Below are 112,221 nucleotides of genomic sequence, written 5' to 3'. Positions count from 1 at the left end.
CGCATGCGGCTTCGGCGGGGATGGCGCCCCATGCGCGCAAAGCGTCGGACTCGGCGGTGGACGTGCCCGATGACAACGTTGCCGCGCTGGTGGCAGGCCAGCGCGTGGTCTTCGTCGAGGACGACGATCTGCTGCGCGCCAGCACAGCCGAATTGATGCGCGCTTTTGGCATCGAGGTGATCGAGGCGCGCAACGAGATCGAAGCCATGGCCGCGCTGCAATCCAACGAGACCGACCTCCTGGTCACCGATGTCGGCCTGGGCGGCGCATCGGGCGTGGACCTGGCCATCGAAGCATGTCGGCTCGTGCCGACCCTGCGCGTGGTGTTCGTCAGCGGTCACGACCTGGTGCTGACGCCAGCCCAGCGCGCCGCCCTGCCGCGCGCGGTAACCCTGCGCAAGCCCTACGCGTTGTCGGCGTTCCTCGACGTGTTGCAGGCAGACGGGGGAGCGGGTGAGGCCTAGTTTCGCGTCGACCAATCGGCTGGCGCAGTCCAGCGCCTTGTTGCTTCGGATGTGACAAAAACAAACGGGCCAGCGCAATTGCTGGCCCGTGCTGTCTGGGACTTGCTTGCCCGGCGATGCCGGGGTGTTGCGGGTGCCGGTGTCAGACCGGCAGGGCGGTGGCGACCAGTGCGGCGGCTGCGCCGCTGGCGGCGGTGAGGGCCAGCCATCCGCCCAGGATCAGGGCGCTGTTCTTGAAGCTCATGATGGACTCCGGAAAGAGGCAACGCCGGAGCACATCACTCCGGCTATTTCTTGATTACCGCCTGCATCGGGCGGGACTCAGACGCGTGCACCGTCGGTGTAGATGTCGCGGGTGCGTGCGCCGTCGTAGTACGGGTTGCGCGGAGCGTTCACGCTGCGGGCGCCGTCGTAGTACGGATCAACCTTGCGGGCCGGGCTGGCCGATACACCGGTGCGATCCAGGCCGGCCACGATGCGTGCGCCGTCGGTGTACGGGTCTGCCTTGCCGACCTTGGCGCCGTCCGTGAACGGATCGGCCTTGCCGACACGAGCACCTTCGCTGAACGTGTCGAACTTGCCCTGGCGGGTGCCGTCGGTGAAGGCGCTGCGCTGGTCGTTCACGCGGTAGGTGTAACCGTAGACTTCACCGGCCTTTTGCGCGGCGGGAGCGGCCTGAGCGGCGCCGGCAACGAAAGCGGCGGCGAGGGCAGCGGCGGTAAGGATGTTCTTGGCGGTCATGATGCTCTCCTTGCAAGGGCCGGGCGATCTCGGTTCAGGTGGATCGCGAGGCCGTAGTCTGTTTCGATGGCGATCTTTTTTGGCTTCGTTACCTACTGGTAGATAGATAACCGGGACTAAAAAAAAGACCGCTTCCGGTACTGATAACTGCCTGGTGTTGCGTGGACGGGGCTTTGCTGCGTCTTGCTGTTTGCTGCATCGCGTCGTCCATGAGCTGAATATTATCTACTACTAGATAGATAAGCAAGGGCTTTTTGCGGCGCGCAATCGTATTGACGCCAAATTGCCGAAGCTAGTGTGCTGGACCAGCCGCCGGGCGCCTGTTCAAGCGCTTGTTTCTTATGAGAAAAACGATGGCGGACGTGACGGTTGCGACGAATTAGAGTAAATACTCTAGCTTCGGTCAGCGTGTCTTTTTTGCGTTGCGCTGCGCCACCAGGCCCCACAACAGAATGCGGGCGTGCTCCTGGAGCACATCCTTCACGCGCTCGGTTTCCGAATCGCCATAGCTTTCCCAGTTCAGCGCGCGCAACACGTGACGCCGCATCACCTTGAACGCGGCGATCTGGCTATCGATGGCGATGGTGCGGATGCGGGTGTTTTCGTCGCCGGCAGGCTGGCCGATCAGGCGGCCGACGATGGCGGACGTCGCAGCGAACAGGCGGCGGTTGACGCCGCTGTCGATGCGTTCGAATGCGGCCGATGGACCCAGCCCGGCGCGCTCGCGCGCCATGAACTGGCGCCAATGGTCGGTTTCCGGGGACTCGTACAGAAACATGGCGAAGCGCGCCTGCAGCTTCAGGTAAACCTCGATCAGGTCGGCATCGGACGCATCGGGGCGCGCCAGTGCGGCCTCGGCATGTTCCAGCACATCGCGCAGCGTGGCCTGGACGCGTTCGACGAAATAGTCGATGCACGCCAGGTACACACCTTCCTTGTTGTCGAAGTAGTACTGCAGCGCGGGCGCGTTGACGCCAGCCTCGCGCGCAATGTCGCGCGTCGACGCCCCGTCGAAGCCGTGCGCGCCAAACAGCCGCATGGCCGCTTCGATAATCCGCGCGCGGGTTTCCTCGCCACGCTGGTAGCCCCCTTCGGATGCCGGTCTGTGTCGCGCCATGTTGCGGGTCTCAAGGTCCTGGACAGGCAGAAATATATCAGTTGACAGATTTCTTCCAAGTGGAATAATTGCGCGGCATCCGACTCAAAAGTCCGCGCCCCCAACATGTCCGCCCCCAATTCCGCCGTCGCGCCTGCTGGCGCGGCACCGCAATCCGTTCCCTCGTCACGCGCGTCGCGCCGCCGCTCGATCCTGATCGGAATGGGCGTCGTGGCGCTTGTCGTCGCCTGCGCCTTTGGCGTGCGCTGGTGGACTTACGGCCGCTTTATCGAAAGCACCGACGACGCCTATATCCAGGCCGACAGCGTGACGGTGGCGCCCAAGGTCAGCGGCTATGTGGCCGAAGTCTATGTGCGCGACAACCAGCAGGTCGTCCCCGGCCAGCAACTGGTGCGTCTCGATAACCGCCAATACCAGGCCGCGCTGGACGAAGCGCTCGCCACGGTGGCGTCGCGCGAGGCCGACGTGGCGCGGGCCGACGCCGATCTTCAGCAGCAGCAGGCCAAGATCGCCCAGGCCGCCGCCGAAGTGGAAGGCGCGCGCGCCAATGCGCGCTACGCCGCCTCGCAGGTGGAACGCTACGCGCCGCTGGTGGCCACCGGGGCGGAGACCGAGGAGCGCACGGCCGAACTGCGCAACGCCCAGACGCGCGCGTCAACCACGCTGGCCGCCAACGCGGCGGCGCTGCGCGTGGAGCAGAGCCAGGTGGTCACGCTGCAAACGCGCCTGCAACAGGCCAAGGCGCAGCTCGAGGTGGCGCAGGCCAGCGCCCGCAAGGCCCGGCTCGATCTGGACGACACCGTGGTGCGCGCCACCAGCGCGGGTCGCGTGGCCGACAAGGGCGTCCGCGTGGGCCAGTTCGCGCAGCCGGGCACGCGCCTGCTGACCGTGGTGCCGGTGCAGGACCTCTACCTGACCGCCAACTTCAAGGAAACGCAGGTCGGCCGCATGCGCGCAGGGCAGGCGGTGACGCTGCACGTCGATGCGCTGTCCGGCCAAGCGCTGCACGGCGTGGTCGATAGCCTGTCGCCCGGCACCGGATCGCAATTCGCGCTGCTGCCCGCGCAGAACGCCACCGGCAACTTCACCAAGATCGTCCAGCGCGTGCCGGTGCGCATCCACGTCGATGTGCCCAACGATGCGCGGCCGGTTCTGGTGCCGGGGCTGTCGGTGGTGGTCGATGTCGATACGCGCGATCTCCATCCGGCCAGCGCGCCCGCATCGGCCGCCGCGCACGGGGCCAGCCATGGCTGATGCCGCGAACGCCGGGCCACCGGCATCGGCGGCGCCCGCGGTGACTCCAGCGATGTCATCGGCAGCCCCGGCCACGCAGCCCAACGCGTCGGCCGCGGACTGGATCGCCGTCGCGGCCGGGTCGCTCGGCGCGCTGCTGGCCACGCTCGACATCTCGATCACCAACTCGGCGCTGCCGCAGATCCAGGGGCAAATTGGCGCAGCCGGCACGGAAGGTACGTGGATTTCCACCGGCTACCTGATGGCCGAGATCGTGATCATTCCGCTTACCGCGTGGCTCACGCGCGTGTTTGGGCTGCGCCGCTTCCTGATGTGCAACGCGCTGCTGTTCACGGCGTTTTCGATGGTGTGCGGGCTGTCGCACAGCCTGCCGGAAATGGTGATCGGCCGGATCGGCCAGGGATTTGCCGGCGGGGCGATGATTCCCACGGCGCAGACCATCGTGCGCACGCGCTTGCCCCGTCACCAGATGCCGATCGGCATGTCGATGTTTGGCCTGATCGTGCTGCTGGGGCCGTTGCTGGGCCCCGTGATCGGCGGCTGGCTGGCCGAGAACATCAACTGGCGCTGGTGCTTCTTTCTCAATGTGCCGATCACGGCCGTGCTGGTGCCGCTGCTGTATTTCGGCCTGACGGCCGAGCGCGCCGATCTCCAGGCGTTCCTCAAGGCGGACTGGCTCGGCATCGTCGGCCTGACCATCGGCCTCAGTTCGCTGACCGTGGTGCTGGAAGAAGGGCAGCGCGAGCAGTGGTTCGAATCGCAAACCATCGTCTATCTGTCGGCGCTGGCCGCGCTTGGACTGACGATGATGCTGGTCAGCCAGTTCACGGCCAGACAGCCGATCGTGCGTCTGCGGCTGCTGCTGAACCGCAACTACGCGAGCGTGATCCTGATCGTGACGACGGTAGGCGCGGGCCTTTACGGCGTGTCGTACCTGCTGCCGCAGTTCCTGTCGCTGATCGCCGGCTACAACGCCGAGCAGGCCGGCGGCATCATGCTGCTGTCCGGGTTGCCGGCGTTCCTGCTGATGCCGGTGCTGCCGCGCATGCTCGGCAAATTCGACAGCCGCTGGCTGGTGATCACAGGCTTGGTCTGCTTCTTTGCCAGTTGCATGCTCGATATCGGCCTGACCGTCGACAGCGTCGGGCATGACTTCACGGTGTCGCAGATCCTGCGCGGGTTTGGCCAGATCCTGGCGATGATGCCGCTCAATCAGGCGTCGATGGCGGCGGTGGCAACGCACGAGGCCGGCGACGCGGCCGGGCTGTACAACATGGCGCGCAATCTCGGTGGATCGATCGGCCTGGCGCTGCTCGGCACGCTGATCGACCGGCGCAATGCGTATCACGACGCGGTCATCCGGGAATCGGTCACGGCCAACAGTTCGATCGGCCAGGACCACATGACGTCAAGCATCGCCGGCTTCGTCGCGCAAGGCGGCGACTACGCCCATGCGCAACTGCAGGCGATCGCGCAGCTCAGCGGCGAAATCGCGCGCCAGGCCGCCGTCATGACGTTCTCCGAAACCTTCTTTGCCCTTGGCATCGCGCTGCTGTGCTGCGTGCCTCTGGCGCTGTTGCTCAAGCCGCCCCGCCCGGGCGCGCCCGTTTCCACCGGCCATTGATCATGTTTGCCTTGTTCCACGCACGACTGCCGCGCCTGATGGCGCTTGCCGCGGCGCTTGTCGCCGCGGGCTGCACCGTCGGCCCCGACTATCGCAGCGCGCCGCAGGTGGCTGCCAATACGATCGACGCCGGCAAGTTTCCGCATGCGCCCGTGGCTGCCGATCCTGCCGCGCCGCGCGTGGCCGACTGGTGGCGCGCGCTTGGCGACGACCAGCTCGACCGCCTGATCGACACCGCGCTGCGGCAAAGCCCCGACATCGACGCGGCTCGTGCGCGCGTGCGCCAGGCGCGCGCCGGGCTGGACAGCAACAAGGCCAACCTGCTGCCCAAGGTGGGCCTCGATGCGGCCATGCTGCGCACGCGGTCGCCCGATCTTGCGGCGCTGTCCGGCCAGGGATCGTCGGGCGGCGGACGCGGGCCGCTGTCGCTTTACATCGCCGGGTTCGACGCCAGTTGGGAAATCGATCTGTTTGGCGGCACGCGCCGGTCGATCGAAGCAGCGTCGGCAGAGGCCGATGCCGCGTCCGCGCAGCTTGCCGATGCGCATGTGCAACTGGCCGCCGAAGTGGCGCAGGCCTATGTCACGCTGCGCGAGCAGCAGGCGAGCCTGGCGCACCTGCAGGATTCCGAGAAGCTCGAAGCCGAAATGCTCGATCTCACGCAGCAGCGCCGCGCGCGCGGCGTGGCATCGCAGCTCGAGGTGGAGCGGCTGCTCACGCAACTGGACAACACGCGCGCGCAGATCTCGCCGGTGCAGGCCGGCATCGCCGAATCGTTCGACCAGTTGGCGCTGCTGACGGGGCGCGCGCCCGGTGAACTCGACGCCGAACTGGCCGCGCCCAGGCCGCTGCCCAGCGTGCCGGAAACCGTCGCGGTGGGCGATCCCGCCGCGTTGCTGAGATCGCGTCCCGATATCCGCGCCGCAGAGCGGCGGCTGGCATCCAGCACGGCGCAGATCGGCGTGCGCAAGGCGGACTGGTTTCCCAAGCTGTCGCTGCTGGGATCGCTTGGCTTCAGCGCGATGGATCCCGGCCATCTGGCGCGCAAGGACAACGGCACCTGGCTGACGCTGCCGCGCTTGCAGTGGAATATCCTCGACTTCGGCCGCGTCGCGGCGGGCGTCGACAGCGCCGAGGGCGCCCGCGACGAGGCTCAGGCCAACTACCGTGGCACGGTTCTCAAGGCGCTGCGCGATGCCGACGTGGCCCTGTCACGCTACGGCCATCAGCGCGAACACGTGGTGGTGCTGCGCCGCGTGGAAGCGTCGGCGGACCGCGCATCGACATTGCAGCAGCAGCGCTACCGCGCCGGCACGGCCAGCATGCTCGAATGGCTGGATGTCGAGCGCACGCGCGTAGTGGCGCAACAAAACCGCATTGCGGGCGACGCAGACCTGCTCAAGGACTACGTGTCGCTGCAGAAATCGCTGGGTCTGGGCTGGCAGACGGCCGCCGCGCCGGAGGCGTCGGCTTCCCGCTAGAACGGCGTCGCGTTGGCCGCGTCCTCGTCGGCCGTCAGCCCGGCGTTCGGTTGTGTATCAGCCGGGCGCCAACGCGGATTTGCAGGATAAAAACCGACAGCCGAACCGGACTGCGCCCACTATGGCGCGAACCGCGTCCGCCTGACACTGGCAAATGGATAGAATCGCCGTGGGCAGTCCCACGCTCGCGGCGCCAGTCGGTTGCGGTGCAACAAATCAGAACGGGCGGCGGGAGGTGCAACATGCAAATCAGGAGGCCGTACGCCGATGCACTTCAACGCCAACGACAGCATTCTGGTCAACATCGTCGCCAGCCTGGCGGTCATCGCGGCCGGCACGCTGGTGGTCAAGCTGATCAATCGCTTCTTTACCGGACGGCTGCAGGCGGACAACCGCGGCAGCTATCGCGCCTGGACTGTCGCGTCGCGCAATCTGGTCGCGGCCGTGGTGTTCCTGCTGTTGCTCGGCATCTGGGTGTCCGAACTCAAGAGCGTGGCGATTTCGCTGGCGGCGTTTGCGGCGGCCTTGCTGCTGGTCGGCAAGGAACTGGTCATGTGTTTTCTCGGCGCGTTCATGCGCATGATTACGCGACCGTTCCAGCTGGGCGATCTGGTCGAGATCGGCCCGTTTGGCGGCGAGGTCATCGATATGGACGTGATGTCCACCACGCTGGTCGAGGTGGCCGCATCGCGCCAGTACACGGGATTCACGGTACAGGTGCCCAACAGCATGTTGCTGACCACCGCGGTGCGCAATCACTCGCAGGCAGGCGCCTATACGCTGGACATGGTGCGCATTCCACTCGATGTGGGCGTCGATCCCGATGCGGTGGAGGCGCAGCTTGTGCAGGTGGCGCGCCAGGCGTGCGAAAGCTTTATGGAAGAAGCGGGACGCGCGCTGCGGCGCTACGGCGACATGCGCTTCGTGGATCTGTCGCAGTTCGAACCGCGCGTGCTGTTCGAACCGGTCGACGTCGGTCGCTACGACGCCATCGTGCGCTTTCCCGTGCCGGTCAGCGCGCGGCTGCCGGTCGCGCAGCAGATTGTGCGTGGCTACTATCGCCAGTGCGCGGCGGCCAGCAAAGCGGCAACCGATCCAGTGGCGCAGGGCTAGCTTGCCGGCAGGCGTTGCCGGTCTTGTCGAGGAGTGGAACATGGCGCAATTGCTGAGCCGTCCCGTGCAGGGCCAGGGCGTGCCGCCGGCTCCGGCCCGGCCTGGCCAGTCGGTCCATCTTCCGCAGCGCCTGTCGATCCAGCGCTGGCGCCAGCGGGTGCGCTCGTTCGCGCTGATGGTGATGGTTACGCTGACGCTGGGCTTGCCTGCTGGCTGCGCCAGTCTGCCCGCCAATACCAATCGCACGCCGTCGTACGTCATTGCCGATACCGGCAACACGATGCTGGCGCGCGCGCTGGCGCCGCGGCTGGCGAAAAATCCGGGACAGTCGATTTTCTATCCGCTCGGCAATGGCCCCGACGCGCTGACCGCGCGCATCGCACTGGCCCGCGCCGCGCAGAAGACGCTCGACATCCAGTACTACATCTACGACGTCGACACCACGGGCAGCGCGCTGATGGGCGAACTGATCGACGCCGCCGATCGCGGCGTGCGCGTGCGCATCCTGATCGACGACATCCATACCGGCAAGCAGGACAAGACGTGGGTCGCCATCGATTCGCATCCCAACATCGAAGTGCGCATCTTCAACCCGTTTGCCAACCGCAAGCTGCGCTGGGCAGAGGCGCTGGTCGACTTCGGCCGCGTGAATCGCCGCATGCACAACAAGCAGATGACGGTCGATAACCTGGTGACGATCGTGGGCGGCCGCAATGTCGGCGACGCCTATTTTTCGGCCAAGCCGGACATGGATTTCAGCGACCTCGACGTGATGGTGGCGGGCCCCGTGGTGCCGCAGGCCAGCCGGGTGTTCGACGCGTACTGGAACAGCGACCTGGCCTATCCGGTGGTCACGCTCGCCGCCGAGGGCAAGGACGCGCCGGCGGAATTGCGGGCGTTTCGCAAGGGAATCGAGGCCAAGGGCGACAGCGCGCGCGCCAGCCCGTTCGTGCAGGAACTGCTCGATTCCGGCCTCGCGCGCGGTATCGAACTCGGTCATCTGCCGGGCTATTTGGGCGGCGCACGGGTGATTGCGGACAAGCCGGACAAGATCGAGGACAGCCCCGATGATCCGTCCACCCATGCCATTCCGCAGTTGCGGGCAATGATGGAAAAGGCCGAGCGTGAGCTGGTGATCGTGTCCCCATACTTCGTGCCCGACGATGAGAACGAGAAATGGCTGATCGGTATCGCCAAGCGCGGCATCAAGGTGCGCGTGCTGACCAATTCGTATGCCGCGACCGACGTGGCGGCGGTGCATGCCGGCTACTCGCCGCGCCGCAAGAGCCTGCTGCGCGCCGGCATCGAACTCTATGAGCTGAAACCTACCGCCAATGCGGAACTGGCGCGCAGCCGCACGCGGGCGCGCATGTTTGCATCCAGCCGCGCCAGTCTGCACGCCAAGACATACGTGGTGGACCGACATCTGCTTTTCATCGGCTCGCTCAACCTCGATCCGCGCTCGATCAAGCTCAATACCGAAATGGGCGTGATTCTGGATTCTCCGCAGCTGGCAACGCGGCTGGTGGAGGACATGGATAAGCGCCTGCTCGATATTGCCTATCGCGTGGCATTGCGCAAGGACGAGAACGGCGGCGAATCGATGACCTGGACCACGCGCGACAACGGCAAGGAAACCACGTTCGACGCGGAGCCCGGCATGAACGTGTGGCAGCACATCGGCAACGGCATCCTGCGCGTGCTGCCGGTGGAAGACCAGCTGTAAGGCTCGGGTGGATCGCTAAGGCGGGGCCATCCGGGTTGATCGCCCAAGGCCCGCGCATCAGGGGGCGATCGCGTCGGGCCCGTCGCCGATGTTTGGCTGCAGCGAGCGCAGCAGGTGTTCCTGGAGGCGCGACAGTTCCTGCGCGATGCCACCGGGGAACCCCTGCCTGTCGCCGCGCTTGTCGATCAGCAGCTCGCCGAGAAACGCCGATACCGCCGCCGCATCGCCCAGCGCGGCCAACTGGTTGGCGATGCGCGGATAGGTATGGAACAGTTCGAACGGCCGCACCTCGCGCGGCAATTGCGCCAGCCATTTCAACGCCACGGGCGTAAGCGCCTGCGTGGCGGGATCGATCGGCTGGCGCGCCTCGCTCCAGTCGGTCGTGCGCGAGGCGGGCGGCTCGCCATCTAGCACCTTCTTGGCCTCTTCGACCGTGACGAATTCAAACGAGAGCGGTTCCATGTCTGATGTGCTGAAAATTGGCGCGCCGCCCGCATCACTCGATCGGATATTCGACCGCACAGCCGATCGATGCGAAGCGCTGCCGCTCATCTTATCGGATTGCATCGCGCATTTCATAAGCCGCATCGCCCGCGTTTGAACGGCGCCACAGTGGCTGCGGACTTCCGGCAGCGCCGCGATGCGTGCGTGAATCTCATGGCGCGCCGCATCATTGCTCATGCCTGCGCGCAGCGCCAGCGCCGACACTGCAAAGAAGAAGCCAGTGGGGCAGTGGAGCGCGGCATGACCTGGAATTTGATGATCGATGCGGATTGCATACCCGTGACGTTGCACGCCGGCGCGCGCGTCCATTGCGGAGCGGGGCGCCTGTGGATGACGGTCGAGGAGCGGCGCGCCATCGCGTCGCCAGACATCGTGCTGGCTGCGGGCCAGAGCCACCGCGTGACGCGGGACGGCACCTATTTCCTGAGCGCGTTGCGCGGCACGGGCAGCGTGCTGTGCCAGATCACGCCCGCGCCGTCGCAACGGCTGGTGTTGCGGCTGACGTGACGCGCGCGGCTTCGGCGCGGATCCACGCCGCCACATGCCGCACTTCCTCGCGGGGCTGATCGGAGGCGTGAATCAGCCAGAAGGCGTTGGGACTGGGCATGGCCGATCCCGCCGATGTCACGACATGGAGCTGTCCGCCCTCGATCAGTGGCTGGATCAACTCCAGCCGCCCCAGGGCAACGCCTTGCCCGGCCAGCGCGGCGTGAATCACCTGGTCGTACTGGTTGAAGCGCAGAATGCCGCGCCGGCTGGCCTGCCGGTATCCGTGCGCGCCAAGCCAGCTACGCCAGTGCAGCCACGGCCTGGGGTCGTCGAATTCCAGCAGCGGCAGCGCGGCAAGGTCCTTGGCGGAACGCACGCGCGTGGCGCCCAGCGTGGGATTGGCCACCGGCGCGATGGTCTCGTCGAACAAATGCTCTGCATGGGCCGGCGCTGCGGCCGCCGAGCAGTAGCGGATCGCCAGGTCGATGCCGTCGGCGCGCAGGTCGCTGAGCTGGTTGCTGGCCGACAGCCGCACATCGAGATGCGGATGCTGGCGCTGCAACGTGCCGAGGCGCGGCAACAGCCACAAGCCCGCCACGCCAATGCTGGCGGTGACGGTCACGGGCTGCGGGCCATCGCGCCTGCGGAGTTCGGCGGCCACATCCTGCAATTGCTGCATTGCGCCATCGGCGCTGCGGAACAGTCGCTCGCCTTCCGGCGTGAAGGCGACGCCGCGGTGCTGCCGCACGAACAGCCGCACCTGCAACTGGTCTTCCAGCGCGCGGATCTGGCGGCTGACGGCGGATTGCGTCAGGCACAGGTCGTCGGCTGCCTGCGTGATGCTCATGCGGCGGCCCACTGCGACAAAACCCTTGAGCAGATCGAGCGAGAACAGCCTGACGAGCGGAACGGACATGGCAGATCGTGTGGATGGGCGAGCCCTAATTACAGCACGGAAGCCGCCGCGCTGGCATTCCCACCACGCATGGCTAGCGACACGAAATGTCGTTTGAGCACAGGCGCGGAATCGCGTGGAATGGAGCCATTTCCAGCGATTTTTTGTGCGATGTCTTCAAGGAGTCCGCGATGCGCCAACACAGGTCTTGCCATGATGCCGAGGCATTGCGCCCGCCGCCCAGCGCGCCGTGGTGGCGCGGCAGCGCCTTTCTGCTGCTGGCGGCTGGACTGGTGATGGGGCTGGCGCTGGGCGTGCGCCACGTTCAGGGCCTGTTCCTGCTGCCGATGATCGCGGACCGCGGCTGGACGCGCGAATCGTTCGCGCTGGCGATGGCTGTGCAGAATCTGGTGTGGGGCGTGGCGCAGCCGTTCACGGGCATGCTGGCCGACCGCTTCGGATCCTGGCGCGTGATGCTGGGCGGCATGGCGCTGTACGCCGCGGGCTTGTGCGGCATGGCGATGGCGCCATCGACACCGCTGTTCGTACTGACGGCCGGCATCTGCATCGGTATCGCCCAGTCAGGTACAACCTTCGGCGTGGTCTACGGCGCACTGAGCCGCATGGTGCCGCCCGCGCAACGCAGCCGCACGCTCGGTATCGCGGGCGCTTGCGGCGGCATTGGCCAGTTCCTGATGGTGCCTTCCGCACAGGCGCTGCTGTCGCTGGCCGGCTGGCAACACACGCTGATCGTGTTCGCGGTGGCGGCCATCCTGGTCTTGCCGCTGACGCTGCCGTTCCAGGATCGCACCGGCGCCTGGGCAGGATCGCAAGCCGATGCCGATTCGCCGCCGATGCTGGCCGCGATTCGCGAGGCGTTTCGGCACTCGGGTTTCTGGCTGCTAAACCTGGGATTCCTGGCCTGCGGCTTCCAGCTCGCGTTTATCGCCAACCATCTGCCCGCCTACCTGCGCGACAAAGGCATGGCGCCGGCCAGCGCGATGATCGCTCTGGCCGTGATTGCGTTGGCCAATATCGCCGGCACATACCTGTTTGGCTGGCTCGGCGGGCTGCACACCAAGAAGTACCTGCTGGCCGGCATCTATCTGGCGCGCACCTCGGTCATGGCACTGTTCGTGCTGTTGCCGCTCAGCCCGTTCACGCTGTACGCATTTGCAGCCGTGATGGGATTTCTCTGGCTCGGCACCGTGCCGCTGACCAGCGGCATCGTTGCGCAGGTGTTCGGCGTGCGGTACATCACCACGCTGTTCGGCTTCGTCTTCTTTGGCCATCAGCTCGGGTCGTTCCTGGGCGTATGGCTCGGCGGCGTGGTATTCGAGCTCACGCATTCCTATGATTGGGTGTGGATCGGCGCGATGGCATTGGGCGTGGTCGCTGCCGCATTGCACTGGCCGATCGACGATCGCGAGATCGTGCGTCCCGCATGGCAAGGCGCGCGCAGTTGATGGAATAACCGGGCGCCATGGTGTGTTTACGTAACAGGCGGGATGCGGCGACGGCGATATGTGGAGTAAGCTTGGCGCCCAGTTTCATCTGCCGTTCCGTCGATACCCGGAGACACACCATGCGATTCCGACTCCGCGCCTGGATAGGCGTAGCCGCCCTGGCGCTCAGCGCCTGCACCACGCTGCAGCCCGTGGAAACCGCGCAAAAGATGATGGGAAGCCCGCAGGATTCGGTGCGCCAGGCGTTTGGCGAGCCCACCGACACGTTCCAGCGGGCCGACGGCACGCAGCGCTGGATCTATTCCAAGCAGCCGTACGGCTATGAGATCTATGCCGCCGACTTCGATGCCGGCGGCCGTCTGAGCGGCTTTCGCCAGATGCTGACGGAAAACGAAGTCTATACGGCGCGCCCGGGCACGTGGACCAAGCAGGACGTGCTGGAACGCTGGGGCCGTCCGCGCGAGCCGATCCAGTACTACGCGCTGATGAAGCGGGAAGCGTGGTCGTACCGGATGTATCTGCCCGGCTATGTCCCGGCGCACTTCAGCGCCTACTTCGACGACGCCGGCGTACTCGACCGCACCATGATCATCATGGATTCGCGCGGCGGCGAGCGCAGCCGGCGCTAGCCCCGAAGCCACTTCAGCCGCGCCGTACCGCCGTCACTTTGCCCTGCGTGACGTCGATGGTGCGGCGCTGCGGGTTGTAGTCCATCGTGCCGGGCATATGCTGGCCTTCGCGATTGCCAAAGCGCCACGCGCAGCCCTTCAGCAGCGCGGCCGCTTCGGCCTCGGTCTTGCCGATCAGCGCGTCGTCGCCGACCTTGTCGGCCTGGCAGCCCTCCGGCGTGCCACGGCCGCCTTGCGGGCCGGGATCGGGCACGGCGCTGTCCGGCGCCTTCGATGCGCATCCGGCCATCATCGTGACCATCGCCGCCGCACCTGCAACGGCGGCCAGTTTCCAGTATCGCTTGCTTGCTGTCATCGTCATCGGTGGGCTCCTGGAAGAATGAGCGTCGATTCTAGCCGCACGGTCAGACTTGCGGCGATTTTCGCGGACGCTGGCGCGGCGTCGTCGCCTTGGCCGGATGAGCACGCGCACGCGCGCGCGGCGCCGGTGCGGCAAACATCGGCATGTCGCGCAGGATGCAGCCCAGCAGCGTATTGGCGGCCACGCCCAGTGGCCGGCCGGCCTTTACCAGCACGCGCGCCTTGGCGGCTTCGAACAGCGGATGCGCGATGGGCAGCGTCACCAGTTCTCCCGATTCCAGTTCGCGGTACGCGGCAAATGCGCCCATCAGCGTGATGCCGTCGTGGCGCTTCACGAAGTGCCGCAGCACCGCCAGCGAATTGGTGGTCAGCGTGGGCCGGATCTGCACGTTTTCGGTATAGGCCAGCATCTGCACCACCTGTCCGAGCCCGAAGGCGGGCGGCATCAGCGCCAGCGGGTAATTGCCCAGCTCCCGCACGTTGACCTTGCCGCCGCGCCGCGCCAGCGGATGCCCGGCGCGCACCAGCAGCACCACCGGCTGCGGCGACGTGGCCACCCAGGTGATGTCGGCGTGCGAGGGCGGGTTGTAGGCCAGCCCGATATGCGCGCGGCTTTCCGCCACTTCCTGCAGCACGTTGTTCACGGGCAGCGTGTCGACAGTGACATCGAGCCGCGGATACTGCGCGCAGAAATCGGTCAGCACGTCGTCCATCAATCCATCGACATACCCTTCGCTGGTGGCGATGCGCACCTGGCCGTGCTGCAGCCCGCGCAAAGCCTGCAGACGGTCCTCGAACAATTCCTGCTGCGCGCGGCAGCCGCGCCAGTATTCGAGCAGATGCAAGGCGGCCTCGGTGGGCTGCACGCCGCGCGCGTGCCGGTCGAACAACGGCGCGCCTACTTCGTCTTCGAGCAGGCGGATCTGCCGCGTGATGACAGAGGGCGACGTGTTGATGCTGTCGGCCGCGCCGCGTATCGATCCGTGTGTCAGGACTTCATGGAAATAGCGCAGACGACGCTGGTTCAGTTCTCGCATGATGCATTGCCGATGGTGTTGCCGAATGGGCAACGATAGCCGACTTAAGTTGCTCTTGCTCTGTTTTTTCATCTGCCCGACGATCTTGCCAAACAACAAGACAGCGACCGCACAACGCCCATCGCATCCACCAGGCCGACCACGGGAGAGATAGACATGTCCGCCGCACTGCCCCCACGCACCACCACGGCGCACGCCGCCTATGAGGCGCTGTACCGCAAGCTGAACTGGCGCCTGCTGCCGTTTCTGCTGATCTGCTACACATTCGCTTACCTCGATCGCGTCAACATCGGCTTTGCCAAGCTGCAGATGCAAAGCGATCTCGGTTTTTCCGATGCCGTGTACGGACTCGGCGCGGGCATCTTTTTCTTCGGATATGTGTTGTTCGAGATTCCCAGCAACCTGCTGCTGCCTCGCATTGGTGCGCGCAAGACCATCAGCCGCATTCTGGTGCTCTGGGGACTGACGTCGGCGGGCATGATGTTTGTGCGCGACGAAACCACGTTTTACGTGATGCGCTTTTTGCTTGGCGTGTTCGAGGCCGGCTTTGCGCCGGGCATGATCTTCTACCTGACGTACTGGTACGGCCAGCAGCGCATGGCGCGCGTGATGGCGGTGGTAATGCTGGCCGGGCCGATCGGCGGGATCTTCGGCTCGCCGTTGTCGACGTGGCTGATGACGGGTCTGTCCGGCGCGCATGGCCTGGAAGGCTGGCAATGGATGTTCCTGGTCGAAGGGCTGCCGTGTGTGCTGCTGGGTGTGCTCGCGCTGCGTGTGCTGGCCGATCGCCCCGCCGACGCCAGGTGGCTGAGCGACGAGGAAAAGCGCCTGCTCGCCGCACAGCTGCACGCGCCGGCGTCCGGCCACCATTCGTTCGCACAGGTGGCGCGCGATCCGCGCGTGTATCTGCTGGCGTTTGCCTACTTCACGATGATTTGCGGCATCTACGCCGTAAGCTTCTGGCTGCCGTCGATCCTCAAGGCAGACGGCGTGACGGACACCATGCAGATCGGCTATTACTCGATGATCCCGTACATCGCCGCCGCGATTGCGATGGTCGTGATCGGCCGTCGTTCGGACCGCCGCGGCGAGCGCCGTCTGCATAGCGCGGTGCCGGCGCTGGTAGGCGCGGTCGCGTTGGCCGTGGCAACGATGTCGAGCGGCAATCTGGCCATCTCGCTGCTGTGCATGACCATTGCCACCGCGATGATGTGGACCGCCTACACCGTGTTCTGGGCGATTCCGTCGCAATACCTGAAGGGCGAGGCCGCAGCGGGCGGCATCGCGCTGATCAACACGATCGGCCTGATCGGCGGATTCCTGAGTCCGACCATCATCGGCTGGGTGCGCACCGCAACGGGCAGCATGCAGGCAGGCTTGTTCGTGATGGTTGGCCTGCTGGTGGCCGGCGCGATCACGCTGATCGTCAACCGCATGCCGTCGCCGCACGGCGCGGCGGCTACCGCCTGAAGCGACGAGCAGCGCGCCGACGCCACGCAGGCAGTCGGCAACGCGCGCGGCAAGGCATGACTGAGCATGAATGAGGAGAAGCAATTGGCAGCAACGATTCTGATCGCCGGCTTTCAGCACGAGACCAACACCTTCGCGCCGTCCAAGGCCACCTACGCCAGCTTCGAGCGCGGCGAGGGATTTCCGGCGATGGCGCGCGGCGACGATGTGCTGGCGCTGCGCGACGTGAACATTCCCGCAGGCGGATTCATCCGGGCCGCGCAGCGCTACGGGTGGACGCTGCGCCCGGTGGTGTGGGCCGGCGCGAGCCCGTCGGCGCATGTCACCGAAGACGCGTTCGAACGGATCGCCGGAGAGATCGTGGCAGCGGCGCGCGCAGGCGGCTTCGACGCGATCTATCTCGACCTGCACGGCGCGATGGTGGCCGAGCATGCCGACGATGGCGAGGGCACGCTGCTGGCGCGCCTGCGCGAGGTGATCGGTCAGCATGTGCCGATGGTGGCGTCGCTCGACCTGCACGCCAACGTCACGCAGGCCATGCTCGATGCGGCTGACGCGCTGGTGGCGTATCGCACCTACCCGCACGTCGACATGGCGGATACCGGCGAACGTGCGGCGGCGCTGCTGCAGGCGCGGCTCGGCGCCGGCGCACCGTGGCATCGCGCGGCGCGCCGGCTGCCGTTCCTGATTCCCATCAACGGCATGTGCACCATGCTGGAACCGGCGCGCGGCATGTACGCGCAGCTGGACTCGCTCGAGCGCGACGGCGTGGCGTCGCTGTCGTTCGCGCCCGGATTTCCCGCAGCCGATTTTCCTGAATGCGGGCCGGTGATCTGGGGCTATGGCCAGGACGCGGATGCCGTGAACGCGGCGGTGCAGGCGCTGTACGACCGCATGCTGGCCGAGGAAGCGGCATGGGAAGTGCCGTTCCTGTCGCCCGATGAAGCGGTGCGCGAGGCCATGCGCATGGCGCAGGACGCCACGCAGCCCGTGGTCATCGCCGATACGCAGGACAATCCCGGCGCCGGCGGGGATTCCAACACGATGGGCATGTTGCGCGCGCTGCTGCGCAACGGCGCGCAGCAGGCGGCCATCGGACTGATCTGGGACCCGGCTGTGGCCGCCGCCGCGCATCGCGCCGGGGTGGGGGCGGTGATCGACGTGGCGCTCGGCGGCGTCAGCGGCGTTGCGGGCGACGAACCGCTGCAGGCACGCTTCGAAGTGCTGAAACTGTCCGATGGCGTGTGCCGCTTTGGCGGTCCGATGATGCACGGCATGCTGGCCGATGTCGGGCCGGTGGCGCTGCTCGGCATCGACGGCGTGCAGGTGGTGGTCAGCGGCGGCAAGGCGCAGATGCTGGACCGAAACCTGTATCGCGTCGGCGGCGTGGAGCCGGAGGCGATGAAAATCCTGGTGAACAAGAGTTCGGTGCACTTCCGTGCCGATTTCCAGGGCATTGCGCATGCGGTGCTGGTGGCCAAGGCGCCCGGTCCGATGACTGCCGATCCGGCCGACTTGCCGTGGACGCGCCTGGCGCCCGGGATCCGGCTTAAGCCAATGGGCGCGCCGTTCCCGCGCTGAAGACGCGGCGCAAGGTGGCGCGCGATGCCGTGCAGCGCAGGGCGTGCCTTTCGCGTGGCCCTTGCCGCCTGCGCGGCTGCGCGCCTACAGCTTTTGCGCCGCCGCGAGCCGGAGGATTTTCTGCCAGCGTGCGGCGGTAGCGCGATCGGGCATCGGGATCGCGAATTCGGCCTGCCGATGGTGCCGCAAGGAGAGCATCACATGCCAGCGCCCCTGGCGCGCTTGCGGCTGAGCGTCGGCGATGTCGGCAAAGATCAGCACTTCGCGCTGGCCATCCATCTGCAGTACGCCGTTCTTGCGCTCGGCATCGAGCCGCAGGCTACCCCATTCGCCCGACACCATCACCACGCGCTCGCCGTGGAGGCGTCGGCCATGGATTGCGCGATAACGCCGCAGCCACGCCAGGAACAGCGCGCTCAGCACCGCCAGAATCGCCAGCACCGCAACGGTGCCGGCCAGCACGCCAAACGCGCCGGCCACGCGCTGATAGAGCCGGACCAGGCCGTAGATGAAGGCGCCGATCAGCGCCAGGCCAAGCAGAATGAAAGGCACGCAGGTTTCCGGAAAGATGGTTGTTGGACGATGGCGACACAGCGGCAGTGAATCGGCGCTTGTACCGCGCGTGGCGGCGTGCACGCGTTCTGGGCGCGACGGCGCCAGCCTATAATGAGCCGCTCCGCAGTGCCCCGGGGCTGTCATTCGCTCCGGTCAATTTCCATGCCATCGTATCCTCTCGTCCTTTGCCTGACCATTGCCGTCGTTTGCAGTGTGGGCATGGCCGTCGCCGCATGGCCACGGCGGGACGATCCCACGGTGCGCGCATTTCTGGTGCTGTCCGCGGGCGTGGCGATCTGGAGCGGCGGCCGACTGCTGGAAATCAGCGAGACCACGCTGGCCGGACGCATTTTCTGGGCAAAGTTCCAGTACCTGGGCATCGTCGCCGTGCCGATCGGCTGGCTGGTGGCGATGGTCCACGTCAGCCGGCCGCGCTACGTGGTGCCGTGGTCGTTGCTGTGCGTGCCCGTGCTGGCAGCAGTACTGACGCTGCTGCTGGTATTTACAAACGAACACCATCACCTGATCTGGACGTCGATCGAGCTGATGCCGCGCGGCGTGTCGCCCGGGGCGGTGTTCCGGCATGGCATCGGCTATACGGTCGCCGCGGGCTGGGTTTACGCGCTGCTGGCGCTGAGCTTGTATTTTTTGCTCACCGCCGATGTTCCCAATGCGGCGCTGTCCCGGCGCGGACGCAATGTGCTGGTGGCCGGACTGATGCTGCCGCTGATGGCGCATATCGCCTACCTGTATCGCTGGACGGGCCCGCTCGGGGGCGATCTCACGCCGGCCACGTTTTCGCTGATGGCGGTGCTGGTCTGGCTGTGCGCGCTGCGCACGCATCTGGATGACATCGGCCACTATGCGCGGCTGCGCGTGTTCGACACGATCCGCGAGGGCTGCGTGATTCTGGGCGCGGGCGGGCGCATCGTCGAATTCAATCCCGCCGCGGTGCGCCTGCTGCCCGAGATCCGGCGCGGCCAGCTTTGTCCGCCCGAGTGGGACGAAGTGCTGACCGCGGCCGGCGATGCCAATCCCCATATCGTGGAACGCGCCGGCCTTGAACTCACCGCCGAGCCGGTGTGCCGGATGGACGGCAAGGAAATCGGCATGCTGGTGTTCATGCGCGACATCCGCCGCTATCAATCGCGCGAGCGCGCGCTGGCCACCCAGCTTGGCGAAACCGAGGAGCAACTGTCGCGCGTGCAGGCCGATCTCGACATCGACGCGCTGACGAATATTCCGAACCGCCGCTTCTTCCAGCGCGCCTCGCTCGACGTGGTGGCGCGCGCTCACGAACTTGGCAAGGAAGTGGGCCTGCTGATCCTCGATGTCGATCTCTTCAAGCAATACAACGATCTCTATGGTCATCCGGTTGGCGACGAATGCCTGCGCAAGGTGGCCGAGGCACTGACGGGCGTGCTGCGCGGCGAGCAGTTCTGCGCGCGGCTGGGCGGCGAGGAATTCGCCGTGATACTGCCGGATTCCGATCTTGACGAGACGCGCCGCGTGGCGCGCAACATGGTGGCCGCCGTACGCGACCTGGGCATTCCGCACAACGGCACGCCGGTGCAGCCGCTGGTCACGATCAGCGTGGGCGCGGTATGCGACGTGCCGGAAGCCCCGCGCCTGGAGCCGCTGCTGCACCGCGCTGACAGCGCGATGTACCGCGCCAAACGCGCCGGCCGCAATCGCTACGTGATCGACGGCAGTGTCTATCTGGGCTTGCAAAGCAACTAACGCGAATCGCCGCAACAAAGCGCTTGCAAATTCCAAAGGCTTCTGTAGAATTCGGCGCTCGCATCGCAGCAGCCATGCTGCGAGACGAAGCCCAGATGGCGGAATTGGTAGACGCACTAGGTTCAGGTCCTAGCGGTGGCAACACTGTGGAGGTTCGAGTCCTCTTCTGGGCACCAATTCGAAAGCCCTGCTCAACGAGCAGGGCTTTTTCATTTCTTGGCCCAGAAAGGGAAGTCCCTGCGGACTTCCCGCGAGGACTCGAAAGGATTGCGCCTGCTGGCGCAATCCCGGGGTCGCGCATGGGTGACCGAGTCCTCTTCTGGGCACCAATTCGAAAGCCCTGCTCAACGAGCAGGGCTTTTTCATTTCCGGCCCAGAAAGGGAAGTCCCTGCGGACTTGCCGCGGGGACTCGAAAGGATTGCGCCTGCTGGCGCAATCCCGGGGTCGCGCACGGGTGGGCCTAACGCCGTCCCACCGCCAGGTTCCCCATCGTTACGCGCGCCTCCGGCGCAACCGACTGCCGCACCACATCGCCGACCATTTCGGCGGTGACCGCCGACAATGTCCAGCCCAGATGCCCGTGCCCGGTGTTGTAGAACACATTGGCGGCATGCCCGCGGCCCACGCGCGGCATCATGTTCGGCATCATCGGTCGCAGGCCCGCCCATGGCACCACGCTGCGCGTGCTGACGCCGGGGAAACACTGATGCACCCAGTCGATCAGCGGACGAATCCGGTCTGCGCGGATGTCGCGATTGACGCCGTTGAACTCGGCGGTGCCAGCCACGCGGAAGCGGTCCGCGCCGAGCCGGCTCGTCACAAGCTTGGTTTCGTCGTCCAGCAGGCTTACGGTCGGCGCACCCGCCTGGCTTTGCGCGTCGGTCAGGTTCACCGTGATCGAATAGCCCTTGACCGGATAGATGTTCACGCGATCGCCCAACTGCCGGGCAAAGGCGCGGCTGCCCACGCCCGCGCACACCACCACGCCGTCGAATTCACGCGAGGCCGGCAGGCCGTCCTGCGCCGTTATCACTGTCGCGCGGCGACCCGTGGTGGATACGCTGCGCACGTCCTGGTTGTACAGCGTCTCTACGCCATGCCGGTCGATGGCCGCGGCCAGGCCGGTGGTGAACTTGTGGATGTCGCCGGTGGCGTCGCTCTCGGTGTAGTAGCCGCCGTAATAGCGCCCCGCCAGTGTTGGCTCGATCGCGCGCATTTCGTCGGGCGTGACCGCCCGGCGTTCCAGTCCGCCTTCGGCCAGCAGCGCCGATACGCGGCCGGCATGATCGAACCCGGCCTTGTTGCGGTAAATATGCAGGATGCCGCGTCGCTTCAGGTCGAAGTCGATGCCTTCGGCCTGCGCCCAGTCGAACAGATGCTGACGCGCGGCGATGGCCAGACGCGCGGTTTCGATTGTGTTGGCACGATAGTGCGGGATCGATGCGATGAACTCGCCGAACCAGCTCAGCTTGTGCCATGACGGGCGCGGATTCACCAGCAGCGGGGCATCGTTGCGCAGCATCCATTTGATGCCTTTAACGAGCGTCGACCAGTGCGTCCAGACTTCCGCATTCGACGCCGACAACTGGCCGCCATTGGCAAACGACGTCTCCATCGCCGCATAGCGGTGGCGTTCGAACAGCGTGACGGAGAAACCGCGCCGGGCCAGCGCGTAAGCGGTCGTGACGCCGGTAATTCCGCCGCCAATTACTGCAATGGTTTTCATGGAAAGGTCTTTCAGGACGTCATGGGATGGCAGTCCACGGCGCACCATGCGCTGTCGTGGACGCCCCCTCTGTCCTTGACCTGAGAGATTTCGCCATGCCCGGCGGGTAGCCGCGCACCGCTTGCTCCTTCGGTACCGCCGGCGGACGTGCGCGCCGGCAGTTCTTCAGAGTGCAATAGCGATACCGGTCCGTTTGCCTGAGAGTTTCCGGGGCGGTTGCTCCTTCGGCGCCGTACCTGCCAGGCGGCTGGCACGGGCTCTCCCGATATCGCGCATTCAATGGCGGCAACTATGCCACAGCTTTTGGCGATTCGGCTATGCGATCGTGTGTTTGGCGGTGCGCTGGCTGTTGCGCCAACGCCGCGCTCACACCCGAACCGCGCCGCGATCACGCGGCATCCGCGCCGGCACCCGGCGTGCTTACTTGCCCAGCAGTTTCAACAATGCATGCGCGGCCGCTTCCGACGATGCGGGATTCTGGCCCGTGACCAGTTTCCCATCGGTGATCGCGTAGCTGCCCCAATCGTCGGTCCGCGAGAAATTCGCGCCATGCTGCTTGAGCATGTCTTCCACCAGAAACGGCACCACGTTGGTCAATTGCACGGCCTCTTCTTCGGAATTGGTGAAGCCGGTGACGTTGCGGCCCTTGACCAGCGGCTGCCCATCGGCGCCTTTCACGTGACGCAGCACGCCGGGCGCATGGCATACCGCCCCGACCGGCTTGCCGGCGCGGTCGAATGCCTCGATCAACGCGATCGACCGCTTGTCTTCGGCGAGATCCCACAGTGGGCCGTGGCCGCCCGGATAAAACACGGCGTCGAAATCGCCAACATCGACCTGGTCGAGCGTCCTTGTCGACGCCAGTTCGCGGCGCGCTTCGGCGTCGGCCTGGAAGCGACGCGTCGCATCGGTCTGCGCGCCCGGATCGTCGCTCTTCGGATCGATCGGCGGCTGGCCGCCCTTGGGCGATGCCAGCGTTATCTGGACGCCCGCATCCTTGAACACGTAGTAGGGCGCGGCAAACTCTTCCAGCCAGAATCCCGTCTTCTTGCCGGTATTGCCGAGCTGGTCGTGAGAGGTCAGCACCATCAGGATTTTCATTGCCATTCTCCGATTGCGTAGGGGGCACAAGCCGGTGCCGCACAGGGCGGGGCATCGGCGGTCGGCACATGGTACGCCCGTTGCGCGCCCCGGATCATGGCGATGCGGACAGGATCGTTCGGCGATCGTTTCGTGAGTCGTCTGGTGCGTCGCTTTGATGGCTCAGCGCTGCGGCGGAAGTTCGCTGCCGCGCCGCTTGCGGCCCGTCAGCATGGCGGCGACGAGATTTTCGCGGCCCTTGATGCTCATGGCGATAGCGGCCGCGATGTGCAGCAGAACCAGCCCGAGCAGCGCGTTGGACAGCCAGCGATGGATGTCGATGGGCCAGTCTTCACCCCAGAACGGGTCCAGGCGCGACATCCAGCCGGTGACCGCCAGGGCCAGGATCAGCGCCCACATCGCCAGCATCGTCACGGCGCCCAGCGGCGTGTGGCTGACAAAGCGCGGCGCACGGCCTTGCATCAATGCGCGGCCATAGGCGAGCACGCCAGCGGGACGCGGCAGCCACGCGCCAAAGCGCGCGTGCTCGCTACCCACGAAACCCCACGCGATGCGCGCCAGCACGAGCCCGGCTGCAACATAGCCGACATAGCGGTGCCACGGCCCGCCCGAATCGTCGATCAGGTCATAGCACACGATGGCGGCCACGCCCCAGTGCGTAATGCGCACCACCGGATCCCAGACACGGACCCAGCCGCGCGCGTCTGCAGCCGGAACGCCCATGCCTACTTCCCGATTTCGGATTTGACGATGTCGAGCGTCTTGGTATCGAAGTAGATCTCGGCTTTCTTGCCGTCCTTGGTGGTGCCGTAGATCTCGTAGCAATTGCCGTCGATCTTGAACTTCTTGATGTTGTAGCCCTGGGCTTCGATTTTTGCCTTGGCGTCGGCCTCCGAGATCCATTCCGACTTGGGATGTTTTTCGCAGTTGGCGCCGGCCAGTGCAGCAGTGGAAAACGTTCCGCCTGCGGCCACGATGGCCAATGCGGCAAATGCGGTGGTCTTGTTCATGCCAACTCCAGCAAAAAGCCCCTGATCGGGCGACGTGTGGATGCTAGAGGCAAATGAGACCGATTCTCAATCATGGCTTTCCCGATATGCATGAGTGGTGCATACGAGACAAAAATCGGCAAACGTCATCTCGCTGTCATGCTGCTGAAATAGCCATGCTGTGGACATGGGCTTCATCATTGTTCGCGTTGTGGGACAATCGCGCGCACCGATCAGGGTTTTCCCGGTGTCTGACTGAGAAAAATATCGTATGAAGGTGTCGCATGAAATCGATTGACTGGAAAGACTGGGAAATCTTCTGCCGCGTGGTGGAAGGTGGGGGCTTCACGCAGGGGGCCGAACTGGCGGAAGTTCCAAAGTCGTCGGCAAGCGCCGCGGTGGCACGCCTGGAGGGGCAATTGGGCGTGCGCCTGTTCGAGCGCACCACGCGCCGCGTGCGCGTGACGCAGCGCGGCCAGCAACTCTACGATCGCGTTTCGCCACTGTTTGGCGCGCTGCGGGAAATCAGCGCGGAAGCGGCATCGGTCAGCGACGAGGTCAGTGGCACCATCCGCATCGCCACGCCGTATGAAGTGGGCTCGCAGCATTTGTCACCCACGCTGAATCGTCTGCTCAAGCAGCATCCATCGCTACGCGTACAGCTCGACGTCAGTTGGGATCAGCCCGACCTGATTCGCCACGGTTATGACCTCGCCTTCGTGATGACCGACACGGGCCTGCACGACAGCTCTTTCGCCAGCAAGCGCGTGGTGCTGATCGAGCGCGCCTTCTACGCCGCGCCGTCACTTATCCGCGAGCGCGGTCTGCCTCGCTCGCCGCAGGATCTGGTTGGCTGGCCGACGGTCGGCAATCTGGACGACACGCATTGGGAATTCCTGCGCGACCACGTGGAAACGTTTTCGATGGATGTGCAACCGCGCATTTGCACGCACAACGCGGAAGTGCGGCTCAAGGCTGCGGTGGATGGGCTTGGCATCACGCGCCTGTCGCCGCGTTTCGTGCATGAACAACTGGTGCAAGGGCAACTGGTGCGCGTACTGCCGGGCTACAGTTCGTCGCCGCTGAAGGTTTACGTGCTGATGCCCGCCCGCAAACTGATGCCGGCCAGCGTGCGGGCATTCCTGAACGCGCTGGAAGAAACGCTCGGCGTGCCGGAAACGCGCCGCCCCGCACCGCGCGCCACGCCGCTGCCGGAAGCCGCCCAGGCATCGATCGTCGAGCAACCGGCGGGCGACGACGGCACGCCCACGGTGCTGTCGCTGGAATAGCGGCGGCTCGCCGCGAATCGCGCGCGCCCACCGACGGATCGCCGGAGCCGCGCGCCATCGGCAGCGCACATTGGCGCAAACTTGTCGAAGCCGATTGCGCCGTGCGTCTGCGCCAGGCTCAGTACGGCTGATCGCCGCTGCGCAGATCGAAGGCGAGTGTTTCGGCGATTTCCAGCATTTCGTCGTCATCCTCGCTGCGCGTAATCCAGCCCGCGTAGGCATCGCCGCCGGTATCCCAGTTCCATAGCGTGTAGCCCGCCACGCGCAACTGGTCCGTGGCCAGCTCCATCAGTTCGGGCACGCTGGTGCCTTCCAGAAAATCCTCGTCTTCGGGATCGTCGGTGCCCCAGTCGATTTCCAGATCGATGCGTTCGCAGAGCTGGTTCAGGCAGCCGATAAACGATTCCACGTCTTTCCAGTCGACGTAGAAACCTGCTTCCCAGTCGATGATTTCCTTGATCTGGTAAAGCAGCGCTTCCGCGTCGGCCTCGTCTTCCTCGGCGTCTTCGAGCGCCTCTTCCAGCAGCGCCAGATGACGCGCGCTCTGCTGCGAATCGCCAAGATTGATCAGCGCAAACAGCCGGCTCACGGCGTCCTGTGCGTCGTCTTCCAGTTCGATCGACATGTGCTGCTCCTTTCTCCTTTGATGTCGAAACTTGGCTCAAGCGGCCATTTTGCCGATTTCGCGCTGCCCGTGCGGGGTGACGCGCAGCGCGCGCGAGCGCGTGGTGGCTTCGATCCAGCCGCGCTGCAGCAGCGCTTGCAGCAACGCCGCGCCGAGCGCCCCGCCAAGATGCGGCTTGCGCTCGCTCCAGTCCGGACAGGTGCAGGCGAATTGCCGGCGCTTGCGGCGCGTGGCGTCGAGGTCGATGCCCAGGTGCGTCATCGCCTGCGCGCCATCGCCGGTCAGGTCGACCTGGCTGCCGTGCACGGCCAGCCAGCCCGCCTGCGACATTCGTTCGAAAAGACCCACCGCGAGTTCCCCGGCCATATGGTCGTAGCAGGTGCGCGCCTGCCGCAGCGCGGGCGGTGCGGTTCTGGAGACCGGCACGGCACGCATGCGCGGCGGCTGACTGGCCAGCGAAGCCGTGGCCAGCGCCTCGATGGCGGCACCGATCTCAGGCGCGGCCAGCCGGTAATAGCGATTGCGTCCGCGCGTTTCCACGGCGAGCAGCCCGCCTTCGGACAACCGCGCCAAATGCCCGCTTGTGGACGACGCGGACAACCCCGCAATCATCGCCAACTCCCCGGCCGGCCGCGCGCTGCCGTCCATCAGCGCCCACAACATGGCGGCGCGCCCCGGATCGGCCAGCAATCCAGCCAACTGGCTGATGCCTGGTGCGTATTCCATTGTTCATCGCGGTGTGAAGAGACGGATGCAGTATAGGGCGGGAGCGGTTGATTGGTGGGAGCCAAGGAAATTAAGTCCTTGGAGCGGGGCGGTCAGACGAATTTTCCAGTGCAGCCTTCACCGGAATTCCTCGTCGAACCTTTTTTAGGTTGGAAATCGAAGCGGGACGGCGATGCCGGCTTTACATCGGGCGTTCCATCGCCGTTGATTTGCGCGCTTGATCCCGCGATGCCGAATCGCGCGAATCGCCCCAGCCTTCTACTGCTGCGACATGAACGCGCGAGTGATCGCGCACAGTCTGAAGTGGGCATCGGGCAGCGGCACCAGTAGCGAGCGGGCGGCCAGGGACTGGAGCAGTGCGTGGACGGCGGGCGTGTCGATGCCGGTCAGTGCGGCGGCCTGCGACAGGTTGAAAGGGCCGTTGGCCGCGCACAGGCGCTGCAGCGCGCGACGCTCGTCGCCGGGCAGACGGCCTACGCTCCAGTTCATCGACGCCCTGAGCGAGCGCTGGCGGGGGTGGGTGCAGCGCCGTTGTACGTCGAGCAGCGCATAGCGTGCGTCCACATGATCGAGCAGGCCGAGCACGCCGAATGCGTCGACGCTGGCTGCGGCAAGCTCGATGGCCAGTGGCACGCCTTCCAGCCTGCGGCACAGCGCGGCCACGGTCGGTGCGTCGCGGTCGTTGAGCACGAATTCCGCGGCGCTGGCCTGGGCGCGCGAGACGAACAACTGGACCGCGGCGAACTGCATCGCCGCATGGGCCGTGATCGGCGTGTCGCTCTCCGGCGGCACCGCCAATGGCAGCAGCGGCACGACGCGTTCTTCGGGCAGGCGCAGCGGCTCGCGGCTGGTGGCAAGCACCGACGGCCCCGCCACCGATAGTAGTTGCGCGATGCAGTGCGCAACGGCCGCCGGCGCGGCTTCGCAGCTATCGAATACGATCAGCGTACGCTTGCCGGCCACCGACCGGGCCAGCATGCCGATCTCGTCGCTGGGTGCCACGCCCATCGTGCTGGCCAGTGCACGCGGCAGATGCGCGGCGTCGGACAGCATGCTGACGTCGATGAAGCACACGCCGTCCGCGTCGCGCGGCCAACGATCCACCGCTTCCAGCGCCAGCGTGGTCTTGCCGATGCCGCCCATGCCGACCACCGTGACCAGGCGCGCGGTGTCGAGCTGGATCTGCAGACGCACCGCATCCGCATCGCGTCCGACCATCGCCGCCAGCCGGTGCGGAAGGCCGCCGGGCCACGCGCCGTGCGCGGGCGCATTTGTTATCGGTATCGTGTCGACCGCGCCGTTGTAGCGATAGCCGCGCCCCGGCACGTTTTCGATCGCGGTGCCGTGGCTGCCCAGCGCGCGCCGCAACTGGGCGACCTGCACCCGCAGACTGCTTTCCTCGACAACGAGGCCAGGCCACGCGGCGGCAGTCAGTGTGTCGCGCGACACTACGTCGCCGGCTTGCCGCAGCAGAGCGGCGAGGATGTCGAACGCGCGGCTGCCCAAGGCAAGCGGCTGGCCATGCAGCGTCAGCTGACGCTGCGCCGGCCACATCGTCAACGATCCGCTACGCCACGCCAGCGCGCACTCGGTGGCAACGGTGGCATTGGTGGCATTCGTGGTATCGGTTTCGGCTTCGACGCTCGCCATGTCGGGTGTTGGGTTCATGGCTGCGCGCACGCCTGGGCCAGCGCCTGCGCGGCGCGATAGTCGGCCGTGTCGTGCCCTTCGCTGAAGTGCGCGCAAGTGTCGTGCAACAGGTCGCCGGCCCTGGCTGCATGGCCTTGTTCACGCCACACGCGCGCCAGGCTCAGTGCGGTGCGCAGCGCCCACGCCCGCGCGCCCTGCCGGCGTGCGAGCGCGAGGATGTCCTGGAATGCTTGCGCCGCGGCGATGCGTCCGGCGTCAGTATGACGGTCCGGCGCATGCTCCGCGGCCACGCGCCGCACTTCTGCCATGCACCAGCCCGATACGCCGGCCTGCGCGCGCGATATGGCCAGCGGCGTCAGGAACGGCGCACCGAACGTGGCGTAAAGGTCGGCCTGCTTGCCGCCGGTATGCGCGATGCGGGCGAGCAGATGCTGACGCGCGAGCGGCGACGCGGCCACGGCGCCGTCCTGGTCGCGCAGGCGCAGCGCGGCGTCGAGCAGATCGGTCCAGCCGTGCCATGCCACCAGCGCATGGCGCGCCGAATGTTCGCGCAGGCGCGCGGCGTAGCCGTGCAGCGCAGCTTCGTCGCCGCGCCACAGCGCGATCGGGCACGCGGCAAATGCCAGCGCCTGGGCCAGCGAAAGCGGCATGTCGTCGAGCGCCAGGGCGACGCACTGGTCGGCCATCTCGGCGGCGCTGTCGGCGCTGCCTTCCAGCCATAGCGTGCGCGCGAGCACCAGACGCATGCAGACGCGCCGATCCACCAGCGCGGTGAGATTGTCGACGGGGTGCACCAGCGGGCTTGGGTCATGCGACACGCGCGAGGCCAGTTCGCGCGCGGTGCGGTGATCGCCGAGATAGTGATGCGCCAATGCCAGCGTGTGATCGGCCCAGACCTGCGCGAGCGGATCGGCGTCGCGCGCGGCCAGCGCGCGCATCGCTGCGCCGTGCCGGCGTCCGCCTGCGTAGTCGCCGCGCGCCAGCGCAAGCATGGCGATGCCGGTCAACGCCTGGATATGCGGGCCGGTTTGCGGCAGCGCAGCGGTGGCCGCCAGCGCGCGTTCGTAGGCGTCCTCGGCACCGGCTTCGAGCCCGCGCGTGTGATAGATCAGCGTGCCTAATGCCACGCGCAGGCGCGCCACCAGCGTGGCGTCGAGCGTGACCGCGCCGTCGTCGGCCATCGCCAGCGCACGCGCCGCATAGCCGCAGAATTCGTCGAGCCGCGACAGGTAATAGCCCAGCGGCAGCGCGGCCAGGATCAGCGTGGCGCCCAGATCGGCATCGCCATCGGCCGACAGGGCCCATCCGATGGCGGCGCGCACGTCGTCGATCGCGCCGCCAAAACGGTTGGTCCACCCCGCCTGGCCGAGCGCAGGTTCGTCGATCCATGCGGCGTGCAGCGTGGTGCGCCAGTAGCGTGCGTGGCTGGCCAGCAGGGCGCGCCGCGCGCCACTCTGCGTCAGCCGTTGCCGCGCGTAGGCGCGCGTGGTGCCGGGCAGCCGGTAACGTACGGTCTGCTCGCTGGCGTCGACCGAGACCAGCGATTTCGCCACCAGTGCGGCAATGCCTGCCACCACGTCGCCGCGATCAATCTGCGCGCCGGTCACCACTGCGCGCGCGTCGGCCAGCGTGAAATCGCCGGCAAACACCGATAGCCGCTTCAGCAGCGTGCGCTCGCGTTCTTCGAGCGTGTCGTAGCTCCAGTCCAGCAGCGCGCGCAACGTGCGATGTCGCGGCGGCACCAGTTCGCTGTTCCAGGCTTCGATCTGAAACCGGTTGGCGAGCAGGTCGCGCAGCGTGTCGATGCCGAATGCATGCGCCTGCGCGGCAACCAGTTCGATGGCCAGCGGCATGCCGTCCAGGCTTGCGCACAGATCCACCACGCCGCGCGCGTCGTCGTCCTGCAACTGGAACGTATCGGCGCTATGGATCGCGCGCTCGACGAACAGCTGTACCGCCGCATATCGCATCGCTTCGGCGGCGCTGATCTGTTGCCGGGGCCCGGGCAGCGCCAGCGGCGGCACGCGCTGCACCCATTCGCCGTCGCAGCGCAGCGGTTCCCGGCTGGTGACCAACACGTGCACGCCGGGTGTGGCGCGCAGCAGGGTCAGCACCAGCACCGCCACGGCATCGATCAGATGCTCGCAGCTGTCCAGCACGATCAGCATCCGCCGGTTCGCTAACGCCTGCACCAGCGCGGCGGACGATGTGGCGTCGGAAGTCATGCCCAGCGTGGCGGCGAGTGCGCCGTTGACCAGCGCCGGATCGGCCACGCGGCCCAGGTCGACAAAGCGCACGCCGTCGGCATAGCGCGGCAGCACGCGTTCGGCCAGCGCCAGCGCGATGGTGGTCTTGCCCATGCCGCCCGCGCCGCACAGCGTCAGCAGCCGCCATTCGGGCAGGCTCTGGGCCAGCGCGGCAACGAGGTCGTCGCGGCCGATCATGCGGGTGACACGGGCGGGAAGATTGTGCGATGTGGCGGCGTGTGGCGTGGCGTGCGCGGATGTCGCGGCCGGCGGCTGCCGTGTGACCGGCGCGACAAAGCAGTAGCCGCGTCCCGCCACGCTGGCGATAAACCGCGTGCCGCCCTGGCCATCGCCAAGCAGCTTGCGCAGCGCGCTCAGATGCACGCGCAGCGTCGCTTCCTCGGCATCGCCATCGGGCCATGCCAGGCTGATCAGTTCCTGCTTGCTGACGACTTCGCCGGCGCGCGCCACCAGTGCCAGCAACAGATTGCGCGCGCGCACGCCGATCCGGAGCGGACGGCCGTCTTCCAGCAGCAGGCCATGAGCCGCATGCAGCGTGAAGGGTCCAAAGCGCAACGGAGGGTCGACGAAAGCGGGGGCGGCCTGGGTCATCGATGGGATCGGCTGGCGGCTTGGCGGGCAAGTCACAAGCCGTATTCTGCAAGGTCGGTCCGTCCCGGGCAAATCGGCTGTTCGGAGGAGGACCACTATGTTGCGTCGCCGCAAGGGTGTCGATTATTGCAGCGATTCGTGATTCCTTGGTGATTCCCTGGAGGATTGGCTGGCGATTGTCGCCGGCAGCGGGATAGTAAGCAGGGTGACGGAACAGCGGGGGCTCCCGGCTCCGTCTGGTAATGACGGGGCCGGGAGGGAAACTCTGCGCGAGGCTCGCGCGCAAGGCAAGCGCGCCATGGCGCGCTGTTTTTCTGGTGGGTTTCCGGTTGGTTCTGGTTGGACTTTGGGTTGGTTACTTGTCGGTCCGGGCGCCGTCCGTGTAGGGGTTGTACTTGTCCGAGCGCGCGCCGTCCGTGTACGGATCGTACTTGCCGGTCTTCGCACCGTCGGTGTACGGGTCCGTCTTGGCGGTGGGCGCCAGGTCGGTTCGCGTCGACTGATTGGCGCCATCGGTATAGGCGTCGAACTTGCCAGTCTTGGCGCCATCGGTGTACGGATCGGGTTTGCTGTTCTTCGCGCCGTCGGTGTATGGATCGGCCTTGCCCGCTCTGGCGCCCTGGCTATACGGATCGAACTGCTTGGTTTGCGCGTGTGCCAGCGGCGCCATCGCAACCGCTGCCGCGGCGACGATCAGGCTGGAAAGAAGTGTCTTGCTCATGGGGAGCCTCGCCAGATTGGGCGCGATATCAATGGCCCCGCCCGAGTGCGCCCATTGAAGCCATCGGGCGGGCGGCATGATGCAAGCCGGTTTGCTGCCTCTGCAAGCATAGTCCCTGGCACCATGCCTTGCGGTTCAATGTGGCCGGGATTTACGCGCGCGTGGCGTTTCGCGAACTTGCACCGCCGGCACATCGATCACATCGCCGCTGGCGGTGGCAACCGCCGCGATATCGGGCATCACGGGCATGGCCGGCAGCAGCGCCGGCACGCCGAGCAGATGGCCCCAGGCGTCCATCCACATACGCTGCGTGGCGGCGCCCAGTTCGAGCATTGCCGTGGCGTAGTGCAGCGGAATCGACAGCATCGGTATCTGGCTGGTCCACTGCCGCGCGTAAAGCTCCTCAGGCTCCTGCGGCATGAAGCACGACGCCCAGTCGAATTGCGCTTCCTGCATCATCGACGTAGTGAAATCGGTGTTCAGGCCCATCATTTTTTGCCAGTTTTCCAGCAACGAGTTGTCAAACGGCACAAAGGCCTGCAGCGTGAACGCGGGCATTGGCCAGGTGGGCCAGAGTGGCGTGGATTGGCTTGGCATGCGTGAACCTCCGGTTGAAAAACCTGTGAGAAAAAACTGCGGCAAGCGCGGGATGAGCCACCGGCAAGCGATGCGCGGGCGCTTACGCCCGCATCGCCGCCTCCCGAAGACACGACGACCCATGCTCGGCCATCGCGGTCCATGGGTCAACCCGCGCCGCGCGCGGGCCTTTCGCGATTGGCGATGCATCGCTGGCACGGATGTCGCTGCGCATGCCTTTAACTGGTGCGGCCATGCGCCGCCCGGTGCAGGACATGGTGCAGGACCTCGCACAGGAGACAACGCAAATGGCCGCTTCCTCGACTTCAAAAAAGACCGTTCGCCACCGCCCCCGCAGCGGCGGCGCGCGCCGTCATGCGCGTCGCTGGTCACAGCACGTGACCGAAACCAGCGATGCGATGGACCTCAAAGCCGACATCTTCAAGGCCGATTCGCCCGCGGCCATCGCCGAGTCGCTGAAGCAATCGGCGATGCGCAGCCGTCGCCGCAAAGGCACGCCGTACCAATCGGCAATGTCGATGCTCAATTTCTACATCAACCGCGCCGGGCGCAACCTGCCGAAGACGCGGCGCGCCACGTTGCAGAAAGCCAAGCAAAAACTGCGCGAGGCATTCGGGCGGGCCTAGGCCAGCCCTGTGGCCGTCACTCCTTTGCCGCCGCGCAGGCGTGGCAGGCACAATAGCGGCTCTTCGTGACGGGATCGGGAAATGGAACTGCGGCAACTGCGCTACTTCGTGCACGTGGTGGAACTCGGCAGCATGGGGCAGGCGGCGCAGCGGCTTGGCGTGGTGACATCGGCGCTGAGCCAGCAGATCAGCCGGCTGGAAAGCGAACTGTCGACGCGGCTGCTGCAGCGCACATCCACAGGCGTAGTGCCGACCGATGCCGGCCTGGCGTTCTGGCGGCAGGCACAACTGGCGCTGCGTCATGCGGACGATGCTGCCCATGCCGCGCGCACTGCACGCTTGTCCGGGCACGTCAGCGTGGGCATGGCGCCCAGCACGCTGGCCGTGCTGGGACCAGCGTTCATGCTGGCGATGCGCGAACGCTATCCCGATATTCGCCTGCATCTGGTGGAAAGCCTGTCGGGCGGACTGGCGGCGATGATCGGCGCGCGCCAGCTCGACCTCGCCGTGCTGTTCCAGGAGGAACCGGGCCAGCGCTGGAGCGCGCAGCCGCTACTGGAAGAACGCCTGTTCGTGATTGCTCGTCCCGATCAACCCGGGCTGCCCGCCGCCAAAACGATGCGGCTCGACGACATCGGCGATCTGCCGCTGATCCTGCCCAGCGGCGCGCACGGCCTGCGCGCCGTACTTAACGCAGCGGCCGCGCGCAATCAGCGTCCGCTCAACGTCGTGGCAGAAATCGACGGGCTGGCGGTGTTGATGGATGCCGTTCGCGCGGGCATTGGGGCGACGATCCAGCCCGGCGCGGCCGTGGCGCGGCATCTGGGCGATCCGCTGACGCTGATCGAAATCACCGATGCCGGCGTGAGCCGTCCGAACCGCCTGGTAAGCCTGTCCGACGATGAGCTGTCGCCCGCGGGACTCGCCGCACGCAGCGTGCTCGAACAGGTGGCGCGCCAACTGGTGACTGCCGGCCGCTGGCCCGGCGCGACCCTTCACAAATCCTGAACACCGTCCGCCGGGGCGGGGCTGGCACGCGCGTCGCGCGGCCCGTAGAGTGCGTGGGTCCAACGATGCCAACGATTCCAATAATCCCGCCCGCGTATCCAAAGGGTCGGGAAAGATTCCCCAGGAGACTCGCATGACCCCACGTATGCCGCGCCGCCGCGCGCTCAGGACGCTGGCCGCGGCCGCCATGACCGTCGCGGCCGGCTTTGCCGCCACCGTCGCGCAGGCCGCGCTGGCCGCCGACACCTGGCCGTCCAAGCCGATCACGCTGGTCGTGCCGTTTGCGTCGGGCGGCACCACGGACATCATCGGCCGTGCCGTGGGCCAGCGCCTGGGCGAGGCGCTAGGCCAGCCCGTGGTGGTCGACAACCGGCCCGGCGCGGGTGGCACCATCGGCGGCGCGCTGGTGGCGCGGGCCAATCCCGATGGCTATACGTATCTGCTGGCCACCGTGGCCCACACCATGGCGCCGGGCATCTACAAGACCTTGCCGTACGATTTTCAGAAGGACCTGGAGCCGATCGGCATGGTTGCCCTGACGCCCAACGTGCTGCTGGTCAATCCGTCGATCCCGGCCAGGACGGTGCCGGAGCTGATTGCCTACATCAAGGCCAATCCGGGCAAGGTCAACTATGGGTCGGCCGGTATCGGCAGCACCGAACACCTGTCCGGCGAGCTGTTCCGCGCCTCCACCGGCACCGATATCGCGCATGTGCCGTACAAGGGCGGCGCGCCGATGATGACGGACCTGATCGCCGGCCAGATCCAGATGGCGATCGAAACCAGCCCGTCGGCCAATCCGCATGTGAAGAGCGGCAAGGTGCGCGCGCTGGCCGTGACGTCGGCAAAGCGCTCGGCCGCGTATCCCGGCGTGCCGACCGTGGCCGAAAGCGGCGTGCCCGGTTATGAAGTGACCACGTGGTACGCGCTGATGGCGCCGCGCGCCACGCCCGAGCCGATTCGCCAGCGCATGAGCGCCGAACTGGCGCGTGTGCTCAAGCTGCCCGACGTGCAGAAGCGTTTCGAGGAACAGGGCGTGACCGCGGGCGACATGACGCCGCCGCAGCTGGCCGGCTTTATCAAGACAGAAACCGTCAAGTGGACCAAGGTGGCAAAGGACTCGGGCGCCAAGGCCGAGTGATCGACGCGGCCTGACGATGGCGCGCGCCGTGCTGGCATCGAGCCAATCGCCATTACAACGGCCGCCTACATCGCCCGGCGGATCTCCGCCACGCCGAAGGCCGCCAGCGCCAGACCGGCGATGCGGTCGATCCATTGGCGCACGCGCGCGCCCAGCGCATGGCGCGCGCCGGACACCATCGTCACCAGCACGCACCACCATGCAATCGATCCGCAGAACACGCCCAGCACCGTGGTCATGGCGATGGTGGTCGAGAACGGGCCGCGCGGCGCCAGGGTGGCGAACAGCGCGGCAAACATGATGACGGTCTGCGGATTGGTCAGCGTCAGCAGAAAGGCGCTGGCATAGGCGCGCCACCACGATCCGTTGGCGCGCAGCGTGGCCGGCTGGTCGGCGGGTTTCTGGAAGAACGTACGCAGGCCCAGATAGAGCAGGAACAGCCCCGCCGCGATATGCAGCGGCCTGTCGTAGGCCAGCATGAACTGCGAAACGCCCACCAGCCCAAGCGCTGCGACCAGGCCGTACGCCGCATCGCCGCAGGCAATGCCGAAGCCGATGGCCAGCCCCGCCCGCGGTCCGTCGGTCAGCGTGCGGCGGATGCACAGCACGCCCATCGGGCCCACCGGTGCGGCAACCGCCAGGCCCACGCCGGCGGCAGTCAGGAACAGTGCGGGAAGTGACATGGCGGCGCGGGGCGCAGGGATTCGATCCGGCCGATTCTAGCGGCTACGCGGCCGCTTGCGGTGCGGCGCGCGCCAGCAGTTGCACCAGTTCCACAGCGGGCACGGGGCGGCCGAACAGCCAGCCCTGGCCGTAGTCCACGCCCTGGTCGCGCAGGAAATCGGCCTGCGCCCGGTCCTCGATGCCCTCGGCCACCACCTGCAGCCCGAGCGAGCGCGCCATGGCGATGATATGCGGCGCCACCGTGCTAGATGCCGCCTCCTGGCCGATCGTGTCGACGAACGATTTGTCGATCTTGAGCGCGTCCACCTTGAAGCTCTGCAGATACGACAGGCTGGAATAACCGGTGCCGAAGTCGTCGATATACACCGGATGTCCGGCGTCGCGGAAGGCCTGGATCGTGTCGCGCGCCACATCGGGCTCCAGGAAGCCGCGCTCGGTGGCCTCGATGCGGATCTGGTGCGGCGCGATGCCGGTGCCGCGCAGCCGCGCCGTCAGCACGCCGAGAAAGCGCAGGCTTTTCAAATCTTCCACGCCGACGTTGATCGACACATAGAACGATGGATGGCGGCGCAGCAGCGTGCCGAGTTCGGCCAGCACGATATCGAGCACCTGATCGGTGATCTGCTGGATCAGCCCCGCGTTCTCGGCCATCGGAATGAACAGGTTCGGCCGCACCAGCCGCCCGTGGCGGCGCCAGCGCACCAGCGCCTCGACGCCCACGCAATGGTCGTCGACGAGCGAGACGATCGGCTGATAGTGCACGGCCATTTCGTGGCGCCGCACTGCGCCGCGCAATTCGCCTTCCAGGCTGAAGCGCCGCGTGGCGCGCCGCCAGACCAGGATGCCGAGCGGCACGCCCACGCCCAGTCCCACGATCAGGCCGCCCGCCAGCAGCGCGCGCCAGTTGGCCAGCAGCGCCGCGCGCGGGGCCAGCACCACCACGGCCAGCGGCATGGTGCGCGACTTGCGCAGCACGATGGCCGCGTCGTCGTCGTCCTCGTGCGACGAGCTATTGCCGGTGCCATAGGCGTGGTCGGCATAGGCGCGCTGCAGGCGCGCGAGATTGGCGCCCTGCGTGGCAGCGAAGATGCGGCCGGCGTCGGTCTGCGCCACGCCCAGCTGGCGCGACGCGCGATCGACCACATCGACGAAGATCTGCGGATCCAGGCCCACGTAGTTGCCATTGCGGCCCAGCAGCAGCGAACGACGCGGCGCGGAGAACGGATTGGGCTGGTCGAACCAGTAATCGAGCCCGTCGGGCGTGCGCCAGTCTGGCGGCGGCAACAATAGCTGATTGGCCTGGATGGGGCCCAGCAGTGCCGAACACAGGCGTTTTCCGGCGCGATAGACGCCGGCGTCCTGGATATGGCCATAGGTGTAGGTGATGCGGCGCATTTCCACCAGGTGCGCCGGCGAGCACGATTCGTCGCGCAATGATTCCAGGTCTTGCTGCGCTTGCAGCGCTTGGGACATGACCAATTCGGCGCGCGCGACCGCTGCATCGGCAAATACGTTCAGTTGCTCGGATTCGCGCCGGCTGGCTTCGAGCTGGGCCATGAACACGCCGATTCCCACCGGAACCAGCGTGGCCAGCATGGTCAGCACCATCGTCACAAGCACAAGCCAACTGCGCTGCATCGAAAGCCCTCATAAGACTGCGCCGCACCAGGCGCCCGCGGCGCCCTGCCATTTACGTATCGGATCCGAAACTGTCATCCGCGAGGCCGTCGTGCGCCCGCCGATGGCCGTATGGCGCGCCCGTCAGCCCGCCGGGTGGGCTCCGCAAACGCCGCGCGTTCAGGGGAGCATAGCTAACAATCGTCGATCACGTCTGACACTTCCAGTCCGTTTTTACATTTCCGCGCGTCGTGCCGAACTGCGGCGGCTGCGCCGCGGGCCGCGCGGTCACGCCACGGCGAGGCTGCCATCCACGCGGATTTCGCGGCAGGATTCGTCACAGGGTAATGGAGTTTTGTCTACGCCCGGAGTCATGCCGATGAACGAGAGCCGTCGGGGCAGGGGCCGTGGGGAGGGTGCGGAACGGGGCGGGAGCGGGGCGGGGACGGCGCCCAGGCGGTGGCGGCCGTCGGGAAAAATGGCGCATGCCGGGGCGCCTTGGGCCGTCAGTTGGGGCGGCAACTACGGCGCGCCGCCACTCTGGTGGGCGGCGACGCGCGCATCGTCTTCGCGCGAAGTACGTGGTACCCGAGTCCTAGATGGCCGACTTAAGCACCGCGCCGGTGGCGAAGAAGCTCTGCAGATTGTCGAACACCAGCCCCGCCATGGCGGCGCGCGTTTCATGCGTGCCGCTGGCCACGTGCGGCAGCAGCACGACGTTGTCGAGCGCAAACAGCGCCGGGGGCACGTTTGGCTCGTGCTCGAACACGTCCAGTCCCGCGCCGGCGATGCGCTTGTGCGTGAGCGCGTCGACCAGCGCCGCCTCGTCGACCACGGTGCCGCGCGCGATGTTGATCAGGTAGCCATCCGGGCCCAAGGCCTCCAGCACGCTGGCCGAAATCAGGTGCCGCGTGGCCGGGCCGCCCGAGGTGGCGACGACCAGGAAGTCGGCCCACTTCGCCAGCGCCTCCAGCGACGGCTCGAAGCCGTACGGCAGATCGTCCTGTGCCTTGCGCCCGAAATAGCGCACGTCCATGTCGAAGCCGCTCGAACGCTTGGCGATGACGCGGCCGATGCGGCCCATGCCGACGATGCCCAGACGCTTGCCGCTGACGCGGGTGGTCAGCGGGTACGGGCCTTTGGTCCATTCGCCGCGCCGCACGTAGCGATCGGCCGCGCTGACCTGGCGTGCGGCATCCATCAGCAATGCAAACGCGGTGTCGGCCACGCAGTCGTTGAGCACGTCGGGCGTGTAGCCCACCGCGATGCCGCGGGCGCGCGCGGTGTCGAGGTCGAGCTTGTCCAGGCCGACGCCGAAGCTTGAAATCACGCGCAGGTTCGGCAGCGCGGCCAGCATGGCGGCATCGACACCCGTGGCCGCGCGCGTGGTCATCGCCACGAATTCGCCGCCATGTTGCGCGAGGTATGCGGCCGGATCGCTTTCGGCCCAGAGCGGATGCACGTCGAAATGCTCGGCCAGGCGGGCTTCGGTCTGTTCGGGAAGCCGGCCGTGCTGCAGGAGGCGGGGTTTCATGCGAGGAGAGTCCTTGTTTTGCGTGGTTGGCTTGCTTGGCTGTGCCTGAATCGGCGAGGGCGCGGCTCAGTCTGCGCTCAGGTGATTATCGGCGATGATCCTTGCGTAACGCTTGCGGTCGTTAGCGATGGTCTGCGCAAACTGCTGAGGCGAGCTGCCCACCGGTATGGCACCCTGGTCCACCAACTGCTTTTTCACTTCCGGTATCGCCACCACCTTGTGCACGTCCGCGGCGATCTTGTCGACGATTTCCTTGGGCGTGCCGGCCGGCGCGAGCAGCCCCACCCACGAGCCCGATTCGGCGTTCTGGATGCCGGCCTCGGCCAGCGTCGGCACATCGGGCATCGACGGCGAGCGCACCGTGCCGGTCACGGCCAGCGCGCGCAGCTTGCCGGCCTTCACATGGCCAGCGGTTTCCAGGATCGATGCGAACAGCATGTCGACGTTGCCGGCCATCAGGTCGGTCATCGCCGCGCCGCCGCCCTTGTAGGGCACGTGCAGCATGTCGGTGCCGGTCGCCAGCTTGAAGATTTCGCCCGACAGATGCGGCGATCCACCTGTGCCCGAACTGGCAAACGTGAGCTTGCCGGGCTTTGCCTTGGCCAGCGCCACCAACTCCTTCGGCGTGCGGGCCGGCAGGCTTGGCGTGACCACCAGCGCGAACGGCAGCTCCGCCATCATCGTCACGGGCACGAAGCCGTCCGGGTTGTAGTTCAGCTTTTTGTAGAGAAACGGATTGATCGATTGCGTGCCGACGTTACCGGCAACCAGCGTGTAGCCGTCGGGCTTGGCGCGCGCGGTCAACTCCAGGCCCACGTTGCCCGCGGCGCCGGGACGATTGTCGACCACCACCGGCTGGCCCCACAGCTGTGCCAGACGCTGCGCAACCAGCCGCGTGCCGATGTCGGTGCCGCCGCCGGGCGTGAACGGCACGATGATGGTGACCGCGCGCGTCGGCCACGCCGGGGTTTGCGCGTGCGCGGCAAAGGTAAGGGTCGCCGCAGCGACGGTCGCTGCGATCCGGGCAATCTTCAACATGGGTGTCTCCTGATATTTTTTTGTGGGGTTCCTGCGGAGCGCGCGTACGGGAAGCGCGCGCGTCCGCATGGCGGCAATCTCAGCGGCGCTGCGCTTGTCGCCACGCGGCAAAGTCCTGCCGCGCCTCTTCGGTGGTGGGCGGATAGAGCCCGATGATCGAGCGTCCACCGCGCACCTGTTCGGTGACGAAGTCTTCGAACGCGGTCATCTCCACGGCCTCGGCGGCAATCTCCTGCGCCATCTCGCGCGGGATGACCACCACGCCCTCGGCATCGCCGACGATCACGTCGCCGGGAAACACCGCGACGTCGCCGCAGCCGATCGGCACATTGAATTCCAGCGCCTGATGCAGCGTCAGGTTGGTGGGCGCGGACGGGCGCTGGTGATAGGCCGGCATGGGCATCTGCGCGATCTCGGGCGAATCGCGAAAGCCGCCGTCGGTGACGATGCCGGCGCCGCCGCGCTGCATCAGGCGCGTTACCAGGATCGATCCGGCCGACGCGGCGCGCGCATCCTTGCGGCTGTCGATGACCAGTACCGCGCCGGGCGGGCATTGTTCGATAGCCTGGCGTTGCGGATGGTTGGGGTCCTGGAACACCGTGATCGGATTGAGGTCCTCGCGCGCGGGGATGTAGCGCAGCGTGAAGGCTTCGCCAACCATCGTGCCGGCGGCCGGATTCAACGGGCGCACATCCTGGATGAACTGGTTGCGCAAGCCGCGTTTGAACAGCGCGGTGCACAGCGTAGCGGTGCTGACGGTCTTCAGTGCATCGCGCAGGGAGGGATCGAGCTGGGTCATCGGCAATCTCATCAGTAGATGCTCGGTTCGCCCACGGGGTCGCCGAAGTCGGTTTGCAGGTAGTCGAAATCGCAGCCGTCGTTGGCCTGCCGCACATGGCGCGAGAACATGTAGCCGTAGCCGCGCATGTAGCGCGGCGGCAGCGGCGTCCATTTGGCGCGGCGCGCGGCCAGCTCTTCGTCGGACACTTCCAGATGGATGCGGCGCTGTTCGATATCGACCGTGATCAGGTCGCCGGTGCGCACCAGCGCAAACGGGCCGCCGATGTACGCCTCGGGCGCCACGTGCAGGATGCACGCGCCGTAGCTGGTGCCGCTCATGCGCGCGTCGGACATGCGCAGCATGTCGCGCACGCCTTGCTTTACCAGCTTCTTCGGAATCGGCAGCATGCCCCATTCGGGCATGCCGGGGCCGCCTTGCGGGCCGGCGTTGCGCAGGATCAGCACGTGGTCGGCGGTGACGTCGAGGTCCTCGTTCTCGACCGCGGCCTTCAGCGACGGATAGTCGTCGAACACCAGCGCAGGGCCAGTATGTTTGAAGAAGCGTTTCTCGCACGCGCTGGGCTTGATCACGCAGCCGTCCGGCGCGATATTGCCGCGCAGCACCGCCAGTGCGCCTTCCTGATACAGCGCGTTGTCGGTGGTGCGGATTACATCGTCGTTGTAGACCTGTGCGCCGACGATATTCTCGCCGAGCGTGCGGCCCGTGACGGTCGGCGCATCGAGCTGCAGCTTGTCGCGGATGCGGCTCATCAGCGCGGGCAGACCGCCGGCGTAGAAGAAGTCCTCCATCAGGTAGGTGTCGCCGCTCGGCCGGATATTTGCGATCACCGGCACATGGCGGCTCACGCGGTCGAAATCGTCCAGGCCGATGTCGTGTCCCGCGCGCCGCGCCATCGCAATCACGTGGATGATCGCGTTGGTCGAGCAGCCCATCGCCATGGCCACGGCGATCGCATTTTCAAACGACGCGCGCGTCTGGATGCGCGCCGGGGTCAGGTCTTCCCACACCATGTCGACGATGCGCCGGCCTGCCTCGGAGCACATGCGGATGTGGTTGGCGTCGGCCGCCGGAATCGACGACGCGCCAGGCAGCGACATGCCGATGGCCTCGGCGATCGCGGTCATCGTGCTGGCCGTGCCCATCGTCATGCAGGTGCCGTGGCTGCGCGCGATGCCGGCTTCGATGCCGATCCATTCGGTCTTGCTGATGTTGCCGGCGCGCCGTTCGTCCCAGAACTTCCAGGCGTCGGAACCGGAGCCGAGCACCTGGCCCTTGTAGTTGCCCCGCAGCATCGGCCCGGCCGGCACGTAGATGGCCGGCACGCCCGCGCTGGTGGCGCCCATCAGCAGGCCGGGCGTGGTCTTGTCGCAGCCGCCCATCAGCACCGCGCCGTCGATCGGATGCGAGCGGATCAGTTCCTCGGTCTCGATGGCCAGCAGGTTGCGATAGAGCATCGTGGTCGGCTTGACCGAGCTTTCGGACAAGGAAATGGCCGGCAGTTCCACCGGGAAACCGCCGGCCTGCAGGATGCCGCGCTTGACGTCTTCCACGCGCTGCTTGAAGTGCGAATGGCAGGGATTGATGTCCGACCACGTGTTGATGATGGCGATGAGCGGCTTGCCCATCCATTCGTCGGGCGCGTAGCCCATCTGCATGATGCGGGAGCGGTGCCCGGAGGACCGCAGGTCGTCCGGGGCGAACCAGCGCGCACTGCGCAGCTGGTCCGGCGTCTTTCGGGGAGCCGTCATGGTTGTCTCTTCCATTGGTGGAATGGGTCGGTCATTCTTTTGTGCGCAACCGAGGTTGTACGATGACCTTGTTTTGGCGATTAGAGCACTAATATATTAGTACGTCAACGCGCGGTGCCGTGGGCACGTTCGGCTAGAATCGCGCCCACGACACATTCCCGATCCAATGGCCGTTTCCGTTCCCAATCCTCCGCAGCCGTTCCACTACGACCGCACGCGCCAGGCGGCGCCGCAGGTGTTCGAGCACCTGCGCGACCTGATCATCTCGCTGGTGCTGCCGCCGAACACGGTACTGTCGCGTCCCGAACTGGCGCTCCAGTACGGCATCAGCCAGACCCCGGTGCGCGATGCGTTGATGCGGCTGGCCGAGGAAGGACTGGTCGATGTGTTTCCCCAGCACGCCACGCGCGTGAGCCGCATCGATGTGGCGCTGGCGTGGCAGGCGCACTTTCTGCGGCGCTCGGTGGAACTGGAAATCGTGCGCACGCTGGCTGCAGCGCCTGACGCCGCGCTGGTGGAGCGGTTGCGCGCCACCGTGGCGCGCCAGCAGCGCATGCTGGACGCCGGGGACCTCGCTGAATTCAACGCCAACGACCAGCAATTCCACCGGCAAATGTACGAGGCCGCCGCGGTGCCCGATCTGTTCGGACTGGTGCGACGCCAGAGCGGCCATCTGGACCGTCTGCGCCGCTTGCATCTGCCGATTCCGGGCAAGGCGCTGGCGGTATTGCGCGACCACACGGCCATCGTCGAGGCAATTGCAGCCGGCGACGCGGACCGCGCGGAAGCGGCGCTGCGCGAACATCTGTCAGGCACGCTCGCCAACGTGGCGGAAATCCGCGCGCGATTTGGTGCCTATCTGCGCTGAGCGTTTCCAGCCCGATCGGCGCCGGGCACAAGCAGGCGTTTGTTTTTGGCAACGCCGCAAGTGACGATTTACCCGCCACATGGGTATTGCCACAGTGATTGGATCTATCGCTTGCAGGGAATTTGTCGATACGCTCGCGGGATTGTTAGATTTCAGATATTTCCTTCCCGGGCAGGCTTGCGATGTCGGTCAGAGTCACGATTACCACCAGCGACCAACTGGGGCAGGTGCTCCAGGGCGCGCGCAAGATCGCGGGGCTCACGCAGGCGGACGCCGCCGCGCGGCTGGCCATCAGCCAGAGCCGTATTTCCCATATGGAACTGAATCCCGAGACGATCAGCGTTTCTCAACTGCTGGCGCTGCTGGGCGCCTACGAACTGGATCTGGTCATCGAGCCGCGCACCGTCAGCGATGCCGTCATCGAGCGACTCGACTGGTAGGCAGGTGCCGCCGGTCGCGCCCGGGAGCCGTCGGCCATCGCGAGGGCGCGGCAGCCGGGCGCCGCGGGGCGGCCGCGCTCAGGGCAGATAGCCCAGCAGGCGCCACCACAGATAGTCCAGCGGCAACAGCGCCACCACGGTGATGGCCGCCATCGTCAGGCACAGGCGCGTGCCGTGCCGGAGGCCCACGCCGCCCAACTGCATTGCAATCACGATTGGCGGCGATTGATACGGGAAAAACACCGTCGAAAACACCGGCACCTGCAACATCAGCACCGATTCCAGCGGCAGTCCGGTGGCGCTGGCCAGGTCGCGCGCCAGCGGCGTCAGCACGGCGGGCAGCGCCGGCAGTGTCGACATCATGCCCAGTACCGCCCCCATTGCGCCGATGGTGCCAACGTTGGCGGCCGTGTGCCCCGGCGTGAGCGGCAACACGTGCAGCAGGCCCGCACTGATGGCGCTGCCCAGGCCGGTCGATTCCACCACCGCGCCCAGCCCAAGAAAACCGGCCACGTAGATCAGCGGCACCAGATGCACCTGTTCGCTGAGCGCCTTGGGCGAAACCAGACCGATGCCCGGCAACAGGCAGACGATGCAGGCCGCCAGCGAAATCCACGCCGGCGAGATGCCGTGCCATGCATCGGTGGCGAACCCTGCCACCGCCAGCGCCAGGATGATCGCCAGCACGCGCTCCTGCGCGCCCATTGCGCCGCGCGCGGCCACCGGTTGCGGCGTCATCGGACCGTTTTCCGGAAACAGCCTGCAGATCACCCAGATCAGCACAACGGTCTTCAGCGCGCCGAGCACCGGAAAATGCAGCAGCAGATAACTGCCATAGCTGAGGTTGATGTTGTAGAGCGAACTGGCGGCGCCCAGCAGCACGCTGTTGGGAATATTGGCGGGCAGGATAGCCGTGGGCGGCATGTAGCTGGCCGCCGCGACAGTCATCACCATGCCGATGCGGCCGTTCGACCCTGGCGCAAAGCCAAGGCGGTCGGCCAGCGCCAGTACGATCGGCATCAGCAGCAGCACGCGACCCGTGGTGGACGGCATCAGAAAGGCCAGCCCGACCGCGCTGAGCGCCACCGTCGTGATCACTTGCGGATAGGTGCCCACGCGCTTGTGGAAGATGATGTCGGCCAGCCGCAGCGCCAGGCCGGTGCTGCGCAGCGCCACGCCGGTGACCGCGCCGCCGAACATCAGCCACCACGCGGTGGACGTAAAGCCCGAGAACACCACGGTAGGCGGGGCGATGTGGAACACCACCGCGCTCAGGAAAAACAGCAGCGTGGCGGTGGGTTCCGGCAGCACGCCGACGGCCCAGCAGCACACCGTCGAGGCCACCAGCGCGCCGGCCCAGATCAGCGCGGGCGGCGCGTGCAGCGCGCTGCCGGCAATCCATACCGCGGCGATGCAGGCGCCGATCATCACGGCGGCGCGGATCGAATCGGCAGGGCGGCCAGCCAGCGGACCGGGGTTGGGGGGCGGCAGATCGGGACGCGCCTGGGCGCGACCGGGAAGGGCTGACATGGCAGGCGTCTCGCTTGAGGCCCGGGCACGCTGGCGGCCCGGTGTTCTTATGGGCGGAGCGTCCGATGGACGGCTTCCGCTGGTCCGCTATCGTAGGGTTGTATGACTTTGCAGGCAACTGCCGCGGCGGCGTCGGGACGCGGTAGTCGGGCGAGCCGGAACCGACCACGCTGTCCGGCGCGGGCTCCGTGGTGCGAGCGGGGCGGCGTGGCCGGGTGGCGGGTGGAGCGGGTTCTGGGCGGTCACGGAGCGCCAGACAGCCAGGCAGCTGGATAACGGCCGTCCAGCGTCAGCGGGTCTTGCGGAACGTGAGGTTGATGCGTTCGCGCCCGGTTAGTGCGTGGTCACCTTCGGCCAGCGGGGCAATTCCATGGAACACCAGACGCGACGGTCCGCCCCACACCACCACATCGCCATGCGCCAGCCGCACCCGCGTGGGCCGATCCGCGCGTTGCAGGCCGCCCCACAGAAACACCGCCGGCAAGCCCAGCGATACCGAGACGATCGGCGCGCGCAGGTCGAGTTCGTCGCGGTCCTGATGCAGCGACAGCCGCGTCCCGGGCAAATAGCGATTGATCAGGCACGCATCGGGCGCGAATCCCGCATAGCCGGCCGCCGCCGCGGCGTCTTCGGCCAGGGTGCGGAACAGTTGCGGCATCGCCGGCCAGGGCCGCTCCGTTTCGGGATCGACAGCGTCGTAGCGATATCCGCTGCGGTCCGACACCCACCCGCGCTCGCCGCAATTGGTCATCGCCACCGACATGCGCAGCCCGCCCGGCGTAATCAGATGCCGGAACGGTGAGCCTGCGCTGACTTCGCTCACAGCCGCCAACAGTCCAACCCCGGCCTCGCGCGCAAAGCCCCGCAACACCATCGCGCCCGGCGCCAGCGCCTCGCTGCGCGGCGGGTCGTCAGGATCGGGCGGCAGGGCGTCGAACAGGTCGAAGGTCATGGCGGCTTTGACTCACCTGCCGCAGCAGCGCGCCATGCCTTCCAGCAGCGCCTTGTGGAACGTTTGCGGCTCCTGCATTTGCGGCGCGTGGCCCAGCTCGGGGAATTCCACCAGCGTGGTGTTGGGTATCGCGCGGGCGGTGAGCTTGGCCAGTTCCGGATAGCGGCCCAGCTTGGGCTGGATATCGGGCGGTGCGGCGTCCTTGCCGATGGCGGTGGTGTCCTTGTCGCCGATCATCAGCAGCGTTGGCGCCTGGATCGCGCCCATTTCATAGACCACGGGCTGCGTGTAGATCATGTCGTACAGCAGCGCCGAATTCCACGCCACGATCTGCTTGCCCGGGCCGCGATACATGCCGGCCAGCATCTGCACCCACGGCTCGTATTCGGGCTTCCACTGGTTCACGTAGTAGGTCGACTTTTCGTAGTTGCGGATGCGGTCGGCGGTCGTGTTCAGTTCCCGCGCATACCATTGGTCCACCGACAGCGACGGCACGCCCTTGGCTTTCCAGTCCTCCAGGCCGATCGGGTTGACCAGCACCAGTTGCCGGGTTTCCTGCGGGTACATCAGCGCATAGCGCATGGCCAGCATGCCGCCGGTGGAATGGCCGATCACGGTGACATCGCCGATGCCGATCGACGCCAGCAGCGCATGGGTGTTACGCGCCAGTTGCTGGAACGTGTACTGGTACTGCGCGGGTTTGGTCGACTTGCAGAAGCCGACCTGGTCGGGCGCGACGACGCGATAGCCCGCGCCGCTGAGTTGGCGGATCGTTTCCTGCCAGGTGGCGCCGCAGAAGTTCTTGCCGTGCAGCAACACCACGGCGCGGCCGTTCGGCTTTTCCGGCTGGATGTCCATGAATGCCATGTCCAGCGCCTGGCCTTGCGACGTGAACTTGTAGTGCTGCACTGGATAGGGATAGTCGAATCCCTCCAGTTGGGCGCCGTAGGCCGGGCCGTCGTCGGCGGCATGGGCAAGCGATGTGGTCAGCGCAAACGCTGCAACCAGCACGGAGAAAAATCTGGACATGGTCGGGGGCCTCTGGACGGGAATCGGAATCGTCGCACAGATGACCATGCCGCGCCGGATGAAGTTCCGGCCGGCTGCCCGCGCATTGGCCGCGTGGCGGTCGCGGTTCCTGGCGCGCGGCGGGGCCGCGCGGGAGAAATGTGGCGGTGAGGGAGGGGCGCGCGGGCCTGGGCCGGCGCGCCGTGTGATCAGGCGAAGGTGTCGACCTCGCCGCGCGCCAGTGCGCGGGCCGGGCGCTGCGCGGCGGGTGCCGGGGTCGGCGCGCTGTCGCTGCCGAAGCCCATGGCCTGGCCGAAGCTGCCGCCGTTGCCGCCCTGGCGTTGCGACTGTTGCTGTTGCTGCTGGCCGCCGTTGCCGGCCTGCGCAAAGCTGTCTGCGCCCACCGATGCCTGGCCAAGCTGAATACCGGCTTCGGCCATCGACGTGCGCAGATGCGGCAGTGCGGCTTCCACCGCGGCGCGTACGGCCTGATGCGGCGAAACGAACTGCGCCTGGGCCTGATCGTTGACCACGTTCAGCACCACTTTCAGCGGACCCAGGTTGGGCGGATTGAGATCGAGTTCGGCCGTCTGGTTGCCTTGCGTCGACATGCGCACCATCTGCTGGCCCAGCGCCTGCGACCACTGGCTATCGCCCACGTTCGGGGCGATCACCGGACGCGCGGCAGCGGCGGTGGCAGCGGCTTGAGCGCTGTGCGTCGGCGCCTGTGCGGCGATGGCCGATGCCAGCGTGGCGGCGCTGCTGGTGTTGGTGGCGCCGGTATCCACCGCCTCGCCGGTGCGCGCCGCGGCTTGTGCCGCGGCATACGGCGACACCGTCTGCGTGGCCTGCGGGGCTGCGCCGGTGTCGGCTGGGGGCAGTGCGGGCGCGTTCGCGTGGCCAAGGTTGGCATGCTGCTGGCCCGCGTTCTGGCCGCGCGCGTCCTGCGCGTTGGCCTGGACCGGCGTGGTGACGGCGGCGGCGATCTTGTCGGCCGTGGTCGGCGCGTTGTTTTGCAGCGCAGCGCGTTGCTGGGCGATCAGCGCCAGCGTGTCGGTGGGGCTGGCGGTGGTGCCGCGCGCAGCGGTGTCGACCGTGGCGGCCGGCAACTGCGCGTCGGCCTGCGCCTGCAACGCGGCGGCCTCGGCAGCGGGGGTGGCGGGCGCGGCGTTCGGGGCGGCGCTGGCCGCGGCGGCACTGGCTGCGGCCGAAGCGGCGGTTTGTGCCGGCATCGTCGGCAGTCCGGCGATGGTTGCGGCGCCGGCATCGGCGCCAGCGGCCTGAGCGCCGGCCGGCGTGGGGTTGGCCGGTTGCGTCAGCAACGCGGCAGCGGCCAGTGCCGCGGCGGCTGCGGCGGCATCGGCCGAAGCGGCGCTGTCCGTATCGTCATCGCTGTGTGCGGCGTCGCCGGTCTTGGGGTCCTTCGCATCCGACTTCGCGACCTTGCTGGCATCCTTCTGCGGCAGCGCATTGTTCGGCGCGGGCTGCGGCTTCTGCGCGGCGGCGTCCTTCGATGCATCGGTCTGCTTGCCGGTGTCCTTGGCGGGCGCCTTGGACGGTGATGCGGCGGCCGGCGCGCCCTGCTGGTTGTCCTGTCGCGCGCGCGACAGCACGTCCTGGAACATCTTGCCGTCGGCGCCCTTGGCGGCAACGTCGGGCGTCTTCAGGTTGGTCAGGGCTGCGGCGGCGTTGCCGACGATCTGGCTGATATCGATCATGGTCTGTTCTGGCAGGTCAGTTCTGGCCGCTCGCCGGCTGGCGGGCGATACGGGCGGCGTATTCGTCGTTGGCGCGCTGTTCGCGGCGCGTGGCTACCTGCTGCTCACGCACTTCGGCGCGCGTGATCAAGGTGTCGAAGGAATTCTGGCGACGCTTCTGCTGCTGCCAGTTGGCGCGCCCGGCCAGCAGGTCGGCCTCGGCCTTGGCCAGCGCGCCGGTCTGCTGGCGGATCGCGTGGTCCAGCGAATCGAGGAAGCGCGAAAAATCCTGCCAGCGGCTCGAAGACATGCCTTCTGCGGCAATCGCCTGCATGCGCGCGCGATATTCGTGGCGGTATTCGGTCAGCGCCTGCAACTGCTGCTCGGCCTGCGTGCGCAGCCCCTGCAGTCGGCCCAGCTCGCGCGCGGCTTGGTCGGTGCTGTCCTGGGCGATGTCGGCCAGTGTGGTCAACGGAGAGTTCTTAGCCATGGTTCGGTACTCCGATCGTCGCGTGCAGCTGGGCAATCGACGCGTCGTAATCGGCGCGCTCGTGGATGTCCTGCTGCAGGAACGCCTCCATGTGCGGATGCAGGCGGATCGCGAGGTCCAGTTCCGGATCGTTGCCGGGCACATAGGCGCCGACGCTGATCAGGTCGCGATTGCGCTGGTAGCGCGACATCAACTGCTTGAACCGCCGCACGGAGGCAAATTGCGACGGCTCGATCAACGCGGTCATCGCGCGGCTGATCGATGCTTCGACATCGATGGCCGGGTAGTGGCCCGCTTCGGCCAGGCTGCGCGACAACACGATGTGTCCATCGAGAATGGCGCGCGCCGAATCGGCGATCGGATCCTGCTGGTCGTCGCCTTCGGTCAGCACCGTATAGAACGCGGTGATCGAACCGCCGCCCTCGGGGCCGTTGCCGGTGCGCTCCACCAGCGTGGGCAGCTTGGCGAAGACCGACGGCGGATAGCCCTTGGTGGCGGGCGGCTCGCCGATGGCCAGCGCGATTTCGCGCTGGGCCATTGCGTAACGCGTCAGCGAATCCATGATCAGCAGCACATGCTGACCCTTGTCCCGGAAATATTCGGCCAGGCGCGTCGCATAGGCGGCGCCCTGCATGCGCAGCAGCGGCGAGCAATCGGCCGGCGCGGCAACCACCACCGAGCGCTTGCGGCCTTCCTCGCCGAGGATGTTCTCGATGAATTCCTTCACTTCGCGGCCACGCTCGCCGATCAGACCCACCACGATCACGTCGGCGTTGGTGTAGCGCGCCATCATGCCCAGCAGCACCGACTTGCCGACACCCGAACCCGCGAACAGGCCCATGCGCTGGCCACGGCCGACGGTCAGCATGCCGTTGATCGCGCGCACGCCGGTGTCGAGCACGGTTTCGATCGGCGCGCGCATCAGCGGATTGATCTGCGTGCCGGCCAGCGGCACTTCGCTGGCGGCGGAGATCGGACCAAGCCCGTCGAGCGGGCGGCCCGCGGCGTCGAGCACGCGACCGAGCAGGCCGTCGCCCACCGGCAGGCGTTTCGAACCGGGTTCGCGCGGGGCGCTGACGCCCTTGGGCAGCGGCGACGGTTCGAGCGGATACACGCGCGCGCCCGGCACCAGGCCGGCCACGTCCGATTGCGGCATCAGGTACAGGCGGTCGGCGCCGAAGCCGACCACTTCGGCCTCGGCGGTGCGCGGGCCGCCATGCGAATGCTGGCCGGCCGGCAGCTCGATCAGGCAATCGCTGCCCACCGGCATGCGCAGGCCCACGGCTTCCAGCACCAGGCCGGCGGCGCGCGTCAGGCGCCCGCAGGCGCGCTTGCTGTCGACGTCGGCGAGGTTCGACGATGCGGCGGCCAGCGCTTCGCGCCAGCGGCCGGTATGCGCCGTGACGGCTTCGCTGGCCGGGGCCTGGGGATCATGCATGCGGGGGCTCCCATGGATCGTTGCGGCCCAGGGCCTTGATCACGCGCTCCCAGCGTGTACCCAGCGTGGCGTCGAGTTCGCCGCTGGCGGCGCTGGCAATGCAGCCGCCGCGCGCCACGGAAGGATCGGCGCGCAAGGTCCAGCCGGCCGCCTCGAGTTCGCCGCGCATGTGGGTTTCCACCAGCGCGACGTCGTCGGGATTGAGCAGCAGGCACGGCGCGCCGGACAGCGCCGGCTCGGCGTTGAGCAGCTCGCGCGCGGCGGGCACGAGTGCGGCCGGATCGATTTCCATGGTCTTGCGCACCAGTTGGCGCGCCACATCCAGCGCCAGCGAGATCAGCGCGTCGGAGATATCGGCATCGACGCGCCCGAGCGCTGCGCGGAAGTTGCCGGCCAGTTCCTGCAGGCGGGCCGCTTCGTTGCGCGCCGCTTCGAGACCGCGCGCATAGCCTTCGCGGTGGCCGTCGCCATAACCCTGCGTCTGTCCCTGGCTATAGCCCTGCGCATAGCCTTCCTTGCGCGCGCCTTCGCGCATCGCGTCGAGTGCGGCAAAGTCGATCGGAGGCGGGGGCGGCGGCTCGACCGGCAACTGTGCCTCGAGCACCTTGCGCAGCGCGTCGCGCGGGTCCAGCGAATCCATCTGCCAGCGCTTCCACGCGTCGCCGCCGGTGTGGGTGCGCGTCGGCGGCTCGAATCCCTGGAAGCCGTCGTCGCTCTTGTGGATGTTGGTGAGCCCACCGGCACCCTGCGGCGCGGCGCTCGCGCCGAAGAATCCCGGATCGCCACGGCCCGGGCCACGGCCTGCGGCGGGGCCGCGGTCAAACGTAGGCATCGTCGCCTCCGCCAATCTGGATTTCGCCGGCCTCGGCCAGGCGTCTCACCACCTGCAGGATGGCCTTCTGCTCGGCCTCGACCTGCGACACGCGCACCGGACCCAGTGCATCGAGGTCCTCGCGCAGCATTTCGCCGGCCCGTGTCGACATGTTGCGGATGAACTTGTCGCGCAGTTCCTGCTGCGCGCCCTTGAGCGCAACGATGAGCGATTCGGTGGCGATTTCCTTGAGCACGCGCTGGATGCCGCGGTCGTCCACTTCCAGCAGGTTCTCGAACAGGAACATTTCGTCGATGATCTTCTGGGCCAGGTCGGCGTCGTGCGTGCGCACGCCGTCGATGACCGCTTCCTCGTGGGCCGTGCTCATCAGGTTGATGATCTCGGCCGCCGTGCGCACGCCGCCCATGCGGCTGCGCTTCAGGCTCTGGCCCGCCAGCAGCTTGGTCAGCACGTCGGTCAGCTCCTGCAGCGCGCCCGGCTGTACGCCGCCGAACGTGGCGATACGCAGGATCACGTCGTTGCGCAGGCGTTCGGTGAAGAAGCCCAGCACTTCCGAGGACTTCTGGCGGTCCAGGTGGATCAGGATCGTGGCGATGATCTGCGGATGCTCGTCCTTGATCAGCTCGGCCACGGACGTGGCGTCCATCCAGTTCAGCGAATCGATGCCGCCGCCCGGATCGCGCGACTCCAGGATGTCCTCGATCACCGACAGCGCGCGTTCCTCGCCAAGCGCCTTGTTCAGCACGCTCTTGATGAACGAGCTCGAATCGACGTTCAGCGCCAGGTACTGTTCGGTCTCGCCGCGGAATTCGGCCAGCACTTCCGCCATTTCCTCGCGGGTCACCGCCGACAGGCCAGCCATGGCCGAGCCCAGCTGCTGCACTTCGCGCGGCGACAGGTGCTTGAAGACTTCGGCGGCAGCGTCCTCGCCGACGGCCATCATCAGGATGGCGCTCTTCTGCACGCCCTTCTCGGGCGTTCCCTTGTTAGCCTTCGTCATTTGCCATCCAAGTCTTGATTACGCTGGCAACCAGGCGCGGGTCGCGTTGCGCGGCGTCGCGCACCAGGGCGAGATCGCTTTCGTATTTCGCGGCCAGGCGCAGCACTTCCGGATTGGTTTCCTCTTCCGGCGGCAGCAGCACGGCTTCGGCGGTGGCGTCGGCCTCGGTCGGCGCGGGCAGCGGCGGCGCGGTGTATTTGCGCAGCACCGGACGCGCCACCTTGAACCACAGGAACATCGCCAGCAGGGCGAGCAGCAGGTAGCCGACGCCGGTCTTGGCCAGGTCGATCATCTGCGGCTGCTTCCACAGCGGCGGTTCCGGTTCCTTGGCGTTTTCGGCGGTGAACGGGCTGTTGACCACGTTCAGCGAATCGCCGCGCTCGGCCGAGAAGCCCATCGCTTCCTTCGTCAGGTTTTCGATCTGGGCCAGTTCCTTGGCCGACAGCGCTTCGGTTACCGGCTTGCCCTTGGCGTCGGCCTTCGTGCGGTAGTTCACCACCACCGCCACCGACAGGCGCTTCACGCCGCCCGGGGCCTGCTGCACATGGCGCACCGTACGATCGAGTTCGTAGTTGGTGGTGGCGTCGCGGCGGCTGCTGCTCGGGCCGGTCTTCTCGGCGGTCTGGGTGTTCTGCGCGGGCTGGTTGGCCTGCGCCGGATTGGGCTGGCCCGGCGTGCGCGGCGGCTGCGGCGTGGTCACCGGCGCCACGGCGGCGGCCGGCGGCTGGTTGGACAGCGCGCCCGGCACGCCACCCACCGGCGATGCGCCTTGCTGGTTCGATTCGCTGGTCTGCTGGCTGCGGATCGCGGCCTTGGTCGGGTCCTGGTTCGGCTTGAACGATTCGTCGGTGTGTTCGACCGAAGAGAAGTCCACGTCGGCGGTGACCTGCGCGTGGACGTTGTCCTTGCCGAGGATCGGCGTGAGGATCGATTCCACCCGCTTGACGTAATTCTGTTCGACCTGCTGGACGTACTTGAGCTGCGTGGCGTCCATCGAGCGGTCGCTGGTGCCCGACAGCAGGTTGCCGTGCTGATCGACGATCGAGATCGACTTGGGCGTCAGCTCCGGCACGCTGGACGACACCAGGTGCGTGATGGCGGCCACCTGGCCCTCATCGATGGCGCGGCCCGGGTAGAGCTGCAGCACCACCGATGCGGTCGGCTTCTGGCGCTCGCGCACGAACAGCGTGGGCTTGGGAATGGCCAGATGCACGCGCGCCGACTGCACCGCGCCGATCGATTCGATCGAACGGGCGAGTTCGCCTTCCAGGCCGCGCTGGTAGTTGACCTGTTCGGCAAACTGGCTGATGCCGAACTTCTGGTTGTCCATCAGTTCCATGCCCGTGGTGCCGCTCTTGGGCAGGCCCTGGCTGGCCAGGCGCAGGCGCGTCTCGTGGACCTTTTCGGCCGGCACCATGACCGCACCGCCGCCTTCGGCGAACTTGTACGGCACGTTCATCTGCTGCAGCGACTGGATCACCGCGCCGCCGTCGCGCTCGGACAGGTTGGTGTACAGCACCTTGTAGTCCGGCTGGCGCGACCACATCACGCCCACGGCGATCGCGGCCACCAGCGCCGCGCCGCCCAGCATCAGCGGCAGGCGCGGATTGGCCTTGAGTTTTTCGACCAGCGCCGCGCCGTTCGGCAGGGTGGCGGCCGCGTTCATGCGCGCATCTCCGGCTTGGCCGGGCAAATCTGGCCCTTGCCATTCTGGCCTTCGCTGCCGTTAATCATTTCGGCACGGCTCACATTACGCTGCAGACAAAACACGCGCACTCTCCGCGATAGTTGATATTCCTGGCCGTGGGCGGTGAGGGCAATGCGCAACGAACCGCCAGATTCGGCACGGTAGCGATGATCGGCCACATGGCGGAAGAACAATCGAGCGAATAGGCCAGGTTTTCCCGCCGATTTCGTCCTTTGGCGCGCGCTCGCCAATGCGTACAGTGCGAGGGCTGAAACCGGATTGCAGGTGGCGCAGGCTGCACGCGGATCCGATGTCTCCCACTCACCAACCTGTACGTGCCATGACCATTTCTTCCATCGAGGGCATGCTCCACCAACTGCGCGGCCTGGCGCAGGTGGCCGGCGGCGGCACTGCCTCGCAGACGCCTTCGGTTGCCACCGAAGGATTTGCCGGCGAGCTGCAACGCTCGCTGCAGCGCCTGAACGCCACGCAGGACCGCGCCTACGGCAAGGCCGAGGCGTTCGAACTGGGCAAGCCCGGCGTGGCGCTGAACGACGTGATGATCGACATGCAGAAAGCCAATATCTCGTTCCAGACCGCCGTGCAGGTGCGCAACCGCCTGGCCGCCGCGTATCAGGAAATGATGAACATGCCGGTGTAAGCGGCGCGGACGGGCTTGCGGGGCGGTGCGCCAGGCGCCCGCCGCGATGCTGGCGATGCCGGCGACCCCGTTTCGGATGTTTCGCTGCCATGAAGACAAAAGCCATGTCGCCGCCCGGGCGCCATGGCTTTTTTGTTGTGTTTGCATCGCGCATTTTTTCGGTCCCGCGCACGGACCGGCATGGAAGCGCCGGGCTCAGCCGGCTGGCGGCGCAAGCGCGGGCACGGGTGCCACGCCATCGGCGCTTTCCAACGCATGCAGCCACGCCAGCAGTTCGGCCACGGCCACATACAGTTGCGGCGGGATCTGGCTGTCCATGTCGACCTGCATCAGCAGGTTCACCAGCGCCGGCGATCCGTGGACATATACGCCGGCTTCGCGGGCGCGCGCGACGATGGCATCGGCCGACATGCCGTAGCCCTTGGCCACCACACGCGGCGCCTTGTCCTGCGCCTGGTAGGACAATGCGACGGCGGCGTCGCGGTCGTTCGTGCCGTTTCCGCTCATGCCGGTGCTCCTTGGGCGATGCGTTCGCGGTCATCGAGCTCGCGGTCGCTGCGCGTCTGTACGGCCACGTTCAGCAATGCGATGCCGCGTGCATCGAGCTGTTCGCGGAACCCGGCGCGCCCCTGCATCAGTTGCGCCGCCGCGTCGGCGTCGGCCGCCACCATGCGCACGTCGAGCCCCTGCGGGCCGAGCGTCAGCACCGCATCGATATTGCCAAGGCGCGGCAATTCCAGCCGCACGCGCGTGCTCCATTGCGTGGTGGCTTCGGGCGCATCGGCATGGCCGTCACGCGACACTTCCCATTCGAACGGCATGCCGGGCCATGCTTCGAGCGTGGCGCGAAACTGCTGCGTGGCCAGCAGTTCCAGCTGCTGGCGCACCACGCCTTCGCTGGCTGGATGCACCGCCTGGCCGACATCGGGCTGCATCTGCGGCGTGGTCGTGTCGGGCGCGTTCCAGCTGGCGATGATGGCGTTGCGCTGCGCCTGCGCAACGTAATGGCCTTCGTGCGATACCTCGGCGGTGACCTGGTAGGCGTGCGCCGCGGCGTTGGCATGCGCGGCGCGGCGTTGTTCGGCTGCGCTGGTGGGCGCGCCGTTGCCGTGCGCGCCGGGCGGCTGGCCGGCCTGTTGCGCGCCCGCCGCAGCGCCGTGCGGATGAGCCGGCTGCGTTGGCGTTGCCGCATGCGCGGGCACGCCGGTGGTCACCGGATACATGACCGGGCGTGTCAGTTCGGCCAGCAATGCAGCGCTCGGCGGCGGCGTCGATGCCTGCGCGGCGGGGCCGCCGTACGGCAGCAGCGCGACGGGCGCGCCGGCGCTCTGCTGCGCAGCCGGATTGCCGGTCGGCGTACTGGCCGGAGTGCCCGGCGCTTGCGGCGTGGCCGGCGCGGGCATGCGCAGCGTGGCTTGCGGCTCCTGCAGCAGCGCGGCCAGCGGACGCTGGCCCATCACCCATTGCGCCACGTGCGATTCATAGAACATACCGCTTTGATCGACCAGCGTCGCGAGGGCGTTCGATAACGCCGTAGTGCCGGCGCCCGCAGTGGGCGCGGACGGCAGCAGCGGTGCATTGCCGCGCAGCGGTTGCGCGTCGCCGCCTTCGAACAGGTCGAGAATCGCACGCGCGGCAAAACTCAGCGTTTCGCGCGTGGAGCCGTTCAGGCCCGCCGCGCGCGCATCGTCGCTACCGGGCAGGATCGCGCCGGGCTGGCGCGCCTGGACGGTCTCGCCGGTGGACGACTGCACGTCGCCCTGGCTGACCGCCGGCACGGGCATCAGCGCGGCCAGCTTGTCGATGGCCAGCGCCGGGCGGGAAAGTTGCGGGTCCGGCGTCTGGTGCGGAATCAGCGCGGACGGAATCTGAATGCCAGTCATGGGCGCGTGTCAGCGAAAAGGGTCGAGCGCGATACGCGTCTGATCCCTCCATGACCGGAGGGTGTGTGGATTTCAGTGGGCGCCGTAGGCGACGGACAGGTCCTGCTTGCGGCGCGAATTGTTGAGCATCGCGCCCAGATGCGCCAGGCGCGGCATGGTCAGGTCGCGGATGCGCGCATCGAAAGCCAGGATGCGTTCGAGCAGTTGGAAGCGGCGCAGCCGTTCGGCATCGGAGAACGGCGCGTGGTGATCGAGATGACGCAGGCGTTCCACTTCAGCCATATAAACCGTTTGCAGCTCCGCCAGGGCATCCCAGTTCGATGCACCTGCGGCCTCAAGCATTTGCTCCGAAAGAACCAGCAGTTCCTCGTAGCTTCTGACGATGGGGGACATGTTGAACATCTCGAAAATCCTGCGCAAATCAGACGGGTTGTGCGACGGCGGCTTCGCCCAGGGCGGCGGGCGCATCGGGATCGATGGCGGCCCACGCCGAAGACAGGTTTTCCAGCAGCGCGTCCACTTCGCCGAGCAGTTCCGCGCTGTTGCGCAGATTTGCCAGCATCAGCTGACGCGTCATGTATTCGTACAGGCGCTCGAGATCGGCGGCAATGTCTCCGCCCGCGCTGTGGTCCAGCACGGCGCGCAGCCCGTTGTCGACGATATCGATTGCTTTCGAGATGGCCGAGCCCTTGCCGGCGATATCGCCGGCTTCCATGCAGAACTTCGCGCGTGCGATGGCGCCGCGCGCGCCGTCGTAGAGCATGACGATCAGCTTGTGCGGGCTCGCGCTCATGGCACCGGTGTGAACACCGACCTGAGCATAAGCGTTGATGGCCTGGCGCGCGAACATGGTGAAGCTCCTTGTCGATGTCTGACTACTTGCTGCTGGACGTGTTATTGAGCGCGGAGAATTGCTGCGTCAGATAGGCGCTGGTGGAATTCATCTGCGACACCATCAGGTCCAGGTTGGTGAACTGGGTGCGGTAGCGGGCAATCGTATCGTTGATACGGCTTTGCTCTTCCGTGTACTGCGTGGACAGATCCTTCAGCGATTGCGAGAGGCCGTCCTGCGCCGATTTCAGCGATCCGTTGGTCGTATTGAAGCTGGTGATCGCGTCGTTGATCGCGCGGCCCACGCCGCCCGTCGTGCCGTCGCCGCCGAACAGTTGCGCCACGGCGGTCGGGTTGTCGTTGAGCGCCTTGGTCAGCTTGGTGTCGTCCACCGACAGCGTGCCGTCCTTCTGGAACGACACGCCGATCTGCGACAAGGTGCTCAGCGACGATCCGCTGACCGGCGTGTTCATGATGCTGCGCAGGCGGGTCTGGATGTTGCGCAGCACGGCGTCGCCGGTCAGCGCGGAACTGGTGCCGGCCGAGGCGTCGAACGCGGTCAGCGTCGAGGCGGTCGATTGGATGTTGTTGTACGCCGTGACAAACGCGCTGACCGCAGTCTTCATCGAATCGGTGTCGCGCGTCACGCTCACGTTGGTGGCGCCGGTTTGCGACAGCGTCATCGTCACGCCCTGCAGCGCGTCCTTGACCGTGTTGCTGGCGCTGGTGATGGCGATGCCATTGACCGTCATGTTGGCGTTGGTGCCGCGCACTGCTTCGCGCACGCCGTTGGCAGTGCTGCCGCTGGCGTTCATGGCGGCCGGGTCGAAGCCGATCAGCGCCTGCAGATCCGAGTCGGTGCTCGAGACCTTCATGCTGTTGGTCTCGCCGGTGGCGTTGGACGTGAGGACCAGGCGATACGGCTTGGCGCTGCCATCGTTGACGATGCTGGCGGTTACGCCGATGTTGGCCTTGTTGATCGCGTCACGCATGCCTTGGAGCGTGTTGTTGCTGCTGTCGATCGTGACGGTCTTGGTGGATCCGGCGGTGGCCTGGAAGCTCGGGCTGCCGTATTGGCCGGTGCTGCTGTCGTAGCCGCTCACCGTGCCGAAATCGAAGCTCAGCGTTGCGGGCAGCGTGCCGTGCACCACCGCGCTGTCCTGCGCGGCCTGGCCGCCGGAAACCAGCGACTGCGCCTGCGCCAGGCTGGTCACGTTGACCGAATAGGAACCTGCCGCGGCGCTCGTGCTGGTGGCCACGCTCATCACCGCGGTGTTGCTGACGCTGGCCTTGACCGACGAGAACGTGGTGGCGTCGGCCAGCTTGCTGGCGGTGCTCTGGAACGCCGACAGCACGCTCTGCACGGTGCCGTACGCGGACAGCTTGGCCTGGTAGGCGGTCTGCTGGTTCTGCAGCAGCGTGAGCGGCGCGTTCTCGGCCGTGGTCAACTGGTCCAGCAGCGTGTTCAGGTCCAGGCCGGAACCGATGCCGAGGGAGGATACGGATGCCATGCTGTTACCTCGATTCTTGTGATTGGCGTTCTTGCGGGAGAGATCGTTGTGGCCTTGCCTGTGGAGGCCCGTGGGCTTACGCCGACTGTCGGACCAACAGGCCCTGCAGCTTGTTCATGGCATGCGCGATGCGCACCATTTCCTCGGACGGCAACTGGCGGATCACCTCGCCGGTATCGCGGTCCACCACCTTGGTGATGACCTTGTGCGTGACGTCGTCGATCTCGAACTGCAAACCGAACGGCGTGGTGCGCAGCACGTCGCGAAGTTCCTGCACCGCGGTGGTCATTTCCTGCGGCAGCGCGTCGCGGCCGCCTTCGGCGCCGGACTCGCCCGTGCCGTAGGCCGCGGACACGGCGGACACCGCCCGCGCTGTGGCGGGCGACGGTGCGGCGGCGTCTGGCGCGCCCGGTACGACGACGGCGGCCAGGGCGGCGGTGGAGGCGGCGGCAGCGGAGATGCTCATGGTGCGGTCTCTCTATGCGGACGAGGCCCTGCGCGGGCCGGAACTTCGGCGGAACCTTCAGGATGAAGCGCTATGCAAGCGGCGGTCCGCTTGCGTAGCACTCCGGCAAAAAACCGGGCCCGAGGGCCCGGTTTCCTGCGGAGCTTGCGGCGTGATTAACGCAGCAGCGACAGCACGTTTTGCGTCGATTGGTTGGCTTGAGCCAGAACCGACGTACCAGCCTGTTGCAGAATGTTGGCGCGGGTCATGTTCGACACTTCCGTTGCGTAGTCTGCGTCCTGGATGCGCGAACGCGACGAGGACAGGTTGGTGATCGTGGTGCCCAGGTTCGAGATCGTCGAATCCAGACGGTTCTGCACAGCACCCAGCGACGAGCGCAGCTTGTCGACGGTCGACAGGGCCTTGTCCAGCACGGCCAGCGGGTCGGACGTCGAGGTGCCGGCGCTGATCGTGGCGGTCGTCAGCTTGCCGTTGGCGTCCATGTAGGCAGCCTTGCCGACGTTGTCGGCGTTGTTCGGAGCCGTACCGCCAGCAGCCACGGTCACCTTGCCGGTGGTCGTGTCGACAGCGTAGTTCGTGGTGAAGCTGGCGGTCTTGGTCAGCGCGCCGGTCGAATCCGTGTACACGTCCCATGCGCCCGTACCGCTGTTCAGGGTGGCGGTGCCGGACATCAGCGAACCCGGAGCAAACGTCACGGTGCTGTTGGCACCAGCGGCCGTCAGGGCAGCTTCCACTTGGTCAGACGTAGCCGTCGTGTTGTAGTCCAGGCCACCAGCGCCGTCCGACTTGTACGTCGTGCCACCCACTGCAACGCTGCCAACACCAGCAGCAGCGGCAGCAGCGGCGGTCAGCACCGAGCCGATGTCCGTCTGCGTCAGGCCGCCGGCGTTGTTGGTCGTCAGGTTGCCACCTGCGTCCAGGTAAGCAGCGGCGCCACCGATGGTGATCTTGCCTGCCGTGTCGATTTCGAAGCTGGTCGAAGCACCGGCGGTGTTCGTGTACACGGCCGAGTTCGTGCCCGTAGCCGGGGTCAGCTTGGTGGCTTCGGCAGCCAGGCCAGCAGCGGCCACGTTGGCGGTGTACTTGAAGTTGCCAGCCTTGGCGTCGTACGTGTAGGTGCTGCCGCCGCCGACTGCAACGGTGTCGCCGTCGCTCAGCTTCGACAGAACGTTCTTGCTCGTGGCGGCCGTGTTGGCCGTCGTCACTTGGTACGTGTTGGCCGGCAGACCAGCGGCAGCCTTGTCGGCGGCCGTTTGCGAGTTCTGCACGTCGGTCAGCGTGGCGGCGGTGTTCACCTTGCCGGCAACGCTGAAGCCGTTCAGGCCGAGGGTCTTCGACGAGATTTCCGACAGGTTGATCGAGATCGTTTCGCCGTCGTTGGCGCCAACCTGGATCGTCAGCGGCTTGGCAGCGCCCGACAGAACCTTCACGCCGTTGAAGTCGGTTTGTGCCGACGTACGGTCGATTTCAGCCAGACGTTGTGCGATTTCGTCCTGGATCGATTGCAGGTCCGACGAAGAGTTCGAACCGTTAGCAGCCTGCACCGACAGTTCACGGATACGTTGCAGGTTGTTGTTGACTTCGGTCAGCGCGCCTTCAGTCGTTTGCGCCAGCGAGATGCCGTCGTTGGCGTTACGTTGAGCCTGGGTCAGGCCGCGGATGTTGGCGGTGAAACGGTTGGCGATGGCCTGGCCGGCTGCATCGTCCTTTGCGCTGTTGATGCGCAGACCCGACGACAGACGCTGGATCGCCGTGTTCAACGACGATTGCGACGCGTTCAGGTTGTTCTGCGTCATCAGGGACAACGAGTTGGTATTAATGACTTGCGCCATGGTACGACTCCTATTTGCAATGTTTTAGGCATTCCGGCGGGTGCCGTAACGTTGGCTGCCTGCTTTGCAGGGCGAGAGTGCCTCCGTTGCAAGGGTTATCGACCGAGGGTGGAAAGACTTTAGAGTGATCTTTGGGCGAGTTGCGGGCGCAGTCCGATCTGGTGTATGCGCACGGCGCGCGCCTATATAGATAGGTGGACAGGTGTCGCGGGCCGGGCTGGCGCAGGCCCTGCGCACGGCCGGCGGGGCGCTTCAGCGGCGCTTGCGGGTGCGCGGAATGAAGATGCGCACAAAGCCCGGCGACGCTTGCGCATCGACCATCGCCACGGTTTCCTCCGGTGCATGCGCGGGTGTCACTACCGTGATGGCGCGCTTGTAGATCAGCGTAGGCGTGGGATCTTCCGCGTTGCGGCCCAGCAGGATCATGTAGTTGTCCGACGCCAGCACGATGCCATTGAGCTTCGTGCCGTTCGACAAATGCACGATGACGGCCACACGGCTGGCGCTGTGCGCCGCGAACTGCAGTTGCTGCAACTTTCGGCTGGGTCTGGGAGCCTTGATTTCCTTCTTCACAACTTCTCCGGAAGAGCCCGCAAGGGTTCTGGCGGCTGACAACGGTCCGATGATGGGGTAATCCGAACGCCGTCGCACTAAAAGTGACGTACGAGGCGGCCTGACAGGGGCGAGTTTTGAAACATTCGCTCTCGGAACCGGCACAGGGACGGGCCGACATGATTGCAGCAGACGGGCGTTTCACGAAAGTGCTTGACGCTGCGCAGCTGCTGGCGGGCGTCGGCGCTGCCAGGAGAGAAGGGGAATACTTCAGGCGGGAGAGTAACAAAGTTTTACAAGCATTGACGAATCGATGGCTTGCCAGCGTCTAGAGGCTTTGCTCTATAAATTCAGTTGATGAATATTTGTGCTTGATGTAGCACTTCGCTGCAATTTGATCGTTGACGCGCCTGTGAAGATCGCTGCAACCCGCGCCAGCTAAAGGTTTGCGGCGATCGTCCGTTATTTGATGACAGCGATAAAAGTAACGTCAGGCGTCACTTTTGGTACTAACCCGCTGATGTTTTTACGCCCACCATCAGGGCAATCCCTGATAGAAACGAGATTTACACCTCATGTAAGCGGGTTTATATTCGGCATTCGGGTCGGGTACAGCCGGCCCTTTTACAGCAGTCCTGAAAGCCTACGAGCACCCCGCGCGTGGGCTTCTTTTTTTTGAGCCCGCGTCCTTCGCTGCAATCCGGGCCTCAAATCTGCCTGGTGCTTTCCGCCGTTTGCGGCGGGATCGAAGTGCACGAGACAGATTAGAAGCGATTCGTTGCCTGGGCAATTTGTGGAAGAACAGCGAATTTCCCCCTCAATTCATTATTTCCCTCAAGGCTTGCCCGCCGCGCGCCGATAGCGGATCGGTGCGACGCCCGGGTTCGGCTCGAATGCCGCTCGCACGCACACAACCGAACCGAATGAAAGGTACGAAGTGATGGGCTTGCGAAAGATGGGGATTGGCGCGCGAATGTCGCTGGCATTCTGCGTCGTGGTGGTGCTGCTGGCCAGCGTGGCCGCATTGGGAGTGTCGGCGCTCGGCAGCATGAACGACGCGATGCACCACGCGGTGGAACAACGCCTGATGCGCGTGCTGGACCTGAAGCTGGCCAAGGAGCGCGTGCTGGCGATCGGCATCATGGTGCGCGACGCCACGCTGACCGAGGATCCGGCGCTGGCCGCGCAGAACGCTGAAAAGATCGGCAAGATCCGCGAACAGGTTGGCGCGACGCTCAACGACCTGGGCAAGTTCATGCAGGCATCGGGCAGCGCGGAGTCCAAGGCCAGGTTCGATGAACTGATCGAGGCGCGCAAGGCCTACAACGGCCAGCTCGACCTCGTCATGCAGCAAATGCGCGCGGGCGAATTCGACGGCGCGCGCGCGGGCCTGATCGTCACGCTGCCGGCTGCGCAGGCCGGGTATTTCGAAAAGCTCGACGCAATCGCCGAACTGGGCCGCAAGATGGCCACCGAAGCGGTGGAAGCGGCGTCCGCCCAATATCTGTTCACGCGCAATCTGTTGATCGGGCTGTCGGTGGCGGCGGCGATAATCGCCACGCTGCTCGGCATCGGCCTGACACGTTCGGTCACGCGCCCCGCCAACCAGGCGCTCGATGCGGCCGAGGCGCTCGCGCACGGCCAGCTTGGCCATGCCATCCGCGTGCGCAGCCAGGACGAGATGGGCCGCATGCTCGGCGCGCTGGAACGTGCCTTCGGTCAGCTTGGCATGCTGGTGCGCGGCATCCAGCAGGCGGCCGGTTCGATCGATACGGCCGCGCGCGAGATCGCCTCGGGCAATTCGGACCTTTCGCAACGCACCGAAGAACAGGCTGCGTCGCTGGAACAGACCGCCGCTTCGATGGAGCAATTGACCTCGACGGTGCGCCAGAATGCCGAGAACGCGCGCCAGGCCAATCAACTGGCCGTCAATGCATCGGATGTGGCAACCGAAGGCGGGCGCGTGGTGCGCAGCGTGGTGGACACCATGGAAGGCATTTCGAAGTCGTCGGCGCGCGTGGCGGAAATCATCGGCGTGATCGAAGGCATTGCCTTCCAGACCAATATCCTGGCGCTGAATGCCGCGGTGGAGGCGGCGCGCGCTGGCGAACAGGGGCGCGGATTCAGCGTGGTGGCGGCCGAAGTGCGCAGTCTCGCCCAGCGCTCGTCGTCGGCGGCCAAGGAAATCGGCGAACTGATCAACGGATCGGTGCGTCAGGTGCAGGACGGCGCCAAACAGGTGGAAGTGGCCGGCAAGACCATGGACGATATCGTCGGCGCGGTACGGCGCGTGACGGACATCATGGGAGAGATCTCCGCAGCCAGCGAAGAGCAGACCGCCGGCATCGAACAGGTGAGCCATGCCATCACGCAAATGGAAAGCGTGACCCAGCAGAACGCCGCGCTGGTGGAGCAGGCCAGCGCCGCAGCGGAAAGCCTGATGCAGCAGGCCAGCGGCCTGGTGGCCGAAGTGGCGCGTTTCGATCTGGGCAATGGTGGCCGTGTCGCAGCGCCGTCCGAGCACGTCGCGCACGTGGCGCCTGCCCGGTTGCACGCACCCGACCCGGTGGCACGGATCGCCGCGCGCCCCGCGGTGAAAGCCTTGGCAAAGCCGGTTGCCGCACCGGCCGCCAGGACCGTCCCCGCTTTGCCAGCTGCCGCGACCAGGGCGCCGAACGCAGCAAATGGCACGCACGCTAAAAACGCAGCGAACGCAGCGAGCGGCGCTAAGGTGGCAAACGGCACGAAAGCAGCAAACGGCACGAAAGCGACGCAAGCCGCAAGCGCCGCCGCCAAGCCTGGCATCGCCCGGGTGGCCGCCGTGCCCGCCGCGGCGCGCCCGCCCGTGCAACGCAAGCCGGCGGCAGAGCCGCTGCTGTCGCGTCATGCCGCCGCGCCGGCCAAGCCGCGCGCGCCGGTCGGTCATCAGCGCAAGGAACCGGTGCTGTCGACGCAGGCCCGTCGTCGTCCTTCGGCCGCACCGAGTCCCGCCAGGACCGCCCGTACGGCGATGGCCGACGCCGGCGACTGGGAAACGTTCTGAGTCGGCGCGGCGCGTTCGGTCGGACAGTCGGGCCGGGCTCGCCGCGCGCCGTTCGGTTGCGCCGGTCTCCGGCCGTCAGCGCGGTCCCAGCGATACCGGGGCGGCGCGGCCTGCGGGTGGAGTGGGCTGCCATTGCATGACCAGCATGCCAAGCAGGATCAATCCAAGCCCGGCCGCGCGCGCCAGCGTGGCGGGCCGCGCCGGCAAACCGACCAGTCCGAAATGGTCGATCAGCAGCGACGCCAGCATCTGGCCGGCCACCACGCCGACGATGAAATTCGCCGCGCCCACGCGCGGCGCCAGGATCAACGCGGCGGTGATGTAGATCACGCCAAACACGCCGCCGATCCATTGCCACCACGGCCCGTGCAAGGCCGCTGCCACACTGGGCCACGGTGCACGCATCGCCCACAACACGGGCGCGACCACGGCCAGGCTCACCGCCAGCGACACCACCGTTGCCCATAGCGGATGCCCGAGCCCGCGTCCGAGCATCGCATTGGTGCCGGCCTGGAACGGAATCATCGCGCCCGACAAGACGGCAATGCCCAGCGCGATCCATGTGGATGCCAGCGGCGTGGCAAGCGATGCGCTCATGTAAAGTCTCCCCTCTGGATGCCAATGCCGGCCATGGTGCCCGTGCCGTGCCCGCGTGGGAAATTCGCAATCCGTACCCGACACATTCGCCGCATGGATGAGCTGCGCCGTATCGATCTGAACCTGCTGCTGACCCTTCACGCGTTGCTGACCGAACGGCATGTCACGCGCGCGGCGGTGCGCTTGCACAGAAGCCAGCCCGCGGTCAGCCACGCGCTTGCGCAGCTGCGCGAGATTTTTGACGATCCATTGCTGGTGCGGCGCGGCGGCACGCTTGAGATCACCACGCGCGCACGCGCGTTGCTGCCGGCGCTCGATGCGGCGCTGGGCCAGCTCAACGGTTTGCTGCGCCCGCCCGCCTTCGATCCCGCGCAGGCGCGCCGCAATTTTCGCGTGGCGCTTTCCGACTATGGCGCGCGCATCGTGCTGCCGGCGCTGGTGCGCACCTTGCGCGCCGATGCACCCGGCATCGACCTGTCGGTGGTGCAGACCAGCCGCGAGGCAATGCTTGCGCAACTGGCCGATGGCGAAATCGATCTGGCCATCGGCGTGTTTCCGCAACTCCCGGCCGATATCGTTGCCGACACGCTGTTCGAGGATCGCTATACCAGCGTGGCCGATCGCGCGACGCTGCCACCGCACGGAGACCTGCCGCGCGAGCAATGGCTGGCGCGTCCGCATGTGCTGGTGGCGATGCGGCCCGACGTGCAAAACGAGATCGACCAGCAACTGGCGGCGGCCGGCATGGAGCGCCACGTGGCGCTGGTGCTGCCGCACTGGAGCGCCGCGCTCGACGTGGTGGCCGGCACCGATCTGATTCTGACCGTGGCCGCGCGCACTGTGGCCGCGATGCCCGCGCAAGCGGCGCTGCGCGCTTTTGCGCCGCCTGTGGCGTTGCTGCCGATTGCGTTCCAGCAGGCTTGGCATGCGCGCCGCGATGACGATCCGGCGCATCGATGGCTGCGCAACACGGTGCGCGCCTGTTGCCGTGCGTCGGATTGAGTTTGGGCGTGGCATTGATGTCGGCGCTAATCGCCGGGAATTCTCGTGAAATTCCTGGTAACGCCGCGAAACATGCCAGCATTCCCCGCAAATCCCCAAAACCATGCGCGCGGGCCGCGTGATCCGTTGCGCCGCCGCCATTTCGTGCGGTGCAGCAAGTAATCGGACAAGCGCGGTTTTCAGCGCTCGCCTAAAATGGCGGCTCTCTTCGAACCGATAAAGAGCAGGGGCACCCGCAAGCGGGTCGTCATCTGCCACGCAGGCCATCCATGTCCGCAGCGCACGCCTCCAAGCTTCCCCCCGATTCGCCTCCGGCCGATGTGCCGGTCATGCAGGTACTGTTCGGCCTGATGCTGGCGATCCTGCTCGGCGCACTCGAGCAGTCCATCGTCGCCGTGGTGCTGCCCGACATCGCGCTGCAGCTCAATGGCTTCGAGGACATGGCGTGGGTCATTTCCGCCTACCTGGTGGCGTCGACCGTGGTGACGCCGATCTACGGCAAGCTGTCCGACGTGCTCGGGCGCCGCTCGGTGCTGACGTTCTCGATCGTGCTGTTCCTGCTGGCGTCGATTGCCTGCGCGCTGTCCACCACGATGCCGATGCTGATCGTCGCGCGCATCCTGCAGGGGCTGGGCGGAGGCGGGCTGATCTCGGTGTCGCAGGCCACCATTGCCGACGTGGTGCCGCTGCGCGAGCGTGGCAAGTACCAGGGTTACGTCAGCGGCGTGTGGGCCGTGGCCAGCATGGCGGGTCCGGTGATCGGCGGCTATCTGGCGCACTTCCTGTCGTGGCGCTGGATTTTCTGGATCAACATCCCGCTGTCGTTGCTGGCGCTGATCGTGGTGCGGCGCGCGCTGCGGCATCTGCCCGTCAGCGGCCGCCGCCACCAGATCGACTACCTTGGCGCGCTGCTGTTTGGCGGCGGCCTGTCCGGCGTGCTGGTGTTTCTGACGCGGCTCGGACAGGGCCATGCGCCGCTGGAGCCGCAGACGATCGGACTGCTGGCTGCAGGGCTGATCGGCCTGGCGCTGTTTGTGTGGCAGGAGCGGCGCGCCAGCGATCCGGTGATTCCGCTGTCGATGCTGGGCGTGCCCACGGTGGCCATCTGTTGCCTCACGCTATTCCTGTGCTTCTTCCAGTTGATCGCGATGTCGGTGCTGCTGCCGCTGCGCTTCCAGGTGGTGGGCGGCGCCCAGGCCGACACGGCCGCGTTGCGTCTGGTGCCGCTGACGCTGGCGATTCCGTTCGGCGCCTATATCTCGGGACGTTTGATGTCGTGGAGCGGCCGGTACAAGCCGCTGCAAATGACCGGCTGCGTCGTGGCGCCGGTCGCCATCGTGGCGCTGGCCTTTACGCCGCCGCACGCGGTGATTCCGGCAGCGCTGGTGATGATCGTGCTGGGCCTGTCGATCGGCCTGCAACTGCCCAGCGGACTGGTGGCCACGCAGAATTCCGTGCCGCCGCAGCAGGTTGGCATCGCCACTGCGCTGACCGCGTTCTCGCGCATGTTGGGCGGCGCGGTCGGCGTGGCCGTGCTGACCACCGTGCTGATCGCGCTGCTGCGCCATAGCGGCGTGGCGGTGAGCGGCGCTGGCGGCGGCGAGGACGTGCTGATGAGCATGTTCCGGCGCGCCATGGAAGTCAGCGATCAGGGCGATGCCGTGGCCGTGCGCAATGCGGCCGAACGCGCATTCCGGGTGCTGTTCCTGATGAGCGCGGGCGTATCGTTGATCGCGCCGTTCTTCGTGATCCGGCTGAAGGAAAAAACGTTGCGCGGCAGCCCTGCCGCGGCGGCCAAGGCTGCTGCGGCGGTCGAATAGCGCTGCGCGGCGGACCGTCGTTACGGGTGCTGCGCTATGTATTTACTGCCACGGCTGAGGTGCGCCGCGGGGCATGTCACGCGGCGGAGCGCGCGCCGGCGCGCCGGCGTGCGCGCGCTGCGAGGCCCTGTCCGAGCGCCCAGCGCAACGCTGGCGCCAGTCCCTGCATGCCGGCCAGCGCCAGAGAGCGCCGCAGCGACGGCCGGTGCAGCCCCAGCATCTGGCGCGCCCATGGGGGCAGCAGCGCCACGCCGGCGTCGGCCATCGTGCGCACCGCCGGCACCAGGAGCGGATTGGCCACCGGCATCGCCATGATCAAGCGCACCACTTCGCGCGTGCGCTCGCTGTTGACGAGATGCGGCCGTTGCGCAGCCAGATAGCGGTCGATGTCCGCGCGTGAACGTGGCACATCGGGCGCGCCCAGCAGCGCGGCTACTTGCGCCTCTTCCGCGAAATAGCGGTCCTGCTCCGCCAGCGAGAGCGGCCCGACATAGCGCAGGTATCCCGCCATGAAGCTCGACACCTCCGCCACATGCACCCAGGTGAGCAAGTCCGGATCGTCGGCGGCGTAAGGCTGCCCGTCGGGCGCGGTGCCGCGCACCGATGCGTGGATGCGGCGCACGCGGTCGATCAGCTTGAGCGCGTCGTCGCGGCTGCCATAAGTGGTGCCTGCGATGAACTGCGCAGTGCGGCCCAGCCGCCCCTGCATGTCGGTACGAAAAGTGGAGTGATCCCAGACGCCCGCCAGCGCGCGCGGGTGCAGCGCCTGCAACAGCAGCGCGCTGACGCCGCCGGCCAGCATCGCCGGAAAATCCGCATGCACACGCCAGCAGACCGCATCGGGCCCAAACAGGCCGGGGTCTCCCGGTGGATTGTCGTAGTCGAGCGTCAGACCGGAGTTGCTGCGCGTGAGGGCGCGCACTTGCGCACCGACGCTGCCGCGCAGCCGTTGCAACAACGGCCCCGAGACGCCGGCCGCAGGTTGCTGCGCAGGCTCGCGCGAGGCATCACGGGAGGCTGCGCGCGAGGATCCGGCTGGGGCCTCGGCAGGGGATTCCGGAGGAGACTTGGGAGAAGCGGACAAGATTCTTGGGGGCGATTACTGGCTGTCGCCAGCATACACCCTGACACGCTCTGCGCACTTTCCGGATCCGCGCCGCGCAGGACCGCGCGGCGACGGGGTGAACGATCAGGCTTCCAGCGCGACAGGCGCAGCCTTGCGCACGGTGCGACGCGCGCGCGGCTTGGCTGCCGGCGCGGCTGCATCGTCGGCGACGGCGGCAACCGTGTCGATCACGTCTGCGGCCGGGGCGGCCGTCTTGCGCGGAGCACGGCGCGCGCGCGGTTTCGGCGCGGGGGCGGCGGTGAACTGCACCGGAGGTGCCAGCTTTGCCAGTTGCTGCACGAATGCCTCGCTGTCGATGCCACGCTTCTGCGCGATGCCCGCGGCGATCCAGGCTGCCGAGGAATGGCCCAACTGATCCAGTGCGTTCAGGTAGTGGACCCAGCAGTCGGCGTGATCGGGATTGGCGTCGAGCGCCGCCTCGAAATGCGGCAGCGCTTCGGCCGGCTTGCCGGTCTGCACCATCAGCATCGCCAGGCCGAATCGGGCGTCCGCCTGCTGCGGCGCGGCGTTGAGGATGACCTCGTACAGCGCCTGTGCGTCGCCATATTCGCCGGCCTTGTGCTGCGCGACGGCGGCCTGCAGCACGAGTGCGATGTCCTGCTCGCGCTGTTGCGCGTCGGTCAGGGAGGGGGAGACGGCTCGGATGGACTTTGGCATGGTGGGTCGTCAGGTCAGGTTACCCGAGCATGTTGCAGGATGACCGGCCCGGCCAAAGCACGGAAGAGACGCCCAAAGATCCGCTATTTCCGCCCGCAGGCGCGGCCATGCCGGCCGGCGGGCGTCCGGGCGTCGTGACGTCGGCTTAGTCGTAGCGCAGGTCGGTGGCCTTGCCCCAGAACACGCGGTACGCGTATGCCGTGTAGCCGAGGATGGTGGGCAGCACGACGGCCGCGCCGATCAGGATCACCATCAGCGATTCCGGCGCGCTGGCGGCTTGCCAGATATCGATGCGGTCCACCACCAGATAGGGGAACAGGCTGTACGCCAGGCCGTTGAACGCCATCAGGAAGATCACCGCAGTGCCCGCGAACGGCACCCAGCACCAGCGATCGTTGCCGCTGGCGTGCAGATCGCGCATGCGGCGCAGGAATCGCTCGATCACCACAAACAGCGCCATCGTCAGCAACGGGATCGGCGCCAGCACGATGATGTTGGGCAGCGTGAACCATTTCTCGAAGATGCGCGCGCTGACCATTGGCGTGACGACCGAGATCGCGGCCACGCCGATGGCGGTGAGCCACAGGCTGCGCCGCGCCCAGTAGATCGCGCGCAACTGCAAATTGCCCGTGGTTTTCATGATCAGCCACGAGGCGCCCAGCAGACAGTATCCGGCGACGAGGCACAGGCCCACCGCCACGGCGAACAGCAGGTTGGGCAGATCGTAGCGGAAGCCGGTGATATACAGGCCCAGCATCAGACCCTGCGAGAAACTGGCCAGCAGCGATCCCGCATAGAACGCGAAATTCCACCACGGCTTGTGCGGATCGCGCGCCTTGACGCGGAAGTCGAACGCGACGCCGCGGATGATCAGGCCCGCCAGCATCAGCGCCACCGGCAGATACAGGTTGGTCAGGATGACGCCGTGCGCGAGCGGAAACGCCGTCAGCAGCAGCCCCACGCCAAGCACCAGCCAGGTTTCGTTGGCATCCCAGAACGGGCCGATCGACGCGATCATGGTGTCCTTGTCGGCGTCGTCGGCGCGGCGCAGCAGTACGCCCACGCCAAGATCGTAGCCGTCGAGGATCACATAGATCAGCATCGACAGGGCCATCAGCGCCATGAACACCAGCGGCATCCAGCCTGCGGGCTGGCTCAGGTCGTGAATCAAAGACGGGTTCATTGCGCGCTCCCGGTGTCCGCGGCATGCGCGGGGTGCAAACCTGCGGGTGACAAGTCGATCTGTTTGGTCATGCCCGCCTTGCGGGCCAGGTGGAACACCACCGAGACATAGGCGACGATCAGCAGCAGGTACAGCGACAGATACATGGCCAGCGTGCTGCCGATCATCGTGGCGGGCACCTTGGAGGCCGCCTGCGCGGTGGTCAGCACGCCGTAGACCAGATAGGGCTGACGGCCGATTTCGGTGACATACCAGCCGGCCACCAGCGCGATCCAGCCGGAAAACGTCATGGCTACCAGCGCGCGCGCCAGCCATGTCGACGGCGCGCCCCGGCGGCGCAGTTGCCAGGCGCCGAGCCACGACACCGCCAGCATCAGCAGTCCCACGCCCACCATGATGCGGAAGGCGAAAAACAGCGGCGCAACGGGCGGATGGCGGTCACCGAACGCATCGATACCGCGGATTTCGCCATCGATGGCGTGCGTCAGATACAGCGAGGCGAGCTTGGGGATGGCGATTTCAAAATCGTTTGACCGCGTGGTGGCGTTGGGCAGTCCGAACAGCACGGCCGGCGCACCTTTTTCGGTTTTCCAGATGCCTTCCATCGCGGCGATCTTGGCCGGCTGATGGTGCAGCGTATTCAGGCCGTGCAGGTCGCCAGCGACGATCTGCAGCGGAATCAACATTGCGGCCAGCGTGACGCCGGTGCGCAGCGAATGGAGGACTTCGCGGCTGCGGTCGTTGCGTAGCCAGCGATACGCCGAAATACCGGCCACCAGGAACGCCACGGTCAGGCCAGAGGCCAGCAGCATGTGCACCAGCCGATACGGGAACGACGGATTGAAGATGACGGCCAGCCAACTGGTAACGTGCGCGCGGCCATCGATCATCTCGAAGCCGGCCGGGGTTTGCATCCACGAGTTCAGCGCCAGAATCCAGAACGCCGACAGCGTGGTGCCGCCCGCCACCAGCAGCGTGGCGATGGTGTGCACGCGATTGCTGACGCGGCGCATTCCGAACAGCATGATGCCGAGGAACGTGGCTTCCAGAAAGAACGCGGTCAGTACTTCATAGGCCAGCAACGGCCCGGCGATATTGCCGACGGTCTCCATATAGCCGGGCCAGTTCGTGCCGAACTGGAAGCTCATGGTGATCCCGCTTACCACGCCGAGTGCAAACGTCAGCGCGAAGATCTTCACCCAGACGCGATACGCGTCCATCCAGCTTTCATCACCGGTCTTGTTGTAGCGCAGCTTGAAGAACAACAGCACCCACGCCAGCGAAATGCTGATCGTCGGAAACAGGATGTGGAACGTGATATTCGCGGCGAACTGGATGCGCGCCAGTATCACCGGATCGACACTTTCAAACACGGGTTACTCCTTGCGGGGTCGGGCAGACTTTGCGGGGGATTTGCCGGCGACGGATTTGGCGGGCGCGCGCCCACGTTCCTTGTCCTTGGCCGCGCCGCCCATGCCGATGGCAGTGGTCAGGCGGTCCTTGACGTCCAGCAGCTTGGTGACGCGCGAGCCCAGGCGCATCAGTTTTTCCAGTGTGGCCACATCGAGCTTCTGCATGTCGCCAAACCATGTGGTGACCAACAGGATCAGACCGTACATTTCCTTCATGCGCGCCTGCGCGTGACGATCGTCCTCAGACAGGGGCGTCTCCAGCTGCACCTCGCGCAGCATCGACAGGGTGGGATCGATCTCGCGCCGGCGCCGCTCTTCGGCCAGCGTGCGGAAAATCGCCCAGACATCATCAGGCGCGGAGAAATACTCGCGACGGTCCCCGGGCTGGTGCGAAAGCCTCACCAGATTCCACGATTCCAGTTCCTTGAGCCCGATGCTGACGTTGGAGCGCGAAAACCCCAGCGATTCGGCAATCTCGTCAGCATTCAGCGGACGCGCCGCGGTGAAGAGCAGGGCGTAGATCTGACCAACCGTCCGGTTGATCCCCCATCGGCTGCCCATCTCACCGAAGTGGAGGACAAAGCGCTGGATCAGGGGCGAAAGCTGCATTGTCTTGTTTTGAATTTTCAGAAAGTTGTGAAAGTTTAAAACAAAACAGAGAAAGGTGCATCCGCGTGGGCTCAAGTGTGACGGACTGCCTTACGATTCCGCTGCGTTATCAGACAAGGCGCTGCCGTTATCCTTCCGCCCTCGAACTTCCTCTAACTTTTGCGCTGAGGCCCGCGACAAAAATCTGAGAAGAGGGGAAGCGGAATGGGAAGAGGATGGAGGAAGCGACTCGCCATTGGCGGGCTGGCGCTGGGCGCCGGCGCCGCAAATGCGGGATCCGTAACGTTGTACGGTGTGGCGGACCAGGCGGTGGAGTACGCGCATGGGTCTAGCAGCGTGGCCCGCATCGAAGATGGCCGCCAGGCGGCTTCGCGGTTTGGCATGCGCGGTGTGGAAGACCTGGGCGGCAACCTGAAGGCGATCTTCGTTGCTGAAGCGGGCTTTCGGATGGATACGGGCGCCGAGTTCTTCGGCAACGGTTCGATATTCGGCCGACAAGCCTTTGTCGGCCTCAAAGGGAACTGGGGCGAAGTGCGCATGGGGCGGCAGTACACGCCGGCCTTCTACGTCATCGCGCGGCTCGACCCGTTTTCGCTGAACGCGGCGGTGTCGCCGTTCACGCTGGTCGCCAAGTCGAGCGCTCAGGGCACGGGCTACGTACCCTACGCGTCGCGTGTCGATAACGCCGTGACCTACAACACGCCAGACTGGAACGGGCTGACCGCATCGGCCACCTATGCGTTCGGCGAAGTGCCAGGCGAGATGCAGCAGGCCAGCACCTACGGCGCGAACGTCCAGTACTTTCGCGGACCGGTCTACCTGATGTATGGCTTCCAGGCCAGCACCAACAAGCCGGCGACGGCAGCCATCCCGCAGGGCCAGACACGGACCCACTATGTGGGCGGGACCTACAACATCGCGAGGAAGGTGGAACTCGGCGCTTTCTTCGGCTACAGCGCGAGCCAGATCGCGTCCACCGCGGCGGCCCGCTACTACGCGTTGACGATGGACTGGGTTGCCACGCCGGCATGGACGATCAAGCTCGCGGCGCTCAAGCGCGTGGTGGTCGGCATGACCGAGCGGCCGCTGGGCGTGGCCTTCGGCGTGGATCATTCGCTGTCGCGCCGGACCATGCTGTATAGCCGCGTGGCCTACATCCGTAACTCGCCAGGTGGCAGCGTTACGATCAACGCCATTCCGATCGACCAGGGCAGCGGTGACCAAGGGTACTCCGTCAGCCTGGGCGTCAAGCACGTTTTCTGATCGCACCAACCATCCTCACTGAAGGCCATGCATGAGTGAATCGAACTTCGCGGCGGATCGACGCCGCTTCATCGCGGGGGCCGGCGGCGGCCTGCTGGGATTGAGCGCCCTTGGCGCCCTGGGGCTGCCCCTGCGCGCCTCGGCGGCACAGTGGCCGGACCGCACGGTGCGCTTTGTCACGTACTCGGGCGCAGGAGATCCGGTGGACCTGCGGCTGCGCGACTTCCTGCAATCGCTGGCGCACGAGTACCGCAACACGCCGATGATCGTGGAAAACAAGACGGGGGCCGCCGGGCAGATTGCTGCCCAGTCCGTGCTGCTCGCGCCGCCCGAAGGCTATGACTTCCTGCTGGCCAACGCCACGTTCACGATCACGCCGTCGTACTTCCGCAAGCTCGCGTACAAGCCGCTGTCGGACTTCGTGCCGGTGGCGCTGTCCGGCTCGGCGCCGATCGGTTTTGCGGTGCCGGCGTCCAACCCCGCGCGCACGTTCAAGGAATGGGTGGCCTGGGCAAAGCAGCAGCGGGGCACCCTGAACTACGCGTCGCTGGGCAATGGATCGGTATCGCACCTGTACGGGTTCCAGATCCGCGACGACTTCAAGCTCGACGCCACCCACATACCGTACAAGGCGTCCGGCGCGGCGCTGATCGACATGCTGCGTGGGCAGATCTCGTACGTCATGCTCGACACGTTCAACCTGCGGCCGCTGCTGGCAAAGAATCAGGTGCGCATTCTGGCGGTCACCGGCGCCGATCGCTCGCAGTATCTGCCCGATGTCCCGACCTTCCGCGAACTCGGCTTCAACGGTTATGAGCGCACCGGCTGGACGGCGTTCATGGCCAAGACCGGCACGCCGACGGACATCGTCGCGTCGCTGAACCGGTCGATCAACAAGATCAATGCCACGCCGGAGTGGGCGCGCAAGCGCGACGAGGTGTGGTCCGGCTGGAAGCCGCTGACACCGGCCGAGCTGCAACAGCAGCTTCAGAGCGAAGTTGCCGCGTGGGGCGACCTCGTGCGCCGTTCGGGTGTATTTGGAGATTGAGAGACATGAGCGCACAAGTGAACGGACAAGTCACGACATTGCAGGCCCATACCGATGCCGTGCCCGAAGAGCAGGTCATGGCCGGATTTCCGCCAGCCCCGGAAACACGCGTCGGGCCAACAAACTGGTTCAAGCTGCCGTGGCTGCGCTGGTCGCTGATCCATCGTTCGCTGTCGGTGCCGACCGTCGACATCTGGCGCGGCGACGCTGCGCCTTCTGCGTTGCCGCCGGGCGATGCACTCGATGGTGCGACGGTGGTTACGGGGCCTGACGGATCGGAGATGGAACTCAATCAAGTGCTCGGCGCTTTGGAGATCGACGCCTTCATGGTGCTCCATCGCGGCAAGGTGGTGTTCGAGCGCTACCTGCACGGCATGGCGCCCCATCTGCGGCACGGCAGCGCGTCGATCAGCAAGTCCTACCTGGGCATTGTCGCCGGCATCCTCGCGCATGAGGGCAAGCTGGACCTGACGGCCACGGCGGAAAGCTACGTGCCCGAAATGTGCGGCACGGCGATGGGCGGCGCCACGCTCCAGCAGTTGCTGGACATGCAGGCGGGTATCGTGCGGCCGGATCTGGGAGACCGGCCCTCCGCGCTGGGTGCCCAGGACGGTGGCGTGTTCGAAGTGCTTGGATTGCTGCCGCGCCGGCCCGAATCCCCGACCGATTTCTACGACTTCGTGCTCAAGAAGCCGGTTGCCGGGCGGCATGGCGAGCGGCTGTACTACGACAACGGCCAGCCCGAGGCGCTGGCCTGGGTGCTGCGACGGGTCACCGGCAGATCGATCGCTGACCTGATGTCGACGTACCTGTTCCAGCCGATGTCGACCGAACGCGATGGGTTTTACTCGGTCGACAAGACGGGTGCCGAGTTTTCGTCCGGCGGCCTGAGCCTGACGCTGCGCGATCTGGCGCGCTTTGGAGAAACCCTCCGCGGCAATGGCTTCTTCAACGGCCGGCGCATCATCCCTGAGGCCGTGCTGGCCGATATCCGCGCTGGCGGCGACAAAGCGCTGTTCGCGGAGAGCCGCTTTGCTGCGGCCTACCCGGGCGGCTCCTATCGCAACTACTTCTATCTGTCGCACGACCGCTTGCAGGGTATTTCGGCGCAAGGCCGGTACGGACAGCGCCTCTATGTATCGCCAGTGGCCGATGTCGTGATCGCGCACTTCGGCGCGGCACCGGGCCAGTCACCGCATCCGTTCGAGGTGCCCTATGCGCGCCTGCATCGCGAGATCGCCGAAACGCTGATGGGCTGAATACGTACGCCTGCCAACGAAGAGACCCCGCTCGCGCGGGGTCTTTGTCATTGCGGATTCCACAAGAGGACTCAGGCTACGCGCCGAACCTGGTCTTTCCAGAATAGTTCCCGTACCGCCTTGCGCGACAGCTTGCCATTTGCGTTCTTCGGCAGCTCGGCCACCACGTCGACAGACCTCGGCTTCTTGAAGTCGGCCAGCCGTTCGGCGCAGTGCTGGATCAGGTCGTCGGCCTGCGCGCTGACGCCATCGCGCAGTACCACTACCGCCTTGACACTTTCGCCCCAAACCGGGTCGGGCACGCCCACCACGCAGGCTTCGAAGACGGCGGGGTGTTGATACAGCACGGTTTCTATCTCCGCGGGATAGACGTTGAAACCACCCGAGATGATCATGTCCTTCTTGCGGTCGACGATATACAGGTAGCCCCGGTCGTCGGCGCGCGCAAGGTCGCCGGTATGGAGCCAGCCGTTGCGCAACGCGGCGGCGGTCAGTTCGGGTTCGCGCCAGTAGCCGGCAAACACGTCCGGGCCCGCGATGACGATTTCGCCGATCTCGCCGGCCGGTACCTGCTGGCCGGCATCGTCAACCAGGCATACGCGCGCCTCGCTGAACGGACGCCCACACGAAGCCAGTCGCTCGGGATTGCCTTGCTCGATGGCCTCGCGATGATCGTCGATAGTCAGTGCAACCAGTCCGCCAGTCGTCTCGCCTGCTCCATAGCCTTGCGACAGGATCGGCCCGAACGCGCGCCAGGCCTCGACGATGCGTGCCGGGGCCATCGGAGCGGAACCGTAGGTCATCGAGCGCAGCGTGGAAAGATCGAATCGCGTGCGATCCGGCACTGCCAGCAGCATGTTGATCATCGTGGGCACAACGAAGGTATGCGTGACACGATGCATCGCCACTGACGCGAGGAAGGCTTCGGGATCGAACCGTTCGTGCAGCAGGATGGTGCCGCCCTGGGACAGGAACGGCTGGATGAACATGCCGCTGGCGTGGGTAATGGGGCCCGCCAGCGCCAGCACGTCGCCGGGGTTGACGCGCATGCGTCCGGTCAGCACCTTGCGCAGCGATGCCATGCGGTTGCCCATGGTTTGCATGGCTGCTTTGAGCTTGCCGGTGGAGCCGGACGTGTAGTGAAGCACGGCCAGATCGACATCGGCCAGTTCCACGTCGGGATTGGCATCAGAAGCTTGCGAGAGCATCTGTTCATAGCTCACAAAGCGCGGATCCGTGCCACCAAACAGCACACGGCGGCGCACGGACGGCACGGCATCGGCCAAGGCATGCAGGCGCTCGGCGTGGGCCGGACCGCTGATCAGCACGGCGGGCTCCGCATTGCGCAGTGTTTCCAGCACTTCGTCATCGGAGAGCCGCGCGTTGAGCGCAACCTTGACTAGCCCGCTCTTGTACAGCGCGACCTCGAGCTCTATCAACTCCGGCAGATTCCAGGATTGGATGGCTACGCGGTCTCCTTTTTGCAGGCCCAGGCCCAGGAGCGCGTTGGCCAGCCGGCTGGAACGGGTGTCGAGTTCGGCAAAAGTGATATGGCGGTCGGCAAAGAGAATGGCCGGCCGGTCGGGCCAGTACTGTGCGCTGCGCGCGACGAATCGCCCCAGATTCATGATGTTTTCCGATGGATGGATGGGGCGACCAGTCTAGGCAGTGGCGCAGTGCATGCCGATAGCGGTGCGCGCTTTGCCGATAACGCCACGGAATCGGCAGGGCGCAGGGTGAGGCGGGTTTGTGCGTGGCAACTTCAGGTATCGCGATAGACCTGTGAACGTTCCAGCAGGATCTGGATCAGGCGCTCGGCCAGCGGCGACTGGTAGGCGTCCTTGCGGCGTAGCACGCCGATGGACCGTTGCCAACGCGCGGAAGCGATCTCCAGGATGGCCAGCCCCTGCGTCTGCGCAACCGTGCGCCGCCCGAGCACCGTCAGCAGATCGCTGCTATGGATGACGGACAGAAGGGCCGCCGCTGACGAGTTGGTTTCCACGGCCACGTTTGGGGCAGGCAGGCCAGCCTCGGCGAAGCGCGCCTCAACCAGTCGGCGCGCCACTACGTTGGTATTGGGCAGTAGCCACGAGTAGTCGCACAGGTCGGCAAGCCTCAGCGAGCGCCGGTCCAACAACGGATGGCGATCCCGCGCAATCACCACGAGTTCGTCGTCGAACAACGGGATCTGCTCGAATTCCGGATCGCCTTTGCGCGCCAGGGCCGCGATGCACAGATCGAGGTCGCCGAGGCGGAGCGACGAGTAGAGCGAATCGTTGAGGCCGATGGAGATCTGGATATGGGCGGCAGGCCGCTGCTTGATGAGTTCGGTGCAGGCTTCCGAGAAAAACATGCTCAGGATCGAAGCGGGTACGCCTACGCGAACCAGGCCGATCTTGCCAAGGTGCAGGTCGTTGGCTTCCTTGATGGCATCGTCGAGCGAGGACCTCACCTGCAGCACGCGTTCAAAGAATACCGACCCGGCGGACGTCAGGGTCATGCCTTTGGCATTGCGTTCGAAGAGCTGTATTCCCAGTTCCTGCTCCAGGCGTTGCACCCCCTTGGTTAGCGCCGGTTGACTCTGGCCGAGCTTCTCCGAAGCGCGTCCCACGTGGCCTGCCTGTGCCACTTCCAGAAAATAATTCAGATCCTCAAGCCTCATCTGATTCCGCCGCGTTATCGAAACTGACGTTCCGATCATGGGGGAGGAATGCTGCCCGGTCAACACTGTCAGGATCGGAAGAGGAGTCAAAAATGCCAGAACTTGCTGCCAACCCTGGCGAGCTGCGTGCCGTGCTGCATCGCTACCTGGAGGACGAATTGCTTCCATGGGAGCGGGAGCAGAACATCGGTTACGAAGACCGGATCTCGCGCGAACTGATCCGTTCCATCTGGCGGCGCAGCCGGGAGCTGGGGCTTTACGGAGCCCAGTTGCCCGTCGAATTAGGCGGCCAGGGCCTTTCTGTGGAGGCAATGTGCCAGCTCAAGGATGATGTGGCCGCATCGGGGGCCGTCCTGTTTCCGCATGTGCTGGGAGACTGGGGCGGACCTTCGCGCGTGGGCAATCTCGTCCGGTTTGCCACGCCTTACCAGCGGAAGCGCTTTATCGACCCCGTGATCGCCGGCGAGCGTGGCGCCTGCTTTGCCATGACGGAACCGAATTCGGGGTCGGACGCCGCGAGCATCCAGACACGCGCAGTCGTCGACGGCGACGATTACATCGTCACGGGCCGAAAGCACTTCATCACTGCCTCGGTATTCGCGGACTACGCCCTCACCATGTGCGTGACGGATCCCGACAAAGGCAATGAAGGCATTTCCGCTATCTTCATCGATCTCGATAGTCCGGGCGTTACGCTCGATACCGCCTGCGTGCCCATCACGGGACAGTACGTGGATGCCGACATCATCCTGGATCACGTCCGCGTACCGCGCCGCAACTGCATCGGCGGAGAAGGCAACGGCTTCCGGCTGGCGATGAACCGCATCAGCCTGAATCGACTGCTCCACTGCCCGACCATGATTGGATTGGCCCGCCAGGCGCTGCGCCTGTCCATTGCCTACGCCAACACGCGCCGCCAGTTCGGCGGGGCGATCATCCGCTTTCAGGCGATTCAGCACATGCTTGCCGACATGGCCTCCAGCCTGTTCGCTTGCGAAAGCATGGTGTTGGCCGCCGCACGCAAGGCCGACGCAGGCATCGATGTCCGCATGGAAGCGTCGATGTGCAAGCTATTCGTCTCCGAAGCCTGTTTCCAGATTGCCGACAAGGCTGTGCAGATTCACGGCAACGTGGGGGTCACGAAGAACCATCCGGTCGAGTTCATCTTCCGACGCCTCCGGCTTTATCGGATCGTGACCGGCACCAGCGAAATCCAGCGCAACACGATCGCCAAGGAGATCATGCAAGGGCGTGGCGCATGAGCGGGGGCTAAGCATCACGATTCCAGACCTCATTCGCGGCGCTGAACGGAAATGACCGTTTCTGGCCGAGAAAAGTGCGGCACATATTGGCGCGAACGGATGGCAAGTGGCCATCGCTTAGAATTCCGCATCCGAGACCGATAGTCGACACCATGCCTGGAGCCAACCTGACGCAATGCGTCGTGAAGCCAATGCGAACAGCCGCGCTGGCCGCCGCGTTGTTTGCGCTGGGCGCGTGCACCGGGCGGCCTTTTCAACCGAACCCGCCGGCGTACACGATGTGGGAAAAGAAGGGAGTGACTGAGGATGGCGTACGCGCCGCCATGCGCGATTGCGGCTTTGCCAGCGCTACGAGCAATGATGGCGTCAACATGACCGGCAATGACTATGCCGGCGCCGAACTGTGCATGATCGACAACGGCTTCTTGTACAAAGGGCGGCGCATTGCCTGCGCCGACTTTCCGGAGCGGACGGCCTGCGCCCGGGTGCCGCGCGGCAAGACCTTTGGAACCGATCCCGATTTCGATCCGGCGCGGCTGGCAAGCCGGCCAGCGCGGCCGCCCGCCTATACGTACTGGACTCGCCCAGGGACCGATGTCGAAGGCGTCAAGCACGCGATGATGGCGTGCGGCTACAACACCGTCATCGAGCCGACCGATTCGATGCTGCTCAACGACATCGCTGGCGCGCAGCTTTGCATGATCGAGCAGCAGTTCACGTATGCGTGGCCCGTCAACAGCCTGCTATGCAAGAGCACGCCAGGGTTGGCTGCCTGCCGCAACCGTCCCATCGATGCCAAGCGCTGCTGCGCTCGTCCGAAAGCCGCGGGCCAGCACTGATTCATTTCCTGGCTGACATGGCGGATGACGTTACGCCATGGCGGTATCCACTACTTGCCCGCGTATTTTAATCGCCGGCCGCGTGTTCCTTTACATCGCCTACGACCATTGCTTTTAGCCCTTCACGCAGTGCGGTCGCATTTTCTACGCCGTTTAGTTCCTCGAACTCGCGTTGTGCGGCTCGCCAGAGCGGGGCTGCTCGTTCGTGCAGCCGTCGCCCGTCTTTGGTGAGTTCGATCAGTCGGATTCGGCCGTCAGTTGGCGACGGCTTGATTTTCACGAAGCCATCGCGTTCGAGAAAGCCAACCATCTTTCCCATCGCCGTCCGCTCAATATCGAGCCTCTCGGCCAGCGCGTTGACCGGGGCACTTCCCACCTCGTCCAGTGCCGCAAGCGTCAGAAATTGTGTAATGCGCAGACCCACCGGTTCGAGATGGCTATCGTAGAGTCGCGAGATCTGCCTGCTTGCCTTCCTGGCGGCGAAGCAATTGCACTGATCGATTCCAAGCGGCTGGTCAAACACCGACATCGCGGTTCCACTCCTTATCTATTTGGGCTAGTCATGCATTCAGTTTAGATGCAGCTTGCACCGAGCCGGGCTCCGGGGCACTCGGATACTCGGCTCGGCCGACGGACGATACGCGTGCACACGGCAATCGTCATGGGACGGTCTACACGCCGTCCGGCGGTACGATATACCCAGGCACTTCGGCCGCGAGGGTGCTCTTCAGGACTGCAGTGCCTTTGTCAGCCATGACTTCGCTCTTGCCGGCGGCTAGAGCGTCGTAGGTCTTTCGAACAACATCATTCGGACTCGCCTTGGGTACATCAATGCCCTTGGTCAAGTCTGTATCGACGAAGCCGACGTGAAGGCCGAGCACGTGGATGTTACGCTCTTTCAGGTGAAAGCGAAGCTGGTTCGTGAAGCTCCACGCCGCTGCCTTTGACGCGGCATACGGCGTCAGATAGGGGCGCGGCAGCCACACAATGTCGGAAAGGACGTTGATGATGGCCGCATGTGATTTGGTTGTTAGTACCCCTTCGAAGGCTTGGGAGACACGCACGACGCCATAGTAGTTAGTGTCGAACATCTGCTGGGACTGGGTTTCTGTGTCGACAGCAAGAGGCCCTTCTATCAGCGCGGCAATGCCGGCGTTGTTGATCAGAAGCGTGGTGTCGGCGGCGACTTTCGCTGCTGCGGCGATCGATGCTCTATCTGTGACGTCAATCTGGATCGGCGAGATACCTGGCTCATTGAATCCGGTGATGTTGCGCATGCCAGCGTAAACTTTCTTCGCCCCGCGACGAACCGCCTCGCGAGCGAACTCCAAGCCAAGGCCACGGCTGGCGCCGGTGATGAAGACAGTTGCGTTTTTCACTTCCATGACAACTCCTTTTGATTGGTGCGAGCCATCGGAGGCGAATATCTTGGCCCCCAACGCGCCCGTGGTATCAAAGAAAAATCTCTTCTGGAAATTGCTCCGAGAACATTTCCCGCAGATGGGTAGCGATGCTTAGGACAGCACCGAGCGGGGACATTCGTACGCTGACTCGTGGCACCGATCCATCGGCATTTCGGTCGGCAATGACGGTTGCGCTCAGCTTTTCACCGCTTGTCAGAACAGCCTCGTATTCGAGCACCAGCCGCACGTCGCTGGTTTCAAGGAACGTTGGCGTCTGGGAGCCGTAGAGAGCTCCAACAGCATTGATCAGGAGCCTGATGTCATCGCGTCCTACAACGCGATCACGCAACACGGAACTTGCTAGCTCCGCGTCTGCCGTCAAATCATCCAGAAATGGGTGACGTTCATTCCGTGAATCGGACACGTTCATCTCCAATCGTTGCAGGACAACGTTCATGCAAAAACAGCGCGATTCTGTGCAACGTACTGTTGGACCGAGAGCGGTGGCTTACCGGTGATCCTCGCAACAACGTCGTTGGTGCCGGAGAAAATTCCTTCTTGGTAGTTTTGCGCCACTTCCACCAAATGCTGGGTGAGGAACGGCGGGAATTTGTAGAGGTTCTCCATCTTGTACTGAAACTCTTCGATCGAAGTCGGTGTGTATTCGATGCGAGCGCCAAGTACTTCGCTCATCGCTGCTGCGATTTCCGTGTGGTCCATCTCGACGGGGCCATGGAGCGTGTAGGTTTTTCCTGCGTGGGCCTCAGGCGCTGCCAGCACATGGGCGATCACTCGGCCCTGATCGTCACTAGCAATCGGCGCATGACTGCCGTGGCCAAACGGGAACTCAATTCTTTTCTTGGCCCAGATCTCCTTCGCAAAATGCGGGTAGACCAGCCAATCGGCGAAAAAAGTGGGACGCAGGTGCGTAGTCGGAACGCCCGACCAATCGAAAACACGCTCGGAAATCCAGTGATCCTGAGCGGCGTGGCTTGCCGACTCCCGGCGCGCAGAAATCTGTGACATGTTGACGATCGCCGCGACGCCCGCTTCCTTCGCAGCCTGCGCGAAGTAGGCGGCAGCGCTGATGATCCCTGGCGAGATCGGATGAAGGAAATACGCCGAACGGATGCCCTCCATCGCCGCGCGGATCGCGTCAATACTTGTGAAATCGCCAACAGCGATATCCACTCCACGCTGCCTCAAGGCGGCAGCGCGATCGTCGTCCGTGCGGACGTAGGCCCGCACGCGTCTGCCGAGCGCGAGCAGTTCGTCGATGGCTGCGCCTCCAGTGCGTCCGGTTGCGCCGCTTACAAGAATGTCAGGTTGGTTCATTGTTTCGCTCCGTTTTTTGAAATGAGAGCATATGCTCTATTGAGGCAAGAATAGGAGCATATGCACGTAATGTCAAGAATCGCCTGGTGGGGCCTGTGCGGATGGCACTCCCAAGAGGGTTTTGCCCGTCCCGGGGTGGCGAACTGTTAGCTGGGGCGGTGCACGCTGGCGCCACCGCCGGCGTTCAGTCGGGCGATGTCAACGGCGCCTACGCGACGTCTATCAGTCACTGGCGCAGAGCGGTTGACCTCGCCGGCGCCCCTTCCAAGATGGACGCATGGATGCGCGATAATGGCCGAAGAGCTCGTTACTAAGGAACTCAATGCGCATCCCGCCAATGAAGAGCATCGTTGCCTTTGAGAGCGTTTCGCGCAACCGAAGCGTCAGTAAGGCAGCAGAAGAATTGGGTTTGACTGCTTCAGCGGTCAGCCATCAACTGGCCAATCTGGAGGACGCTATTGGCCAGCCGCTGTTCTTTCGCCAAGGCCGAGGTCTGGTACTCACGCCGGTGGGCGAGCAGTATTTGCGGGACATCACCGGAGCTCTCGCAGAACTCAATAGGGCAACCGAGCGCGCTTCCACACCTGCAGCCATCGACATCCTGCGCGTTCACACCAGCCCAAGTTTCGGACTGATGTGGTTGCTTCCGCGATTGGAGTCTTTTCAGGCTGACAACGGCGATATACAGATCAACTTGTCGTGCTCCTATGAGGATGTGTCGTTCACCGCTGGTTTCTATGACGTGGATGTACGGCACGGCCACGCGCACTGGCGAGACCTCGAGGTCAAAACGCTTCGCCATGAACGGATTCTTCCGCTCGCCTCGCCCGAGTACCTGAGAAAGAATCCGGTGCAAAAGCCCGCCGACCTCGTGCAACGCCGGCTGATCAACTCCGAAACTCCCCTGATTCGGTGGGAGCAGTGGTTTGCGCGGTTCGGCGTGCCCGCGATGCATAAGAACTTCGACTTCGCCTTCGACCGTTCGTACATGTCACTTGAAACGGCTGCGCTGGGTCTTGGCGTTGCGCTTGAGAGCTCACTGCTGGCGTCGGTGATGCTTCAAAAGGGGACGTTGGTTCCCGTGTTCGAAGAGCAATACGCAGTGGAAGTTGTTAGCCATCACGTGGTCTATCCAGCCCAAAATGCCGACTTGCCACGGATTCAGCGCTTCCTGACCTGGCTTGATCGGGAGGTCAACCGGCGCCAGGAGGGCGCTGACTAGTGAGGGTTTTCCCTCATCTGGACAACCCTCGATAACTGAAAATTTCTCAGCAATAGTTGAAATCGAATGCATTGATTGGAAGCGCTTCAGAGACAAAACTCGACCCATCAACACACCACGCATAAGCAAGGAGACATGAGATGCTGGTCGAGAACAAAGTAGTTATCGTCACGGGCGCAGCTTCGCCTCGTGGTATCGGCAAAGCGACTGCCCGGGCGCTGGCGAAACAAGGCGCAAAGGTCGTCATCCTTGACCTGCAGCTCGACGCCGCTCAGGCGGCGGCCGCCGAACTGGGTGAGGTTCATTTGGGACTGCGCTGCGATGTCACGGACAAGGCTTCATGCGACGCCGCCGTGCAGGCCACCATCGCACGCTATGGCCGCATTGACGCGCTTATCAACAATGCCGGCATTACGCAGCCTATCCGCACACTTGATATCGGTGCCGCCAATTTCGATGCGGTTGTCGACGTGAACCTCCGCGGCACGCTTTACATGTCGCAGGCGGTACTGCCGCAAATGAAGGAGCAGAAGGGCGGGAGCATTGTCTGCATGTCATCGGTTTCCGCGCAACGCGGCGGTGGCATCTTTGGCGGCCCACACTATAGCGCCGCGAAAGCCGGCGTTCTCGGGCTGGCTAAAGCCATGGCCCGCGAATTTGGCGGCGATCGCATTCGCGTGAACTCGGTCACGCCTGGTCTGATTCAAACCGACATCACCGGCGACAAGCTGACTCCCGAAATGCGCGCCGACATTATTAAGGGTATTCCGCTTGGACGGCTAGGCGATGCCGCCGACGTAGCCAACGCTTGCCTGTTCCTGGTAAGCGATCTATCCACATATCTCACTGGCATCACGCTGGATGTGAACGGCGGCATGCTGATTCACTGATAGCGGCCCGAGGGCCGCCTCCCCACCATGTCAAAGCACCCGGGACCACTCGGGGCACCGGCAGGAGACATTCCATGAAGACCAAATATGCAGCGTCGCCCCTCGGGGCCGGCGTGGTGACAACACGCGCCGACGAAGCCACGTTCGAGTCTCGGACCTATGGCAAGGTGATGCGTCGGCTGATTCCGTTCCTGATGCTGTGCTACCTGGGAGCGTACCTCGATCGCGTCAATGTGGGCTTTGCCAAGCTACAGATGCTGAACGATCTACAGTTCAGCGAAACCATCTACGGTCTCGGCGCCGGCATTTTCTTCCTGGGCTACTTCATCTTCGAAGTACCGAGCAACGTCATCCTGCACAAGGTTGGCGCACGCAACTGGCTGGCACGCATTATGTTGACGTGGGCCGCCATCTCCGCAGGCTTCGCGTTCGTCAGCACGCCAACGCAGTTTTATGTACTACGTTTCTTGCTCGGTGTTGCTGAGGCTGGCTTTGCGCCTGGGGTCATCCTCTACCTTACGTACTGGTTTCCCTCGGAGCGGCGCGCCAAAGCGCTCTCGATGTTCTTCATGGCGATCCCTTTGGCCGGCATCGTTGGCGGTCCGCTGTCGGGATGGATCATGCATGCCTTCCATGGTGCGCATGATCTGGCGGGTTGGAAGTGGTTATTCCTGATCGAGGCATTTCCATCGCTGGTTCTCGGCATTGCCATTCTGTTTTATCTCGACAATGGCATTCAGGGCGCCAAGTGGCTTACGGTCCAAGAAAAGGCGCTGCTTCAACGCAATGTCGAGGGCGACAATGCAATGAAGGTACAGCACATTTCGATTCGTGCCTTTATGGCGGATCGACGGCTCTGGTTGATGGCAGCGATCTACTTCTGCGTGGTGCTGGGCCAGTATGGTTTGACGTTCTGGCTCCCGACCATCATCCGGAAGACTGGTGTTGCGGATCCGCTGTGGGTTGGCATCCTCACCGCCGTACCGTATCTGTGCGCCATCGTTGCGCTGCCGCTGATTGGCCTGTCGGCCGACCGTCGGCGGGAGCGCCGTCTTCACCTGGCAATCCCGATGCTGGTGGCGGCGATTGGCTTCGCCACGCTGCCAATGCTCGGCAGTGTCACCGCAGCCATCATTTGCCTCTGCATTGCCGCTGCGGGAATCATGACTTCGTCTTCGCAGTTCTGGGCGCTTCCCACCGCCGTGCTGGGCGGTATGTCCGCAGCAGCCGGTATCGCCGCGGTGAATTGCGTGGCGAACCTCGCGGGCTTTTTCTCACCCGCCATCGTGGGCTGGCTCAACGACTTCACTGGCAAGTCAACTGCGGGCCTGATCTTTATCTCGGCGACGGTCGTATTCGGCGCGCTGCTCGTATTCCTGGTACCGGCGAAAGCTGTGAATCGCTAAGCCAGCCACCATTTAACGGAGTCAATCATGAGTCGTACAAATCTCGAGGCGCCTGTCTCGCTGGCAGAGCGCGCCTATCGTATCCGGCGCAACGCCATCTTGATGGGCGAAGTCCAGGGGCAAGGCTATGTAGGCCAGGCGCTCGATATCGCGGACGTGCTTGCCGTCGCCTACTTCGGTGCCATGAAGTACCGTCCGGAAGATCCTCAATGGGAGGGTCGGGATCGCTTCCTGCTTTCCAATGGACACTACGCGATCGCGCTATACGCCGCGCTGCTCGAGGCGGGCATCCTGCCTGCCGAAGAGCTTGAAACCTACGGGAGCGATGACAGCCGCTTGCCCATGTCGGGCATGGCTAGCTACACGCCGGGCATGGAGATGTCCGGGGGGTCGCTCGGCCAAGGCCTCACGATTGCCGTCGGCCGTTGCCTGGGTCTGAAGCGCAAGAACTCGGACGCGATCGTCTACACCCTGTTTTCGGATGGAGAACTGGACGAAGGATCGATCTGGGAAGGCATCCTTTCCGCCAGCCACTGGAAGCTGGACAACCTGATCGCCATGGTTGACGTGAACAACCAACAGGCTGACGGGCCGTCGACGCAGATTCTGTCGTTCGAGCCGCTGGTGCCGAAACTGGAGGCTTTCGGGTGGTATGTGCAGCGTGTGGACGGCAACGACATCGATGCGGTAGCTACGGCCTTCGACAACGCCCGCGCGCATAAAGAAGCGCAGCCGCGAATGATCGTCTGCGACACGCGGATGGGCTGCGGTGTGCCGTTCCTTGAGCAACGCGAAAAGAATCACTTCATTCGGGTAGACGCCCACGAATGGCAACTGGCCCTGCAGGCCCTCGAAGATGGGAGAAAAGCATGAGCAACAACATTCAATCGGGCAAGCCCCGCCTGAAGACCTCGGCCATGATTGCGTCGATCGCGGGAGAAGGGCAGACGACGCGGTCGGCGCCATTCGGTCACGCTTTGACAGCACTGGCGGCCGAACGGCAGGACATCATCGGCATGACGGCTGACCTGGGCAAATACACGGACCTCCATATTTTTGCGAAGGCCTATCCTGATCGTTACTATCAAATGGGTATGGCGGAGCAACTGTTGATGGGAGCGGCTGCAGGCTTTGCGCATGAAGGCGCAGTTCCCTTCGTGACGACCTACGCAGTGTTTGCAACGCGTCGCGCCTACGACTTCATGCATCAGACGATTGCCGAGGACAACCTGAATGTCAAAATTGTCTGCGCGTTACCCGGGCTGACGACAGGATATGGCCCCAGCCACCAGGCAGCGGAGGACCTGGCGCTGATGCGAGCCATGCCCAACATGACGGTCATCGATCCGTGCGACGCCATCGACATCGAGCAGATGGTTCCAGCCATTGCCGAACACAACGGCCCGGTCTATGCCCGTCTCCTGCGCGGCAACGTGCCTGCGGTCCTGGACGAGTATGACTACAAGTTCGAACTCGGCAAGGCGAAGCTGCTTCGGGACGGTGCCGACGTATTGATCATATCGTCCGGAATCATGACGATGCGCGCTTTGGAAGTGGCCAAGGAGCTGGAAGCGGATCGTGTTGGCGTGGCCGTGCTGCATGTCCCCACAATCAAGCCGCTCGATACGGAAACCATCGTGCGTGAAGCGCGAAAGTCGGGCCGATTGGTGATCGTGGCAGAGAACCACACGGTCATTGGGGGACTTGGAGAGGCGGTGGCCGTCACATTGCTGCGTGAGGGTGTACATGTGCCCTTCAGGCAAGTGGCTCTGCCCGACGAGTATCTGGATGCCGGCGCGCTGCCGACGCTCCATGACCGCTATGGTATTTCCACAAACGTGGTGGTCCAGTCGGTGAAGGAATGGCTTAGCGAATAGAAGTGAGCTGTAAGCGGCACCGTCGCTTGCCGGTGCCGTAGATGCCGATATGGTTTTGGCCTGGCGCACCTCATTCGAGACCGGTGGGCACATTCTTGCGCGATTCGTCGCTAAGTCTCATTGGGCCGCGAGCTCGATATTGGACGTGCGTGCAGTCTCCCGAATCATGGCAACCACCGTAATTCAGATCGGGAACTGCGTGGTCGACAACACCTGCTTGAGCACCATGAACGAGCGGATCTGCCGCACGCCCGGCAGATAGAGCAGTTGCTCCGCATGGAGCCGGTTGAAGCTGTCGCTGTCTTTGGTGCGCACCAGCATGAAGTAGTCGAACTCGCCAGTCACCACGTGGCATTCCATGCAGCCCGAGACCTGCTGGGCAGCGGTCTCGAACTGCGCGAAAGACTCCGGCGTGGAGCGGTCCAGTACCACGCCGATCATCACCAGCATTCCCGCATCGAGCGCACTGGGATTCAAAAGTGCCACGATGCCGCGGATCAGTCCCATTTCCTTCAGACGTTCCACGCGCCGCAGACACGCGGGCGGGCTCAGATTGACCTTGGCCGCCAGCGCCACATTGGATATCGATGCGTCCTGTTGCAGCGCGCGCAGGATGGCTTTGTCCGCACGATCAAGGGCCTCGATGTGCGGCGAAGTCACCGTATTCGAGGGTGCCGAAGATGGTGCATGCGGTGGTGCATCGAGGCCGGATTTGGTGCGAAATTTTGTTTCTTTCATGCGGTTTTAGAAAGAATTTTTGATTTTATAAAGCTTGTTTCTCCTTTTAATAGTGTTCAAAACGAAAGTTTTTTGCAAGCACGTTTCGTGAGTTTTTTCTTAGGATGGCACCCATCGCAACATTGATTTGCCGCTGGCGAGACAAGCGCTACTGCGCGCACATCGATGACGGGATACCGCCCCTCAACCTGGAGTTGCCACCATGAATCTCAAGCGTTTCGCTCGCCATTCCCTGACGTTCGGACCTACCCCGATCCAGCCTCTGAAACGCCTGTCGGCGCACCTCGGCGACAAAGTGGAGCTGTATGCCAAGCGCGAAGACTGCAATAGCGGCCTGGCGTTTGGCGGCAACAAAACCCGCAAGCTCGAATACCTGATTCCCGACGCGCTGGCGCAGGGATGCGACACGCTGGTGTCGATCGGCGGCATCCAGTCGAACCAGACACGCCAGGTAGCAGCCGTGGCGGCGCACCTTGGACTGAAGTGCGTACTGGTGCAGGAGAACTGGGTGAACTATGCCGATGCCGTATATGACCGCGTGGGCAATATCCAGCTGTCGCGCATGATGGGTGCCGACGTGAGGCTGGTGGCCGATGGCTTCGATATCGGTATTCGCAAGAGCTGGGAAGATGCCATGGAAAGTGTGCGCAAAGAGGGCGGCAAGCCGTATCCGATCCCGGCCGGTTGCTCGGAGCATCCGTTGGGCGGCCTGGGCTTTGTCGGCTTTGCCGAGGAAGTCCGTGCGCAGGAAGCCGAACTCGGGTTCAAGTTCGACTACATCGTGGTGTGCTCGGTAACGGGCAGTACACAGGCGGGCATGGTGGTGGGTTTTGCGGAGGATGGCCGCGCCGATCGGGTGATCGGTATCGACGCATCGGCCAAGCCCGAGCAAACGCGCGCACAGATCCTGCGTATCGCCAAGCATACGGCCGGCCTGGTCGAACTCGACCGCGATATCGTCGATGCCGACGTGGTGCTCGATACCCGTTACGGTGGCCCCGAGTATGGGCTGCCGTCCGCCGGCACGATGGAAGCGATCCGCATGTGCGCGAAGTTCGAAGGCATGATGACCGACCCCGTCTACGAAGGTAAATCGATGCACGGCATGATCGACATGGTGCAGCGCGGTGAATTCCCGGCCGGTTCGCGCGTGCTGTACGCCCATCTGGGCGGTGCACCTGCATTGAGCGCCTACAGCTTCCTGTTCCGCAACGGCTGAGCGCGCCAGCGCTGTCGTCATGCACTTGTCCGCGCCGGCCCATACCGCCGGTGCGGTGGTCTCGCTTCGCTTCACGCAGGGGAACGCAAATGATTGCCTCGCTACGGAAGGAGTTTCTACGGACGATCATGGCAACGGCCAGCGTGTGCGCGCTGGCGGCCATGGCCATGCTTGCCGCCCATGCGGCCAATAGCCACGCCGCGAGCTACCCGACGCGGCCCGTGGTGCTTGTGGTGCCGTTCCCGGCGGGCGGCGCGGTAGACATTATCGGGCGGCTGGTCGGCAAATCGATGGGCGATGCGCTGGGCCAGCCGGTCGTGATCGAGAACCGCGCCGGAGCCGGCACGATTGTCGGAGCGGGATACGTGGCCAAGGCTACGGCTGACGGCTACACACTACTGATCAGTTCGGGATCGACATTCACCGTCAATCCGGCCATCAATGCCAGCCTGCCGTACGATCCGGTGAAGAGCTTCGAACCGGTGGGCCTGGTGGCCCGTGTACCGTTGATCGTGGTGGCCAATCGCTCGGTGCCCGTCGACAACCTGCCGCAGATGGTCAGTGCGGTCAGTGCGGCGCCGGGCAAGTATGTCTATGGCTCGTTTGGTAGCGGCACCACCGGGCACTTTGCCGGCGAGCTGCTGCTGAGTGCCACGGGCATGAAGATGCAACACATCCCGTACAAGGGCAGCGCACCGGCCATAGCCGACCTGATTGGTGGGCAGATTCCGTTCTCTATCGACACCGTGGCCGCGTCGCTGCCGCATATCCGCAGCGGCAAGATCAAGCCGATTGCGGTGACCGGCGCCACACGCGCTTCGTTGTTGCCCGAGGTGCCCACGGTGGCGGAAGCCGGCTATTCCGGCTTCGATGCCGATTCATGGGTGGCCATTGCCGCGCCACGTGGCTTGCCTGCCGATGTACGGGCCAGGCTGGACAGTGCACTGGTACAAGCGATGAAGGATCCAGACGTGCGGCAGAAGCTGCTGTCCAATGGACTGGAACCCAAATACGCGCCGGCTGAGCAGGTCAGTGCCATGATCGACAGGGAATTGCCGCGCATGCGTACGATTGCACAGAAGTCAGGTATTCAGGCCAACTGACTTTGCTCGCGCACTTTGCTGCGACACCACGGCTAGCCTGAAACTGGCTGGGCTGGACCCGGCCTGAATCTCGCAGGAGACACTCGATGGAACAGCATGACCGCGTCAGTGCAGCCGCCAACGCGCTACACGCCCAGGCAGATCCGCAGGAGCTTCAGGAGTGGTGCCAGGCGCTCGATGGCGTCCTGTCGGCGTGGGGTGCGGAGCGGGGCCGCGAGCGTGCCTGCGAAATCCTCGATGCACTATTGGCCCATGCGCGCGAACGGCGCTTGCCGTGGCGCCCGGCGCACGTCACACCATACCTGAACACGGTGCCGGTGGAAGACCAGCCCGCCTATCCGGGTGACCTGGCAATCGAGCAGCGTCTGTCGGCCATCCTGCGCTGGAACGCGCTGGCCATGGTGGTACGTGCCAATCGCGCGCATGGCGAGCTCGGCGGTCATATCGCCAGTTATGCATCGGCTGCGGATCTGTTCGAGGTGGGCTACCAGCATTTCTTCCGCGGCAATGCCGCACCTCACGGTGCCGACCTGGTTTTCTTCCAGCCACACTCGGCGCCCGGCGTCTATGCGCGCGCGTTTCTGGAAGGACGGCTCGATGAATCGGCGCTGTGCCACTACCGACAGGAACTGGTGGCCGAAGCGCAGGGGTTGCGCGGACTGAGTTCGTATCCACATCCGTACCTGATGCCGGATTTCTGGCAATTTCCCACCGGCTCGATGGGCATTGGCCCGCTTAACGCAATCTATCAGGCGCGTTTCATGCGCTACCTGCAGAACCGGGGCCTGTGCGAAACCGGCGGACGTCGCGTGTGGGGTTTCTTTGGCGATGGCGAGATGGACGAGCCAGAATCGGTCGCGGCGCTGACGCTTGCCGCGCGCGAACAGCTCGACAATTGCACCTTCGTGATCAACTGCAATCTGCAGCGGCTCGATGGTCCGGTGCGCGGCAATGGACGCATTGTCGACGAACTGGAGGCGCTGTTCGCCGGCGCAGGCTGGCATGTGGTCAAGTGCCTTTGGGGCTCGGAATGGGACGCACTGCTGGCGCGCGACCACAACCATGCGATCAGCCGTGCGTTTGCGCAGACGCTCGATGGCGAGTTCCAGACCTTGTCCGCCAATGACGGAACGTTCAACCGTGCCCACTTCTTCAGCAAGACCCCGGAGTTGCGCGCGTTGGTGGCGCATCTTTCCGATGCGCAGATCGACCAGTTGCGCCGGGGCGGCCATGATCCCGTCAAGATTCATGCGGCATTTGCCGAGGCCGCGGGCTGCAAGGGCAGGCCCGCCGTGGTGCTGGCCATGACGATGAAGGGCTACGGAATGGGCACCATCGCGCAGGGCCGCATGACCACCCATCAGCAGAAGAAGCTGAGCCAGGCCGACCTGATGGCGTTCCGCGACCGTTTCAGTTTGCCGCTGTCTGACCAGCAGGTCATGGATGCGGCGTTCTACCGGCCACCCGAGGACAGCCCCGAAATGCAATACCTGCAGGCGCGGCGCGCCGAACTGGGCGGCTATCTGCCGGTACGCAGTACCAGCGCCGCCACCTTGGCGGTGCCCGGTCTGGAAGCGACTGCCGCCTTTGCACTCCATGCCGATGGCAAGGCGATGAGCTCGACCATGGCACTGGTGCGGCAGCTTGGCGCACTGCTCAAGGATCCGGTGCTGGGTCCGCGTATTGTGCCGATCGTGGCCGACGAGGCACGCACGTTCGGCATGGCTGGCTTGTTCCGGCAGGTGGGCATCTATGCGCCATTCGGCCAGCTCTACCAGCCGGAAGACTCGGCGTCGATGCTGTCGTACCGCGAAACGCGCGACGGCCAGATCCTGGAGGAGGGGATTACCGAGGCGGGTGCGCTGTCGTCGTGGACGGCGGCGGCCACCAGCTATGCCACGCATGGTCTGCCGATGCTGCCGTTTTATATCTACTACAGCATGTTCGGCTTCCAGCGCGTGGGCGACCTGATCTGGGCCGCGGCCGACCAGCGCGCCCGCGGCTTCCTGGTAGGCGCCACGTCGGGACGCACCACGCTCGGTGGAGAAGGGCTCCAGCATCAGGACGGCAGCAGCCATCTTGCTGCGGCCACGATCCCGAACTGCCGCGCCTATGATCCCGCGTTTGCGGGCGAACTGGCGGTCATTGTCGACCACGGCATGCGCCGCATGCTCGAACAGCAGGCCGACGAGTTCTATTACCTGACCGTGACCAATGAGGCTGTGGAGAACCCGAGCCTGCCGCGGCAAGCGCATGAAGGCGTGGTGCGCGGCATCTATCTGCACCGCCCGGGCGGCGACTTTGCCCACCGGGTGCAGCTGTTCGGCAGCGGCGCCATCATGGGCGAAGTACTCAAGGCCGCCCGGCAGCTTGAGCAGGAGCACGAGGTTGCGGCCGATGTATGGAGTGTCACCAGCTATATCGAACTTGCGCGCGAGGGCGCCGACTGCGAACAACTGTGGCGCCATGGCAAGGGGCCGGCTGACCAAAGCTGGCTGGGCCTGCAGTTGCAGCGCAGCGTTGGGCCGATCATCGCCGCCACCGACTATGTACGTGCACTGCCGGAACTGGTGCGTGCCTTCCTGCCGGCCGGCCGACGCTACGTGACGCTGGGTACCGACGGCTTCGGCCGCAGCGATTCGCGTGCGGCGTTGCGGCGCCATTTCGAGGTGGATGCCGCGGCGATCGTGCAGGCCAGCCTGCGTGCCGTGGAGGAAATCGTGGCCGAGGAAATGGTCTCGGAGCGGCGGCATCTGGCCGACGTGATCGCGTTGGCATCGATATGACCCGTGCCTGATCCACGGTTGCTTCATATTTGACGCGCGGCCCGGGTCGGCACCAAGGCCGCGCGTCGCGCACCGCGCTGGGGAGTCATGGCGGGGTGCATGCCCGATTCTTGCGCGTCAAATGCGGCTTTTTGCCGACAACTCTTGCATACAAGCATGGCATACCACTTGCTCAAGTGGTTGCCGTGACCGAAACCACCGACAAATCTCCCGCTGACATTGCCAATCGCATCACCGAGGCGATGCTTGGCCAGAAACTGCTTCCTGGATCGCGCCTGGGCGAGCAGGAACTTGCCGCGCTATTTGGCGTAAGCCGCACGCTGGTGCGTGAAGCGCTGATGCGCCTGGCCGCGCGTGGCATGGTGACCGTCAGCTCGCGGCGCGGCTGGTTCCTGGTGGAGCCCAGCGCCGATGACATTCGCGCCGCGTTCGATGCGCGCCGCATTATCGAAACCGGGTTGCTGCGCGAAGTCAGTGCGGAACGGCCGCCAAGCGTTCAGGCGATTCATGCGCTCAAGGTGCATATCGCCCGCGAAAAAGCCGCGCTCGATGGCGACGACGCCAGCGTACGCAGCTTCCTGCTGGGCGATTTCCACGTGTGCCTGTGCGCCTCGCTTGGCTATGGCCTGCTCACCGATACATTGCGTGACCTGACCGCGCGTACCACGCTGGTGGCCAGCCGCAATCAATCGGCCGTCGATGCCGGACGCTCATGCAGCCAGCATGAAGACATCGTCAACGCACTGGCCAATGGCGATGGCGCGCTGGCCGCACGCCTGATGGCCGAACATCTGGGCGAGGTCCACACGAGCCTCGACGCCGTGCCGCCCATCGATCCGCTCGCGCACCTGCGCCACGCACTGGCGCCAGTGGACCCGCAACGCATATCAACCTCCGTTCTACCGTCCGGGGATTTGTCCCCGAACCCATCTACTCCCTCTCGAAGCTAAGGAAACTCGCGATGTTTCATGTCAACGCCCTCAAGAAGTTTTCCCGTCGTGGCCTGATGGTCGCCATGCTGGCCGGTCTGTGCGTAACGGCCTTGCCGAAGCTGAGCCATGCCGACACGCTTGCGGACGTCACCAAGGTGGGCGTATTGCGCGTGGCCGTGCCGCAGGATTTCCCGCCATTTGGTTCGATTGGCGTGGACATGGCACCGCAAGGCCTCGATATCGACGTGGCTGCGCTGGTGGCGAAGAAGATGGGCGTCAAGCTCCAACTGGTGCCGGTGACCAGTACCAACCGCGTGCCATACCTGCAGACGCGCAAGGTCGACCTGGTGATTTCGAGCATGGGCAAGAACCCCGAGCGCGAGAAGGTGCTCGATTTCTCCGAAGCCTACGCTCCGTTCTTCAACGGCGTGTTCGGTCCGGCCGATCTGCCGGTCAAGAGCGCGGCCGACCTCGCCGGCAAGACCGTCGGTGTTACACGTGGTGCCGTGGAAGACCTGGAACTGAGCAAGATTGCGCCGGCCAGCGCCACCATCAAGCGCTACGAAGACAACAACGCCACGATCTCGGCGTTCCTGTCTGGCCAGGTGCAACTGATTGCCACTGGCAATGTCGTGGCATCGACGCTGATCGCCAAGCATCCGCCCAAGGCACCGGAAACCAAGTTCCTGATCAAGAACTCGCCGTGCTTTATCGGCATGAACAAGGGCGAGAAGGCGCTGCAGGACAAGGTCAATGCGATCCTCGCAGAGTCGAAGAAGGACGGTTCGCTGAACTCGCTGTCGATCAAGTGGCTGCTGCGTCCGCTGCCGGCACAACTCTGATCCGCGCCGTCACCGGGTTGAAGCATGGCTTACCAGTTCGATTTCCTGTCGGTGCTTGATTACACCGATGTGCTGCTCAAGGGCATTGCCGTCACCGCGCAACTCACGCTGACAGGCGGCGTGCTGGGCGTGGCGGTGGCGATTGCCGGTGCCTGGGCCAAGACGCAGGGGCCGGCGTGGCTGCGCGCCGTGGTCAGCGCCTATGTGGAGCTGATCAGGAACACGCCGTTCCTGATCCAGCTGTTTTTCATCTTCTTCGGCTTGCCGAGCCTGGGCGTGCATCTGCCTGAGATGCTGGCGGCGTCGCTGGCCATGATCATCAACCTGGGTGCATACGGCACCGAGATCGTTCGCGCCGGGCTGGCCGCCAGCCCGCGCGGGCAGTTCGAGGCTGGCGCGAGTCTGGCCATGTCGCCGTTCCAGGTATTCCGTCACGTAGTGCTGCGCCCCGCGTTGCAGAAGATCTGGCCGGCGCTGTCGAGCCAGATCGTGATCGTGATGCTGGGGTCGGCGGTCTGCTCGCAGATTGCGGCGCAAGACCTGACCTATGCGGCCAACTTTATCCAGGGGCGCAATTTCCGGGCCTTCGAGGTGTATCTGGTCAGTACCTCGATCTACCTGCTGCTGGCGCTGGTGTTGCGGCAACTGCTGCGCGGCATCGGACGGCAGCTTTTTGCACGGAGCGTCCGATGATCGAGTTCTCAACGTGGGATATCGTCCGCAATCTGCTGCTGGCTGCACGCTGGACCGTGCTGCTGTCGCTGGTGGCCTTCGTGGGCGGTGGCATCGTGGGGCTGCTGGTCCTGCTGATGCGAACCAGCAAGCGCCCGATGCTACGTCGCGCAACGTGGGCCTATATCGAGATTTTCCAGGGCACGCCACTGCTGATGCAGTTGTTCCTGGCGTTCTTCGGGCTGGCACTCTTCGGCATCGAAGTGCCTGCCTGGCTTGCCGCCGGCTTGGCGCTGACATTGTGGACCGCAGCGTTCCTGGCGGAAATCTGGCGCGGCTGCGTCGAGGCCATTCCACGTGGCCAGTGGGAAGCGTCGGGCAGCCTGGCGATGAACTATGTACAGCAGATGCGCCACGTGATTCTGCCGCAGGCGCTGCGCATCGCAGTGGCGCCGACCGTGGGTTTTGGCGTGCAGGTCGTCAAGGGCACTGCACTGGCTTCGATCATCGGCTTCACCGAGCTTTCCAAGGCGGGGACCATGATCGTCAACGCCACGTTCCAACCGTTCACCGTGTATGCCGCCGTGGCGCTGATGTACTTCGCGCTGTGCTGGCCGCTTTCGCAATACAGCAAAATGCTGGAGAGGAAATTCCATGCCGCTCATCGCCATTGACGAGGTCCGCAAGTCGTTCGGCAGCAATCAAGTCCTGAAGGGTGTATCCCTTTCCGTGGAACCGGGCGAAGTCATTGCCATCATCGGCAAGAGCGGTTCGGGCAAAAGCACGTTGCTACGTTGCATCAACGGACTGGAAACCATCGATTCGGGTGCGATCACCGTGGCCGGTGCCCATCTGGCTGACAGCGAACTGCAACTGCGTGCGCTTCGCCTGAAAGTGGGCATGATCTTCCAGCAGTTCAACCTGTTTCCGCACCTGAGCGCGGGGCGCAACGTGATGCTGTCGCCGATGGTGGTAAAGGGCGTGCCGGAGGCGCGCGCCCGTGAACTGGCCGAGGAAAACCTGGCGCGGGTGGGTTTGTCCGCCAAGTTCGACGCGTATCCGGATCAGTTGTCCGGCGGGCAACAGCAACGTGTGGCTATCGCGCGTGCGCTGGCCATGCAACCGACCGCCTTGCTGTGCGACGAGATTACCTCGGCGCTCGATCCCGAGCTCGTGAACGAAGTGCTGCAGGTGGTGCGCGGCCTGGCTGCCGATGGCATGACCTTGCTGATGGTGACGCACGAAATGCGCTTCGCACGCGAGGTGTGCGACCGCGTGGTCTTCATGCACCAGGGCAAGGTGCATGAGATCGGCGCACCCGACGAGGTATTCGCTCGGCCGCAGACGCCGGAGTTGCAGCAATTCCTGGGGCTGGTGGAGGCCTGATCGCTCCAGATGGGCGCGGCTTGTCAGGCGGAGCGCCGATAGGGTCTTCTGTGCGACAGCGGTCTGAACATTCAGCGCGCGCCGGCCTCCGCTGCGAGGTAATTCTTCAGCAGCACCGCACCGCGTTCGCCCACGCGGGTTTGCCAGGCCGCCACGGCGTCGAGCCCGGCATGGCGTAGCGCCTGCTGCACGGCCGGCGCGGGCTGATCCTGAATGACCACGCCATTGGCGCGCATGCGCGCGGTGTTTTCGGCCAGGCGCGTATCGAGTCGCGCCCACTGCCTGTCTTCGGTGGCTTTCGCGGCGGCGGTCACGGCGTCGCGCTGTGCCGGCGACAACGCCTGCCACGCAGCGTTGTTCACGGTGGTGAACGACAACGGCATGGCGTAGCCGATCGCCGTGAAGTTCGGCAGGAAATCCCACAGCTTGCGGCCCGCACCGCCATCGCCCGACGACAGCACCGCGTTCACCGATCCATCCTTCAGGCGCGGCATGGCGTCGGAGAACGACAGGTTTTGCGCCCGCGCGCCGGCCGCGCGCATGACTTGCGTCGACGTTTCGTCGTAGGCGCGCACCGACAACGCGCGCAGATCGTCAAGCGACCCCACGGGCTGCCGCGACCACAAACCCGTGGGCGGCCACGGCGTGATGTACAGCAATTGCTGGCCTTGCTGCGCGAAGGCACGTGCATAGTCCGCGCGGGCCAGATCGGCCAGGCGGTGTGCGCCGTCAACAGACGTGGCCACGAACGGCAGCGACGACAATAGGAAGATGGGATCGACTTCGCCCAGCGCGCCGCCGAATGCGTCGCCAGCCTGCAGCTTGCCGTCGCGAATGGCGGCTGGCATCTGCGCGGACTTGATGCCGGCGCTGGCGTCGAACGTGGGCTGTGCAGTGATCGCGCCCTGGGTGCGGGCGGCGACTTCCTGCGCAAACGTGGTCAGTCCCTCGCCGGGCATCGACGTCGCCGGGTACTCAGTGGCCATCTGCCAGACCACCGGCGCGGGCTGTGCGCGTGCGTCGGCGGCAACCCAGAACGAGGCGCAACACAGCGTGGCGGCGATCCAATGACGAGACAAACGACGGGCTTGGCGAACGTTGTACAAGGTGCGCATGGCAGGGACGTATGAAGGGATTGGGGGCGAGGACAGACGGCTTGTGGCGCGACGATAACTGATCGAGTCGCCCAAGGCCAGAAAGCGACGGAGAGCCATCTGCATTATCGGACATTTATCGTCCTTTTTTTGAAATCGATAATTTATCGACATAGGATAAATGCCGATAAACGGCTTGAGCTGAGTCGCGCGGCACGTACGGGATCGAGGATCAGGGCTGGCTCGGTTGGTTGCTCGCCCGCAATCTGCTGCTGTCAGCGCTCGGGTAGCGACATCGGCATCGACGCATCCCACAGGATGTCCTGCAGCGCGCGCCGCTGGCGCCAGCCCAGTTCCTCGAGCATGGGCGCGTCGTAGAAGGCGGGCACGGGCCCCACGCACAGCAGGCCGAACGGTGTGGCAGCGTCGGGCAAGCCCAGTTCGCGCGCCAAGGCGTCGGGATCGAACATCGATACCCAGCCCAAACCCAGGTTCTCGGCGCGCGCGGCGAGCCACAGGTTCTGTACCGCGCAGGCGGCCGATGCCCACGCCATTTCACGCGGCATGCTGCGCCGACCGAAGACGGTGCCGTCGTCTGGGGCAAGAATCACGGCCAGCAGTTCGGCGCTGTCGCGTATGCCTTCCACTTTCAGACGCAGGAATTCCGCGGCACGTTCGCCCAGCGCGTGCGCCGTGGCCTGGCGCTCCGCTTCCACCAGCGGCGCCAGGCGCGCGCGCCATCCGGGCGTGCTCAGCCGCATGAACCGCCATGGCTGCATCAGCCCCACCGATGGCGCCTGATGCGCCGCCTGCAGCAGCCGTTCCAGTTGATCGTCGGGCAGCGGCGGCCCCGGAGTGAAATGACGACAGTCGCGCCGCAGCGCCATCACGCGATACAACGCGGCGCGCTCGGTGTCGTCGATATGTGGGCCAGAGGGGAGGTGTTCCATATGCCAATGCTTGCCATGCGAGGATGCGTCGCAGCCGGACTTCGCATCCAGCGCGTGGGGCTGATTTATACCGTGACGTCACGGGCCGTCAAGGGGCAACGTGCGCGCCAGCCGACGCCCCCTTGGCGCTCGCGTTTCGATGCCCTCCGTGGGAGGGGGGGTATTCGCCATCCAGATTCGTGTGCGATCTGCCGATATATGCCGCTAGGCGGTGCGGTGTTTCCGTACTTGAACAGTGAGATATCGGGAGATACCGTTGCGCAACGGAGTCATGGTGGTCAGGTTGGCGTTTCGCCGGCGTTTTGTCTGGTTGTTTCTGACATTGGCGGTGCAACTGGCCTTTGGCTCAAGCATGGCGCACGCCGTGTCGGCGGCCTGTTCAACCCTGAGTGCGCTCGATACGATCTCCTACAGCAATACCTTTCCGGCTGCTTCATTCTCACCCGGTGAGACATTAACCGTGTCCTACACCGATGACGGTCAAGATCCAGCCAGCCTACCGCCGTTCGCCTCCGACCATGTCTTGGTTCAGGATGCGGGCACGACCAATCTGTATGGCTACAACTATTACAGCAGTTCGAAGATAAATGGCCTGCGTGCATTGACCATTACGGCGAGCCAACTCACTGCTTCAGGCCTGAATCTCAATATCCAGACGGGCACGCATATCGGTCCCGTGGCGATTCGCTGCACCGGTTCGGTCACCGCTCCCACCGTCGCCAACACGGCGTCGACGGTTGCCGCCAACAGCTCGAACAACGCTGTGACGCTGTCGATTGGGGGGACGGCAACGTCGGTGGCCGTGGTGTCAGGTCCAGGTCATGGTGCTGCAACGCCATCCGGAACGAGTATCAGCTATACGCCTGCGCCCGGCTACTACGGGACAGACAGCTTTACCTACAGCGCGTCGAATGGGGGTGGAACGTCTGGAACCGCGACCGCGACCATTTCAGTGACGGCTCCCGTCGCGACCCTTGCTCCGGCGTCCGGACCATTGACGCCGGGCACCGTAGGTGCCTCCTACAGTCAGATTTTCACCATGACCGGCGGCACAGCACCATTCAGCTATTCGGCGACAGGACTGCCTGCGGGGCTGAATCTGAACCCCGCGACCGGCCTGTTGTCCGGTACACCGACCGTCGCGGGACCCAGTACGTTCACAATCCAGGCAACGGATAGCTCGAACGGTGCCGGCGGGGCGATTTCGGTAACGCAAAGCTACTCGCTGACCATCGCGTCGCCGACCGTCACGGTTGGGCCAGTCTCGGTGTCCAACCCCACCGCGGGCATCGCCTATTCCCAGACTCTGGTGGGTGCGGGTGGCGCGGCGCCGTATGCGTTTGCCATCACCGGCGGAGCGCTGCCCGCAGGCTTGTCGATGATGGCCGACGGCACCATCGCTGGCACGCCCACGGCGGCGGGCGGATTCAGCTTTACGGTGACGGCCACTGACAGGAACGGTTTCAGCGGCAGCCGTGCATATAGCGTCACCGTGGCACCGCCGGTGATAACGTTTGCGACCACCACGCTTGGCGCTGCCAGCGTGGCATCGGCCTATAGTCAAAATATCGCGGCAAGCGGGGGCAATGCCCCCTACACATACTCGCTGGTCGGCGGCGCGCTGCCGCCGGGGATTTCGCTCAGTGCAGGGGGTACCTTGGCGGGAACTGCCGCATCCGCCGGTACGTTCAATTTCACGGTACAGGCCCGGGACAGCACGGCAGGCGGCACATTCACAGCTACGCAGGCATTCACGCTGACGGTCGGCGCCGCAACGCTGGCCGTGGCGCCGGCCTCGCTGACGGGAGCAACGGTGGGCGTTGCCAGCAACCAGACCATCACGGCATCTGGCGGCGTCGCGCCGTACACGTTTGCGATCACGGCGGGCTCGCTTCCGGCAGGGATGACGCTGTCTTCGGGGGGCGCTTTGAGTGGCACGCCAACCGCGGGGGGCAGTTTCAGCTTCACGGTCACCGCGACGGATAGCAGCGGCGGCTCCGGGCCGTTCTCGGTATCGCGCAACTACACGCTGGCCGTCGCGGCGGCGACGTTGTCGCTTTCGCCGGCGATGCTCCCACCGCCGACTGTCGGCGCGGTGTACAGCCAGACACTGACGGCTTCGGGCGGCGTGGCACCGTACACCTATGCCGTCACGGCAGGAGCGCTGCCGGCGGGCTTGATCCTGAATTCGAGCACTGGCGTCATCAGCGGTACGCCCACGGTATCCGGAAGCAGTTCGTTCACGATCCAGGCGAATGACAGCAGCGTGGGCGTCGGGGCGCCGTTCAGTATCGCGAGGACATTCTCGTTGAGCACAGGGCAGGGCATTCCGACGGCGCCGGGGGTGGTCATCGCCACCAATCCGAACACGCCAGTGACAATTCACGCGGCGGCCAATGCTGCCAACGGTCCATTTACCGGCGTCGTGGTCGTGACGCCACCCGCGAGCGGCTCCGTCGCGGTTCAGGGGCTGGACATTGTCTATACGCCGGTATCAACGTCATCCGGAGCCATCACGTTCGCCTATGCGCTGGTGAATGCGGCGGGCCAGTCGGCGCCCGTGCCGGTCACGGTGAACGTTGCGGCGATGCCGATTCCGGTGGCTTCGGCGCAGGCCAGCGCCGCCGCTGGCAAGGTGGCGTCGGTCAACATTACTGAGAACGCCACCGGCGGTCCGTTCACCGGCGCGGCCATTGTGTCCGTGGTCCCCGAATATGCCGGCGAGGCCAAGCTGAGCCGCATCGCGCCGAAGACCGTGGCCTCGGCGAATGTCATGGGCGGAGCGCCCGGCAGTGACTTCGTTGTCACCTTCACGCCGGCTGCCGCATTCGCCGGCACGGCGGTGATTACGTACACGATCAGCAATGCGGTCGCGATTTCCAATCCCGCAGAGCTCAGGGTGACGGTGGCCCCGCGGAAGGACCCGTCCACGGATCCTGATGTCACCGGATTGATCAACGCCCAGATCCAGGCGGCGCGCCGCTTTGCCTCGGCGCAGATCAGCAACTACAACCAGCGGCTGGAGCAATTGCACGAAAAGGGCCGGCCGACATTCCGCAGCACACTGAACGTGGCGCTGCCGCGGGCGGATGGCGTGGACCCGCGCGTTTGCCAGGGTATCGACGGCCTGGCCGCGCGCGACGAGTGCCAACGCGGCGCGGCAATGGTTCGCGATGCCAACGCTGGCAACCCTGGCGCGGCACAGGCAGATGCTGCCAAGGGCATCCCCGAGCTGCCAGGTACGGAGCATGCGCCAGCCGGCAATCCGGACGATGCGCGCCTCGCGTTCTGGACCGCCGGTACGGTCGACTTCGGCTTCGCCAACGTTGCTGCGCAGCGCTCGGGGTTCCGGTTCACCACCGGCGGCGTGACGGCGGGTGCCGACTATCGCGTGTCAGATCAACTGACCGCTGGCTTCGGCATGGGCTACGGGCACGACGCCACAGAGGTGGGATCCTATGGCACGCACAGCAATGCGGATGCGTTCAGCGTCGCGCTGTACGGCAGCTATCGACCCGCCCCGTCGTACTTCATTGACGGTGTTGCCGGGTACGGGGTCCTTGATTTCGATTCGCGCCGTTGGGTGGCCGATGAGGCGGTGATGGCAACTGGAAAGCGAAACGGGCACCAGTGGTTCGCCTCGCTGACATCAGGTTACGAGCATCGGGGCGCGAAATGGCTGATATCGCCATACGGGCGTGTGTCGGCTATGGAAAGCGGGCTCGACGCCTTCACCGAATCCGGGGCCGGTACGAATGCGTTGACGTACTTCGGACAAACGGTGACGAGCGTATCGGGAACGCTCGGCTTACGTACTGAATATGTGCAACCGACGCGCTGGGGCACCTTCACGCCGTTTGGGCGCATCGAGTATCAGCATGATTTTGAAGGGCAGGGCGCGGCCAACCTGTCATACGCTGATCTGGTGGGTGTGGGCCAGGTCTATAGCGTAAAGGGTTCCCCGTTTGGCCGAGATCGCTTCCAGGTCTGGCTCGGCGGAAAGATGCGCACCAAGACGGTCACGTTCGGCTTGGACTACAACGTGATGTTCGGCATGAGTGGGCTGCAACAGGGCGTAAGACTGACGTTTGCAGCGCCCTTCTGATTTTGCGTTGTACACCGTCGGTAGCGGCCATTCACCCAGTTGCAGCTGGCTGGTTTAATGGCCGCGCCCAATCCCTTATCTGCCGTGGCACTTCTTGAACTTCTTGCCGCTGCCGCAAGGGCACGGGTCGTTGCGGCCGGGCTGGTCGCCCCTCACCACGGCCTCCACGCGCGGGCCCAGGCTCTTCCAGATCTGGCGCAGGTCGTAGACAGCCCAGATCGCCTCGCCGAAGGCTTCCACGCGCGCCTGGCTCGTACTGGGCGGGCCATCCTCGCTGTACATGCAGACCTCGGGCTGGCCGGTGTCGGCCTCGGTCAGGGCGACAATGGCGTCAAGCGCGTCGTCCAGCCACTGGGCGGCTTCCTTGTCGCGTGGGGCCGTCCATTCATCGGGCCAGTTCTCCACCGCGAACATGAAGCCCAGCGCCCACACCTGGCCAAACGAGGGAATTTCCCGCCCGTCAATCTCCGCGCGCTCTTCCTGGGGCAGGCTCCAGATGGCGCCGCGCATGTCCATGACTTCGGGATGGAAGGTGCGTTCGTCCTCCAGCGTCTCCACCGGCTGGTCGAGCTGATGCTCCACCTCGTTCCATCGACGCTGCCACAGCTCCATGAAGCGGCTCTGCTGGGCCGCGTCACGGAACGCGGGCAGCAACGGCGGCGGACTGCCCTCGGCCACGTCGAGCGCCGCGCCGTCGCCCAGCAGCATGGGCAGGTAGTCGGCAGCCGGGATGCGGCGGCGCGTGCAGACCAGGGCCGTGAGAAAGCCGTCGCAGAACTCCCATTGCGGGATTTCTTCAGCGCGCTGGCGCAGGTCGTCCAGCAAATCGTCAAGCTCCTGAAGTTCGTCGGGCGTCAGGGCGGTGGCTTCGGTCATGAGGCGGGTTCTCGCGGTGCGGTGTGGGGATGCGCTGGTCGCAGCGCCGCGAAGTATAGCGCGGCCCCTTTTTCAGGAGTGCGTCGTACGACTGGTCGCAACAGCCTCGACAACGTTCGACGTGCCATACCACATTGCCAGAAGGTTCTCGTCGCTGGACACATTAGCGGCGGTCGGGCCGGCTGAAACGTGGTGACAACCGCGAATCCCGATGCCGCCCTCAACTTTGGCTACGAGTCCCAGATGGGTCATGACGATCGCTACGAGCTTGCACGGGAGTTTGTCGATGTCGTCACCGGTCTTTGGGCAGGTTCGCTGATGACGCCTTTGGGGACCAGAGGAATCGATTGCCGTTGCAGGAAAATAGTCCAATTCGTGGATACGGCTTGAGCTTTCAACCTGCCGTCGCTATTCATCCCTCCTATCGTGGGGTGCATACAACGCGATCGATATTTCTGACCGCATTCCGTTAAACTCCGCACACCGTTCCCTCACCGTCCTGCAGTACACGCTTGCGGATGCGCACAGAACAACAGAATAGCCGCGGCACAATCGCCCGCGGCGGGGTCAGGAAGCTGTCGATGCTGACGGCCTGCATGCTTGCCGGACTGCTTGCGGCGGCGCCAGCTTTGGCGCTGGATGCAGCGAAGATCTATGAAATGCGCGCGCCCAGCATCTGGGTCGTACGCGTTTTCGACGCGCAGAACCAGCCGACGCGGATGGGCAGCGCGGTCGTCATCGGCCCCGAAACGCTGATCACCAACTGTCACGTGCTGGTGCGGGGCAAGTCCATTTCCGTCAAGCGCGAGAACACCGCGCATGGCGCGCGGCTCGAATATGCAGACGTGGATCGCGATCTCTGCATCATCAAGGCCCGCGGGCTGGTTGCACCGGCCGTTCCTGTCGCGCCGCTTTCCACATTAAAAGTGGGCGAAAAAGTTTATGCACTGGGCGCGCCGCGTGGATTGGAGCTGACGCTTTCCGACGGTCTTGTTGCGGCGCTGCATCGCGACAAGGACGAAAGAATCGTCAGCATCCAAATGACCGCACCGATTTCATCGGGGTCCAGCGGCGGTGGCGTATTCGACGAGGACGGTCGGCTGATCGGTGTGTCGTACATGACCATTCGCGATGCGCAGAACCTGAATTTTGCGATTCCAGCAATGTGGATCGAGCAGGTGCCGGCGCGTGCCACCGTCGCACTACAAAAATTCCGCGCCGAGCAAGCCGCCACCGCATCAGGCAATACAGCCACGGCTGCCGTGGGACCCGCCCGCGTTCCGGCAACTGGCCCCGAGCAACCGGTTCTGGGGGACGAGTTGAACCGCCACTTCGCGTCGATCAGGCAGGTCGTTGCCACGGCACCAAGCGGCGCGTCACTGGAAATACGATTCAGCCCCGACGGATCGTTAGGCGTGACCAATACCCGCTCGCATGGCTATTCAAGCGGCCAATTCAATGTGTCGCCGGGTACGAACGAGGTTTGCTTCACCATGGGCAATCCGAGCTTCAACGCCATGCAGACTTGCTACCGCCTGAGCCACCGCGGCGATACGTACATCATGCGTTCCGTTTCCTCACCGTACTACTTCACGTATGCGTTCACCGCTTCCTGACCCAGGCATCGATCGATGGCGTGGCCTGAGACGCCAGGCGCGACTGGCGGTGTTGGCCACGCTAACGCTTGGCGTGGCCGCATGCGCGCCACGCACGGCGGTCACCAGCGTCCGCGCGCAGGACTACGCACAACAGCCCAAACGCATCTATGTGATTGCCGCGTCGGGAATGGGTTGGGGGCCTGCCTTTGCGCCGACGTTCCGCGCCAAGTTCCGCGACATCTTGCGCGGCTGCGGCGCCACCGCCGCCTTCGAGGATGTCACGGGACTCGAGCTCGACCGCAGGCCAGCGGAAGCGAGGGCCGTCGCGTTCAAGCCCGATGCAGTGTTGACGATTGCCAGCACCGGAGGCGTTGTGGAAGTAGGCGGCAGCCGGCTGTCCATCGACTACAACACCACGCTGAGCGATGTGGGCCAGAATCGCGCTGTATGGCGCGCGAAGTTCGCGTTCAGTCGGGGCAGTTCGGCGATCTCGCTTGCCGAACGCGGCGCGGTCTTTGCCATCGAACTCTCCAATAAATTGAAGTCCGACGGCTTGCTGACCGGCTGCTTGCCGATCCCACTGGATAGCAACGGCAGGCTCGATGCGTCGGCCATTCCCAAGCCGCGCCCCGACGACATTACGCCCAGCCTCGCCGTAACACGACCCACCATTTCCGGCAAGCCGACGCTAAAGGATCTGCAGGACCTGCTGCCGACGAATTGACGCGATGCGACGGCATGCTCTTGTCGCCTTCCGCAGATTCCACGGATCAGGAAAAATCGGTTAGTCCAGCGCTTCAGTTTGGATTAACGCAATAAGAGATGTTTCTCGATCCGCGAATCGGGAAGAAACCAGAATGCCGCCATGCCAATCAGTATCAGCGTTGCGGCGGTAGTGCTGAAAAAACTCACGCCAACCGTCAGCGCATACACGGCCAGCGACAGCCTGCCCTTCAGATCCTTGCCGATGGTGCCTGCGAGCGAAGAATCCTTGCCTTCCGTGGCGATGATGACGCGCTCCAGAATCCAATAGGCAATCGCACACATGAACAGCACGAAGGCGTAGAGGGCCGTCGGAATCGCCGAGAAATCCGATTTGCCCGTCCAGGTGGTGGAGATCGGAATCATTGTCAGCCAGAACAGCAGATGCAGATTCGCCCACATCACCTTGCCGTTGATGCCGCGAACCATCTGGAACAAGTGGTGATGGTTGTTCCAGTAGATGCCAACGTACACAAAGCTCAGCACGTAGCCAAAGAAATGCGGAGCTTCGGAACGCAGGCCATTCAAGTTGAATTCCGTTGGAAACTGGATCTGATAGAGCATCAGCGTCAGGCTCACGCCAATCACGCCATCGCTGAACGATTCGAGCCGGCTTTTGTTGATAGTCATGAGCGCGCTCACACGAATTGCTTGCGGAAGGAAAGGCTCGCCAGGTGCGCGATGATCACGATAAACGGCAGCACACTCCAGAAACCGATCTGCATATAGAGCAGGGCACCGAGGAAAGCACCGAGCACAAAGCCGAGCACGACGCTGCCGCTTTTCAGGACGGCCACGCGATGTTCGCGGGTTGGTGCGCGGAGGTAGTTCGACAGATCGATGCCGAATTGCGTAGTGTTGCCGGTCATCATCGTGCTCGGGCTGATGCTCTTGGTCAGCGTCTTGCTCGAGGTATTGCGGATCGCCAGCGCCATCAGGCCAAGACCACCGGCCAACGCGAGTTCGACGCCATTCGGGTCGCCGAACGGATCGAAATACAGCCCCACGCCCATAAATCCCAGCAGGAATATCGCCTCGGCCACGAACAGCCAGCCCAGCGTCTTGTGTGTCTGGCTGCACCGATCGATCCAGAGCTTGGCGACCATCACGGTGGCGATAAACAGCGGAATCGCGCCGAGCTTGATCCACAGCCCCGCTCCGCCCTTCACGAAGGCCGCGCCGGCGAGCACCAGGTTGCCGGTGACGTGGGCGGTAAAGAAGCCGACCAGCGCGATAAAACCGATGGTGTCGATGGCACCGCCGACTATCGTCAACAGCACCGCGGGGCGACATTGCTCCCAGATGCTGGCAGTGGAAGTGTCGGGACGTTGGGAATCGCTGATGGCCGGCATGTGTTCTTTCTCCAAAAGGCGCCACAACGTCCGGCGCAATGTAGTTCAGTTTGTCTGATGATTCACGCCGCCGTCCTCCTTCCTGCTTCGGCGTCGTATGTCCTGAACTATAAGCATTGGAGCCGCGACACGAGTGGTTGCGTCGCGCACATGATGTTCAATATTTTTGAATGTTAGAGCTGGATTGCAAGCACCAGCCTGGTACGAGCGGTCAACCCACCCAAATTTATTGCGGAGGATTCACCCGTGGCGGACGCGCGAGATCGAATCGATTTTCTGGTCCGATAAGCGCATAGGCCGATGGGCCGCCTGCACGAAGGATGATGCCCGCGCCGAAGGTGTCGAAGACGCCGTCCTTCAACAGGTCCTGTCGGATGTGAACGGCCACGACTTCGCCAAGCACCAGCCACGTTGGAATTGTCGCGCCAACATGATCGCGGAGCTGAATCACATCAGTGAGCTTGCACTCGAAGTGAGCCGCACTTTCCGCCACGCGCGGAACGGCGACTCGCCGTGACGGAACGGGAGTGAGCCCGGCCAGTTCGAATTCGTCGACCTCATAGGGCGCCATGGCGCAAGTCGCATTCATCTTGTCGGCAAGATCGTGCGTGGTGAGGTTCCACACAAACTCCCCGGTCTCCTGAACGTTGCGCAGGCTGTCCTTCGCCTGGATGCTCGAGAAGCCGATGATCGGCGGATGGTAGTTGAAGGCGTTGAAAAAGCTGTAAGGGGCGAGATTGAGCGTGCCGTCGCTGCCGCGCGTGGAGATCCAGCCGATGGGGCGGGGACCGACGATCGCATTGAGCGGATCATGCGGCAATCCGTGGCCTTGCGATGGTTCGTAGTAGTGGTAGTCCATGTCAGTCGTGCAAAGGTGAAAATCGGGAATGTGAAGCAGGGATCGTCAATAGTACGTCCGATCTGCAGCAGACGCTTTGCCAGCATCGGGAACAGGTCGAGCGCCAGTGCAGCCCCTTGGTCACGCCGATCTGCACGATGCGTCCCGTTCATTACAGCCGTTGCGTAATTCCGAGGAGTTCCGCGCTACGATTCCAAATCAACTATTCAACGAGGTGCGTTTATGAGTTCCGCTCAGGACAATCAAGTTGGCGCCTGTGTCTATATTCTGCACATGCTATTGCAGCGGCTGGAATCCCAGCAGCCCGGGATGCTGCTTGAGATGGCAGAGGGCATTGGGGCAGACCAGACTGCAGCGTCCGCGACCGAGCGCGGGAAGAAACTCGATCCAGTCTTTTCAGAGGCGCTGCGGATCGTCAATCTGGCGCGAGCACAGTTGCAGCGCGCCGATCAAAATGACGCAGGCGACGATCTTTAATGGGCGGGTGCGGCCCAACGCCGAGCACAATTGAGCGTTCCTCCCGGACCGGTCCGCGTAGGGCAGAAGACGACCGAGGGTGTGTGAAAACGCCTTAGTTCAGCTCGCCGAAAGTCTAGGGACGTACCTAGGCCACGTTGGGCGCGAATC

The 112,221-nt window shown here is 65.1% G+C and carries 105 protein-coding genes, 1 tRNA gene, 1 pseudogene and 1 riboswitch (1 of these 108 only partly in view); of the genes and pseudogenes, 47 read left to right on the top strand and 60 right to left on the bottom strand.

Annotation, left to right across the window (positions count from 1 at the left end):
* Nucleotides 1–464, top strand: the 3' end of a protein-coding gene (locus AC1RKI_RS21790) for a response regulator (RefSeq protein ID WP_492797079.1). It extends 3,970 nt beyond the left edge of the window; the window shows 464 of its 4,434 coding nt (coding positions 3,971–4,434); the start codon falls outside the window, past its left edge; it ends in the stop codon at nt 462–464.
* 321 nt (nt 465–785) lie between these two features.
* Here AC1RKI_RS21790 and AC1RKI_RS21785 read toward each other — a convergent pair whose 3' ends face one another.
* Both AC1RKI_RS21785 and AC1RKI_RS21780 read right to left on the bottom strand, forming a co-directional pair.
* Nucleotides 786–1,205 carry a copper resistance protein CopQ gene (locus AC1RKI_RS21785; protein WP_492797077.1) on the bottom strand — a complete coding sequence of 140 codons (420 nt, stop codon included), beginning with the start codon at nt 1,203–1,205 and terminating at the stop codon, nt 786–788.
* A 403-nt stretch (nt 1,206–1,608) separates the two neighbouring features.
* A complete protein-coding gene (locus AC1RKI_RS21780) occupies nt 1,609–2,322 on the bottom strand; it encodes a CerR family C-terminal domain-containing protein (RefSeq protein WP_492797075.1) in 714 nt (237 codons plus the stop codon).
* A gap of 105 nt (nt 2,323–2,427) precedes the next feature.
* Between AC1RKI_RS21780 and AC1RKI_RS21775 the strand changes: the two genes are divergently transcribed.
* From AC1RKI_RS21775 to AC1RKI_RS21755, 5 genes are all read left to right on the top strand, one after another.
* A complete protein-coding gene (locus AC1RKI_RS21775) occupies nt 2,428–3,576 on the top strand; it encodes an HlyD family secretion protein (RefSeq protein ID WP_227460658.1) in 1,149 nt (382 codons plus the stop codon).
* Between the two features lie 52 nt (nt 3,577–3,628).
* Entirely contained in the window at nt 3,629–5,200 is a 1,572-nt protein-coding gene (locus AC1RKI_RS21770; RefSeq protein ID WP_492797073.1) for an MDR family MFS transporter, read from the top strand.
* Between the two features lie 2 nt (nt 5,201–5,202).
* A complete protein-coding gene (locus AC1RKI_RS21765; protein ID WP_244788371.1) occupies nt 5,203–6,681 on the top strand; it encodes an efflux transporter outer membrane subunit in 1,479 nt (492 codons plus the stop codon).
* 267 nt (nt 6,682–6,948) lie between these two features.
* Complete coding sequence (locus AC1RKI_RS21760) at nt 6,949–7,794, top strand: mechanosensitive ion channel family protein (protein WP_150979790.1); 846 nt, start codon at nt 6,949–6,951, stop codon at nt 7,792–7,794.
* Nucleotides 7,795–7,969: 175 nt separating this feature from the next.
* Nucleotides 7,970–9,520 (top strand): phospholipase D family protein, encoded by a 1,551-nt coding sequence (locus tag AC1RKI_RS21755; RefSeq protein WP_492797207.1) that lies wholly within the window; start codon nt 7,970–7,972, stop codon nt 9,518–9,520.
* Nucleotides 9,521–9,577: 57 nt separating this feature from the next.
* On the opposite strand, the gene AC1RKI_RS21750 is transcribed toward AC1RKI_RS21755, so the two are convergent.
* Nucleotides 9,578–9,982, bottom strand: a complete 405-nt coding sequence (locus AC1RKI_RS21750; protein WP_061953760.1) for a hypothetical protein — start codon at nt 9,980–9,982, stop codon at nt 9,578–9,580.
* Here AC1RKI_RS21750 and AC1RKI_RS21745 point away from each other — a divergent pair.
* Entirely contained in the window at nt 9,981–10,121 is a 141-nt protein-coding gene (locus tag AC1RKI_RS21745; protein ID WP_157779447.1) for a hypothetical protein, read from the top strand. The two genes, AC1RKI_RS21750 and AC1RKI_RS21745, sit on opposite strands and share 2 nt — an antisense overlap.
* Before the next feature lie 143 nt (nt 10,122–10,264).
* Nucleotides 10,265–10,531 (top strand): DUF2917 domain-containing protein, encoded by a 267-nt coding sequence (locus AC1RKI_RS21740; RefSeq protein ID WP_157779446.1) that lies wholly within the window; start codon nt 10,265–10,267, stop codon nt 10,529–10,531.
* Here the strand turns inward: AC1RKI_RS21740 and AC1RKI_RS21735 are convergent.
* Nucleotides 10,488–11,429 (bottom strand): LysR substrate-binding domain-containing protein, encoded by a 942-nt coding sequence (locus tag AC1RKI_RS21735; protein ID WP_061953735.1) that lies wholly within the window; start codon nt 11,427–11,429, stop codon nt 10,488–10,490. The genes AC1RKI_RS21740 and AC1RKI_RS21735 overlap by 44 nt on opposite strands.
* Before the next feature lie 170 nt (nt 11,430–11,599).
* Here AC1RKI_RS21735 and AC1RKI_RS21730 point away from each other — a divergent pair, with 170 nt between their 5' ends.
* Together AC1RKI_RS21730 and AC1RKI_RS21725 are read left to right on the top strand one after the other, a co-directional pair.
* The gene (locus AC1RKI_RS21730) at nt 11,600–12,874 is read left to right on the top strand and encodes an MFS transporter (RefSeq protein ID WP_251164992.1); all 1,275 of its coding nucleotides are present in this window, start codon (nt 11,600–11,602) and stop codon (nt 12,872–12,874) included.
* A 119-nt stretch (nt 12,875–12,993) separates the two neighbouring features.
* Nucleotides 12,994–13,503, top strand: a complete 510-nt coding sequence (locus AC1RKI_RS21725) for a hypothetical protein (RefSeq protein WP_061953733.1) — start codon at nt 12,994–12,996, stop codon at nt 13,501–13,503.
* Nucleotides 13,504–13,516: 13 nt separating this feature from the next.
* Here AC1RKI_RS21725 and AC1RKI_RS21720 read toward each other — a convergent pair whose 3' ends face one another.
* Both AC1RKI_RS21720 and AC1RKI_RS21715 read right to left on the bottom strand, forming a co-directional pair.
* On the bottom strand, nt 13,517–13,858 hold the full coding sequence (locus tag AC1RKI_RS21720) for a hypothetical protein (protein WP_492797206.1): 342 nt from the start codon (nt 13,856–13,858) through the stop codon (nt 13,517–13,519).
* A 49-nt stretch (nt 13,859–13,907) separates the two neighbouring features.
* The gene (locus AC1RKI_RS21715; protein WP_492797069.1) at nt 13,908–14,900 is read right to left on the bottom strand and encodes a LysR family transcriptional regulator; all 993 of its coding nucleotides are present in this window, start codon (nt 14,898–14,900) and stop codon (nt 13,908–13,910) included.
* Between the two features lie 156 nt (nt 14,901–15,056).
* Here AC1RKI_RS21715 and AC1RKI_RS21710 point away from each other — a divergent pair, with 156 nt between their 5' ends.
* Entirely contained in the window at nt 15,057–16,370 is a 1,314-nt protein-coding gene (locus AC1RKI_RS21710) for an MFS transporter (protein WP_061953729.1), read from the top strand.
* Nucleotides 16,371–16,454: 84 nt separating this feature from the next.
* On the top strand, nt 16,455–17,951 hold the full coding sequence (locus AC1RKI_RS21705) for a M81 family metallopeptidase (RefSeq protein ID WP_492797066.1): 1,497 nt from the start codon (nt 16,455–16,457) through the stop codon (nt 17,949–17,951).
* Between the two features lie 84 nt (nt 17,952–18,035).
* Here AC1RKI_RS21705 and AC1RKI_RS21700 read toward each other — a convergent pair whose 3' ends face one another.
* Entirely contained in the window at nt 18,036–18,503 is a 468-nt protein-coding gene (locus AC1RKI_RS21700; protein ID WP_244788366.1) for a hypothetical protein, read from the bottom strand.
* A 165-nt stretch (nt 18,504–18,668) separates the two neighbouring features.
* On the opposite strand from AC1RKI_RS21700, the gene AC1RKI_RS21695 reads away from it, so the two are divergent.
* Entirely contained in the window at nt 18,669–20,246 is a 1,578-nt protein-coding gene (locus AC1RKI_RS21695; protein WP_222156466.1) for a GGDEF domain-containing protein, read from the top strand.
* Between the two features lie 89 nt (nt 20,247–20,335).
* A tRNA-Leu gene (locus AC1RKI_RS21690) sits at nt 20,336–20,422 on the top strand.
* A gap of 285 nt (nt 20,423–20,707) precedes the next feature.
* On the opposite strand, the gene AC1RKI_RS21685 is transcribed toward AC1RKI_RS21690, so the two are convergent.
* The 4 genes from AC1RKI_RS21685 to AC1RKI_RS21670 form a co-directional block, all read right to left on the bottom strand.
* Complete coding sequence (locus AC1RKI_RS21685) at nt 20,708–21,973, bottom strand: D-amino acid dehydrogenase (protein WP_244788364.1); 1,266 nt, start codon at nt 21,971–21,973, stop codon at nt 20,708–20,710.
* Between the two features lie 175 nt (nt 21,974–22,148).
* A riboswitch (glycine riboswitch) is annotated at nt 22,149–22,248 on the bottom strand.
* Between the two features lie 145 nt (nt 22,249–22,393).
* Nucleotides 22,394–23,074: a type 1 glutamine amidotransferase domain-containing protein gene (locus tag AC1RKI_RS21680; RefSeq protein ID WP_061953720.1), complete on the bottom strand. Its 681-nt coding sequence runs from the start codon at nt 23,072–23,074 to the stop codon at nt 22,394–22,396.
* A gap of 162 nt (nt 23,075–23,236) precedes the next feature.
* Complete coding sequence (locus tag AC1RKI_RS21675) at nt 23,237–23,797, bottom strand: cytochrome b/b6 domain-containing protein (RefSeq protein WP_244788363.1); 561 nt, start codon at nt 23,795–23,797, stop codon at nt 23,237–23,239.
* A 2-nt stretch (nt 23,798–23,799) separates the two neighbouring features.
* The gene (locus tag AC1RKI_RS21670; RefSeq protein WP_061953715.1) at nt 23,800–24,084 is read right to left on the bottom strand and encodes a PepSY domain-containing protein; all 285 of its coding nucleotides are present in this window, start codon (nt 24,082–24,084) and stop codon (nt 23,800–23,802) included.
* Nucleotides 24,085–24,347: 263 nt separating this feature from the next.
* Between AC1RKI_RS21670 and AC1RKI_RS21665 the strand changes: the two genes are divergently transcribed.
* Nucleotides 24,348–25,352 (top strand): LysR family transcriptional regulator, encoded by a 1,005-nt coding sequence (locus tag AC1RKI_RS21665; RefSeq protein ID WP_150979799.1) that lies wholly within the window; start codon nt 24,348–24,350, stop codon nt 25,350–25,352.
* A gap of 118 nt (nt 25,353–25,470) precedes the next feature.
* On the opposite strand, the gene AC1RKI_RS21660 is transcribed toward AC1RKI_RS21665, so the two are convergent.
* The 6 genes from AC1RKI_RS21660 to AC1RKI_RS21635 form a co-directional block, all read right to left on the bottom strand.
* Complete coding sequence (locus tag AC1RKI_RS21660; RefSeq protein WP_061953711.1) at nt 25,471–25,977, bottom strand: DUF6630 family protein; 507 nt, start codon at nt 25,975–25,977, stop codon at nt 25,471–25,473.
* 36 nt (nt 25,978–26,013) lie between these two features.
* On the bottom strand, nt 26,014–26,703 hold the full coding sequence (locus tag AC1RKI_RS21655) for an ArsR/SmtB family transcription factor (RefSeq protein ID WP_150979800.1): 690 nt from the start codon (nt 26,701–26,703) through the stop codon (nt 26,014–26,016).
* A 258-nt stretch (nt 26,704–26,961) separates the two neighbouring features.
* Nucleotides 26,962–28,371: an ATP-binding protein gene (locus tag AC1RKI_RS21650; protein ID WP_492797061.1), complete on the bottom strand. Its 1,410-nt coding sequence runs from the start codon at nt 28,369–28,371 to the stop codon at nt 26,962–26,964.
* Nucleotides 28,368–31,211, bottom strand: a complete 2,844-nt coding sequence (locus AC1RKI_RS21645; RefSeq protein ID WP_492797059.1) for an ATP-binding protein — start codon at nt 31,209–31,211, stop codon at nt 28,368–28,370. Before AC1RKI_RS21645 ends, AC1RKI_RS21650 begins: the two co-directional genes overlap by 4 nt.
* A gap of 355 nt (nt 31,212–31,566) precedes the next feature.
* The gene (locus AC1RKI_RS21640) at nt 31,567–31,932 is read right to left on the bottom strand and encodes a hypothetical protein (protein ID WP_061953702.1); all 366 of its coding nucleotides are present in this window, start codon (nt 31,930–31,932) and stop codon (nt 31,567–31,569) included.
* Between the two features lie 135 nt (nt 31,933–32,067).
* Nucleotides 32,068–32,529 carry a polyhydroxyalkanoate granule-associated phasin gene (locus tag AC1RKI_RS21635; RefSeq protein WP_227460669.1) on the bottom strand — a complete coding sequence of 154 codons (462 nt, stop codon included), beginning with the start codon at nt 32,527–32,529 and terminating at the stop codon, nt 32,068–32,070.
* A gap of 287 nt (nt 32,530–32,816) precedes the next feature.
* Here AC1RKI_RS21635 and AC1RKI_RS21630 point away from each other — a divergent pair, with 287 nt between their 5' ends.
* The 3 genes from AC1RKI_RS21630 (at nt 32,817) to AC1RKI_RS21620 (ending at nt 35,304) form a co-directional block, all read left to right on the top strand.
* Nucleotides 32,817–33,155, top strand: a complete 339-nt coding sequence (locus AC1RKI_RS21630) for a DUF3175 domain-containing protein (protein WP_061953752.1) — start codon at nt 32,817–32,819, stop codon at nt 33,153–33,155.
* An 81-nt stretch (nt 33,156–33,236) separates the two neighbouring features.
* Entirely contained in the window at nt 33,237–34,163 is a 927-nt protein-coding gene (locus AC1RKI_RS21625) for a LysR family transcriptional regulator (protein ID WP_061953698.1), read from the top strand.
* Nucleotides 34,164–34,296: 133 nt separating this feature from the next.
* Nucleotides 34,297–35,304, top strand: a complete 1,008-nt coding sequence (locus AC1RKI_RS21620) for a tripartite tricarboxylate transporter substrate binding protein (protein WP_492797056.1) — start codon at nt 34,297–34,299, stop codon at nt 35,302–35,304.
* A 65-nt stretch (nt 35,305–35,369) separates the two neighbouring features.
* Here AC1RKI_RS21620 and AC1RKI_RS21615 read toward each other — a convergent pair whose 3' ends face one another.
* The 6 genes from AC1RKI_RS21615 to araD all read right to left on the bottom strand — a co-directional run bounded on the left by AC1RKI_RS21615 (nt 35,370) and on the right by araD (nt 42,727).
* Nucleotides 35,370–35,987: a LysE family translocator gene (locus AC1RKI_RS21615; RefSeq protein WP_492797054.1), complete on the bottom strand. Its 618-nt coding sequence runs from the start codon at nt 35,985–35,987 to the stop codon at nt 35,370–35,372.
* Between the two features lie 43 nt (nt 35,988–36,030).
* Nucleotides 36,031–37,626: an EAL domain-containing protein gene (locus tag AC1RKI_RS21610; protein ID WP_227460671.1), complete on the bottom strand. Its 1,596-nt coding sequence runs from the start codon at nt 37,624–37,626 to the stop codon at nt 36,031–36,033.
* Between the two features lie 574 nt (nt 37,627–38,200).
* Nucleotides 38,201–39,139 carry a 2-hydroxyacid dehydrogenase gene (locus AC1RKI_RS21605; RefSeq protein ID WP_061953689.1) on the bottom strand — a complete coding sequence of 313 codons (939 nt, stop codon included), beginning with the start codon at nt 39,137–39,139 and terminating at the stop codon, nt 38,201–38,203.
* Between the two features lie 66 nt (nt 39,140–39,205).
* Complete coding sequence (locus AC1RKI_RS21600) at nt 39,206–40,177, bottom strand: Bug family tripartite tricarboxylate transporter substrate binding protein (protein ID WP_492797051.1); 972 nt, start codon at nt 40,175–40,177, stop codon at nt 39,206–39,208.
* Between the two features lie 79 nt (nt 40,178–40,256).
* On the bottom strand, nt 40,257–40,976 hold the full coding sequence (locus AC1RKI_RS21595) for a ribonuclease activity regulator RraA (protein ID WP_490713487.1): 720 nt from the start codon (nt 40,974–40,976) through the stop codon (nt 40,257–40,259).
* 11 nt (nt 40,977–40,987) lie between these two features.
* Nucleotides 40,988–42,727 (bottom strand): L-arabinonate dehydratase, encoded by a 1,740-nt coding sequence (araD, locus tag AC1RKI_RS21590; RefSeq protein ID WP_492797049.1) that lies wholly within the window; start codon nt 42,725–42,727, stop codon nt 40,988–40,990.
* 166 nt (nt 42,728–42,893) lie between these two features.
* On the opposite strand from araD, the gene AC1RKI_RS21585 reads away from it, so the two are divergent.
* Nucleotides 42,894–43,595, top strand: coding sequence for a GntR family transcriptional regulator (locus AC1RKI_RS21585; RefSeq protein ID WP_492797047.1), 702 nt, complete (start codon nt 42,894–42,896; stop codon nt 43,593–43,595).
* 182 nt (nt 43,596–43,777) lie between these two features.
* Nucleotides 43,778–44,035 carry a helix-turn-helix domain-containing protein gene (locus AC1RKI_RS21580; RefSeq protein ID WP_061953681.1) on the top strand — a complete coding sequence of 86 codons (258 nt, stop codon included), beginning with the start codon at nt 43,778–43,780 and terminating at the stop codon, nt 44,033–44,035.
* Between the two features lie 78 nt (nt 44,036–44,113).
* On the opposite strand, the gene AC1RKI_RS21575 is transcribed toward AC1RKI_RS21580, so the two are convergent.
* The 10 genes from AC1RKI_RS21575 to AC1RKI_RS21530 form a co-directional block, all read right to left on the bottom strand.
* Nucleotides 44,114–45,565 (bottom strand): SLC13 family permease, encoded by a 1,452-nt coding sequence (locus AC1RKI_RS21575; protein ID WP_227460675.1) that lies wholly within the window; start codon nt 45,563–45,565, stop codon nt 44,114–44,116.
* A gap of 289 nt (nt 45,566–45,854) precedes the next feature.
* Nucleotides 45,855–46,517 carry a DNA oxidative demethylase AlkB gene (gene alkB, locus AC1RKI_RS21570; protein ID WP_492797045.1) on the bottom strand — a complete coding sequence of 221 codons (663 nt, stop codon included), beginning with the start codon at nt 46,515–46,517 and terminating at the stop codon, nt 45,855–45,857.
* A 12-nt stretch (nt 46,518–46,529) separates the two neighbouring features.
* Entirely contained in the window at nt 46,530–47,546 is a 1,017-nt protein-coding gene (locus AC1RKI_RS21565; protein ID WP_061953675.1) for an alpha/beta fold hydrolase, read from the bottom strand.
* A 188-nt stretch (nt 47,547–47,734) separates the two neighbouring features.
* A complete protein-coding gene (locus AC1RKI_RS21560) occupies nt 47,735–49,243 on the bottom strand; it encodes a flagellar hook-length control protein FliK (RefSeq protein ID WP_492797043.1) in 1,509 nt (502 codons plus the stop codon).
* 16 nt (nt 49,244–49,259) lie between these two features.
* Nucleotides 49,260–49,712, bottom strand: a complete 453-nt coding sequence (gene fliJ / locus AC1RKI_RS21555; protein ID WP_061957922.1) for a flagellar export protein FliJ — start codon at nt 49,710–49,712, stop codon at nt 49,260–49,262.
* Nucleotides 49,705–51,150 (bottom strand): flagellar protein export ATPase FliI, encoded by a 1,446-nt coding sequence (fliI, locus tag AC1RKI_RS21550; RefSeq protein WP_061957923.1) that lies wholly within the window; start codon nt 51,148–51,150, stop codon nt 49,705–49,707. Before fliI ends, fliJ begins: the two co-directional genes overlap by 8 nt.
* Nucleotides 51,143–51,982, bottom strand: coding sequence for a flagellar assembly protein FliH (gene fliH / locus AC1RKI_RS21545; protein WP_061957924.1), 840 nt, complete (start codon nt 51,980–51,982; stop codon nt 51,143–51,145). Before fliH ends, fliI begins: the two co-directional genes overlap by 8 nt.
* Complete coding sequence (gene fliG, locus AC1RKI_RS21540) at nt 51,969–52,982, bottom strand: flagellar motor switch protein FliG (protein ID WP_061957925.1); 1,014 nt, start codon at nt 52,980–52,982, stop codon at nt 51,969–51,971. Before fliG ends, fliH begins: the two co-directional genes overlap by 14 nt.
* Nucleotides 52,969–54,648: a flagellar basal-body MS-ring/collar protein FliF gene (fliF, locus tag AC1RKI_RS21535; protein ID WP_061957926.1), complete on the bottom strand. Its 1,680-nt coding sequence runs from the start codon at nt 54,646–54,648 to the stop codon at nt 52,969–52,971. The genes fliG and fliF overlap by 14 nt, the downstream gene beginning before the upstream one ends.
* Complete coding sequence (locus AC1RKI_RS21530) at nt 54,645–54,863, bottom strand: hypothetical protein (RefSeq protein ID WP_150979813.1); 219 nt, start codon at nt 54,861–54,863, stop codon at nt 54,645–54,647. Before AC1RKI_RS21530 ends, fliF begins: the two co-directional genes overlap by 4 nt.
* A 146-nt stretch (nt 54,864–55,009) precedes the next feature.
* Here AC1RKI_RS21530 and fliE point away from each other — a divergent pair, with 146 nt between their 5' ends.
* Complete coding sequence (gene fliE, locus AC1RKI_RS21525; protein ID WP_061957927.1) at nt 55,010–55,330, top strand: flagellar hook-basal body complex protein FliE; 321 nt, start codon at nt 55,010–55,012, stop codon at nt 55,328–55,330.
* 195 nt (nt 55,331–55,525) lie between these two features.
* Here fliE and AC1RKI_RS21520 read toward each other — a convergent pair whose 3' ends face one another.
* The 8 genes from AC1RKI_RS21520 to AC1RKI_RS21485 all read right to left on the bottom strand — a co-directional run bounded on the left by AC1RKI_RS21520 (nt 55,526) and on the right by AC1RKI_RS21485 (nt 62,426).
* On the bottom strand, nt 55,526–55,837 hold the full coding sequence (locus AC1RKI_RS21520) for an EscU/YscU/HrcU family type III secretion system export apparatus switch protein (RefSeq protein ID WP_061957928.1): 312 nt from the start codon (nt 55,835–55,837) through the stop codon (nt 55,526–55,528).
* Nucleotides 55,834–57,213, bottom strand: a complete 1,380-nt coding sequence (fliK, locus tag AC1RKI_RS21515) for a flagellar hook-length control protein FliK (RefSeq protein WP_492797039.1) — start codon at nt 57,211–57,213, stop codon at nt 55,834–55,836. Before fliK ends, AC1RKI_RS21520 begins: the two co-directional genes overlap by 4 nt.
* A gap of 72 nt (nt 57,214–57,285) precedes the next feature.
* Nucleotides 57,286–57,615, bottom strand: a complete 330-nt coding sequence (locus AC1RKI_RS21510) for a flagellar protein FliT (protein WP_150979816.1) — start codon at nt 57,613–57,615, stop codon at nt 57,286–57,288.
* Nucleotides 57,616–57,634: 19 nt separating this feature from the next.
* Nucleotides 57,635–58,063 carry a flagellar export chaperone FliS gene (gene fliS, locus AC1RKI_RS21505; protein WP_150979817.1) on the bottom strand — a complete coding sequence of 143 codons (429 nt, stop codon included), beginning with the start codon at nt 58,061–58,063 and terminating at the stop codon, nt 57,635–57,637.
* A 25-nt stretch (nt 58,064–58,088) separates the two neighbouring features.
* Nucleotides 58,089–59,555, bottom strand: coding sequence for a flagellar filament capping protein FliD (gene fliD / locus AC1RKI_RS21500; RefSeq protein WP_061957931.1), 1,467 nt, complete (start codon nt 59,553–59,555; stop codon nt 58,089–58,091).
* Nucleotides 59,556–59,631: 76 nt separating this feature from the next.
* The gene (locus AC1RKI_RS21495; RefSeq protein ID WP_341248762.1) at nt 59,632–60,021 is read right to left on the bottom strand and encodes a flagellar protein FlaG; all 390 of its coding nucleotides are present in this window, start codon (nt 60,019–60,021) and stop codon (nt 59,632–59,634) included.
* A 155-nt stretch (nt 60,022–60,176) separates the two neighbouring features.
* Nucleotides 60,177–61,853, bottom strand: coding sequence for a flagellin N-terminal helical domain-containing protein (locus AC1RKI_RS21490; RefSeq protein WP_061957933.1), 1,677 nt, complete (start codon nt 61,851–61,853; stop codon nt 60,177–60,179).
* A gap of 252 nt (nt 61,854–62,105) precedes the next feature.
* Nucleotides 62,106–62,426, bottom strand: a complete 321-nt coding sequence (locus tag AC1RKI_RS21485; protein WP_150979819.1) for an RNA chaperone Hfq — start codon at nt 62,424–62,426, stop codon at nt 62,106–62,108.
* Between the two features lie 952 nt (nt 62,427–63,378).
* Between AC1RKI_RS21485 and AC1RKI_RS21480 the strand changes: the two genes are divergently transcribed.
* Nucleotides 63,379–65,448: a methyl-accepting chemotaxis protein gene (locus AC1RKI_RS21480; protein WP_492797035.1), complete on the top strand. Its 2,070-nt coding sequence runs from the start codon at nt 63,379–63,381 to the stop codon at nt 65,446–65,448.
* 75 nt (nt 65,449–65,523) lie between these two features.
* Here the strand turns inward: AC1RKI_RS21480 and AC1RKI_RS21475 are convergent, their stop codons facing one another.
* Nucleotides 65,524–66,045, bottom strand: coding sequence for a DMT family transporter (locus AC1RKI_RS21475; protein WP_150979820.1), 522 nt, complete (start codon nt 66,043–66,045; stop codon nt 65,524–65,526).
* Between the two features lie 93 nt (nt 66,046–66,138).
* Here AC1RKI_RS21475 and AC1RKI_RS21470 point away from each other — a divergent pair, with 93 nt between their 5' ends.
* Together AC1RKI_RS21470 and AC1RKI_RS21465 are read left to right on the top strand one after the other, a co-directional pair.
* Nucleotides 66,139–67,047, top strand: a complete 909-nt coding sequence (locus tag AC1RKI_RS21470; protein WP_492797033.1) for a LysR family transcriptional regulator — start codon at nt 66,139–66,141, stop codon at nt 67,045–67,047.
* 269 nt (nt 67,048–67,316) lie between these two features.
* Entirely contained in the window at nt 67,317–68,867 is a 1,551-nt protein-coding gene (locus AC1RKI_RS21465; RefSeq protein ID WP_492797031.1) for an MDR family MFS transporter, read from the top strand.
* Between the two features lie 76 nt (nt 68,868–68,943).
* On the opposite strand, the gene AC1RKI_RS21460 is transcribed toward AC1RKI_RS21465, so the two are convergent.
* From AC1RKI_RS21460 to AC1RKI_RS21440, 5 genes are all read right to left on the bottom strand, one after another.
* Nucleotides 68,944–69,825, bottom strand: coding sequence for an oxygenase MpaB family protein (locus AC1RKI_RS21460; protein WP_285846983.1), 882 nt, complete (start codon nt 69,823–69,825; stop codon nt 68,944–68,946).
* Nucleotides 69,826–70,056: 231 nt separating this feature from the next.
* Entirely contained in the window at nt 70,057–70,650 is a 594-nt protein-coding gene (locus tag AC1RKI_RS21455) for a tetratricopeptide repeat protein (protein ID WP_492797029.1), read from the bottom strand.
* A 145-nt stretch (nt 70,651–70,795) separates the two neighbouring features.
* The gene (locus AC1RKI_RS21450; protein ID WP_492797027.1) at nt 70,796–71,833 is read right to left on the bottom strand and encodes a cytochrome d ubiquinol oxidase subunit II; all 1,038 of its coding nucleotides are present in this window, start codon (nt 71,831–71,833) and stop codon (nt 70,796–70,798) included.
* The gene (locus AC1RKI_RS21445; protein ID WP_061957942.1) at nt 71,830–73,206 is read right to left on the bottom strand and encodes a cytochrome ubiquinol oxidase subunit I; all 1,377 of its coding nucleotides are present in this window, start codon (nt 73,204–73,206) and stop codon (nt 71,830–71,832) included. The genes AC1RKI_RS21450 and AC1RKI_RS21445 overlap by 4 nt, the downstream gene beginning before the upstream one ends.
* 3 nt (nt 73,207–73,209) lie before the next feature.
* Complete coding sequence (locus AC1RKI_RS21440; RefSeq protein ID WP_492797023.1) at nt 73,210–73,854, bottom strand: GbsR/MarR family transcriptional regulator; 645 nt, start codon at nt 73,852–73,854, stop codon at nt 73,210–73,212.
* A gap of 204 nt (nt 73,855–74,058) precedes the next feature.
* On the opposite strand from AC1RKI_RS21440, the gene AC1RKI_RS21435 reads away from it, so the two are divergent.
* From AC1RKI_RS21435 to AC1RKI_RS21425, 3 genes are read left to right on the top strand one after another with little or no spacing between them, the layout of a single operon-like run.
* Entirely contained in the window at nt 74,059–75,117 is a 1,059-nt protein-coding gene (locus tag AC1RKI_RS21435) for a porin (RefSeq protein ID WP_492797021.1), read from the top strand.
* A 31-nt stretch (nt 75,118–75,148) separates the two neighbouring features.
* Complete coding sequence (locus tag AC1RKI_RS21430) at nt 75,149–76,165, top strand: Bug family tripartite tricarboxylate transporter substrate binding protein (RefSeq protein WP_492797019.1); 1,017 nt, start codon at nt 75,149–75,151, stop codon at nt 76,163–76,165.
* A 5-nt stretch (nt 76,166–76,170) separates the two neighbouring features.
* Nucleotides 76,171–77,424 carry a serine hydrolase domain-containing protein gene (locus AC1RKI_RS21425; protein ID WP_341248757.1) on the top strand — a complete coding sequence of 418 codons (1,254 nt, stop codon included), beginning with the start codon at nt 76,171–76,173 and terminating at the stop codon, nt 77,422–77,424.
* 71 nt (nt 77,425–77,495) lie between these two features.
* Here the strand turns inward: AC1RKI_RS21425 and AC1RKI_RS21420 are convergent, their stop codons facing one another.
* Nucleotides 77,496–79,052, bottom strand: coding sequence for an acyl-CoA synthetase (locus AC1RKI_RS21420; protein WP_492797017.1), 1,557 nt, complete (start codon nt 79,050–79,052; stop codon nt 77,496–77,498).
* Between the two features lie 134 nt (nt 79,053–79,186).
* Nucleotides 79,187–80,086: a LysR family transcriptional regulator gene (locus tag AC1RKI_RS21415; protein ID WP_244788279.1), complete on the bottom strand. Its 900-nt coding sequence runs from the start codon at nt 80,084–80,086 to the stop codon at nt 79,187–79,189.
* A gap of 92 nt (nt 80,087–80,178) precedes the next feature.
* Here AC1RKI_RS21415 and AC1RKI_RS21410 point away from each other — a divergent pair, with 92 nt between their 5' ends.
* Nucleotides 80,179–81,348: an acyl-CoA dehydrogenase family protein gene (locus AC1RKI_RS21410; RefSeq protein WP_492797204.1), complete on the top strand. Its 1,170-nt coding sequence runs from the start codon at nt 80,179–80,181 to the stop codon at nt 81,346–81,348.
* A 152-nt stretch (nt 81,349–81,500) separates the two neighbouring features.
* Nucleotides 81,501–82,187, top strand: a complete 687-nt coding sequence (locus tag AC1RKI_RS21405; protein ID WP_492797014.1) for a hypothetical protein — start codon at nt 81,501–81,503, stop codon at nt 82,185–82,187.
* A 67-nt stretch (nt 82,188–82,254) separates the two neighbouring features.
* On the opposite strand, the gene AC1RKI_RS21400 is transcribed toward AC1RKI_RS21405, so the two are convergent.
* The 4 genes from AC1RKI_RS21400 to AC1RKI_RS21385 all read right to left on the bottom strand — a co-directional run bounded on the left by AC1RKI_RS21400 (nt 82,255) and on the right by AC1RKI_RS21385 (nt 84,925).
* On the bottom strand, nt 82,255–82,716 hold the full coding sequence (locus AC1RKI_RS21400) for a MarR family winged helix-turn-helix transcriptional regulator (protein ID WP_061957950.1): 462 nt from the start codon (nt 82,714–82,716) through the stop codon (nt 82,255–82,257).
* A gap of 142 nt (nt 82,717–82,858) precedes the next feature.
* On the bottom strand, nt 82,859–83,572 hold the full coding sequence (locus tag AC1RKI_RS21395) for an SDR family NAD(P)-dependent oxidoreductase (protein ID WP_061957951.1): 714 nt from the start codon (nt 83,570–83,572) through the stop codon (nt 82,859–82,861).
* 67 nt (nt 83,573–83,639) lie between these two features.
* Nucleotides 83,640–84,047, bottom strand: a complete 408-nt coding sequence (locus AC1RKI_RS21390) for a hypothetical protein (RefSeq protein ID WP_492797012.1) — start codon at nt 84,045–84,047, stop codon at nt 83,640–83,642.
* A complete protein-coding gene (locus AC1RKI_RS21385) occupies nt 84,044–84,925 on the bottom strand; it encodes an NmrA family NAD(P)-binding protein (protein ID WP_061957984.1) in 882 nt (293 codons plus the stop codon). The genes AC1RKI_RS21390 and AC1RKI_RS21385 overlap by 4 nt, the downstream gene beginning before the upstream one ends.
* A gap of 322 nt (nt 84,926–85,247) precedes the next feature.
* Here AC1RKI_RS21385 and AC1RKI_RS21380 point away from each other — a divergent pair, with 322 nt between their 5' ends.
* The 5 genes from AC1RKI_RS21380 to AC1RKI_RS21360 all read left to right on the top strand — a co-directional run bounded on the left by AC1RKI_RS21380 (nt 85,248) and on the right by AC1RKI_RS21360 (nt 90,320).
* Entirely contained in the window at nt 85,248–86,147 is a 900-nt protein-coding gene (locus AC1RKI_RS21380) for a LysR substrate-binding domain-containing protein (RefSeq protein ID WP_061957952.1), read from the top strand.
* 140 nt (nt 86,148–86,287) lie between these two features.
* Complete coding sequence (locus AC1RKI_RS21375; protein WP_492797009.1) at nt 86,288–87,037, top strand: SDR family NAD(P)-dependent oxidoreductase; 750 nt, start codon at nt 86,288–86,290, stop codon at nt 87,035–87,037.
* A gap of 74 nt (nt 87,038–87,111) precedes the next feature.
* Nucleotides 87,112–88,443, top strand: a complete 1,332-nt coding sequence (locus tag AC1RKI_RS21370; protein ID WP_061957954.1) for an MFS transporter — start codon at nt 87,112–87,114, stop codon at nt 88,441–88,443.
* Between the two features lie 27 nt (nt 88,444–88,470).
* Nucleotides 88,471–89,316 carry a transketolase gene (locus AC1RKI_RS21365; RefSeq protein WP_492797007.1) on the top strand — a complete coding sequence of 282 codons (846 nt, stop codon included), beginning with the start codon at nt 88,471–88,473 and terminating at the stop codon, nt 89,314–89,316.
* On the top strand, nt 89,313–90,320 hold the full coding sequence (locus tag AC1RKI_RS21360; RefSeq protein ID WP_492797005.1) for a transketolase family protein: 1,008 nt from the start codon (nt 89,313–89,315) through the stop codon (nt 90,318–90,320). The genes AC1RKI_RS21365 and AC1RKI_RS21360 overlap by 4 nt, the downstream gene beginning before the upstream one ends.
* Nucleotides 90,321–90,503: 183 nt before the next feature.
* Here AC1RKI_RS21360 and AC1RKI_RS21355 read toward each other — a convergent pair whose 3' ends face one another.
* Nucleotides 90,504–91,058, bottom strand: coding sequence for an Lrp/AsnC family transcriptional regulator (locus AC1RKI_RS21355; RefSeq protein ID WP_170292565.1), 555 nt, complete (start codon nt 91,056–91,058; stop codon nt 90,504–90,506).
* Nucleotides 91,059–91,260: 202 nt separating this feature from the next.
* Here AC1RKI_RS21355 and AC1RKI_RS21350 point away from each other — a divergent pair, with 202 nt between their 5' ends.
* The 8 genes from AC1RKI_RS21350 (at nt 91,261) to AC1RKI_RS21315 (ending at nt 99,998) form a co-directional block, all read left to right on the top strand.
* Complete coding sequence (locus AC1RKI_RS21350; protein ID WP_061957956.1) at nt 91,261–92,277, top strand: 1-aminocyclopropane-1-carboxylate deaminase; 1,017 nt, start codon at nt 91,261–91,263, stop codon at nt 92,275–92,277.
* 128 nt (nt 92,278–92,405) lie between these two features.
* Entirely contained in the window at nt 92,406–93,380 is a 975-nt protein-coding gene (locus AC1RKI_RS21345; protein ID WP_492797003.1) for a Bug family tripartite tricarboxylate transporter substrate binding protein, read from the top strand.
* Between the two features lie 86 nt (nt 93,381–93,466).
* Nucleotides 93,467–96,166 carry an alpha-ketoglutarate dehydrogenase gene (mdeB, locus tag AC1RKI_RS21340; protein ID WP_492797001.1) on the top strand — a complete coding sequence of 900 codons (2,700 nt, stop codon included), beginning with the start codon at nt 93,467–93,469 and terminating at the stop codon, nt 96,164–96,166.
* A 185-nt stretch (nt 96,167–96,351) separates the two neighbouring features.
* The gene (locus AC1RKI_RS21335; RefSeq protein WP_099047601.1) at nt 96,352–97,116 is read left to right on the top strand and encodes a GntR family transcriptional regulator; all 765 of its coding nucleotides are present in this window, start codon (nt 96,352–96,354) and stop codon (nt 97,114–97,116) included.
* A 56-nt stretch (nt 97,117–97,172) separates the two neighbouring features.
* Nucleotides 97,173–97,940: a transporter substrate-binding domain-containing protein gene (locus AC1RKI_RS21330; RefSeq protein ID WP_492797202.1), complete on the top strand. Its 768-nt coding sequence runs from the start codon at nt 97,173–97,175 to the stop codon at nt 97,938–97,940.
* 24 nt (nt 97,941–97,964) lie between these two features.
* Nucleotides 97,965–98,633 carry an amino acid ABC transporter permease gene (locus AC1RKI_RS21325; protein WP_150979836.1) on the top strand — a complete coding sequence of 223 codons (669 nt, stop codon included), beginning with the start codon at nt 97,965–97,967 and terminating at the stop codon, nt 98,631–98,633.
* Nucleotides 98,630–99,286, top strand: coding sequence for an amino acid ABC transporter permease (locus AC1RKI_RS21320; RefSeq protein WP_227460697.1), 657 nt, complete (start codon nt 98,630–98,632; stop codon nt 99,284–99,286). Before AC1RKI_RS21325 ends, AC1RKI_RS21320 begins: the two co-directional genes overlap by 4 nt.
* Nucleotides 99,267–99,998: an amino acid ABC transporter ATP-binding protein gene (locus tag AC1RKI_RS21315; protein ID WP_227460698.1), complete on the top strand. Its 732-nt coding sequence runs from the start codon at nt 99,267–99,269 to the stop codon at nt 99,996–99,998. Before AC1RKI_RS21320 ends, AC1RKI_RS21315 begins: the two co-directional genes overlap by 20 nt.
* Nucleotides 99,999–100,069: 71 nt before the next feature.
* Here the strand turns inward: AC1RKI_RS21315 and AC1RKI_RS21310 are convergent, their stop codons facing one another.
* Nucleotides 100,070–101,113: a TRAP transporter substrate-binding protein gene (locus AC1RKI_RS21310; RefSeq protein ID WP_492796998.1), complete on the bottom strand. Its 1,044-nt coding sequence runs from the start codon at nt 101,111–101,113 to the stop codon at nt 100,070–100,072.
* Nucleotides 101,114–101,367: 254 nt separating this feature from the next.
* Entirely contained in the window at nt 101,368–102,042 is a 675-nt protein-coding gene (gene bluB / locus AC1RKI_RS21305; RefSeq protein WP_492796996.1) for a 5,6-dimethylbenzimidazole synthase, read from the bottom strand.
* Between the two features lie 256 nt (nt 102,043–102,298).
* On the opposite strand from bluB, the gene AC1RKI_RS21300 reads away from it, so the two are divergent.
* A complete protein-coding gene (locus tag AC1RKI_RS21300; protein ID WP_492796994.1) occupies nt 102,299–106,147 on the top strand; it encodes a putative Ig domain-containing protein in 3,849 nt (1,282 codons plus the stop codon).
* Between the two features lie 75 nt (nt 106,148–106,222).
* On the opposite strand, the gene AC1RKI_RS21295 is transcribed toward AC1RKI_RS21300, so the two are convergent.
* Nucleotides 106,223–107,023: a YecA/YgfB family protein gene (locus tag AC1RKI_RS21295; RefSeq protein WP_061957967.1), complete on the bottom strand. Its 801-nt coding sequence runs from the start codon at nt 107,021–107,023 to the stop codon at nt 106,223–106,225.
* A gap of 85 nt (nt 107,024–107,108) precedes the next feature.
* On the opposite strand from AC1RKI_RS21295, the pseudogene AC1RKI_RS21290 reads away from it, so the two are divergent.
* The 3 genes and pseudogenes from AC1RKI_RS21290 to AC1RKI_RS21280 all read left to right on the top strand — a co-directional run.
* Nucleotides 107,109–107,352, top strand: a pseudogene (locus AC1RKI_RS21290) (LLM class flavin-dependent oxidoreductase); the annotation flags it as partial.
* A 252-nt stretch (nt 107,353–107,604) separates the two neighbouring features.
* Nucleotides 107,605–108,639 (top strand): trypsin-like peptidase domain-containing protein, encoded by a 1,035-nt coding sequence (locus AC1RKI_RS21285; RefSeq protein WP_492919060.1) that lies wholly within the window; start codon nt 107,605–107,607, stop codon nt 108,637–108,639.
* Nucleotides 108,640–108,688: 49 nt separating this feature from the next.
* Entirely contained in the window at nt 108,689–109,345 is a 657-nt protein-coding gene (locus AC1RKI_RS21280) for a hypothetical protein (protein WP_492796990.1), read from the top strand.
* Nucleotides 109,346–109,428: 83 nt separating this feature from the next.
* On the opposite strand, the gene AC1RKI_RS21275 is transcribed toward AC1RKI_RS21280, so the two are convergent.
* The 3 genes from AC1RKI_RS21275 to AC1RKI_RS21265 form a co-directional block, all read right to left on the bottom strand.
* Nucleotides 109,429–110,013 carry a TMEM175 family protein gene (locus AC1RKI_RS21275; RefSeq protein ID WP_061957971.1) on the bottom strand — a complete coding sequence of 195 codons (585 nt, stop codon included), beginning with the start codon at nt 110,011–110,013 and terminating at the stop codon, nt 109,429–109,431.
* An 8-nt stretch (nt 110,014–110,021) separates the two neighbouring features.
* On the bottom strand, nt 110,022–110,735 hold the full coding sequence (locus AC1RKI_RS21270; RefSeq protein ID WP_061957972.1) for a YoaK family protein: 714 nt from the start codon (nt 110,733–110,735) through the stop codon (nt 110,022–110,024).
* A 226-nt stretch (nt 110,736–110,961) separates the two neighbouring features.
* Entirely contained in the window at nt 110,962–111,594 is a 633-nt protein-coding gene (locus tag AC1RKI_RS21265) for a flavin reductase family protein (protein ID WP_061957973.1), read from the bottom strand.
* A 222-nt stretch (nt 111,595–111,816) separates the two neighbouring features.
* On the opposite strand from AC1RKI_RS21265, the gene AC1RKI_RS21260 reads away from it, so the two are divergent.
* Complete coding sequence (locus tag AC1RKI_RS21260; protein WP_244788265.1) at nt 111,817–112,071, top strand: hypothetical protein; 255 nt, start codon at nt 111,817–111,819, stop codon at nt 112,069–112,071.
* The last annotated feature ends 150 nt before the right edge of the window (nt 112,072–112,221 follow it).

The organism is Cupriavidus sp. GW822-FHT06G04, assembly GCF_058799075.1.
The sequence above is the reverse complement of the archived record's forward strand: the minus strand, read 5'-3'. Positions and strand labels throughout refer to the sequence as shown.

Bases quoted from the DNA above. Each gene is read 5' to 3' on its own strand.
- bluB (WP_492796996.1), bottom strand. From the start codon at position 102,042: ATGGAACACCTCCCCTCTGGCCCACATATCGACGACACCGAGCGCGCC.
- AC1RKI_RS21645 (WP_492797059.1), bottom strand. From the start codon at position 31,211: ATGACCCAGGCCGCCCCCGCTTTCGTCGACCCTCCGTTGCGCTTTGGA.
- AC1RKI_RS21730 (WP_251164992.1), top strand. From the start codon at position 11,600: ATGCGCCAACACAGGTCTTGCCATGATGCCGAGGCATTGCGCCCGCCG.
- AC1RKI_RS21470 (WP_492797033.1), top strand. From the start codon at position 66,139: ATGGATGAGCTGCGCCGTATCGATCTGAACCTGCTGCTGACCCTTCAC.
- AC1RKI_RS21265 (WP_061957973.1), bottom strand. From the start codon at position 111,594: ATGGACTACCACTACTACGAACCATCGCAAGGCCACGGATTGCCGCAT.
- AC1RKI_RS21325 (WP_150979836.1), top strand. From the start codon at position 97,965: ATGGCTTACCAGTTCGATTTCCTGTCGGTGCTTGATTACACCGATGTG.
- AC1RKI_RS21685 (WP_244788364.1), bottom strand. From the start codon at position 21,973: ATGAAAACCATTGCAGTAATTGGCGGCGGAATTACCGGCGTCACGACC.
- fliK (WP_492797039.1), bottom strand. From the start codon at position 57,213: ATGACTGGCATTCAGATTCCGTCCGCGCTGATTCCGCACCAGACGCCG.
- AC1RKI_RS21745 (WP_157779447.1), top strand. From the start codon at position 9,981: ATGTCTGATGTGCTGAAAATTGGCGCGCCGCCCGCATCACTCGATCGG.
- AC1RKI_RS21415 (WP_244788279.1), bottom strand. From the start codon at position 80,086: ATGAGGCTTGAGGATCTGAATTATTTTCTGGAAGTGGCACAGGCAGGC.
- fliJ (WP_061957922.1), bottom strand. From the start codon at position 49,712: ATGGCTAAGAACTCTCCGTTGACCACACTGGCCGACATCGCCCAGGAC.
- AC1RKI_RS21725 (WP_061953733.1), top strand. From the start codon at position 12,994: ATGCGATTCCGACTCCGCGCCTGGATAGGCGTAGCCGCCCTGGCGCTC.
- fliH (WP_061957924.1), bottom strand. From the start codon at position 51,982: ATGCCTACGTTTGACCGCGGCCCCGCCGCAGGCCGTGGCCCGGGCCGT.
- fliG (WP_061957925.1), bottom strand. From the start codon at position 52,982: ATGACGAAGGCTAACAAGGGAACGCCCGAGAAGGGCGTGCAGAAGAGC.
- AC1RKI_RS21410 (WP_492797204.1), top strand. From the start codon at position 80,179: ATGCCAGAACTTGCTGCCAACCCTGGCGAGCTGCGTGCCGTGCTGCAT.
- fliI (WP_061957923.1), bottom strand. From the start codon at position 51,150: ATGCATGATCCCCAGGCCCCGGCCAGCGAAGCCGTCACGGCGCATACC.
- AC1RKI_RS21480 (WP_492797035.1), top strand. From the start codon at position 63,379: ATGTCGCTGGCATTCTGCGTCGTGGTGGTGCTGCTGGCCAGCGTGGCC.
- fliE (WP_061957927.1), top strand. From the start codon at position 55,010: ATGACCATTTCTTCCATCGAGGGCATGCTCCACCAACTGCGCGGCCTG.
- AC1RKI_RS21490 (WP_061957933.1), bottom strand. From the start codon at position 61,853: ATGGCGCAAGTCATTAATACCAACTCGTTGTCCCTGATGACGCAGAAC.
- AC1RKI_RS21420 (WP_492797017.1), bottom strand. From the start codon at position 79,052: ATGAATCTGGGGCGATTCGTCGCGCGCAGCGCACAGTACTGGCCCGAC.
- AC1RKI_RS21375 (WP_492797009.1), top strand. From the start codon at position 86,288: ATGCTGGTCGAGAACAAAGTAGTTATCGTCACGGGCGCAGCTTCGCCT.
- AC1RKI_RS21455 (WP_492797029.1), bottom strand. From the start codon at position 70,650: ATGCCAAAGTCCATCCGAGCCGTCTCCCCCTCCCTGACCGACGCGCAA.
- AC1RKI_RS21395 (WP_061957951.1), bottom strand. From the start codon at position 83,572: ATGGAAGTGAAAAACGCAACTGTCTTCATCACCGGCGCCAGCCGTGGC.
- AC1RKI_RS21630 (WP_061953752.1), top strand. From the start codon at position 32,817: ATGGCCGCTTCCTCGACTTCAAAAAAGACCGTTCGCCACCGCCCCCGC.
- AC1RKI_RS21360 (WP_492797005.1), top strand. From the start codon at position 89,313: ATGAGCAACAACATTCAATCGGGCAAGCCCCGCCTGAAGACCTCGGCC.
- AC1RKI_RS21770 (WP_492797073.1), top strand. From the start codon at position 3,629: ATGTCATCGGCAGCCCCGGCCACGCAGCCCAACGCGTCGGCCGCGGAC.
- AC1RKI_RS21710 (WP_061953729.1), top strand. From the start codon at position 15,057: ATGTCCGCCGCACTGCCCCCACGCACCACCACGGCGCACGCCGCCTAT.
- AC1RKI_RS21450 (WP_492797027.1), bottom strand. From the start codon at position 71,833: ATGAACCCGTCTTTGATTCACGACCTGAGCCAGCCCGCAGGCTGGATG.
- AC1RKI_RS21365 (WP_492797007.1), top strand. From the start codon at position 88,471: ATGAGTCGTACAAATCTCGAGGCGCCTGTCTCGCTGGCAGAGCGCGCC.
- AC1RKI_RS21370 (WP_061957954.1), top strand. From the start codon at position 87,112: ATGAAGACCAAATATGCAGCGTCGCCCCTCGGGGCCGGCGTGGTGACA.
- AC1RKI_RS21585 (WP_492797047.1), top strand. From the start codon at position 42,894: ATGGCCGTTTCCGTTCCCAATCCTCCGCAGCCGTTCCACTACGACCGC.
- AC1RKI_RS21670 (WP_061953715.1), bottom strand. From the start codon at position 24,084: ATGAACAAGACCACCGCATTTGCCGCATTGGCCATCGTGGCCGCAGGC.
- AC1RKI_RS21560 (WP_492797043.1), bottom strand. From the start codon at position 49,243: ATGATCGATATCAGCCAGATCGTCGGCAACGCCGCCGCAGCCCTGACC.
- AC1RKI_RS21605 (WP_061953689.1), bottom strand. From the start codon at position 39,139: ATGAAACCCCGCCTCCTGCAGCACGGCCGGCTTCCCGAACAGACCGAA.
- AC1RKI_RS21625 (WP_061953698.1), top strand. From the start codon at position 33,237: ATGGAACTGCGGCAACTGCGCTACTTCGTGCACGTGGTGGAACTCGGC.
- AC1RKI_RS21495 (WP_341248762.1), bottom strand. From the start codon at position 60,021: ATGAGCATCTCCGCTGCCGCCGCCTCCACCGCCGCCCTGGCCGCCGTC.
- AC1RKI_RS21270 (WP_061957972.1), bottom strand. From the start codon at position 110,735: ATGCCGGCCATCAGCGATTCCCAACGTCCCGACACTTCCACTGCCAGC.
- AC1RKI_RS21285 (WP_492919060.1), top strand. From the start codon at position 107,605: ATGCTGACGGCCTGCATGCTTGCCGGACTGCTTGCGGCGGCGCCAGCT.
- AC1RKI_RS21385 (WP_061957984.1), bottom strand. From the start codon at position 84,925: ATGAACCAACCTGACATTCTTGTAAGCGGCGCAACCGGACGCACTGGA.
- AC1RKI_RS21275 (WP_061957971.1), bottom strand. From the start codon at position 110,013: ATGACTATCAACAAAAGCCGGCTCGAATCGTTCAGCGATGGCGTGATT.
- AC1RKI_RS21695 (WP_222156466.1), top strand. From the start codon at position 18,669: ATGCCATCGTATCCTCTCGTCCTTTGCCTGACCATTGCCGTCGTTTGC.
- AC1RKI_RS21595 (WP_490713487.1), bottom strand. From the start codon at position 40,976: ATGACCCAGCTCGATCCCTCCCTGCGCGATGCACTGAAGACCGTCAGC.
- AC1RKI_RS21740 (WP_157779446.1), top strand. From the start codon at position 10,265: ATGACCTGGAATTTGATGATCGATGCGGATTGCATACCCGTGACGTTG.
- AC1RKI_RS21380 (WP_061957952.1), top strand. From the start codon at position 85,248: ATGCGCATCCCGCCAATGAAGAGCATCGTTGCCTTTGAGAGCGTTTCG.
- AC1RKI_RS21310 (WP_492796998.1), bottom strand. From the start codon at position 101,113: ATGCGCACCTTGTACAACGTTCGCCAAGCCCGTCGTTTGTCTCGTCAT.
- AC1RKI_RS21320 (WP_227460697.1), top strand. From the start codon at position 98,630: ATGATCGAGTTCTCAACGTGGGATATCGTCCGCAATCTGCTGCTGGCT.
- AC1RKI_RS21355 (WP_170292565.1), bottom strand. From the start codon at position 91,058: ATGAAAGAAACAAAATTTCGCACCAAATCCGGCCTCGATGCACCACCG.
- AC1RKI_RS21350 (WP_061957956.1), top strand. From the start codon at position 91,261: ATGAATCTCAAGCGTTTCGCTCGCCATTCCCTGACGTTCGGACCTACC.
- AC1RKI_RS21390 (WP_492797012.1), bottom strand. From the start codon at position 84,047: ATGAACGTTGTCCTGCAACGATTGGAGATGAACGTGTCCGATTCACGG.
- AC1RKI_RS21680 (WP_061953720.1), bottom strand. From the start codon at position 23,074: ATGAAAATCCTGATGGTGCTGACCTCTCACGACCAGCTCGGCAATACC.
- AC1RKI_RS21295 (WP_061957967.1), bottom strand. From the start codon at position 107,023: ATGACCGAAGCCACCGCCCTGACGCCCGACGAACTTCAGGAGCTTGAC.
- AC1RKI_RS21580 (WP_061953681.1), top strand. From the start codon at position 43,778: ATGTCGGTCAGAGTCACGATTACCACCAGCGACCAACTGGGGCAGGTG.
- AC1RKI_RS21610 (WP_227460671.1), bottom strand. From the start codon at position 37,626: ATGCAGCGCAGTTGGCTTGTGCTTGTGACGATGGTGCTGACCATGCTG.
- AC1RKI_RS21440 (WP_492797023.1), bottom strand. From the start codon at position 73,854: ATGCAGCTTTCGCCCCTGATCCAGCGCTTTGTCCTCCACTTCGGTGAG.
- AC1RKI_RS21635 (WP_227460669.1), bottom strand. From the start codon at position 32,529: ATGCCAAGCCAATCCACGCCACTCTGGCCCACCTGGCCAATGCCCGCG.
- AC1RKI_RS21425 (WP_341248757.1), top strand. From the start codon at position 76,171: ATGAGCGCACAAGTGAACGGACAAGTCACGACATTGCAGGCCCATACC.
- AC1RKI_RS21655 (WP_150979800.1), bottom strand. From the start codon at position 26,703: ATGGAATACGCACCAGGCATCAGCCAGTTGGCTGGATTGCTGGCCGAT.
- AC1RKI_RS21330 (WP_492797202.1), top strand. From the start codon at position 97,173: ATGGTCGCCATGCTGGCCGGTCTGTGCGTAACGGCCTTGCCGAAGCTG.
- mdeB (WP_492797001.1), top strand. From the start codon at position 93,467: ATGGAACAGCATGACCGCGTCAGTGCAGCCGCCAACGCGCTACACGCC.
- AC1RKI_RS21720 (WP_492797206.1), bottom strand. From the start codon at position 13,858: ATGACAGCAAGCAAGCGATACTGGAAACTGGCCGCCGTTGCAGGTGCG.
- AC1RKI_RS21775 (WP_227460658.1), top strand. From the start codon at position 2,428: ATGTCCGCCCCCAATTCCGCCGTCGCGCCTGCTGGCGCGGCACCGCAA.
- AC1RKI_RS21675 (WP_244788363.1), bottom strand. From the start codon at position 23,797: ATGGGCGTTCCGGCTGCAGACGCGCGCGGCTGGGTCCGTGTCTGGGAT.
- AC1RKI_RS21260 (WP_244788265.1), top strand. From the start codon at position 111,817: ATGAGTTCCGCTCAGGACAATCAAGTTGGCGCCTGTGTCTATATTCTG.
- AC1RKI_RS21345 (WP_492797003.1), top strand. From the start codon at position 92,406: ATGGCAACGGCCAGCGTGTGCGCGCTGGCGGCCATGGCCATGCTTGCC.
- AC1RKI_RS21565 (WP_061953675.1), bottom strand. From the start codon at position 47,546: ATGTCCAGATTTTTCTCCGTGCTGGTTGCAGCGTTTGCGCTGACCACA.
- AC1RKI_RS21665 (WP_150979799.1), top strand. From the start codon at position 24,348: ATGAAATCGATTGACTGGAAAGACTGGGAAATCTTCTGCCGCGTGGTG.
- AC1RKI_RS21765 (WP_244788371.1), top strand. From the start codon at position 5,203: ATGTTTGCCTTGTTCCACGCACGACTGCCGCGCCTGATGGCGCTTGCC.
- AC1RKI_RS21430 (WP_492797019.1), top strand. From the start codon at position 75,149: ATGAGTGAATCGAACTTCGCGGCGGATCGACGCCGCTTCATCGCGGGG.
- AC1RKI_RS21780 (WP_492797075.1), bottom strand. From the start codon at position 2,322: ATGGCGCGACACAGACCGGCATCCGAAGGGGGCTACCAGCGTGGCGAG.
- fliF (WP_061957926.1), bottom strand. From the start codon at position 54,648: ATGAACGCGGCCGCCACCCTGCCGAACGGCGCGGCGCTGGTCGAAAAA.
- AC1RKI_RS21640 (WP_061953702.1), bottom strand. From the start codon at position 31,932: ATGAGCAAGACACTTCTTTCCAGCCTGATCGTCGCCGCGGCAGCGGTT.
- AC1RKI_RS21750 (WP_061953760.1), bottom strand. From the start codon at position 9,982: ATGGAACCGCTCTCGTTTGAATTCGTCACGGTCGAAGAGGCCAAGAAG.
- AC1RKI_RS21435 (WP_492797021.1), top strand. From the start codon at position 74,059: ATGGGAAGAGGATGGAGGAAGCGACTCGCCATTGGCGGGCTGGCGCTG.
- alkB (WP_492797045.1), bottom strand. From the start codon at position 46,517: ATGACCTTCGACCTGTTCGACGCCCTGCCGCCCGATCCTGACGACCCG.
- araD (WP_492797049.1), bottom strand. From the start codon at position 42,727: ATGACGGCTCCCCGAAAGACGCCGGACCAGCTGCGCAGTGCGCGCTGG.
- AC1RKI_RS21755 (WP_492797207.1), top strand. From the start codon at position 7,970: ATGGTGATGGTTACGCTGACGCTGGGCTTGCCTGCTGGCTGCGCCAGT.
- AC1RKI_RS21650 (WP_492797061.1), bottom strand. From the start codon at position 28,371: ATGAACCCAACACCCGACATGGCGAGCGTCGAAGCCGAAACCGATACC.
- AC1RKI_RS21785 (WP_492797077.1), bottom strand. From the start codon at position 1,205: ATGACCGCCAAGAACATCCTTACCGCCGCTGCCCTCGCCGCCGCTTTC.
- AC1RKI_RS21520 (WP_061957928.1), bottom strand. From the start codon at position 55,837: ATGAGCGGAAACGGCACGAACGACCGCGACGCCGCCGTCGCATTGTCC.
- AC1RKI_RS21475 (WP_150979820.1), bottom strand. From the start codon at position 66,045: ATGAGCGCATCGCTTGCCACGCCGCTGGCATCCACATGGATCGCGCTG.
- AC1RKI_RS21465 (WP_492797031.1), top strand. From the start codon at position 67,317: ATGTCCGCAGCGCACGCCTCCAAGCTTCCCCCCGATTCGCCTCCGGCC.
- AC1RKI_RS21405 (WP_492797014.1), top strand. From the start codon at position 81,501: ATGCCTGGAGCCAACCTGACGCAATGCGTCGTGAAGCCAATGCGAACA.
- AC1RKI_RS21760 (WP_150979790.1), top strand. From the start codon at position 6,949: ATGCACTTCAACGCCAACGACAGCATTCTGGTCAACATCGTCGCCAGC.
- AC1RKI_RS21400 (WP_061957950.1), bottom strand. From the start codon at position 82,716: ATGTCGGTGTTTGACCAGCCGCTTGGAATCGATCAGTGCAATTGCTTC.
- AC1RKI_RS21315 (WP_227460698.1), top strand. From the start codon at position 99,267: ATGCCGCTCATCGCCATTGACGAGGTCCGCAAGTCGTTCGGCAGCAAT.
- AC1RKI_RS21615 (WP_492797054.1), bottom strand. From the start codon at position 35,987: ATGTCACTTCCCGCACTGTTCCTGACTGCCGCCGGCGTGGGCCTGGCG.
- AC1RKI_RS21510 (WP_150979816.1), bottom strand. From the start codon at position 57,615: ATGTTCAACATGTCCCCCATCGTCAGAAGCTACGAGGAACTGCTGGTT.
- fliD (WP_061957931.1), bottom strand. From the start codon at position 59,555: ATGGCATCCGTATCCTCCCTCGGCATCGGTTCCGGCCTGGACCTGAAC.
- AC1RKI_RS21660 (WP_061953711.1), bottom strand. From the start codon at position 25,977: ATGTCGATCGAACTGGAAGACGACGCACAGGACGCCGTGAGCCGGCTG.
- AC1RKI_RS21620 (WP_492797056.1), top strand. From the start codon at position 34,297: ATGACCCCACGTATGCCGCGCCGCCGCGCGCTCAGGACGCTGGCCGCG.
- AC1RKI_RS21575 (WP_227460675.1), bottom strand. From the start codon at position 45,565: ATGTCAGCCCTTCCCGGTCGCGCCCAGGCGCGTCCCGATCTGCCGCCC.
- AC1RKI_RS21735 (WP_061953735.1), bottom strand. From the start codon at position 11,429: ATGTCCGTTCCGCTCGTCAGGCTGTTCTCGCTCGATCTGCTCAAGGGT.
- AC1RKI_RS21600 (WP_492797051.1), bottom strand. From the start codon at position 40,177: ATGTTGAAGATTGCCCGGATCGCAGCGACCGTCGCTGCGGCGACCCTT.
- AC1RKI_RS21715 (WP_492797069.1), bottom strand. From the start codon at position 14,900: ATGCGAGAACTGAACCAGCGTCGTCTGCGCTATTTCCATGAAGTCCTG.
- fliS (WP_150979817.1), bottom strand. From the start codon at position 58,063: ATGTTCGCGCGCCAGGCCATCAACGCTTATGCTCAGGTCGGTGTTCAC.